This window comes from Halomonas sp. 113, assembly GCF_904067645.1.
Classification (GTDB): domain Bacteria; phylum Pseudomonadota; class Gammaproteobacteria; order Pseudomonadales; family Halomonadaceae; genus Vreelandella; species Vreelandella titanicae.
This window is the reverse complement of sequence record NZ_LR881453.1, coordinates 1,200,804-1,312,336: the sequence shown is the minus strand read 5'-3', so window position 1 is coordinate 1,312,336 and position 111,533 is coordinate 1,200,804. Positions and strand designations below refer to the sequence as shown.

113 protein-coding genes, 1 pseudogene and 1 riboswitch (2 of these 115 cut by a window edge) are annotated in these 111,533 nt (G+C 54.6%); of the genes and pseudogenes, 44 read left to right on the top strand and 70 right to left on the bottom strand.

Going from position 1 to position 111,533, the window contains the following annotated elements:
* The 3 genes from YERSI8AC_RS06225 to YERSI8AC_RS06215 all read right to left on the bottom strand — a co-directional run.
* Positions 1-204: the 5' portion of a four-helix bundle copper-binding protein gene (locus tag YERSI8AC_RS06225; protein WP_159176337.1), read on the bottom strand. 138 nt of this gene lie to the left of the window's left edge; 204 of the gene's 342 nt are visible here — the first part of the coding sequence; the start codon lies at positions 202-204; its stop codon lies beyond the left edge, outside the window.
* A 146-nt stretch (positions 205-350) separates the two neighbouring features.
* Positions 351-821: a GFA family protein gene (locus tag YERSI8AC_RS06220; RefSeq protein ID WP_022520546.1), complete on the bottom strand. Its 471-nt coding sequence runs from the start codon at positions 819-821 to the stop codon at positions 351-353.
* Positions 822-1,002: 181 nt separating this feature from the next.
* Entirely contained in the window at positions 1,003-1,962 is a 960-nt protein-coding gene (locus tag YERSI8AC_RS06215; RefSeq protein ID WP_236557260.1) for a LysR family transcriptional regulator, read from the bottom strand.
* A 108-nt stretch (positions 1,963-2,070) separates the two neighbouring features.
* Here YERSI8AC_RS06215 and YERSI8AC_RS06210 point away from each other — a divergent pair, with 108 nt between their 5' ends.
* Positions 2,071-3,030, top strand: a complete 960-nt coding sequence (locus YERSI8AC_RS06210) for a sodium-dependent bicarbonate transport family permease (protein WP_027959812.1) — start codon at positions 2,071-2,073, stop codon at positions 3,028-3,030.
* Here YERSI8AC_RS06210 and YERSI8AC_RS06205 read toward each other — a convergent pair.
* Together YERSI8AC_RS06205 and YERSI8AC_RS06200 are read right to left on the bottom strand one after the other, a co-directional pair.
* Complete coding sequence (locus tag YERSI8AC_RS06205) at positions 3,003-6,185, bottom strand: efflux RND transporter permease subunit (RefSeq protein ID WP_159176336.1); 3,183 nt, start codon at positions 6,183-6,185, stop codon at positions 3,003-3,005. The genes YERSI8AC_RS06210 and YERSI8AC_RS06205 overlap by 28 nt on opposite strands.
* A 6-nt stretch (positions 6,186-6,191) precedes the next feature.
* On the bottom strand, positions 6,192-7,379 hold the full coding sequence (locus YERSI8AC_RS06200) for an efflux RND transporter periplasmic adaptor subunit (RefSeq protein WP_159176335.1): 1,188 nt from the start codon (positions 7,377-7,379) through the stop codon (positions 6,192-6,194).
* A gap of 507 nt (positions 7,380-7,886) precedes the next feature.
* Here YERSI8AC_RS06200 and YERSI8AC_RS06195 point away from each other — a divergent pair.
* Together YERSI8AC_RS06195 and YERSI8AC_RS06190 are read left to right on the top strand one after the other, a co-directional pair.
* A complete protein-coding gene (locus tag YERSI8AC_RS06195) occupies positions 7,887-8,846 on the top strand; it encodes an AraC family transcriptional regulator (RefSeq protein ID WP_022520552.1) in 960 nt (319 codons plus the stop codon).
* A 442-nt stretch (positions 8,847-9,288) separates the two neighbouring features.
* Positions 9,289-9,855, top strand: a complete 567-nt coding sequence (locus tag YERSI8AC_RS06190; RefSeq protein WP_159176334.1) for a manganese efflux pump MntP — start codon at positions 9,289-9,291, stop codon at positions 9,853-9,855.
* Between the two features lie 121 nt (positions 9,856-9,976).
* Here YERSI8AC_RS06190 and YERSI8AC_RS06185 read toward each other — a convergent pair whose 3' ends face one another.
* The 4 genes from YERSI8AC_RS06185 to YERSI8AC_RS06170 form a co-directional block, all read right to left on the bottom strand.
* Positions 9,977-10,864 carry a sigma-70 family RNA polymerase sigma factor gene (locus tag YERSI8AC_RS06185; RefSeq protein WP_022520554.1) on the bottom strand — a complete coding sequence of 296 codons (888 nt, stop codon included), beginning with the start codon at positions 10,862-10,864 and terminating at the stop codon, positions 9,977-9,979.
* Between the two features lie 15 nt (positions 10,865-10,879).
* Entirely contained in the window at positions 10,880-11,308 is a 429-nt protein-coding gene (locus YERSI8AC_RS06180; protein WP_039859290.1) for a RidA family protein, read from the bottom strand.
* A 66-nt stretch (positions 11,309-11,374) separates the two neighbouring features.
* The gene (locus YERSI8AC_RS06175) at positions 11,375-11,833 is read right to left on the bottom strand and encodes a carboxymuconolactone decarboxylase family protein (protein ID WP_022520556.1); all 459 of its coding nucleotides are present in this window, start codon (positions 11,831-11,833) and stop codon (positions 11,375-11,377) included.
* Between the two features lie 205 nt (positions 11,834-12,038).
* A complete protein-coding gene (locus tag YERSI8AC_RS06170; protein WP_022520557.1) occupies positions 12,039-13,604 on the bottom strand; it encodes an MFS transporter in 1,566 nt (521 codons plus the stop codon).
* A gap of 93 nt (positions 13,605-13,697) precedes the next feature.
* Here YERSI8AC_RS06170 and YERSI8AC_RS06165 point away from each other — a divergent pair, with 93 nt between their 5' ends.
* Positions 13,698-14,486 (top strand): helix-turn-helix transcriptional regulator, encoded by a 789-nt coding sequence (locus YERSI8AC_RS06165; protein WP_022520558.1) that lies wholly within the window; start codon positions 13,698-13,700, stop codon positions 14,484-14,486.
* A 52-nt stretch (positions 14,487-14,538) separates the two neighbouring features.
* Here the strand turns inward: YERSI8AC_RS06165 and YERSI8AC_RS06160 are convergent, their stop codons facing one another.
* Complete coding sequence (locus YERSI8AC_RS06160; protein WP_159176333.1) at positions 14,539-15,471, bottom strand: AraC family transcriptional regulator; 933 nt, start codon at positions 15,469-15,471, stop codon at positions 14,539-14,541.
* 112 nt (positions 15,472-15,583) lie between these two features.
* Here YERSI8AC_RS06160 and YERSI8AC_RS06155 point away from each other — a divergent pair, with 112 nt between their 5' ends.
* Positions 15,584-16,801 (top strand): MFS transporter, encoded by a 1,218-nt coding sequence (locus YERSI8AC_RS06155; RefSeq protein ID WP_159176332.1) that lies wholly within the window; start codon positions 15,584-15,586, stop codon positions 16,799-16,801.
* A gap of 118 nt (positions 16,802-16,919) precedes the next feature.
* Here YERSI8AC_RS06155 and YERSI8AC_RS06150 read toward each other — a convergent pair whose 3' ends face one another.
* The gene (locus tag YERSI8AC_RS06150) at positions 16,920-17,270 is read right to left on the bottom strand and encodes a MerR family transcriptional regulator (RefSeq protein WP_159176331.1); all 351 of its coding nucleotides are present in this window, start codon (positions 17,268-17,270) and stop codon (positions 16,920-16,922) included.
* An 80-nt stretch (positions 17,271-17,350) separates the two neighbouring features.
* Between YERSI8AC_RS06150 and YERSI8AC_RS06145 the strand changes: the two genes are divergently transcribed.
* The gene (locus YERSI8AC_RS06145) at positions 17,351-18,166 is read left to right on the top strand and encodes an aminotransferase class IV family protein (protein WP_141439695.1); all 816 of its coding nucleotides are present in this window, start codon (positions 17,351-17,353) and stop codon (positions 18,164-18,166) included.
* A gap of 305 nt (positions 18,167-18,471) precedes the next feature.
* On the opposite strand, the gene YERSI8AC_RS06140 is transcribed toward YERSI8AC_RS06145, so the two are convergent.
* A complete protein-coding gene (locus YERSI8AC_RS06140; RefSeq protein WP_159176330.1) occupies positions 18,472-19,320 on the bottom strand; it encodes a LysR family transcriptional regulator in 849 nt (282 codons plus the stop codon).
* Positions 19,321-19,459: 139 nt separating this feature from the next.
* Here YERSI8AC_RS06140 and YERSI8AC_RS06135 point away from each other — a divergent pair, with 139 nt between their 5' ends.
* Positions 19,460-20,128, top strand: coding sequence for an FMN-dependent NADH-azoreductase (locus YERSI8AC_RS06135; RefSeq protein WP_159176329.1), 669 nt, complete (start codon positions 19,460-19,462; stop codon positions 20,126-20,128).
* Positions 20,129-20,214: 86 nt separating this feature from the next.
* Here YERSI8AC_RS06135 and YERSI8AC_RS06130 read toward each other — a convergent pair whose 3' ends face one another.
* Entirely contained in the window at positions 20,215-20,751 is a 537-nt protein-coding gene (locus tag YERSI8AC_RS06130; protein ID WP_027959822.1) for a YdeI/OmpD-associated family protein, read from the bottom strand.
* A gap of 147 nt (positions 20,752-20,898) precedes the next feature.
* A complete protein-coding gene (locus tag YERSI8AC_RS06125) occupies positions 20,899-21,663 on the bottom strand; it encodes an SDR family oxidoreductase (RefSeq protein ID WP_022520567.1) in 765 nt (254 codons plus the stop codon).
* A 473-nt stretch (positions 21,664-22,136) separates the two neighbouring features.
* On the opposite strand from YERSI8AC_RS06125, the gene YERSI8AC_RS06120 reads away from it, so the two are divergent.
* Together YERSI8AC_RS06120 and YERSI8AC_RS06115 are read left to right on the top strand one after the other, a co-directional pair.
* Complete coding sequence (locus YERSI8AC_RS06120) at positions 22,137-23,789, top strand: sodium:solute symporter family protein (RefSeq protein ID WP_022520568.1); 1,653 nt, start codon at positions 22,137-22,139, stop codon at positions 23,787-23,789.
* Positions 23,790-23,863: 74 nt separating this feature from the next.
* Complete coding sequence (locus YERSI8AC_RS06115; protein WP_022520569.1) at positions 23,864-23,995, top strand: putative transporter small subunit; 132 nt, start codon at positions 23,864-23,866, stop codon at positions 23,993-23,995.
* 91 nt (positions 23,996-24,086) lie between these two features.
* On the opposite strand, the gene ilvY is transcribed toward YERSI8AC_RS06115, so the two are convergent.
* Positions 24,087-24,965: an HTH-type transcriptional activator IlvY gene (gene ilvY / locus YERSI8AC_RS06110; protein WP_009287237.1), complete on the bottom strand. Its 879-nt coding sequence runs from the start codon at positions 24,963-24,965 to the stop codon at positions 24,087-24,089.
* Positions 24,966-25,208: 243 nt separating this feature from the next.
* Between ilvY and ilvC the strand changes: the two genes are divergently transcribed.
* Positions 25,209-26,681 carry a ketol-acid reductoisomerase gene (gene ilvC / locus YERSI8AC_RS06105; protein ID WP_022520570.1) on the top strand — a complete coding sequence of 491 codons (1,473 nt, stop codon included), beginning with the start codon at positions 25,209-25,211 and terminating at the stop codon, positions 26,679-26,681.
* A gap of 119 nt (positions 26,682-26,800) precedes the next feature.
* Positions 26,801-28,288, top strand: a complete 1,488-nt coding sequence (modF, locus tag YERSI8AC_RS06100; protein WP_022520571.1) for a molybdate ABC transporter ATP-binding protein ModF — start codon at positions 26,801-26,803, stop codon at positions 28,286-28,288.
* Between the two features lie 49 nt (positions 28,289-28,337).
* Here modF and YERSI8AC_RS06095 read toward each other — a convergent pair whose 3' ends face one another.
* Together YERSI8AC_RS06095 and YERSI8AC_RS06090 are read right to left on the bottom strand one after the other, a co-directional pair.
* Complete coding sequence (locus YERSI8AC_RS06095; protein ID WP_162836261.1) at positions 28,338-28,508, bottom strand: hypothetical protein; 171 nt, start codon at positions 28,506-28,508, stop codon at positions 28,338-28,340.
* A 172-nt stretch (positions 28,509-28,680) separates the two neighbouring features.
* Positions 28,681-28,899 carry a hypothetical protein gene (locus YERSI8AC_RS06090; protein WP_159176328.1) on the bottom strand — a complete coding sequence of 73 codons (219 nt, stop codon included), beginning with the start codon at positions 28,897-28,899 and terminating at the stop codon, positions 28,681-28,683.
* Between YERSI8AC_RS06090 and YERSI8AC_RS06085 the strand changes: the two are divergent.
* Positions 28,890-30,161: pseudogene (locus tag YERSI8AC_RS06085) on the top strand (AGE family epimerase/isomerase). The gene YERSI8AC_RS06090 and the pseudogene YERSI8AC_RS06085 sit on opposite strands and share 10 nt — an antisense overlap.
* Positions 30,162-30,253: 92 nt before the next feature.
* On the opposite strand, the gene YERSI8AC_RS06080 reads toward YERSI8AC_RS06085, so the two are convergent.
* Complete coding sequence (locus YERSI8AC_RS06080) at positions 30,254-31,285, bottom strand: aldo/keto reductase (RefSeq protein ID WP_159176327.1); 1,032 nt, start codon at positions 31,283-31,285, stop codon at positions 30,254-30,256.
* A 5-nt stretch (positions 31,286-31,290) separates the two neighbouring features.
* On the bottom strand, positions 31,291-32,505 hold the full coding sequence (locus YERSI8AC_RS06075) for an MFS transporter (RefSeq protein ID WP_236557259.1): 1,215 nt from the start codon (positions 32,503-32,505) through the stop codon (positions 31,291-31,293).
* 109 nt (positions 32,506-32,614) lie between these two features.
* Between YERSI8AC_RS06075 and YERSI8AC_RS06070 the strand changes: the two genes are divergently transcribed.
* Positions 32,615-33,538, top strand: a complete 924-nt coding sequence (locus tag YERSI8AC_RS06070) for a LysR family transcriptional regulator (protein WP_159176325.1) — start codon at positions 32,615-32,617, stop codon at positions 33,536-33,538.
* Between the two features lie 109 nt (positions 33,539-33,647).
* On the opposite strand, the gene YERSI8AC_RS06065 is transcribed toward YERSI8AC_RS06070, so the two are convergent.
* Positions 33,648-34,856, bottom strand: a complete 1,209-nt coding sequence (locus YERSI8AC_RS06065) for an MFS transporter (protein ID WP_236557258.1) — start codon at positions 34,854-34,856, stop codon at positions 33,648-33,650.
* 150 nt (positions 34,857-35,006) lie between these two features.
* On the opposite strand from YERSI8AC_RS06065, the gene YERSI8AC_RS06060 reads away from it, so the two are divergent.
* Positions 35,007-35,894 (top strand): LysR family transcriptional regulator, encoded by an 888-nt coding sequence (locus YERSI8AC_RS06060; RefSeq protein WP_022520579.1) that lies wholly within the window; start codon positions 35,007-35,009, stop codon positions 35,892-35,894.
* 126 nt (positions 35,895-36,020) lie between these two features.
* On the opposite strand, the gene YERSI8AC_RS06055 is transcribed toward YERSI8AC_RS06060, so the two are convergent.
* The 6 genes from YERSI8AC_RS06055 to YERSI8AC_RS06030 form a co-directional block, all read right to left on the bottom strand.
* Positions 36,021-36,704 carry a DUF899 domain-containing protein gene (locus YERSI8AC_RS06055; RefSeq protein WP_053856848.1) on the bottom strand — a complete coding sequence of 228 codons (684 nt, stop codon included), beginning with the start codon at positions 36,702-36,704 and terminating at the stop codon, positions 36,021-36,023.
* Positions 36,705-36,843: 139 nt separating this feature from the next.
* Positions 36,844-37,629 carry an aminoglycoside adenylyltransferase family protein gene (locus tag YERSI8AC_RS06050; RefSeq protein ID WP_159176324.1) on the bottom strand — a complete coding sequence of 262 codons (786 nt, stop codon included), beginning with the start codon at positions 37,627-37,629 and terminating at the stop codon, positions 36,844-36,846.
* Positions 37,630-37,710: 81 nt separating this feature from the next.
* Entirely contained in the window at positions 37,711-38,115 is a 405-nt protein-coding gene (locus YERSI8AC_RS06045) for a VOC family protein (RefSeq protein ID WP_159176323.1), read from the bottom strand.
* A gap of 9 nt (positions 38,116-38,124) precedes the next feature.
* Positions 38,125-38,310 (bottom strand): DUF6559 family protein, encoded by a 186-nt coding sequence (locus tag YERSI8AC_RS06040; protein WP_159176322.1) that lies wholly within the window; start codon positions 38,308-38,310, stop codon positions 38,125-38,127.
* Between the two features lie 273 nt (positions 38,311-38,583).
* Positions 38,584-39,177 carry a hypothetical protein gene (locus YERSI8AC_RS06035; protein ID WP_159176321.1) on the bottom strand — a complete coding sequence of 198 codons (594 nt, stop codon included), beginning with the start codon at positions 39,175-39,177 and terminating at the stop codon, positions 38,584-38,586.
* 162 nt (positions 39,178-39,339) lie between these two features.
* Positions 39,340-39,513, bottom strand: coding sequence for a hypothetical protein (locus tag YERSI8AC_RS06030; protein ID WP_236557257.1), 174 nt, complete (start codon positions 39,511-39,513; stop codon positions 39,340-39,342).
* Between the two features lie 373 nt (positions 39,514-39,886).
* On the opposite strand from YERSI8AC_RS06030, the gene YERSI8AC_RS06025 reads away from it, so the two are divergent.
* Positions 39,887-41,698 (top strand): DUF4153 domain-containing protein, encoded by a 1,812-nt coding sequence (locus YERSI8AC_RS06025; protein WP_022520586.1) that lies wholly within the window; start codon positions 39,887-39,889, stop codon positions 41,696-41,698.
* Positions 41,699-41,719: 21 nt separating this feature from the next.
* Here the strand turns inward: YERSI8AC_RS06025 and YERSI8AC_RS06020 are convergent, their stop codons facing one another.
* From YERSI8AC_RS06020 to YERSI8AC_RS05990, 7 genes are all read right to left on the bottom strand, one after another.
* Entirely contained in the window at positions 41,720-42,751 is a 1,032-nt protein-coding gene (locus YERSI8AC_RS06020; protein WP_159176320.1) for an aromatic ring-hydroxylating oxygenase subunit alpha, read from the bottom strand.
* Positions 42,751-43,911 (bottom strand): ATP-grasp domain-containing protein, encoded by a 1,161-nt coding sequence (locus YERSI8AC_RS06015; RefSeq protein ID WP_159176319.1) that lies wholly within the window; start codon positions 43,909-43,911, stop codon positions 42,751-42,753. Before YERSI8AC_RS06015 ends, YERSI8AC_RS06020 begins: the two co-directional genes overlap by 1 nt.
* On the bottom strand, positions 43,904-45,214 hold the full coding sequence (locus tag YERSI8AC_RS06010) for a cell division protein FtsA (protein ID WP_159176318.1): 1,311 nt from the start codon (positions 45,212-45,214) through the stop codon (positions 43,904-43,906). The genes YERSI8AC_RS06015 and YERSI8AC_RS06010 overlap by 8 nt, the downstream gene beginning before the upstream one ends.
* Positions 45,141-45,989 (bottom strand): MBL fold metallo-hydrolase, encoded by an 849-nt coding sequence (locus YERSI8AC_RS06005; RefSeq protein WP_159176317.1) that lies wholly within the window; start codon positions 45,987-45,989, stop codon positions 45,141-45,143. The genes YERSI8AC_RS06010 and YERSI8AC_RS06005 overlap by 74 nt, the downstream gene beginning before the upstream one ends.
* Entirely contained in the window at positions 45,986-46,996 is a 1,011-nt protein-coding gene (locus YERSI8AC_RS06000) for an NAD-dependent epimerase/dehydratase family protein (protein ID WP_159176316.1), read from the bottom strand. Before YERSI8AC_RS06000 ends, YERSI8AC_RS06005 begins: the two co-directional genes overlap by 4 nt.
* A complete protein-coding gene (locus YERSI8AC_RS05995; RefSeq protein WP_159176315.1) occupies positions 46,993-47,988 on the bottom strand; it encodes a 3-oxoacyl-[acyl-carrier-protein] synthase III C-terminal domain-containing protein in 996 nt (331 codons plus the stop codon). The genes YERSI8AC_RS06000 and YERSI8AC_RS05995 overlap by 4 nt, the downstream gene beginning before the upstream one ends.
* Before the next feature lie 171 nt (positions 47,989-48,159).
* Positions 48,160-48,447: a hypothetical protein gene (locus YERSI8AC_RS05990; RefSeq protein WP_027959842.1), complete on the bottom strand. Its 288-nt coding sequence runs from the start codon at positions 48,445-48,447 to the stop codon at positions 48,160-48,162.
* A 420-nt stretch (positions 48,448-48,867) separates the two neighbouring features.
* Here YERSI8AC_RS05990 and YERSI8AC_RS05985 point away from each other — a divergent pair, with 420 nt between their 5' ends.
* The 4 genes from YERSI8AC_RS05985 to YERSI8AC_RS05970 all read left to right on the top strand — a co-directional run bounded on the left by YERSI8AC_RS05985 (position 48,868) and on the right by YERSI8AC_RS05970 (position 51,996).
* Entirely contained in the window at positions 48,868-50,115 is a 1,248-nt protein-coding gene (locus YERSI8AC_RS05985; protein ID WP_022520593.1) for an AGE family epimerase/isomerase, read from the top strand.
* Positions 50,116-50,496: 381 nt separating this feature from the next.
* Positions 50,497-51,318 (top strand): aldo/keto reductase, encoded by an 822-nt coding sequence (locus YERSI8AC_RS05980; protein WP_022520595.1) that lies wholly within the window; start codon positions 50,497-50,499, stop codon positions 51,316-51,318.
* A 37-nt stretch (positions 51,319-51,355) separates the two neighbouring features.
* Positions 51,356-51,769, top strand: coding sequence for a hypothetical protein (locus YERSI8AC_RS05975; RefSeq protein ID WP_022520596.1), 414 nt, complete (start codon positions 51,356-51,358; stop codon positions 51,767-51,769).
* Positions 51,766-51,996 carry a hypothetical protein gene (locus tag YERSI8AC_RS05970; protein ID WP_039859276.1) on the top strand — a complete coding sequence of 77 codons (231 nt, stop codon included), beginning with the start codon at positions 51,766-51,768 and terminating at the stop codon, positions 51,994-51,996. Before YERSI8AC_RS05975 ends, YERSI8AC_RS05970 begins: the two co-directional genes overlap by 4 nt.
* Positions 51,997-52,103: 107 nt before the next feature.
* Here YERSI8AC_RS05970 and YERSI8AC_RS05965 read toward each other — a convergent pair whose 3' ends face one another.
* The gene (locus YERSI8AC_RS05965) at positions 52,104-53,000 is read right to left on the bottom strand and encodes a DMT family transporter (RefSeq protein WP_009287227.1); all 897 of its coding nucleotides are present in this window, start codon (positions 52,998-53,000) and stop codon (positions 52,104-52,106) included.
* Between the two features lie 168 nt (positions 53,001-53,168).
* Between YERSI8AC_RS05965 and YERSI8AC_RS05960 the strand changes: the two genes are divergently transcribed.
* Positions 53,169-54,050 (top strand): helix-turn-helix domain-containing protein, encoded by an 882-nt coding sequence (locus tag YERSI8AC_RS05960; protein ID WP_022520598.1) that lies wholly within the window; start codon positions 53,169-53,171, stop codon positions 54,048-54,050.
* A gap of 98 nt (positions 54,051-54,148) precedes the next feature.
* On the opposite strand, the gene YERSI8AC_RS05955 is transcribed toward YERSI8AC_RS05960, so the two are convergent.
* The 5 genes from YERSI8AC_RS05955 to YERSI8AC_RS05935 form a co-directional block, all read right to left on the bottom strand.
* Positions 54,149-54,346, bottom strand: coding sequence for a hypothetical protein (locus tag YERSI8AC_RS05955; protein ID WP_159176314.1), 198 nt, complete (start codon positions 54,344-54,346; stop codon positions 54,149-54,151).
* A gap of 134 nt (positions 54,347-54,480) precedes the next feature.
* Complete coding sequence (locus tag YERSI8AC_RS05950) at positions 54,481-54,963, bottom strand: GNAT family N-acetyltransferase (RefSeq protein WP_022520599.1); 483 nt, start codon at positions 54,961-54,963, stop codon at positions 54,481-54,483.
* Positions 54,964-55,039: 76 nt separating this feature from the next.
* A complete protein-coding gene (locus YERSI8AC_RS05945) occupies positions 55,040-55,510 on the bottom strand; it encodes a GNAT family N-acetyltransferase (RefSeq protein WP_022520600.1) in 471 nt (156 codons plus the stop codon).
* Positions 55,511-55,618: 108 nt separating this feature from the next.
* On the bottom strand, positions 55,619-56,503 hold the full coding sequence (gene yddG, locus YERSI8AC_RS05940) for an aromatic amino acid exporter YddG (protein WP_022520601.1): 885 nt from the start codon (positions 56,501-56,503) through the stop codon (positions 55,619-55,621).
* An 88-nt stretch (positions 56,504-56,591) separates the two neighbouring features.
* Positions 56,592-57,323 carry an AraC family transcriptional regulator gene (locus YERSI8AC_RS05935; RefSeq protein ID WP_022520602.1) on the bottom strand — a complete coding sequence of 244 codons (732 nt, stop codon included), beginning with the start codon at positions 57,321-57,323 and terminating at the stop codon, positions 56,592-56,594.
* On the opposite strand from YERSI8AC_RS05935, the gene YERSI8AC_RS05930 reads away from it, so the two are divergent.
* Positions 57,322-57,498 (top strand): hypothetical protein, encoded by a 177-nt coding sequence (locus YERSI8AC_RS05930; RefSeq protein ID WP_155705713.1) that lies wholly within the window; start codon positions 57,322-57,324, stop codon positions 57,496-57,498. The genes YERSI8AC_RS05935 and YERSI8AC_RS05930 overlap by 2 nt on opposite strands.
* A gap of 36 nt (positions 57,499-57,534) precedes the next feature.
* Here YERSI8AC_RS05930 and YERSI8AC_RS05925 read toward each other — a convergent pair whose 3' ends face one another.
* The 4 genes from YERSI8AC_RS05925 to YERSI8AC_RS05910 form a co-directional block, all read right to left on the bottom strand.
* Entirely contained in the window at positions 57,535-58,068 is a 534-nt protein-coding gene (locus YERSI8AC_RS05925; protein ID WP_022520603.1) for an AAA family ATPase, read from the bottom strand.
* A gap of 347 nt (positions 58,069-58,415) precedes the next feature.
* A complete protein-coding gene (locus YERSI8AC_RS05920; RefSeq protein WP_022520604.1) occupies positions 58,416-59,627 on the bottom strand; it encodes a DcaP family trimeric outer membrane transporter in 1,212 nt (403 codons plus the stop codon).
* A 38-nt stretch (positions 59,628-59,665) separates the two neighbouring features.
* On the bottom strand, positions 59,666-60,937 hold the full coding sequence (locus YERSI8AC_RS05915; protein WP_022520605.1) for an Nramp family divalent metal transporter: 1,272 nt from the start codon (positions 60,935-60,937) through the stop codon (positions 59,666-59,668).
* 102 nt (positions 60,938-61,039) lie between these two features.
* A complete protein-coding gene (locus YERSI8AC_RS05910; protein WP_022520606.1) occupies positions 61,040-61,957 on the bottom strand; it encodes a dihydrodipicolinate synthase family protein in 918 nt (305 codons plus the stop codon).
* Between the two features lie 269 nt (positions 61,958-62,226).
* Here YERSI8AC_RS05910 and YERSI8AC_RS05905 point away from each other — a divergent pair, with 269 nt between their 5' ends.
* Both YERSI8AC_RS05905 and YERSI8AC_RS05900 read left to right on the top strand, forming a co-directional pair.
* Positions 62,227-63,231 (top strand): LacI family DNA-binding transcriptional regulator, encoded by a 1,005-nt coding sequence (locus YERSI8AC_RS05905; RefSeq protein WP_022520607.1) that lies wholly within the window; start codon positions 62,227-62,229, stop codon positions 63,229-63,231.
* Between the two features lie 298 nt (positions 63,232-63,529).
* Entirely contained in the window at positions 63,530-63,718 is a 189-nt protein-coding gene (locus YERSI8AC_RS05900) for a hypothetical protein (RefSeq protein ID WP_022520608.1), read from the top strand.
* Positions 63,719-64,060: 342 nt separating this feature from the next.
* Here YERSI8AC_RS05900 and YERSI8AC_RS05895 read toward each other — a convergent pair whose 3' ends face one another.
* A complete protein-coding gene (locus YERSI8AC_RS05895; RefSeq protein WP_022520609.1) occupies positions 64,061-64,945 on the bottom strand; it encodes a LysR family transcriptional regulator in 885 nt (294 codons plus the stop codon).
* Positions 64,946-65,052: 107 nt separating this feature from the next.
* On the opposite strand from YERSI8AC_RS05895, the gene YERSI8AC_RS05890 reads away from it, so the two are divergent.
* A complete protein-coding gene (locus YERSI8AC_RS05890; protein ID WP_022520610.1) occupies positions 65,053-66,072 on the top strand; it encodes an NADP-dependent oxidoreductase in 1,020 nt (339 codons plus the stop codon).
* On the opposite strand, the gene YERSI8AC_RS05885 is transcribed toward YERSI8AC_RS05890, so the two are convergent.
* Positions 66,039-66,974: a LysR family transcriptional regulator gene (locus tag YERSI8AC_RS05885; protein WP_022520611.1), complete on the bottom strand. Its 936-nt coding sequence runs from the start codon at positions 66,972-66,974 to the stop codon at positions 66,039-66,041. The genes YERSI8AC_RS05890 and YERSI8AC_RS05885 overlap by 34 nt on opposite strands.
* Positions 66,975-67,134: 160 nt before the next feature.
* On the opposite strand from YERSI8AC_RS05885, the gene YERSI8AC_RS05880 reads away from it, so the two are divergent.
* From YERSI8AC_RS05880 to YERSI8AC_RS05870, 3 genes are all read left to right on the top strand, one after another.
* Complete coding sequence (locus tag YERSI8AC_RS05880; protein ID WP_053856851.1) at positions 67,135-67,374, top strand: hypothetical protein; 240 nt, start codon at positions 67,135-67,137, stop codon at positions 67,372-67,374.
* A gap of 156 nt (positions 67,375-67,530) precedes the next feature.
* Positions 67,531-67,782 (top strand): type II toxin-antitoxin system Phd/YefM family antitoxin, encoded by a 252-nt coding sequence (locus YERSI8AC_RS05875; protein ID WP_022520613.1) that lies wholly within the window; start codon positions 67,531-67,533, stop codon positions 67,780-67,782.
* A complete protein-coding gene (locus tag YERSI8AC_RS05870; protein ID WP_022520614.1) occupies positions 67,779-68,033 on the top strand; it encodes a Txe/YoeB family addiction module toxin in 255 nt (84 codons plus the stop codon). The genes YERSI8AC_RS05875 and YERSI8AC_RS05870 overlap by 4 nt, the downstream gene beginning before the upstream one ends.
* A gap of 501 nt (positions 68,034-68,534) precedes the next feature.
* Here YERSI8AC_RS05870 and YERSI8AC_RS05865 read toward each other — a convergent pair.
* The 7 genes from YERSI8AC_RS05865 to YERSI8AC_RS05835 all read right to left on the bottom strand — a co-directional run bounded on the left by YERSI8AC_RS05865 (position 68,535) and on the right by YERSI8AC_RS05835 (position 73,473).
* Positions 68,535-68,990: a GNAT family N-acetyltransferase gene (locus YERSI8AC_RS05865; RefSeq protein WP_022520615.1), complete on the bottom strand. Its 456-nt coding sequence runs from the start codon at positions 68,988-68,990 to the stop codon at positions 68,535-68,537.
* An 89-nt stretch (positions 68,991-69,079) separates the two neighbouring features.
* Positions 69,080-69,664, bottom strand: a complete 585-nt coding sequence (locus tag YERSI8AC_RS05860) for an HD domain-containing protein (RefSeq protein ID WP_159176313.1) — start codon at positions 69,662-69,664, stop codon at positions 69,080-69,082.
* Between the two features lie 119 nt (positions 69,665-69,783).
* A complete protein-coding gene (locus tag YERSI8AC_RS05855; protein ID WP_027959862.1) occupies positions 69,784-70,146 on the bottom strand; it encodes a DUF1304 domain-containing protein in 363 nt (120 codons plus the stop codon).
* 63 nt (positions 70,147-70,209) lie between these two features.
* Positions 70,210-70,635 (bottom strand): GNAT family N-acetyltransferase, encoded by a 426-nt coding sequence (locus tag YERSI8AC_RS05850; RefSeq protein WP_236557256.1) that lies wholly within the window; start codon positions 70,633-70,635, stop codon positions 70,210-70,212.
* Between the two features lie 401 nt (positions 70,636-71,036).
* The gene (locus YERSI8AC_RS05845) at positions 71,037-71,225 is read right to left on the bottom strand and encodes a 2-hydroxymuconate tautomerase (RefSeq protein ID WP_022520619.1); all 189 of its coding nucleotides are present in this window, start codon (positions 71,223-71,225) and stop codon (positions 71,037-71,039) included.
* A gap of 372 nt (positions 71,226-71,597) precedes the next feature.
* Positions 71,598-72,785, bottom strand: a complete 1,188-nt coding sequence (locus YERSI8AC_RS05840; protein ID WP_053856853.1) for a pyridoxal phosphate-dependent aminotransferase — start codon at positions 72,783-72,785, stop codon at positions 71,598-71,600.
* A 10-nt stretch (positions 72,786-72,795) separates the two neighbouring features.
* Positions 72,796-73,473, bottom strand: coding sequence for a TetR family transcriptional regulator C-terminal domain-containing protein (locus YERSI8AC_RS05835; RefSeq protein WP_022520621.1), 678 nt, complete (start codon positions 73,471-73,473; stop codon positions 72,796-72,798).
* Between the two features lie 324 nt (positions 73,474-73,797).
* On the opposite strand from YERSI8AC_RS05835, the gene YERSI8AC_RS05830 reads away from it, so the two are divergent.
* The 4 genes from YERSI8AC_RS05830 (at position 73,798) to YERSI8AC_RS05815 (ending at position 77,042) form a co-directional block, all read left to right on the top strand.
* Positions 73,798-74,568, top strand: coding sequence for an ABC transporter ATP-binding protein (locus YERSI8AC_RS05830; protein ID WP_159176312.1), 771 nt, complete (start codon positions 73,798-73,800; stop codon positions 74,566-74,568).
* A 71-nt stretch (positions 74,569-74,639) separates the two neighbouring features.
* A complete protein-coding gene (locus tag YERSI8AC_RS05825; RefSeq protein WP_022520623.1) occupies positions 74,640-75,416 on the top strand; it encodes a transporter substrate-binding domain-containing protein in 777 nt (258 codons plus the stop codon).
* Positions 75,417-75,482: 66 nt separating this feature from the next.
* Positions 75,483-76,202, top strand: coding sequence for an ABC transporter permease (locus YERSI8AC_RS05820; protein WP_159176311.1), 720 nt, complete (start codon positions 75,483-75,485; stop codon positions 76,200-76,202).
* 9 nt (positions 76,203-76,211) lie between these two features.
* Positions 76,212-77,042: an ABC transporter permease gene (locus tag YERSI8AC_RS05815; RefSeq protein ID WP_159176310.1), complete on the top strand. Its 831-nt coding sequence runs from the start codon at positions 76,212-76,214 to the stop codon at positions 77,040-77,042.
* Positions 77,043-77,195: 153 nt separating this feature from the next.
* Here the strand turns inward: YERSI8AC_RS05815 and YERSI8AC_RS05810 are convergent, their stop codons facing one another.
* Both YERSI8AC_RS05810 and YERSI8AC_RS05805 read right to left on the bottom strand, forming a co-directional pair.
* The gene (locus YERSI8AC_RS05810) at positions 77,196-77,963 is read right to left on the bottom strand and encodes a class II aldolase/adducin family protein (RefSeq protein ID WP_159176309.1); all 768 of its coding nucleotides are present in this window, start codon (positions 77,961-77,963) and stop codon (positions 77,196-77,198) included.
* Between the two features lie 53 nt (positions 77,964-78,016).
* Positions 78,017-78,973, bottom strand: a complete 957-nt coding sequence (locus tag YERSI8AC_RS05805; RefSeq protein WP_159176308.1) for an NAD(P)-dependent oxidoreductase — start codon at positions 78,971-78,973, stop codon at positions 78,017-78,019.
* A gap of 213 nt (positions 78,974-79,186) precedes the next feature.
* A riboswitch (TPP riboswitch) is annotated at positions 79,187-79,349 on the top strand.
* A gap of 88 nt (positions 79,350-79,437) precedes the next feature.
* On the opposite strand from YERSI8AC_RS05805, the gene tenA reads away from it, so the two are divergent.
* From tenA to YERSI8AC_RS05790, 3 genes are all read left to right on the top strand, one after another.
* Positions 79,438-80,121, top strand: a complete 684-nt coding sequence (tenA, locus tag YERSI8AC_RS05800) for a thiaminase II (RefSeq protein ID WP_159176307.1) — start codon at positions 79,438-79,440, stop codon at positions 80,119-80,121.
* 31 nt (positions 80,122-80,152) lie between these two features.
* Positions 80,153-82,057 carry a phosphomethylpyrimidine synthase ThiC gene (gene thiC / locus YERSI8AC_RS05795; protein WP_009287210.1) on the top strand — a complete coding sequence of 635 codons (1,905 nt, stop codon included), beginning with the start codon at positions 80,153-80,155 and terminating at the stop codon, positions 82,055-82,057.
* Positions 82,058-82,298: 241 nt separating this feature from the next.
* Positions 82,299-84,008, top strand: coding sequence for a hypothetical protein (locus YERSI8AC_RS05790; protein ID WP_159176306.1), 1,710 nt, complete (start codon positions 82,299-82,301; stop codon positions 84,006-84,008).
* A 134-nt stretch (positions 84,009-84,142) separates the two neighbouring features.
* Here the strand turns inward: YERSI8AC_RS05790 and YERSI8AC_RS05785 are convergent, their stop codons facing one another.
* From YERSI8AC_RS05785 to YERSI8AC_RS05765, 5 genes are all read right to left on the bottom strand, one after another.
* A complete protein-coding gene (locus YERSI8AC_RS05785) occupies positions 84,143-84,328 on the bottom strand; it encodes a CsbD family protein (protein WP_039859265.1) in 186 nt (61 codons plus the stop codon).
* 97 nt (positions 84,329-84,425) lie between these two features.
* Positions 84,426-85,550: a DUF2955 domain-containing protein gene (locus YERSI8AC_RS05780; protein WP_022520630.1), complete on the bottom strand. Its 1,125-nt coding sequence runs from the start codon at positions 85,548-85,550 to the stop codon at positions 84,426-84,428.
* Positions 85,540-86,601, bottom strand: coding sequence for an HlyD family secretion protein (locus YERSI8AC_RS05775; protein WP_159176305.1), 1,062 nt, complete (start codon positions 86,599-86,601; stop codon positions 85,540-85,542). Before YERSI8AC_RS05775 ends, YERSI8AC_RS05780 begins: the two co-directional genes overlap by 11 nt.
* A gap of 232 nt (positions 86,602-86,833) precedes the next feature.
* Complete coding sequence (locus YERSI8AC_RS05770) at positions 86,834-87,346, bottom strand: porin family protein (protein WP_159176304.1); 513 nt, start codon at positions 87,344-87,346, stop codon at positions 86,834-86,836.
* Between the two features lie 77 nt (positions 87,347-87,423).
* The gene (locus tag YERSI8AC_RS05765; RefSeq protein WP_027959875.1) at positions 87,424-88,344 is read right to left on the bottom strand and encodes an EamA family transporter; all 921 of its coding nucleotides are present in this window, start codon (positions 88,342-88,344) and stop codon (positions 87,424-87,426) included.
* A gap of 186 nt (positions 88,345-88,530) precedes the next feature.
* Here YERSI8AC_RS05765 and YERSI8AC_RS05760 point away from each other — a divergent pair, with 186 nt between their 5' ends.
* On the top strand, positions 88,531-89,715 hold the full coding sequence (locus tag YERSI8AC_RS05760; RefSeq protein WP_159176303.1) for an acetate/propionate family kinase: 1,185 nt from the start codon (positions 88,531-88,533) through the stop codon (positions 89,713-89,715).
* Positions 89,712-91,892 carry a phosphate acetyltransferase gene (gene pta / locus YERSI8AC_RS05755; protein ID WP_159176302.1) on the top strand — a complete coding sequence of 727 codons (2,181 nt, stop codon included), beginning with the start codon at positions 89,712-89,714 and terminating at the stop codon, positions 91,890-91,892. The genes YERSI8AC_RS05760 and pta overlap by 4 nt, the downstream gene beginning before the upstream one ends.
* 88 nt (positions 91,893-91,980) lie before the next feature.
* On the opposite strand, the gene cyoE is transcribed toward pta, so the two are convergent.
* The 6 genes from cyoE to YERSI8AC_RS05725 form a co-directional block, all read right to left on the bottom strand.
* Positions 91,981-92,904 carry a heme o synthase gene (cyoE, locus tag YERSI8AC_RS05750; RefSeq protein ID WP_022520635.1) on the bottom strand — a complete coding sequence of 308 codons (924 nt, stop codon included), beginning with the start codon at positions 92,902-92,904 and terminating at the stop codon, positions 91,981-91,983.
* Positions 92,862-93,182, bottom strand: a complete 321-nt coding sequence (gene cyoD, locus YERSI8AC_RS05745; RefSeq protein WP_022520636.1) for a cytochrome o ubiquinol oxidase subunit IV — start codon at positions 93,180-93,182, stop codon at positions 92,862-92,864. Before cyoD ends, cyoE begins: the two co-directional genes overlap by 43 nt.
* 1 nt (position 93,183) lies before the next feature.
* Entirely contained in the window at positions 93,184-93,804 is a 621-nt protein-coding gene (gene cyoC, locus YERSI8AC_RS05740; RefSeq protein WP_009287203.1) for a cytochrome o ubiquinol oxidase subunit III, read from the bottom strand.
* Positions 93,804-95,798, bottom strand: coding sequence for a cytochrome o ubiquinol oxidase subunit I (gene cyoB, locus YERSI8AC_RS05735; protein WP_159176301.1), 1,995 nt, complete (start codon positions 95,796-95,798; stop codon positions 93,804-93,806). The genes cyoC and cyoB overlap by 1 nt, the downstream gene beginning before the upstream one ends.
* A 3-nt stretch (positions 95,799-95,801) precedes the next feature.
* The gene (gene cyoA / locus YERSI8AC_RS05730; protein ID WP_009287201.1) at positions 95,802-96,809 is read right to left on the bottom strand and encodes a ubiquinol oxidase subunit II; all 1,008 of its coding nucleotides are present in this window, start codon (positions 96,807-96,809) and stop codon (positions 95,802-95,804) included.
* A gap of 345 nt (positions 96,810-97,154) precedes the next feature.
* Positions 97,155-97,937 (bottom strand): DeoR/GlpR family DNA-binding transcription regulator, encoded by a 783-nt coding sequence (locus YERSI8AC_RS05725; RefSeq protein WP_022520638.1) that lies wholly within the window; start codon positions 97,935-97,937, stop codon positions 97,155-97,157.
* Between the two features lie 310 nt (positions 97,938-98,247).
* Here YERSI8AC_RS05725 and YERSI8AC_RS05720 point away from each other — a divergent pair, with 310 nt between their 5' ends.
* The 7 genes from YERSI8AC_RS05720 (at position 98,248) to cdd (ending at position 105,078) form a co-directional block, all read left to right on the top strand.
* On the top strand, positions 98,248-99,093 hold the full coding sequence (locus YERSI8AC_RS05720) for an outer membrane protein OmpK (RefSeq protein WP_022520639.1): 846 nt from the start codon (positions 98,248-98,250) through the stop codon (positions 99,091-99,093).
* A 36-nt stretch (positions 99,094-99,129) separates the two neighbouring features.
* Positions 99,130-100,413: a NupC/NupG family nucleoside CNT transporter gene (locus YERSI8AC_RS05715; RefSeq protein WP_159176300.1), complete on the top strand. Its 1,284-nt coding sequence runs from the start codon at positions 99,130-99,132 to the stop codon at positions 100,411-100,413.
* Positions 100,414-100,498: 85 nt separating this feature from the next.
* Complete coding sequence (deoC, locus tag YERSI8AC_RS05710; protein ID WP_159176299.1) at positions 100,499-101,293, top strand: deoxyribose-phosphate aldolase; 795 nt, start codon at positions 100,499-100,501, stop codon at positions 101,291-101,293.
* The gene (gene deoA, locus YERSI8AC_RS05705) at positions 101,293-102,648 is read left to right on the top strand and encodes a thymidine phosphorylase (RefSeq protein WP_159176298.1); all 1,356 of its coding nucleotides are present in this window, start codon (positions 101,293-101,295) and stop codon (positions 102,646-102,648) included. Before deoC ends, deoA begins: the two co-directional genes overlap by 1 nt.
* On the top strand, positions 102,645-103,904 hold the full coding sequence (locus YERSI8AC_RS05700; RefSeq protein WP_022520643.1) for a phosphopentomutase: 1,260 nt from the start codon (positions 102,645-102,647) through the stop codon (positions 103,902-103,904). Before deoA ends, YERSI8AC_RS05700 begins: the two co-directional genes overlap by 4 nt.
* A 12-nt stretch (positions 103,905-103,916) precedes the next feature.
* Positions 103,917-104,642: a purine-nucleoside phosphorylase gene (deoD, locus tag YERSI8AC_RS05695; protein ID WP_039859262.1), complete on the top strand. Its 726-nt coding sequence runs from the start codon at positions 103,917-103,919 to the stop codon at positions 104,640-104,642.
* Between the two features lie 28 nt (positions 104,643-104,670).
* The gene (gene cdd, locus YERSI8AC_RS05690) at positions 104,671-105,078 is read left to right on the top strand and encodes a cytidine deaminase (RefSeq protein WP_159176297.1); all 408 of its coding nucleotides are present in this window, start codon (positions 104,671-104,673) and stop codon (positions 105,076-105,078) included.
* Here cdd and YERSI8AC_RS05685 read toward each other — a convergent pair.
* The 3 genes from YERSI8AC_RS05685 to YERSI8AC_RS05675 all read right to left on the bottom strand — a co-directional run bounded on the left by YERSI8AC_RS05685 (position 105,075) and on the right by YERSI8AC_RS05675 (position 107,976).
* A complete protein-coding gene (locus YERSI8AC_RS05685) occupies positions 105,075-106,064 on the bottom strand; it encodes a LacI family DNA-binding transcriptional regulator (protein ID WP_236557255.1) in 990 nt (329 codons plus the stop codon). The two genes, cdd and YERSI8AC_RS05685, sit on opposite strands and share 4 nt — an antisense overlap.
* Before the next feature lie 86 nt (positions 106,065-106,150).
* Complete coding sequence (locus YERSI8AC_RS05680) at positions 106,151-107,200, bottom strand: Gfo/Idh/MocA family protein (RefSeq protein WP_159176295.1); 1,050 nt, start codon at positions 107,198-107,200, stop codon at positions 106,151-106,153.
* Entirely contained in the window at positions 107,197-107,976 is a 780-nt protein-coding gene (locus tag YERSI8AC_RS05675) for a ThuA domain-containing protein (RefSeq protein ID WP_159176294.1), read from the bottom strand. Before YERSI8AC_RS05675 ends, YERSI8AC_RS05680 begins: the two co-directional genes overlap by 4 nt.
* Positions 107,977-108,248: 272 nt before the next feature.
* Here YERSI8AC_RS05675 and YERSI8AC_RS05670 point away from each other — a divergent pair, with 272 nt between their 5' ends.
* Positions 108,249-109,373: an aminotransferase class V-fold PLP-dependent enzyme gene (locus YERSI8AC_RS05670; RefSeq protein WP_159176293.1), complete on the top strand. Its 1,125-nt coding sequence runs from the start codon at positions 108,249-108,251 to the stop codon at positions 109,371-109,373.
* 43 nt (positions 109,374-109,416) lie between these two features.
* Here the strand turns inward: YERSI8AC_RS05670 and YERSI8AC_RS05665 are convergent, their stop codons facing one another.
* Together YERSI8AC_RS05665 and YERSI8AC_RS05660 are read right to left on the bottom strand one after the other, a co-directional pair.
* The gene (locus YERSI8AC_RS05665) at positions 109,417-110,106 is read right to left on the bottom strand and encodes a CBS domain-containing protein (RefSeq protein ID WP_027959889.1); all 690 of its coding nucleotides are present in this window, start codon (positions 110,104-110,106) and stop codon (positions 109,417-109,419) included.
* 165 nt (positions 110,107-110,271) lie between these two features.
* Positions 110,272-111,533: the 3' portion of a hypothetical protein gene (locus YERSI8AC_RS05660; RefSeq protein WP_159176292.1), read on the bottom strand. The gene runs 169 nt beyond the window's last position; the window shows 1,262 of its 1,431 coding nt (coding positions 170-1,431); the start codon falls outside the window, past its right edge — the gene reads right to left on this strand; the stop codon is at positions 110,272-110,274.

Here is a 111,533-nt window from a genome sequence, read left to right as displayed (position 1 = left end):
ACAGATTTCCTTGGCGTATTCACTCCCCTGGGCCATGAAGGAGGCTGCCAAGCGGCATATCTGTGCACATTGACGATCTAAACGGATGCACTCAGCCATCATTTTTACATCATCTTCTTGCAAGCAGGCAGTGGCACAAGAATCACAGTAGATCGCGCAGGTATTGCACGCTTCAATACATGGCTTATATTTTTCAAATTCCATCTTTCTACCCTCCTTGTCATCAAACGAGCACTCGGCCTACTCCTGCACAGGCGTGACAAGCCGTATGTTGAGTTCCTGAAGAACTCGTCTAATAGAGTATAACAGAGAGCTTGCAACACAAGCGCAGCAAGCGGCGTCACTTAACTCTAACACTCCAACCTCAGGCGCTGGTGCCACTCAGCAAGGCTTTCATCGGGGTATTCGTCGAAGCATTTATCTTGGAACTGCCCATTGACCTCGACCCAGTCGGCCCGACTTCCCAGCATCATGTGCGTTTTCCGGGGAGGGGTCGGCAAGTCCGTATCAATCGCCGAAGCGAAAGGGTGTACCAGCTCGGGCCATTCGGGGTCATAAACCCACAGCGACGATGCACAGTGCTTGCAGAAGTGCCGCTCTCCCGTGCTCTGCTCCCCCTTAATGAAGGCGCGGTAGACAGTAATATGCTCTTCGCCGCTAACGTTGAGCGTTTTGCTGTCGCCGCTGAGATTGATGGCATAGCCACCACCGCCCGCCGTTTTACGGCAGATTGAGCAGTAACAGCGATTAAAAGGATAGGGGTGGTTTGACTTCACACTGAACGTCACTGCCTGGCAGTGGCATGATCCTTTGAGCAGCATAGTTACCTCCGTTTGCAGCGGTTACCCAAGACAAATATCAAGGTGCGACTGCATGAACCGAGTGCGATCTTAAGTACTCTCTTAAGTTCTCTCTCAAGCTCTATCTTAATATCTTAGCTTAGCGCATAGGATCTACGTCGCTTTCAACGGGGATAATTGACGCTGTTTGTGAGTCAATGCATCAGCGTTCAGACTTTAAGGCTTGGAGCAATTCAGCCACGGCCATCTCCCCTTCGGGCTCGTCAAACGCTTGTGCCAGCGAAGCTTGTACATAGCTCAAAAAACGAATGGCGGCGGGGGGTAAGCGGCGTTGCCGTCTGACCACAAAGTGCCAACGACTTTTCAGCGGAAAGCCCTGCAACGGCAGCTCTTGGACGCCGTTGGGCGAATCTGCAACAACGTGGCGAGACAGCACCGCTAGACCCATGTTTGACGCCACCGCTAGCCGAATAGCCTCGTTACTGGCGACCTGCTGGGTAGAGCGTAGCTCAATACCCGCACTGTACAGCCAGGCTTCAAAGGTATGCCGAGTCGCAGAGCCCGGTTCGCGCAGCAGAAATCGCTCCTCTTTGAGTGCGTCCATGCTGAGACCTTCTACGCCTGCCCAGCGGCAATGCTGCGGCCCCACCACTACCAATGGATTGCTCAGAAAAGGCGCGGCTAACACATCGTCATCAATGGGCGGGTGGCTAAATACGTAGATATCATCCTCATGGCGCTCAAAACGATTGAGCATCTGCTGGCGATTACCTATCTCCACCGTGACATCTACCTGGGGGTTAGCCTGACCAAACGGCCCTAACAGCCGTGGCAGTACATATTGCGCGGTGTTCACCAAGCCGATACTGAAGTGTCCGCGCCCTCCGCTGTTGTACTCCTCCAGGTACTGACTAAACACATCAGCACGGCTAAGCAAGTCCTGGCTGAGTTGATAAAGCGCCTGACCAACCTCAGTGGGCACCAGGCGCCCTTCCTCGTGGCGCACAATCGGTTCACCGACAATTTCTCTCAGCCGCTTTAGCTGCTGAGACACCGTGGGTTGGGTCAGGTGGAGCCGATTTGCCGTGGCCGTCAGTGAGCCTGTGCGAACCACGTCGGCATAGACCTGTAGCAAGCGAAAAGTGAGTTGTCGTACTTTCATAGCCAGACCCATAGATAATCATCTATGACTATATAAATCTTATTTGTTTTCATCAATCTCTTTGGATCGCTAAAGTAACTGCTTTAAAACCCATCAAGGAGATTGTCCGTGCCGGATATTGTGGTGATGTTTTTTGTGCTAGGTGTGGTTGCCGGTGTGGTGCGCTCCGATCTCAGTATTCCCAAAGCCGCTTATGACATATTGAGCCTACTGCTGATGCTGACCATTGGCCTTAAAGGCGGCATGGCGCTGCATGGCAGTTTGAGCATATCGCTGCTGGTCGAGTTATCTGGCGTCACTCTGCTGGGGATCATCATTCCACTGCTTATCTTTCCGGTGGTTCACTATTTAGTACGGCTATCCATCGCCGACAGCGCCAGCCTTGCAGCCCACTATGGCTCCGTTAGCGCCGGTACGTTCGCCGTGGCCCTGGCGTATACTGAAGCGCATAGCCTAATAACAGGTGGGCAGGTGACGCTTTACCTGGTACTGCTCGAACTACCGGCCATCATGCTGGGCCTGTTGCTCTACCGGCGCTTCAGCCGTAAAAAGGCCGCTGACACAACGTCAGAGCCGATCAAAACTTCCGGGCTGTGGCACGAGACTCTGACCAATCGCGGTGTAATCCTGTTGGTGGGCGGTGTGCTTATTGGCTGGCTATACGGCCCAAATGCAGGTGAGTCAGTCACCGGGCTGTATACCAAAGCCTTCCATGGCATTCTGGCGCTGTTCCTGTTGGAGATGGGCTTGGTCGCGGCAGAAACACTGCGCAGCCTGCGGTGGGGGCACAGCCGTCTGATTATATTCGCGCTCGCGGCACCTATCGTGCTTTCCTGCTTTGGCCTGCTAATGGCGTACTGGCTAGGGCTACCCGCTGGATCAGCGGTTATTCTAGCCAGTCTCTCCGCCAGTGCCTCTTACATTGCCGCCCCCGTTGCTATTCGCGCCGCCATTCCAGATGCCAACATTGGCCTTGCCATGCTGGCATCTTTGGGGCTCACCTTCCCTTTTAACGTGTTAATGGGCATACCTCTCTATCATCAACTTTGGGCATGGCTGGTAGGGTGAGGTGAAGTGTCCAATGTAGCGCTATGATGGCTGACCAATGGGCCAGACAGTTTACGCAGCGCCACGTAGAACACCGGCGTGAGGAACAAGCCAAACAGGGTGACGCCGATCATGCCGGCAAACACCGCAGTTCCCAGCGCCGCCCGTACCTCGGCGCCTGCGCCGGTGGCAACTACCGAAGGCAACACCGCCGCGGTGAAAGCGATCGAGGTCATGATGATCGGCCGCAGGCGCAACCGGCAAGCTTCCAGGGCCGCTTCCACTACGCCCTTGCCCTGCAGTTCCAGCTCCCGGGCGAACTCCACGATCAGGATGGCGTTCTTACAGGCCAGGCCAATCAGCACCACCAGCCCCACCTGCACGAAGATGTTGTTGTCACCTCCGCCAAACCAGACACCAATCAGCGCCGCGAGCATCGACATGGGCACGATCAGAATCACCGCCAGCGGTAGCGTCCAGCTCTCGTAGAGGGCCGCCAACACCAGGAATACCAGCAGGATCGACAGCGGGAAGACCACTAGAGCCGCATTACCCTGGGTGGATTGCTGGTAGCTCAGGTCGGTCCACTCCAGCGCCATGCCCGGGGGCAGCACCTCTTCCGCCAGGGCGTTGATGGCATCCATCGCCTGGGCGGAAGAAAGCACGCGGGGGTCAAATTCGCCGGCCAGGTCTGCTGCTGGGTAGCCGTTGTAGCGCAGCACCGGGTCGGGCCCGAAGGTTTGCGTGATGTTCACCATCGTGCCGATAGGCACCATTTCTCCCTGGTCGTTGCGGGTGCGCAGGCGGGCGATGTCCTCCACGCTGGCCCGGAAGGGGGCGTCCGCCTGGGCGATCACCTGCCAAGTGCGGCCAAAGCGATTGAAGTCATTCACATAGGTCGATCCAAGATAGGTCTGCAGGGTGTCGAACAGCTCGGTCAAGGGCACGCCCTGGGCCTTGGCCCTCAGCCGGTCCACTTCGGCATCCAGTTGCGGCACGTTGGATTGATAACTGCTGATCGGAAAGCCCATTCCCGGCGTTTGCGAAATAGCCCCCTGGAGCTGGTTCACCGCCTGCTGCAGCGCCCCATAGCCAAGATTGCCACGATCCTCGATAAACAGCTGAAACCCCGACCCATTGCCCAGGCCCAGAATCGGCGGCGGCATGAAGGAGAAAGCAAAGCCTTCTTTCAGGCCGCCAATGCCCTGGTTGATGCGGGCGTTTATCTCCGCGGCGCTAAGGCTGCGCTCACCAAAGGCGCTGAGGGTAAGAAACGCCACACCGGTGTTGGAGGTGTTGGTGAACTGCAGCGCGTTCAGGCCGGGAAAGGCAATGGCGTGCTCCACGCCTTCGGTTTCCATGGCAATGTCCACGACGTCCTGAAGCATCTGGTCGGTTCTCTCCAGAGACGCGCCTTCCGGCAGGATGACGCCGGCAATCAGGTAAAGCTTGTCCTGCACAGGAATAAACCCCGGCGGCACCGCCTTGAACATCACCCCGGTGCCCAGCAGCAACAGCGCGTAGACCACAAACACCGCGCCGCGATGCTTCAGGGAGCGGGCCACGCCGCCCTGGTACTTGTTGGAGCTGGCGTTAAAGAAACGGTTGAAGGGTCGGAAAATCCAGCCGAACAGCGTATCGATCACGCGGGTGAGCCGATCCTTGGGCGCGTCATGGGGCTTGAGCAGCATCGCTGCCAGCGCGGGCGACAGGGTCAGGGAGTTGATGGTGGAGATCACCGTGGAGATGGCAATCGTCACCGCGAACTGGCTATAGAATTGACCGGTCACCCCCGACAGGAAGGCCATGGGAATAAACACCGCGCACAGCACCAGCCCCACGGCAATGATAGGCCCGGAGACTTCTTTCATGGCCTGATGAGCGGCGGCCTGGGGCTTCAGGCCCTCTTCGATGTTACGCTCCACGTTTTCCACCACCACGATGGCGTCGTCCACCACGATACCGATGGCCAGCACCAGCCCAAACAGGGTCAGCGTGTTGATGGAGTAGCCCAGCAGGTAAAGCGCCCCGAAGGTGCCGATCACCGAGACCGGCACCGCCAGCAGCGGGATAATGGACGCACGCCAGGTCTGCAGGAATAGCGTGACCACCAGCACTACCAGCAGCACGGCTTCCAGCAGGGTGGCGATCACTGACTTTATAGAGTCATTAACAAAGATCGTAGTGTCGTAGACCGCTTCGTACTCAACACCTTCAGGGAACTGCTCGGACAGCTCCTCCATGGTAGCGATCACCTGCTCTCGGATATCCAGCGCATTGGCACCCGGTGCCTGGAATATTCCCACACCCACCGCGTTGTTGCCGTCCAACTGCGAGCGCAGCGTATAGTCCCCGGCGCCCATTTCCAGCCGGGCCACATCCGAAAGCCTGAGTATCTCGCCGCCCTCGCCGCGCTTCAGCACGATGTCGCCAAACTCCTCTACTGTTTCCAGCCGCCCTTGGGCGTTGATCAGGGTAAGAAAGTCACTATCTTCAATGGGCTCAGCTCCCAACTGCCCGGCGGAGACCTGTACATTTTGTTCACGCATGGCCCCCACCACATCACTGGCCGTCAGGCCACGGGCAGCTATTCGATCAGGATCGAGCCACGCCCGCATGGCGTAGTCCCCACCGCCGAAGATTTGCGCGTCCCCGATCCCTTCGATCCGGGCCAGCCGGTCACGGACATTCAGTCGCACATAGTTGCGCAGGTAGAGGGTGTCGTATTCACCGCTGGGCGAGGTCAGGTGAACGACCATCAGAAACGTTGGCGACTGCTTCTGGGTGGTGACGCCTTGCCGACGCACGGCTTCCGGCAGTCGGGCTTCCGCTTGGCTGACGCGGTTCTGCACCCGAACGGCGGCCTGCTCAGCATCGGTACCAGGGCGGAAGGTGACGGTCATCTGCAGCACACCGTCAGAGCCCGCCACGGACTTGAGGTACATCATATCCTCAACGCCGTTGATGGCTTCTTCCAGTGGCGTGGCGACCGTTTCGGCGATCTCCTTCGGGTTAGCGCCGGGGTAGACCGTGCGAACGACCACTGATGGCGGCACCACGTCGGGGTACTCGCTAATGGGCAGGTTGGGTATGGAGATCAGCCCCACCGCTAGAATAATGATCGACAGCACCGCTGCAAAAATCGGTCGATCCACAAAGAAACGCGAGAAATTCATGGCGGTCTAGTCCTCCCTGGCAGCAATGGCGGGTTGGGCGTCAGCAGCCGGGGCGGCGGGCACCGTTTGGGGGCTCACTTCCATACCCGGCATGAAGACTTTTTGCACCCCGTTGACGATCACCCGGTCGCCGGCAGCAAGCCCTTCGCTGATGACCGTGCGTTCATCCACCCGGCGCCCTGTGTCGACCTGGCGACGCTGGGCGAGGTTGTTCTCATCCACCACGTAGACGTAGCGGCGATCCTGGTCGGTCAGGACCGCCTTGCCATCCACCAGCAACGCTTGGTCCAACCGCGCGACCGGCATTTCGACCCGCGCAAACTCCCCGGGCCGAATGCGGCCATCCGGGTTGTCCAGCACTGCCCTGAATTGCAGGGTGCCGGTGTTGGGGTTCAAGCGGTTGTCGATAAAGTCCAGGGTGCCTTTGTACTGGCGCTGCGGGTCGCCGCCCAGCTCGATATTCAGGTTGTTCGATGCTTCACCGGTGAGAAGTGTCTGGCTGGCAAACGCGGCCTGCTCGTCGGCCTCGAAGTAGACGTGTATCGGATCGATGCTCACCAGCGTGGTCAGAAGGCTCTGGTCGGCGCTGGCCAGGTTACCGCGAGTGACCATCGCCCGACCGACGCGGCCACTGACCGGTGCTGTAATGCGGGTGTATTCAAGGTCAAGCTCGGCGGTCTGCAACGCTGCCTCGGCGGCATCGACCATGGCACGAGCGTTACTCAGGGCCGATTGACGCTGGTCATGCACTTCCTGGGAAATGGCCTGACGCCCTAGCAACACCCGGGCACGTTCAGCTTCACTGCCAGCCTGAGCCTGCTGGCTCCTGGCCTGGGCAAGATCCGCTTGGGCGGCGTTAACACGGGCCTGGTATGGGCGTGGATCGATCAAGAACAGCAAATCTCCCTGCTCTACCAGCTCTCCCTCCTCGAAAGCGACTTCCTGGATATAGCCGCTGACTCGCGACCTTAATTCAACCGTTTCAGCCGCTTCCACCCGCCCGGTGAATGACTCACTCAACACCACTGGCTGAGCGGTCACTTCTGCCACCTCGACTTCTGGGGGTGGCGGGGGCGATGCAGAAGCCGCCTCCTCACTCTTGGCTTCGCAGCCGGTAAGCAAGGCCATCAGCAGCAGGAACAGGAATATCGCCCGGCTGCTTGCAAAGCGGGTTCTTAGAGACAGACTTCCCATGATTACTTGCTCCAGTGGCTATCGGACGCCGATAGCAGCATTCGTTATATAACGCCTCACCGCGTTGGCGGTTGGCATTTAATTAGTCGGTTCAGCACGATCCATTTCGACATTGCCCTACGGCTTCCACCGTGAGGGGGAGTCTCAGACCGGTAGCGTTCTTGAAAGACGCTCTGGTCATACGGAGGGCAGGCAAGCCCGCAGCACCAGGCTGCGGGCTTAGCGCCCATCAGACGCTACCTACAATAGGCGGTACGAGCGCGAGAGAGGTATCGTGTTCCTGCGGAAAGCTTGCCTGTTTCTGTCACGGGCAGAGAGCGGCCCAATAAGCAGGCCCAATCAAACAAACGAACGATTTTCGGACTTGCACAGCATGACGGTCAGGTGACAGCTGATGCGGGTTGTCGATTTCTACGGGGTACTTGCCTGATCCTGCAGAATCAAATGAAAAAGCCTACGATTTATAAATCGAAGGCATATACTGCGAACTAATAGGGAGGAAAGCCATTGACCACTATCTTGCCTGAGCAGATTGTCCAGCTCAGCGACAACCTATCGCAACAGTTAATCAGCGTTGCCCGTCGCTGGAGCCCACTTGAAGAGCTTCAGGATACGGCGATTGCCGAAGTGCAACTGGTGCGCGCTGACGCCCCTACCAGCTTTCACTGTGCGGTATACGAGCCGTGTCTGTGTTTTGTCATTCAAGGCAGCAAGACCGTGCTACTAGGTGACAAGGAGATCGTCTACACCGGGCCCAGCTACATGGGTAGCGCCGTTTACCTACCGGTGGTAGGCAGGATTGACCATGCCACCCCGGAAAAGCCCTACTTGGCGGTAAAAGTCTCAGTGGATCCCCAGGAGGTAGCAGGACTGATACTGGAACTGGGCGACACAGCGCCGCCCGCGGGAAATGATACTATCTGCTCCGAGACGGACTGCGGATTAAAATCGGCCCCCATGGATGCACGCATGCAGGGTGCACTTTATCGATTGTTGAGCCTGCTCGACTCCCCGGAAGACATCAAGGTGCTTTCCCCCTTAGCCCGTCGGGAGTTGATCTATCGGGCACTCATGGGTGCCATGGGGCCTCACATGCGCCGGTTTGCCGCCTCCGACTCCCAGGCTAACCGGATTGCGCGGGTCATCTATGCGCTTAAAGAGCGCTACACGCAACCGCTCAAGATCCGTGAACTGGCAGCAACCGCCAACATGAGTGAATCGACGCTTTACCATAGCTTCCGGCAAGTCACACGCATGTCGCCCCTGCAGTACCAGAAGAAACTTCGCCTGCACGAGGCCCGACGACTCATGCTGGCCGAGGGGCTCGAGGCGGCCACCGCCAGCTACCGGGTAGGTTATGAAAGCCCTTCCCACTTTAGCCGCGAATACAGCCGCATGTTCGGCGCGCCACCCCGAGCTGATGTTATTCAACTGCGGGCAGCGGGAACAGCACCGCAGACTGCATGACTTCCAGTGTAATCGGCTTCTGGTTTTCCCGATGATTCTGATAACGGCTATTTAGTCTTTTATAACTTCAAGCCACTTAATATTGAATTATTGCAACTAAATCACCAACAACAATAACGCTATAGATAACTATAAACCTTTAACCTTAAAAGCACATCACAACGTCATTAAACATGACGAACACAATAGATTCACATCTTTATCACAAGTCACACAAGTATATTAAAAGCAAACAAAATCAGCTAACACACACATTGTTAGCCAAGGCTATGTTAGTTCACTATTACAAACTTTATTTTTAAAGCTCTGTCTTGTTTGTTTAATAAATCGTGGTAGGATTCATCGCTATTGAATACCCGACTTTTACACTCAAGCATAGTATTACTACTCTGCCACTGGGTACATGTGCACGGTACTTTTCCAGCGAGCGAGTTCACACTCCATGACACCAATTACCCTGCTGTTTCTAGCCGTATCCATGTCGGCAGATGCCTTCGCCGCCTCCATCAGCAAAGGCGCCGAGCTGCAAAAGCCACGGTATCGTCACGCCATCGGGATTGGCCTGGTCTTTGGTGTGATCGAAGCCATTACCCCGGTACTCGGCTGGGTAGCGGGCAAGGCATCTCAGCAGTATGTGCAAGCCTGGGATCACTGGGTGGCCTTTACCCTGCTGACGCTTATCGGCCTTCACATGATGCATGCCGGGCTCAAAAAGGAAGACAAGATAGAGCACCGCAAACAGACGCTCTGGTTATTGGTGTTGACCGCCTCTGCTACCAGCATTGATGCCATGGCTGTGGGCGCCAGCCTCGCCTTTATCGATGCCAATATCATCGCCACCAGCCTAGCTATCGGCCTCGCTACTACGGTAATGGCCTCTATAGGCACTTTTCTGGGCAATAAGCTTGGCAAGTTCGTCGGTCACTGGGCAGAACTTATCAGCGGTATTGTGCTAATCGGAATTGGCTTAGCAGTATTGGCCGAGCACACAGCTTTTTTTAATGCTTAACCAGCAATTTATAACCTTGATCTCTTTTAAACCTGAAAGTCCTTCTTAAGCGATTGAGCTTTTACACATGAAGCTGCCGTAAAAGAAAAGCTTGAGAAAAATCTATTTACTTAACTAAAGACTAAAGCTGCGGTAGCTGGTCAGCCAAGTGGCGTAATTTATCCGGATTACGCACAACGTAAAGTGCCTGGATACGACTATCCACGACCTCCAGAGTCATAACCTGAGGTAGCCCATCGTGTTCGATCGTTAACCACCCCGGAAGCCCATTGACAATTACATGACTTACCCAGCAAGGGTTGGATGACGTCGACTTGTGGGCCAAGCCTGCAAAGAACCGGCTTATTTTATCTGCGCCGATAATGAGTCTGCGTACAGCAACTCTCTTGCCGCCTCCATCGGCATGCAGCGTCGCGCTGCCGCTCAACAAAGCCTTCAATTCGGTGACGTCGCCACTGCGTGCTGCTTCAAAGAAGCGTTGGGTCAGTTGGCTGTGCTCTCCAGCCGCCACCTGATAGCGCGGGCGTGCGGCCCGCACCTTTTTTCGAGCCCGGCTGGCAAGTTGGCGACAGCTTGTTTCACTACGTTCGAGGCTGATGGCGACCTGACCAAAATCCAGCCCGAACACATCGTGCAGTAGGAAAGCAGCCCGTTCCAAAGGCGACAGCCGCTCCAGCGCCAGCATCAGGGCGAAAGAGACATCGCTGGCTAGCGCCTCGGGGTCCACCGGAGTATCCAACGTTTCCACCAGCGGTTCAGGCAACCAGGGGCCCACATAAACCTCACGTTGTCGATGAGCGACCCTAAGGCGATCAAGACAAAGCCGGCTGGTGACAGTGGTCAGGTAGGCACGCACATCGTTCACCGAAAGGTGGTCAGTATCATGCCAGCGCAGGTAGGCATCCTGTACCACATCTTCCGCTTCGCTCACCGACCCCAGCATTCGATAGGCGATACCGGTCAGATAACGGCGCCAGTGATTAAACTGGCGCGCAGACTGTTCCGTCATGGTGATTGGCTCCCGCTACTCAAGCACGGCGGTCGCGTCCACTTCAAACAGCATGCCATCCAGCGCTAACCGCGGTACCGGCACAAGTGTTTGCGCAGGCAGCGCATCGCCAAAGGTCTCCTTCACATAGCGGGTCATAACCTCCAACATCGAAGGATCATAATTGACGACATAGGTGTTAATACGAGTAACCTGTTGCGGGCTCGCATCAAGTTCTTGCAACACAGTTCTAAGGTTGCGATAAGCTTGGGCAACTTGATCCGCAAACGACTCAGGCAGTACTCCCTGGGCATTTTCGCCTCCCTGACCGGCAATGTAGGCAACCCGGCTGCCTCCGCTGGCAACCACCGCGTGGCTATAGCCGTTAGGTGCAGGATCATAAAGTTCATCAGAATTGACGATGGTTGTTGTCACTCCACCTGCGTGAGCTGTGTTCAGCGCCATAGCGATAATTCCCCATTTAAAGCGTTTGATGATGCAACAAAACATATCACTACCCCTCAGCTCTGATCACTGACGGCTTTGGGTTTCATTCGGATGAAGCGAACGAAACCCCACACTAATGCGGTTCCAGACGTTAATCGCTCCAATCAGTAAGGTAAGGTCAACGAACTCTTTCTCGGTAAAATTCGCCACGCCCTGCTCGTAATCCTTCGTAGGAGCGCCTGTGTCGGGTAGCTTTGTCAATGCCTCGGTCCAGGCCAACGCCGCCCGTTCCCGTGGCGTATAGAGAGTGGACTCGCGCCAGGCAGACAGCAGGTAAAGGCGTGCCTCGCTCTCACCCGCTGCGCGGGCATCGCTGGTGTGCATATGCAGGCAAAATGCACAGCCATTGATCTGAGAGGCGCGTGTTTTAACTAGCTCAATCAGACTAAATTCCAGTCCACAGTGGCGAACGTACTCCTCTAGCTTAGTCATCGCGGTAATGCCCTCTGGAGAGGCTTTAAAGGCGTTCAGGCGTGTTTCCATTGTCTTGCTCCTCTGTTTTATATGGAGTGGAAAGCTATCCACCGGTCGTTCTACAGAGGTAGACGGAACAGCCTTAATGTTTGTGACATGGTGAGAAATAATTTAGAAAATAAAACGCCTGGGAGACGAGGAGTACGCCAAAGCATTGGCTAGTGGCCAGGGCATTTCGGATACTTATCGCTATCTCCCCTACCCTGTGGGCCACTCAATCACTCTCTTTTCCAACGGCTTTCACATGCCGTAGAGTAACGGCTGATATCAACGCAAGCGCCAAAAGGGTGGCGCCACTTACTGCGGCGGCCATATTCATACCTTGCGTAAACGCAGACTGGGCTTGCTCAAGTATCCCATCGGGAAGTCGTTCAGCAACTGACGTTGTTGCCCACAAGCTTTCTCCAAGGGCACGGGAGATATCGTCTGGCATCCCGTTAGGAATCGCACTGGCAATCTGCACGCGATACAACAGGGTCGCCATGCTGCCGAGAAGTGCTACGCCTAGTGCCACCCCCAACTCTTGAACCATCTCGGACATCGACGATGCAGACCCGGTTTTTTCCGGAGGTGCAGACCCTACCACCAAGTCTGTGCCCAGCGCGGCGATGGTACCCAGCCCCAGGTATACCAGTGAAAATCCGATTACGACCTGGAGTACCTGAACGGAGAGTGGGTCTACTTGAGCCAGAAAACCACAACCGATGCTTGAAAGCATAAGCGCTAAAGCAATAACAAACGCTGGCCGAATTCGGCGCGCAAAGATAGGGGCAAGGATACCGGCTAGTACCATCATCAGCGCTGGCGGCCCCATCCACAACCCAGCAATCAGCGGCGTGTAGCCCGCCACTAGCTGAAGATATTGGGTAACTAAGAGCATCATTCCCGCCACGCCCACCAGCCCTATCAGGAGTATAAAAAGGGCGGCAGTGAAGGTTTTACTGGCAAACAGTTTGAGATCAAGCAGTGGATCGAGAAGCTGCTTTTGGCGACGCACAAAGAACAGTGTTCCCACTACGCCTAGTGCGAGAGTAACCAATACCAGTGGCGTCAATCCTGCTTTAGAGAACTCCTTTATGGCATAGATACTTGGCAAAATTGCTATCAACAGCAACAGGACACTCAAAAGATCCAGACGGCCTGCCTGTGGGTTACGGTACTCCGGCAGGAGTAATGGGGCAGTTAACAACAGTATGATGACGATGGGCACGGCAATTAGGAAAGCGGCTCCCCACCAAAAGGGTGCTAACAGCAACCCACCGACCACCGGGCCTAACGCCATACCCAGTGCGAACATGGTTGCCCATATACCGATCGCCAGTGCCCGCTGGTGCAAATCAAAAAACATATTGCTAATCAGGGCCAACGTAGAAGGCATCAGGGTTGCTCCGGCAATACCCAGTGCTGCCCGCGCCACAATGAGCCACTCGGCATTGGGTGCATAAGCTGCAAACACCGACGCGACCGCAAACGCAGAGGCTCCCATCATCAGTAGCCGACGTCGGCCAATCCGATCCCCTAGCGTGCCCATAGTGATCAGAAAACCGGCGATCATGAAGCCATAGGCGTCCATAATCCACAGCGCCTGGGTACTGCTTGGCTGTAGCTCTACCGCCAGGGCTGGAAGCGCCAAGTAGAGAATAGTTACATCGAGCCCAAGCAGCATGGTGGGCAGTGCCAATACCGCAAGCCCCGCCCACTCTTTAAGGCCAGCCTTGTTATAAGGCCGTCCTCCTGCAACCGTATAGAGAGGGGTGTGAACATCACAATTGAATGACATGTAGCCTCCGACTTCATCATGGAAGCAGGCATTCTCAGACACTCAATATGGGGTTACAATATAGCCAATTATCCTATTACCAAAGGTAATAGCATGTCGAATCATAGGCTTGAACGAACACAGAGTGATCTCACCGAATTCATGCTGCGGCATCGTCGCAAATTGACGCCCGCGGACGTTGGACTTCCCACCAGCGGGCGAAGGCGTACACCGGGCCTAAGGCGAGAAGAGGTTGCGGCGCTTGCTGGGGTAGGACTGACTTGGTACACGTGGTTTGAGCAGGGCCGTGACATTAAGGTCTCCGAACGCTTCCTGCTCAATATCTCCCGTGCCCTGAAACTGGATGACGCCGAGTGCTGTCATCTTTTTCTGTTGGCACACCGCCGAGCGCCGCCAGCAGAAGCGTATCAAGAGCAGAGCATATCTCCCCGGATACGATCGCTGATGGATGATCTCTCTCGCCCTAGCTACGTCATGAATCTGCGCTGGGATGTTATTGGCTGGAATGCGCAGGCCGATAAGCTACTTCAGTTCAGCAGCCGAGAGGCGTCTGAACGCAACCTGCTAAGGATGGTATTTACCGCCCCCGATCTACGCCGACGACTTCCTGACTGGCAACTGGATGCCTCGCATATGCTGGCGCAGTTTCGTTGTGACTTAGCTGTCGCCCCTGAAGACCCGATCATGCAAACGCTGATCGACGAGCTTTGTCAGTTATCTCCAGACTTTCGGCGCTGGTGGGAAGCTTCAAGTATGGAAGGCTACCATCGAGGAATCAGCAGCCTCCTCGATACAGAGGGCGGGCATCATACTTATACCCATGAGACGCTAATCGTTGATGAGCACCGTCATCTCAAGATGGTTGTTTACTTCGACAGCTAAATCGTTCCTATGCCATCTTCTTTCACGGAATATTGAAGAGAAGACTCAACCGTCACACGGTCTCTGCTTCACGTGCCTCACTCGGCGGGTGGCCAATAATGCGTTTGAACGCGCGACTGAATGAGGCTTCGGAGTCATAGCCAAGTCGGTTCGCGGCCACGGCGATGCGCATATTGTCCCGCGCTATCCACTGTCGAGCCTGAAACATCTTTACCCGCGCCACATACTTGGCGGGAGTCACCCCTAACATCCGGCTGAACTTATCGTTAAAGCTTGAGCGCGAAGCTCCCATGACATCCGCTAACTCGGCGACTGACCAATCGCGCTCCGGCTGCGTATGGATGGCTACCAGCACCTTGCCGAGTTGTGGGCAGCGCACGGCTGCAATCCAGCCGCTAGAGTCGCTGCAGGCACACTCAATCCAAGCACGAATAATAGTGGCGGCCAGCACATCGGCCAAACGGGCAAGTATGCCGCAGGCACCGATTCGATCCAGGCTAATTTCTCGCTCCATTGCCTCCAATAAGGCAGGTACCGAGGGATCACGTTTAGCCAAATCGCTAGCGCGCATCATGTCAGGCATTATCGCAATCAGAGGGTGTAGCGGGTCGAGATTGAAGTGCATGGCGCCACAAAAAAGCACATCCGGCTCAATATCACTCTCTTTTGACTCACTGTTCACCAGATAAATATTCTCGGAGACCGGCCTACGAGCCAACGTAGCCTTATCCACTGCAGGCACGTCCTGCGAGCTGGCCATTACGTGGGACGCTCCACGGGGAAAGAGCACCGCATCGCCAGCGTTCAGGTATGTCCACTCGGTTGTCTCGGTACGCAACCAGCACCCGCCTTGCGCCACAAAATGAAAATGTGCTGCTGGCTGGGCAGGGGTTGCGACGGCCCAAGGGGGGCGCAGCAGGCAGCGCCCATACTCCACACCCTCAAGGCGCAGGCCGAACAGAATTTCAGTTAAGGTGTCGCGCATATTAATGAACTCAGTTTGGACAAATAGTCATGCCTTACGGTTTTTATATCATAGAAAAGCCAAAACCTTAATTTTACACTGCAGCTTCAACTAACACTTTAGTAGGCCTGCAATGAACAACACTACTTGCTCCGCCAGCCCGTCATTACTAACAGCAACACCCACCGCTGAACCTACCTCAGCCAATTGGATGGGCATTGTCAGCCTCGCGCTGGGGGTTTTTGGTTTGGTGACTGCCGAATTTTTACCGGCCAGCCTGCTGACGGCCATGGCAGCGGATCTCAATATCTCCGTTGGCGCCGCGGGTCAGGCGGTTACAGCTACCGCTGCGGTCGCTGCGCTAGCCGCACTAACAATCCCACTCCTGACCCGCAATTTTGATCGTAGATTTGTGCTGCTTGGTTTATCACTGCTGCTCGTCGTTTCCAACGTCCTGGCGGCAACGGCGAATAGCTTTTTTGTATTAATTATTGCTCGAGTGTTGCTGGGAATTGCCTTGGGAGGGTTCTGGTCGATGGCCGCTGCCCTGGCAATGCGTATGGTGCCCGACAATCTGTTTGCACGCGCCATGTCTATTGTTCTGACGGGCGTATCTGTCGCAACTGTTTGTGCAGCCCCTCTGGGCGCCTATATTGGTGGTCTCTGGGGGTGGCGCAGTGCGTTTATTGCCGCTAGTTGCCTTAGTCTAGTGACGCTCGTGACTCAGCTTTTCGTCATTCCTGCCATGCCGCCAAAAGATAACCCAAGCCTGCGCATTCTCGTCCAACTGCTCACACGCACGCAGGTTCGCGTTGTGCTACTAGCCGTAGTGCTGATGATTTCAGGCCATTTTGCCGGGTTTACTTATATACGACCGCTCCTTGAAGAGGTGGCGCAGCTATCCGTCAGTGCAATCTCTGCGGTACTGCTCGGCTTTGGTATTGGTGGTTTTTTTGGCAATTTCGCCGGTGCATTTATCGCAGAACGTAGCGAGCGCAACGCCATTATCTTTGGTGGGGCACTCATTATTGCGATCACCATTACGCTACTGTTCGCGGGTAGTTCGGCCAGCGTTACTGCTGTATCTATCGCACTTTGGGGATTTGCTTTCGGCGCTTTTCCCATCGGATTTCAAACCTGGATAGTTCGTGCCGCGCCGGATCAAGTTGAAGCTGCAGGGGGCTTGATAGTTGCCGCCTTTCAGGTTGCTATCGCCAGTGGCGCCATAGGCGGTGGTATATTAGTGGATTACCTCGGCGCTTTAGGTGGCCCCCTATTAGCCCTGATCACTACCAGCCTGGGAACATTGCTTGTGTTGTCATTTGGGCCACGCTCACAAAGCCCGGCCTGATAGCAAGAGAGCCGGGAGCAGTGAAACTTCCCAGCTCCTCAGTTGACTAGACCACCCAGCGGAAACGCGGTGACTCAAGCGTCACATGCCTCTTGCTGTTCCCGTTACCCACGGTTCATCACCGTTCAATATCGCACAGGAAACTCTCCAGAATGGCACGGCTTTGGGCCAGTTTGGCTGCTTTCTGGTCGGCAAACTCAATTTGTTCGTGCAAGACATTGCGTAGTTCGTCACAGGGCTCGAAGACTGGGCCCTCCCCTCTCACACACGGTAGGAATTGCTTGATGGTTGCCAGAGTCATGCCTGCTGAACCGAGCAGTTTGATCCGCTCGACAGTGCGAATCTCACCCTGCCCGTAATGACGGTACCCATTGGTGGCGCGCGTTGGATTAAGCAAACCTTCCGCTTCATAGTAGCGCAGCATGCGAATGCTTACTCCGGTGCGTTTTGCCAGCTCGCCTATTTTCATTTCACTCTATTGACTCTTACAGCGCTGTTAGGGTTTAGGGTAGTGATTCTTCACTGCAAGTTCAATCAGGAGTCACTGCTATGTCCACTAACGCCAGCAATTTTCAGGCCCATATTAATGGGCAGCCAGCCACTCTTTCAGAGCTGATACCCCTGGCCTTTGCAGGGTTTGCCCATTTCACGGCCATGCAGGTACGAGATCGAGAGATCAAAGGGCTAGATCTTCATCTTGCCCGTCTGCAGAAAGCGTCAAAAGAATTTTTTGGAAAGATGCTTCCCGAAGAGCAGCTAATCTCCTACATCAGAACAGCTATTGATGAAGGCCCGAAAGACCAGTCATTAACGGTTACTCTCTTCTCCAGCCACGGTGAATTCACCGCGGCCAGCATGGATGCAGAGCCAGACGTGCTCGTCCGTAGCAGCGCACCGGCTAATGTCCCTAAAGGGCCGTTGAGGCTGAGTAGGGTAGATCACGAGCGACCTCTGGCTTCTATCAAGCACGTTGGTGAGGCGGGCAAAACCTACTATCTACATCAAGCTCTGCGCCAGGGCTTCGACGATGCAGCCTTTGTCGACCGCCATGGGCGATTGAGCGAGGCAACCATCTGGAACCTTGCCTTCTGGGACGGTGAGACGGTTATCTGGCCACAGGCAACGATATTGCAGGGCACCATGATGGGTATTGTTCAACGCCAACTAAACCGCCTCGGTATTGCCCAGCGCCATGAGGAGATCACCATTGAGCGTCTTCAGGAACTGTCCGGTGCCGCGGTGATGAATTCATGGACACCTGGGATCGCAGTCACTGCCATTGCTACCACTGCTTTTGCAGAAATAACCCCGTTCATCAGTCTGCTTCATAAAGCCTACCAAGCTGAGCCCAACAGTGTGTTGTAGGGGGTCTTTCCATATAGCGCGGAATCTGAGACAACACCATCGATTTCCCAGCGATTTCCCAGCGTTGTCTCAGCAAGCTCTTCGGCAAAGAGCACTGCACATTGCCCCCGCCACCACAAGAGTGAACACGGCCTTTCCGTTCAAACGTTGCAATCAACAGACCAGTTGCTCGCTCAATGCTGGTAAGCGCACCTTTATTTAACAAAAGGCTTTCAAGGGCCTGCATGTAGGCTCGCTTGTATGTGTTGAATTGCCATGCCTTACTCACTCTTATAAGGGTAGATTTAGCAAACACAATGTGAAATTTAATTAATTTTAGACTTAAGCCAATCGACAAAGGCCTGCATTTTGGCGCTATGCTGCCAACTTTGGGTCGGGATGTAGTAACACAGCATTGAATCAACGCCTTGATACGACATTGGCTGCAATGTGTTAGCTTTCACAAAGTCAGAAACCAGAGTCTCTGAACAAAACACCAGCCCTTTCCCAGCAATAGCTTCATACACGCCATAGAGCTCCTGATCAAAATATCTTATTTCAAAGTTTGGAAGAGACTCCCCATTTTCCATTAACCAGCTTTCCCAAGGTGAGTCCGGTAATTTACTATTCTTCCATTTAGTCAGGTAGACAATAGGAGGCTTATCCGCTGTGATAGAGTTGATAAAAGAAGAGTCTCCATATACGTTAAAACGTTCTTTTTTCAATAAGCTTGACTCATCAACACGGGTTACGTCTCCCAAACGGATAGAGAGGGCATTAATTTTAGATGCCACCACTTCACCTGTTGATATTTCAACATCAATATTTTGATAGATTTTATTGAAATCATGTAATAACGGAATTAACACCAGGGCAGCAAAGGATGAAGTGGTATCAACATTCAGTCGTGATGCCCCTGACTTTATATTATCTAGCGCAGTCTGAATTTTCTGCAGACCTGCTGTTGTTGCCTCAGCGAGCTGGTGCCCCTCTGAAGTTAATATCACTTTCCGGTTTTTTCGGTTAAACAGCCGCACTCCCAACCTACTCTCAAGGTTGCTGATGTGGTGCGACACACCTGCTGGCGTTATCGACAGCTCCTCAGCGGCATCTTTAAAGCTCCCCAGTCGAGCTGCTGCTTCAAACACCTTAATCGCTTGCAATGAAGCCTTCACCGCCAGCCCCCCATTTTGGACTCAATCTCGTTTCTCAATAGGTAAGTTTTACTCATCTATCGAGCCAGTTTATTCATTTGTCGCAGTATTGGCAAAAAGGCAGCATAGCCACTCCACATCACTATCCGTCGAGCCCACTATGCACACATTACTTCATATAGACGCCAGCGTACGCAAGACGTCCAACCCAAACCCCGACCACAACTCAATATCAAAGCGCATTGCTATGCAGTTTGTTGATAAATGGAAGTCTGCTAAAAGTACAGATAATTACATTTATCGTGATATTGGCTTAAATCCACCAGCTTTCATTGACCAAGACTGGATAGGCGCTGTGTTTACTCCGGATGACCGAAAAAGTTCTGAGCAACGCGAAAAACTGGCTTTATCAGATCAGCTATTTAACGAGTTATCTCAAGCGGATGTCATTTTAATATCTTCACCTATGTATAACTACGGCATGCCCGCCCCTCTTAAAGCATGGTTCGATCAGGTAATGCGTATAAATAAAACATTTAGCTTTGACTTGACTCGCGGCGACCATCCTATAGAGCCACTTTTGTCTGGAAAAACACTTATTTTAGTGACCTCATGCGGAGAATTTGGGTTTGGGCCAGGAGGTGAACGTGAGCATATGAATCACCTCGGGCCACACATTAAAACATTGGGCAGATACTTGGGTGTCGAGTCATTTTATGAAATAACGTCAGAGTACCAAGAATTTGGGGACGAAAGGCATCAGGAATCAGTTGCTAATGCGCTTAAAAATGCAGGATTACTAGCGACTGATTTGGCTAGCAAAGCATAAATCCTTAAGCAGTAGTAGGGCAGTGCAATATGCGCTGCCCTGCTTAAAAGCTATTAATCTTGAACAGTAATACAGAAACTGCAACGCTAACCTGCCGTTTTAGGTGGGCTAAACGCTTTACTGTAATAGCCAGATGGATCGAAGCAGCAAACGCGGCGCTTTCCAGAAGCAAGCATGTCGCAAGCATCGAGAATCCGCTTCGCTCGAGTCTTGGACTGCTTGGCGGACGTAATCCAATGAATCCAGTCCAGGCGAGCAATCGTCGTGGTATCGCTCCAAACGGCTTGAGCTTCTGGAGACTCTGCAAGGGCATCCTGCAAATCAGCGGGCACCTCGGGTTCAGGCTCCTGCTCTACGGGCGTAATCTCAAAGGTGACATCGTCGCCACTGTTAACGCCTGCCGATTCAAGCAGCTCTTTACTTACCCGCAACCAATGGCTCAATTGGCCGTCCGGTTCAAGAGTAGCCTGGAAGGCATAAGTATTGAGAGTGCCCTCTACCGTTGTCCTGCCTCGCCGTGGGAGCTTCTCACTCACGCTTTTGGGCAGCACGACAAAAGCCCATGAATTATCGCTATCCTGCTTGGCGGGCCGAAGAAGCGTTGCTTTAAACTGAGATGTCATAGCTCTTTGTATCCTATTTTTAGTGTGGCAATTAACAGTACTCCAATCAAAAGGGACAGCCCCTCCTTCAGAACGGGCTGCCTGTGGCATGCTGCTGCATAGCTCAAGGCCCCTAATCCTGATTATAGTCAGAGTGAGGCCCTATATTCAGACGCGATTTATTGATACTCCACCATCTGCCAATAGTGCCGTTCCGGTCGTAAAGCTGGACGCATCTGAAGCCAGGTAGAGTGCGGATTGAGCAATCTCTTCAGGCTTTGCCGTCCGCTTCATTGCATGTAGGTTGGCTACGAACGCTAATGCTTCGGGAGTGTTGGCAAACTCCCTGGCTGCAGCAGTATCCGTGCCTCCCGGTAGTAGCGCATTCACTCGAATGTTATCAGAGCCATATTCACAAGCGAGTACTTGCGTCAGCCCGATTAATCCCGCTTTACTGGCCGCATAAGCAGCCATGCCTGGCATTCCAGCGCTATAGCCAACAAATGTTGAAGTGAAAATTAACGAACCACCGCCACTCGTTAGCATGGCCGGCAGTTGATACTTAGCTGCCAGAAAAGCGCTCGTTAAATTGGTCGTGATCACCTGATTCCAATCGGCCAACGACATCTCGGGCACCGGCCCCATCGCACCTAAAATGCCTGCGTTGTTAAATGCCGCGTCCAATTGACCAAACCTCGCGAGCGTCTCGTCAACGAGCTTTCTGGCGAAATCCTCATCACCTACGTCGCCAGCAACCGCTAACGCTTGGCCACCCTCCTCTTTTATTGCGCTGACCAGCACCTCCAGCTCTGACTCTCTTCTGGCCGCTACCACGACAGTAGCTCCCTCCCTAGCGAAAAGCCGGGCAGTCGCTCTACCAATACCTGCGCTGGCACCAGTAACAATGGCAACTTTATTTTCGAGTGCACCCATCTTTATGACCTCCATCACTGTTCAGAAAAAGGGGAAATTCCCCCACCAACAGCGAAGATCATAAGAAGCCTTTTACCTGGCGCCGACCCGAAACTTGCTACATTGCGCAGGTACTAAAATGCTGAGCATACCTGTGGCCTTTTCAGGGCACGGCGTAGCTGACCCGCCTGCTGATTCCCGACGAGCCGGGCTTCAACCTGTACTGTTCGAGCTTAAGGGAGTAGGGTAGCCCTCCGGATCGACTCCCCCAGCGCTTTGTTGCGATTCACTGTGGAAGTCCATCTGCCTCCCTATTTAAGGCGTTTCCAGCGCCTGACACTTGCACGACCTGATCGCCAACCGCGATATCATCTCGCTACAGACATACCTAGAAAGATGTTCTGTTTTTTGCTTACGTCCTGTCGCGGCCACTCCTTCAAGGGAACTGTGGTTGCTATTTAGGATGCTAGGGCTGCAAAGCCTATGGGTATTCAATGAACGAAGAAAGTTTCTATCAATTCTCGACCGTGACTGTGCTCGCCTTGTTGGCGTTTTTTTACGGCGGCACTTACCTGCTGACCTTGCTGATCAAGAAGAAAAAGGAAAATACTGACGCCTTTATGGTGTCTAATCACCAGATCGGCTTTGGCCTTGGCGCTGCCAGCATGACCGCCACCTGGATCTGGGCAGCCTCGTTCTACGGCGCCGCCACCTCGGGTTATACCTATGGCATTTCCGGCCCTTTACATTACGGGCTGTGGGGCGCGCTGATGATTCTGTTTATCTACCCCTTTGGCCGACGTTTTCGCAAACTGGCGCCCAATGCGCACACCCTGGGTGAGCTTATCCATGCCCGCCATGGTTCTTCCAGCCAGCTGATTCTTGCCTCCTCCAACATCCTGGGCAGCATCATCAGCCTGATGGTCAACTTCACCGCTTCCGGCGCGCTGGTTTCGGTGCTTTCGCCCCTCTCTTTCCAGGCCGGTGTGGTTATTGCTGGGGTCGGGGTGCTCTCCTATACGCTGTGGTCAGGCTTCCGCGCCTCAGTGCTGACGGACTTTGCCCAACTGATGGCGATGATGGCCGTGGCCATCCTGATTATTCCAGCGGTAATGTTTGCTCTCGGCGGCCCGGAAACGCTGTCAGACGGCATGAGTCTTCTTACGCCAGAACAAGCCAACCTGTTCTCGATGGACGCGATCCTCAATCAAGGTGCGCCCTTCTTTGTAGCGGTGCTGGCATACGCCATTGGCAACCAGACCATTTCCCAGCGCCTATTCGCCGTGCGTGAAGATCATATCAAACCGACCTTTATCACCGCGACCATTGGTTATGGTGCCATTGTCATTGGTCTTGGCATGATCGGCTTGATGGCATTGATGACCGGCATGGAGCCGATCGATGGCGACATGAACAATCTGATTCCGCAGATGGTTTCAATGTACCTCTCACCGGTGTTTATCGGGTTGTTCTTTATTCTGGTGATCGGTTCGCTCTCCTCCACTGCTGACTCGGATCTTTCCGCCATGTCGGCGATTTTGATGGCCGATGTCTACGGTAAAAACATTGCCAAAAACAAGCCCGACCCGACCAAGATGCTGTTTATTGGCCGGTTAACCATGATCGTCGCGACGCTGATCGGGGTGGTTCTTGCCAGCTTCTCGATGGACATTCTGATCATGCTGGTCTTCGTTGGTGCGCTGTGGGGTGCAATTGTGTTCCCGGTCATCGCCAGTTGCTTCTGGGATCGAGTCACCAACAAGGCCTTCACCTCCGCTGTCATCGCGGGCTTGGTGATGTTCTGTGTCGCACGATTCGAGCTAGTACCGATGATTGGCGTCACTGCGGGGCTGTTTGAACTACTCGCCGCCGTCGGCGGTGGTGTGGTGCTCGGTCTGATGGCCTTCGGCTTCTGTGGGCGCAGAATTGGTTTGGTTTTCGGCACACTCTGCGCCATTGTGCTGGCCTACTTCTGCGTCGGATTCCTGCGGGACTACACCGTGCTGCTGGCTTCCTTAATGGCTTACGGCGTCAGCACCATCTTCTGCATCGCGGTCAGCCTGATGAGTTCCAGTAAGTTCGACTTCTCGCAGATCGATCAGAAAGTGATCAACTACGACCCGACCAAACCTGCGACGCAAGGCTAAGTCCAGCGCCACGCTAGATTCATCACTTCATCCGCTGGTGCGCCAAGCGCACCAGCCAGACAATAGGAAAGCGCATGCAAACCTTTATCTTGGCGTTATATGTACTGATCTGGCCGTTGATCTCACTTGTCATCTTCGCGGTGATTGGCATCGCCACCGTCAAAGACATTCGCATTGCACGACGTGATAAGCGTGAACTGGTGTGATGTAGCTCTTCATCGATGAACAGTAACAGTGGTTAAGGAAAATAGAGGCAAGGAAAAGAGATGCGGCAAAGGATTGCCGTGGTTTGTAACCCTACATCAAGCTCCAAAATGCATCGACCAGCGGGTTTTTTAAGTTTTTCTTTAACGTAAACAAGCCAATATCGTAGGGTTCCAGCTCAGGCTTCACATCAAGCACCCGAATACGATCCTTCAATGGGCTGTTATCGAGCACAATTTTTGGCACTACGCCAATGCCGAAGCCCAAGCTCACCATACTTACAATCGCCTCATTGCCCGTGACCTGTGCATAAATGCGCGGGGCAATATCGCGTTGGCGAAACCATTCGTCCACACGAGTTCTTGAGACACCGCTTTCAGATAAAATCATCGGGATATTCGCCCACTCTCCGGGTGCGGTTGGCGAGGTCGTGGGAATATTTGGCACTTGCTGCTCAAGTGGTGCGATAAATAACAAAGGCGATGTGGCAATGGGCTTGAATGCTAACCCGCGAGGTAAGTTTGCGGGGCGTGCCGCGATGCTGAGGTCTTCTTTACCGTCCAGAACATGCGCAATCGCGTGTTCTGGATCCCCCGTGCGCAGCTTTATTTCAATCGCAGGATAGGCGATACGAAAGCGACGCAGCAGCTCGTACAGAAAACTGTAGCTCGCGGTGACTGAACCGTACAAGCTGATTTCACCGCTTAATTGATCAGAGTTGTCAGTTAACTCATGGCGGATCAAGTTCCACTGGCTGCTGGTATCGCGCGCGTATTTAAGAAATTTCTGGCCTTCCTGAGTCAATGCCACGGTTCGATTGTCGCGATTAAACAGCGGTACACCCAGCTCGTCTTCTAAATGACGAATGTTGCGCGACAGCGCAGAAATGCTGATATGACACTCATCGCTGGCGCGTCCAAAATGCAGCGTTTCTGCCAGGGCAAGGAATTGTTTTAAAAGTTTAATATTCATAATAAGACCGACGCTCCGCGACTGCGCTTGTGGCGATGTCCGAATACTAACCGACAGTTGCGAAAAATGGGACGTGTTATTGCAAATATATCAATTTAAGAAAGAGTCACTCTTCTATACATTACCTCTCATCACATGCTCTTACCGACATGGCGCTAGCGTTTCCCCCTAGCGACGGTGTCACCTTTTTAATATCGGTGTACCTTACACCGACACATTGATCATAAAATTAGGATGCTAACGATGGCTAACTATTTCAATACGTTACCGCTACGCGAGCAATTGGCTCAGCTAGCGCAATGCCGCTTCATGCACACCGCTGAGTTTGCTGATGGCGTCGAAGCGCTAAAAGGCAAAAAAATGGTGGTTATCGGCTGTGGCGCACAAGGCCTTAACCAAGGTTTGAACCTACGTGACAGCGGCCTAGATGTTTCTTATGCACTGCGTCCTGAAGCCATTGAGCAAAAGCGCCAGTCCTGGAAAAACGCCACTGAAAACGGTTTTGTGGTAGGAACTTACGAAGAGTTGATCCCCACCGCAGACGTTGTTTTGAACCTCACCCCTGATAAGCAGCACACTTCAGTAGTGAACACAGTGATGCCGCTGATGAAGGAAGGCGCCTGCCTGTCTTACTCTCACGGTTTCAACATCGTAGAAGAAGGCATGAAAATTCGCGACGACTTAACCGTCATCATGGTGGCACCGAAGTGCCCTGGCTCTGAAGTTCGCGCTGAATACGTGCGTGGTTTCGGTGTTCCCACCTTGATCGCTGTTCACGAAGACAATGACCCCAAAGGCGAAGGCCTTGCGCTCGCCAAAGCTTACGCTGTAGGTACTGGCGGCCATAAAGCGGGCGTGCTGATGTCCTCTTTCATCGCGGAAGTGAAATCCGATCTGATGGGCGAGCAAACGATCCTTTGCGGCATGCTGCAAACGGGCTCCCTGCTTTGCTTCGACAAGATGGTCGAAGAAGGTATCGACCCGGGTTACGCCTCTAAGCTGATCCAGTACGGCTGGGAAACAGTCACCGAAGCGCTGAAGTACGGCGGTGTGACAAATATGCTAGATCGTCTTTCTAACCCAGCGAAGATCAAAGCGTTCGATCTTTCTGAAGAGTTAAAAGACATCATGCGTCCGCTGTACAACAAGCACCAAGACGACATCATGAGTGGCCACTTCTCTAAAACGATGATGGAAGACTGGGCGAACGATGATGCGAACCTTCTAAAATGGCGTGCAGAAACGGCTGAGACGAATTTCGAGAAAACACCCGCTGGCGATGTAGAAATCTCTGAGCAAGAGTTCTTCGACAACGGCATTTTGATGGTCGCTATGGTGAAAGCCGGTGTTGAGCTTGCTTTCGAAACCATGACAGCGGCGGGCATCATCGCTGAATCGGCTTACTACGAGTCGCTACACGAAACGCCGCTCATCGCGAACACCATCGCGCGTAAGAAATTGTACGAAATGAACGCGACTATCTCTGATACGGCGGAATACGGTTGCTACCTCTACAACCACGCCTGTGTGCCGCTGTTGGCAGACTTTATGAAAGGCATCAAATCCGACGTGATCGGTAAAGGGCTTTCGCTAGACGACAACGGCGTTGATAACGCACGCCTGATCGAAGTTAACACTGCCCTTCGTTCACACCCCGTAGAAGCCGTTGGCTCGGTTCTTCGTGGCTACATGGCTGACATGAAAAAAATCGTTTAATCGCCTGATTAAACGATAGACGTTCAGGTCATCAAAACCTAAGCCGTCAAAAAAAGCCGAGATATCATCACGATATGCTCGGCTTTTTTGGTTCCCCGAACAGCGTAAGGAAGAGAGTAATGGATTCGTTAACCCGCCTAGACGATATTCACCAAAACCATATCCGCCTAACAAAAGCGACGGTTAGCTTTGATGATCGTTTCACACTAAGCGAGATTGATTGGACCATTACGCCAGAACAGCATTGGGTTATCACTGGCCCCAATGGCGCAGGTAAATCCGCCCTTGCTGCTGCGCTCGCGGGCATTGGTGACATCCAGAGCGGAAGCATTCAAGGCCTTCCCAACAACGTGGAAATCGTCTCTTTTGAAGCCCAGGCAGAGCTCATCGCCCAAGAGTTGAAAAAAGACGACGCCGACATTATGGACGTCATTTCACTCGGTACTCCCGTCAGTGAAATGATTTTCGACCACTGCCAAGACACTGAACTTGCCCAATCCTTGGTCGAGAAATTTGGCCTAGGGAAACTGCTCGATCGCGCGTTTCGTAAACTTTCCACCGGTGAAACCCGCAAAGTCATGCTGATTCGCGCGCTGGCCAACAAGCCTGATTTACTTATTTTAGACGAACCATTCGATGGCTTGGATGTCGATACCCTCGCCATGCTGCAAGCACATCTAGCCTCTATCATCGACACCGTTCCCATGGTCATGGTATTGAATCGCTTTGATGAAATGCCGGACTTCATCACCCATGTGGCCTATCTAGACAAAGAGCGTGGGGATAAACAGAGTGGCGACAAAGGCCGCTTGAAGCTCACGGTAGACCGTCAAGATGACGCCGCCTTTAATGAGCTCTACCAATTACTGCATTTGAAAACCACCGACCTAAGCGTGCCGGAGGCCGACCCCACCAATAAGCTACCCGCTCTCGACCCGAGCCAGCCATTAGTAAAACTAACGCAAGCGACCATCCAATACGGCGACACCGTGATTGTCGATAAGCTCGATTGGACGATAGAACGGGGCCAGCATTGGCAACTGAGCGGCCCTAACGGTAGCGGCAAAACCTGCGTTTTATCGTTGATCACCGGCGATCATCCGCAGTGCTATACCAACGATATTTTCGTGTTTGGTTTCCAGCGCGGTAACGGCGAAAGCATCTGGCAGATTAAACAGTTTATCGGCTATGTATCCACTAACCTGCAGTGGGAATACCGGGTTAGCACCAGCTGCAAAAACGTGATTATTTCCGGTTTCTACGACAGCATCGGCATGTACACCAAGCCCACTGACAGCCAGAAAAAAATTGCCGACCAATGGCTCGAACTACTCGGCATGCAAGACCGCGCCGACCAGCCGTTTAACAAACTCTCGTACGGCGACCAGCGCCTGCTACTCATTGCCCGCGCCATGGTCAAACATCCGCCCCTGTTGATTCTAGATGAACCTTGCCTTGGCCTGGACGACATAAACCGCCAACTCGTCCTCGCCCTGATCGAGAAAATCTGCCAGGGCTCAGAAACCACCGTGCTCTACGTCAACCACCACGCGGAAGATCAGATAACAGGCATAGAGCATTATTTAGGGCTGGAGAAAAATAACTAATTTTTCAAATAGTTAAGATCATTAACTATACTGAAAAATGGCCAGCCAGCTAGTCTTTTTTGTCTATCGTTACCTCAATCGATTTGCTATCGCCAGCAAACCATTTCTGAACATACAGAGTGCCCACGATAGGCGCCGTTCCTTCATCAGGCACTTCTTTATAGCGAACGCTGTTTTTGGTTTCTTTCTCGTATTCAAACATAACTACTTTCTTCGACATGAAACATATCCAGTAAATAATAATTAGGACTTGGGCGACTAATATCGCTCAACAGGCTTGTTAGGTTTTGGAATTAATCAGTCTCAAAGCGAACGGTTACTTTCGATCCGCACACCTGAGCGACGCAACGCGCATAGCCTTCAAGAGATCATCGACCTTGTGATGATATAGATCAAGGTCTACGTTGGATGGAGGCGCAGCCTGTTGCCGTGCCTTCACGCATCACACGGAGGTGAATATTGTTAGCAAGCTCAGGATCCACGCCCAGTCGCAGACACTGCCCGGTAGCAAGGCCGCCTTCGTCAGCGGCCAAACGATCCACCCCAACGGTGGCACCATCGTCAATGGCTGAGGCGAGCGCCCTCTTGATCACATAAAGATATGGATGCAATGAACCACGGCACAAAGCCCCATGACACCGATCAAAAGCCCCAGCGCTGGCTCGATAGCGCCACCCACCACTTCTGGCTGACCCGCGAAGGGCTCGCGCTGTTTGAGTTCCACCGCCAGGCGCGTCTGGACTCCGGCGGCTTCGCACCGCTCGATGGTGACGGGCGCATACCCGACGACGCCGTGGCCGACACCATGCTTACCGCGCGCATGGCGCATAGTTGTGCCTTAGCAGCGCTACAGGGCGTGCCGGGCGCTGCCGCGCTGGCCGAGCATGCTATTCGCGCGTTGGAAGGTAAGCTGCACGACGAGCAACACGGCGGCTGGTTCGGCGCCGACTCCGCCACCAGCGACGACCGCACCAAGCAGTGCTATATCCATCACTTCGTCGCCCTCGGTGCCGCCACTGCGACCCACGCCGACATTCCCGGCGCGGCTGCTCTGCTCGAAGAGGCCATTGGTGTGATCGACTCCCGCTTCTGGTCGATGGATGAGCAAGCTTTCGTCGAGAGTTTCAGCCAGGACTGGAGCGAACTGAGCGACTAACGCGGCGGTAACAGCAACATGCACGGCGTAGAGCTGTGCTTGGCGCTAGCCGATGTGCGCGACGAACCGCTGTGGCTTGATCGGGCGCTGGCCATCGTCGAACGACTGATTCACCGCCACGCGGCTCCCCGGGAATACCGCATCCTCGAGCATTTTCACGGCGACTGGTCGGAGTGGCCGGAACACAACGCCGACCGCCCTGACGACGGCTTCTCCCCCTATGGCGCTACGCCGGGGCACGGCTTTGAGTGGTCGCGTTTGATGCTGCACCTGGAAGCATCGCTGCAATCCCGCGGCCGAACGGTTCCTGCTTGGCTGTTCACCGACGCTGCGGCGCTATTTGACGCCAGCCTGCGCGACGGCTGGAATACCGACGGCGCCCCGGGGCTGGTATATACCGTCGATTGGGAGGGTAACCCGCACTCCCTGCGGCGACGCCACTGGACCCACGCCGAGGCGGCGGGCGCGGCGGGCGCGTTCCTACAGCGCACCGACGAGGCCCACTACGAGCACTGGTATCGGCAACTCTGGGATGCGATCGACACCCTCTTTATCGATCGTAAACGGGGCGGCTGGTACCAGGAGCTCAGCGGTGAGTTGCAGATCGACCCCGTCGAAGGCGACGTCAAACCCGATCTCTACCATGCCTACCAGTCCACGTTGCTGCCACGGTTGCCCTTAGCCCCCAACCTAGCGTTAACCGTCCACCGGTTGTAACTGGTTGTAATAAATAGTGCAACGTTCACCCGAGGTGGTCACCCTTCAGTCACCGTGCCTGTCGTGGGCCCGGCTTTTTCAGTTTATTTCAGTCATACCAGTGGTGGATTACGCTCAGCGAACTGGCCGTTCCAATAGGGATAATAGGGGTAAGGCGGAGTTACCGCGCTCGCCACGTCTAATCGTGCAACCTGAGACTCATCAAGGCGCCAGCCAACCGCACCGAGATTCTGCCGTAACTGGTTTTCGTCCCGGGCACCTATCAAAACCGATGATACCGTCGGACGGCGCAGCAACCAGTTAATCGCTACCTGGGGCACGCTCTTGCCGACTTCGTCAGCGATCTCGAATAGCACGTCCAGTACCCGGTACAGTCTTTCATTCGGCACAGGTGGCGCGAATCCTTCGGTCTCGTGAAGACGGCTCCCGGCGGGCAGTGGTTGGCCGCGACGAATCTTACCGGTCAGGCGGCCCCAGCCCAGCGGGCTCCACACCAGAGCACCCAGGCCTTGATCCTGCCCCAACGGCATCAGCTCCCACTCGTAATCTCTGCCCACCAGGGAGTAATACGTCTGGTTCGCCACGAAGCGCGCATAGCCATAACGCTCGGCAACGCTCTGGGACTTCATCAACTGCCAACCAGAGAAATTGGACGCTCCCAGGTAGCGCACCTTGCCAGCCCGCACCAGATCATCCAGTGCGGACATCACCTCCTCCACCGGGGTCATGGCATCGAAGTGATGTAGTTGCAGCACATCGATATAATCGGTTCCCAGCCTTTTTAGTGCGCGCTCGGTGGCGCGGATCAAGTGGTGTCGAGAGCTGCCTACGTCATTGGCGTCATCCCCGCTGCGTAGTGACAGTTTCGTGGACACGATCACCCGGTCACGACGGCCTTTGATCGCCGCACCAAGGATCGCTTCCGATGCACCATCGGAATAAACATCTGCGGAGTCGAACAGATTGACCCCAGCGTCCAGACATATATCGATCAGCCGCTTCGCTTGCTCAACATCGGTATTGCCCCAGGCACTGAACAGCGGCCCCTTGCCACCGAAGGTGCCGGCCCCGAAACCCAATGCAGGCACCTTGAAACCAGATCGCCCTAGATAACGATATTCCATCACACTCACTCCTGTTCGCAGTAAATTGCCGAGGCGGGTTCAATGGACTCGCCATGCTCACGTTTGATTGCCCAAACGGCCACCGCCAGTCCGGTAAGAGCAACCAGTGCGGCGGCGCCAGGCACGGCGGTAAAGCTGCCGCTGCGCTCGATCACCACACCGCCCAAGCCCGCACCAATGGCATTGCCCAGATTGAACGCACCGATATTGAAACTGGACGCCAGGCTGGCCGCGCCTTCCGCCCGGTTAAGTACCCACAGCTGTAAGGGCGCCACCGTAGCGAAACCGGCCATGCCCAGCAGGCCGACGAAGACCACCGTTGTCCACTGATAGCCGAGCGCAAAAGGAAACAGGCCCAGCACCGCCGCCAGCACTGCCAATGTGATAATCAGGGCCGGTGCCAGCCCCCGATCCGCGAGACGCCCGCCGAGCAGGTTACCGACGATCATGCCAACGCCGAATACCAGCAGAATCAGCGACACCGCATCCTGGGAGAAACCGGCGATGCCGGTCAGCATCGGCTGGATGTAGGTAAACACGGTGAACACCCCGGCGATGCCAAGCGCTGTCATCAGCAACCCCAGCAACACCGTGGGTCGACCGATCGACGCCAGACTCTTTTGCCAACCCAATACCTCTCCGTCACCGCTGTCGCGAGGCACCATGAGGGCGATCACCAGGGTCGCCAGTACGCCCACACCGGTGATTGCCCAGAAGGTGGTGCGCCAGCCATATTCGTGCCCCAGCCAAGCGCCAGCGGGCACGCCCAGCAGCGTCGCCACGGTCAAGCCGGTGAACATCGTGGCGATGGCACTGGCCCGTTTGTCCGGCGCCACCAGGCCAGTGGCGACCACCGAACCGACGCCGAAAAAAGTGCCGTGTGCTAGGGAGGTCACCACCCGGGCAACCATCAGCATCGAGTAGTTCGGAGCCAGCGCACAGGCCAGGTTGCCGAGGGTAAAAATAACCATCAACGCCACCAGCACCTTCTTGCGAGGCCAGCGGGCACTGGCAATGGTGAGCAACGGCGCGCCCACGAACACACCCAAGGCATATCCGGAGATCAGCAGGCCCGCTTGGCGGATACTTACATCCAGATCGGCGGCCACTTGCTCCAGCACCCCCATGATCACGAACTCGGTGGTGCCGATGCCGAAGGCACCAATGGTCAAAGCGTAGAGCGCCCAGGGGATCGGGCGCGAAGAGGTTGAAGCCATCATCAAAACGTCCATCAGGGAATGATGAGACGAATGCTAGACCTGCATCACCCTCCTTGATACCTTTAGGATCTTTAATGACTTTCAATATTTTATTGACAATGAGGCCATCATGGATCGTCTAAGCGACATCGCTCTCTTTCTGCGCGTGGTGGATCTGGGTACGATCAGCGCCGCCGCCCGCAGCCTTGACCTCTCGGTGGCCGTGGCCAGCCAACGTCTGCAGCGGTTGGAAAAGGGCCTCAATGTACGACTACTGCACCGCACAACCCGACGCCTTCACCCCACCCCCGAGGGGTTGGCGCTGGCGGAACAGGGCCGCGATCTAGTGGAGGGGCTGGAAGCACTCACCCAGGATCTACGCAGCAGCGCCGACAACGTCACCGGCACCCTGCGCGTCACCCTACCCCACTCCTTCGGGCGTCAGTACATTTCACCGCTGTTGCCCGAGTTCCTTAACCGTTATCCCCGGCTGGACCTGTGTGTCGGCCTGACTGACCAAGTAGTGGATCTGGTGGGCGAGGGCTACGATCTGGGCATTCGCATCGGCATTCTGGAAGATTCCAGTTTGGTGGCGCGACGCCTGGCCGACGACGAGCGGGTACTGTGCGCCTCTCCCGACTACCTGAAACGCCACGGCACCCCACAACACCCCGGCGACCTGGCCGATCACCAATGCCTGGTACTTTCCAGCAGTCGGCGTCGGCAGGACATCTGGCATCTCACCGACAAACAAGGGCAAAGCGAGGCGGTACAGGTAGGCGGCCGCATACGCAGCAATCAGGGTGAAATGCTCACCGAGGCGGTACTCGGCGGCCTGGGCATCGCACAGCACTCGGTGTGGCACATCCACGAATACCTGCACAGCGGTCAATTGAGCGTGGTATTGCCGGATTACCGGTTAACGGAAACCAGCATCTACGCGGTGATGCCCCAGCGCCAGTTGGTGCCACCTCGGGTGCGGGCGTTTGTGGCGTTTCTGGGAGAGCGGCTCGCTGAACATCCTGTCTGGGCGTTGCGGCGGGAAGATCAGTAAGTGTCAATTGCATCTAGATCGAGATGGATCCATCGATGTGAGCCGACCAGTGCTTTTCACCAATCTTGCCTATCAAAAAGTTTTCACCCAGCGGTCGTCCTGTTTAACGCTACGAAACTGGAAAACCATGCTTTCGAGCGGCCCAGACAGCCAACAGAGTTGCCGTCAGTAACACCAAGAGCGCGGGCGGGAAAGCACCAGCACCAAAGCGATCCAAAAGCACGCCGCCGATGACACCACCGCCAGCGATAGCCAAGTTCCAGACAGTAACCAGCATCGATTGCGCAACGTCTGCCGCTTCTCCAGCCGCCTTGGCGAGAGCTGTTTGGAACAGCGTGGCAGCTCCCCCAAATGCGAGTCCCCAGGCGCCGACAGCTACATAAATGGCAACAGGCATATCACCTGCGATACCAAGCATCAGTGCCGCTACCCCGAACAGGGAGGTGCTGGCGAGCGTCATTACACGAAGATAGCGATCAATCAACACGCCAATGACCCAAATGCCGACCAACGCAGCAATACCGAATACCAGCAAGACCAGATCGGTTCGCTCAGCCAGATTAGCATCAGCCAAAAAAGGAGCGATATAGGTGTAAAGGATGTTATGCGCGAGCACGAAGGCCAGTACTACAAATAGCACCGGACGAATACCTGGAAGGGTGAATACCTGCCTAAGCGTTAGCCGCTTACCAACGGATTGACCCGCGAAGTCAGGCACCTTTATATGAACCCACACGATCAGGATCAGCGCCATAAGCGTCATTATTCCAAAGCAAGCGCGCCACCCCATCAGTGTGCCTAGAAACGTGCCAGCCGGGACACCCAAAGAGAGTGCCAATGGTGTTTCCACCATCGCAATAGCAATAGCGCGCCCTTTTAAATGCTCTGGCACCATTCGAGCGGCATAGCCTGCCAATAGAGCCCACAATAGGCCTGCTGCTACACCAGCGAGAAATCGGGCCATCATCGTCAAGATATAGCTCGTTGAAAGCGTCGTGATCGTATTGGCGATAGCAAAGCCCACGATAGCGGCCAGCAATAAGGGCCTACGCCGCACCCCCTGCGTGGCTGCCATCAATGGAATAGCGGCTACTAAGGAGCCGATGGCATAGAGGGTAACAAGTTGTCCCGCAAGAGATTCTGAAACCTCCAGTCCTGCTCCGATCTGGGGCAACAGGCCCGCTGGCAAAGCCTCGGTCAAGATAGTCACGAAACCCGCTAATGCAAGTGCGAGCAAAGCCGTAATGGGCAGTCGATCCGATTGTTCGGTTTCGCTTCTCTCCCGATCTAAGTTACTCATTTCCGATGTAGACATCATTATTGCCCCGTCTAAAGCGAAGGTTCAGGTGCTAAAGCACGCTTACCTGCCGCATGTGAGAATAGGCACTCACATTAGGCATATTGAGCAATTAGGAGAATAATGCTAATTTTCCGAATATATCGGAACAAAATTCCTTAATGGAAAAATATGGATGTATTAAGCGGCATTGAGTACTTCGTACAGGCGGCTGAAACCCGTAGCTTCTCTGCAGCTGGGCGAAACCTGGGCGTGTCTTCTTCAGCAGTAGGAAAAAGCGTAGCCCGACTGGAAGCTCGCCTGGGTGTTCGTTTACTTCATCGAAGCACTCGCAGTATCACGTTGACGGCGGAGGGAGTACTCTTTCTTGAGCGCTGCCGTCGTATATTAAGCGAGGTGGAAGCAGCAGAACTGGAGTTGTCAGAGATACATACGGAGCCCAAGGGCAAACTTCGGGTGAGTTTTCCACTCGTTGGGCAGCTTGTGATGCCAGTGCTGACTTCCTTTATGCATCGTTATCCTTTGATCGAGCTAGATGTGGATTTTTCAGACCGGATGGTAGATGTAATCGAGGAAGGGTTCGATGCCGTTATTCGCACCGGAGAGCCAGCAGATTCTCGTTTGATGTCACGCCCACTTGGGAACTATAGCCTGGTGCTTGTGGCCTCACCGGAGTATCTATCCAAGCACGGTCACCCACAAACACCCGCTGACTTGGTCGATCATGCTTGTTTGCAGCACAAGTTTCCCAGTACCGGTAAATATGAGGCTTGGCCGCTTCGGGCAGTTGGCAACGAAACAACTCCCACGCTAAATACAGCCATGGTGTGCAACACCTCTGAAGCGTTAATCGCAGTGGCCCGTGCAGGACTGGGCATCGCGTGCCTACCGGACTTTATGGTGAGAGAAGCTATCAGCAAGGGAGAGCTGGTTACTGTCCTGAATGAGCATATCGAGCATCAAGGAACATTTCGCATGCTATGGCCCTCCAGCAAACACTTGGCCCCCAAGCTACGGGTATTTATTGATTTTATGGTTGAAGAGCTTTTTAAGGCTTAGCTTTTTCGGTTCCTTATAAGATTGCAAACCGAGGTGATCAGACTGAAGCAGAACGGCCTTTGAAACGCATGCACAATCTGCAAAAAAACGCCTCACTTCAATGGTTGTTTAGCTCACATATGAGTTTCAGCCGTCATACTCGTCGTGGCGGCGGTTCCACACATACGGCTTCGTCTGTGGCCAACCTTCCGGTGAGTCCTCCCAGGTTTCCTGGCGACCAAACGGCGTCAAATCCAGGTATGTCCAGTGGCTACCTAAATATTCGACGCCACGGGCACCGGTAAAGTAGGTACGATAAATGTCGTTTCCATCGCGGAGGAAGACACTCGCGCCATGCCTTTCGCCCTCCTCTGTCGTTGCGCCGACATCCTCGTTGAAGTCGCTTCCGTAAGAGGAGTACCAGGGAATCGTCCAGCCCATGCGCGTCTTATATTGATTGATTTTCTCTAGCGGAGCGCGTGACACCATGACCAGCGAAGTGTCACGTGCATGGAGGTGGGCCGGGTGCGTCATGGCATCGGCCACCCACGAGCACCCATCACACCCCGCCTTCCAATCGGGGGCAAACATGAAATGGTAAACAATCAGTTGACGTTGCCCAGCGAACAAGTCGCGGAATGACACGCTGCCCTCATCACCCTGGAAGACATAAGGCTTTTCCATTTTCACCATGGGTAGCTTGCGCCGCTCAGCGCTCAAGGCATCGCGTGCCCGAGTGTGTTCTTTTTCTTTAATGAGCAATCGGTTGAGTGCCGCCTCCCACTCTTCAGGTGAGACAACTTGCGGTAAAGGGTGTTTAGTTGTTGGCATATTTGGCCCTTCTTCTTTAAAGCCTGTTTGTTCTCGCTCCGCAGAAAGATCTAACTCATGGGTTGATACTAATAGCCGAGTCAGTGCTTGAGTAGCACCATAGCCGCCGCCTCCCTTTCGGTAAGGGTCAGCGCTTCTATCAACGCGGGGTGGCAAGGCACGTTTCAATAGATTTCCGCATGGAACAAATTAGCGCCTGGAACTCCCCCTGCTTCCCCTGCCATTGGTCGTCGACCTTTCCGAGATAGCCTTGCTTAGCGTAGTCCAATAAAGCCGCATCTTCCTTTGCCAGCTGTTCCTTTGCCCACTCTGCTGCCACATCTTTTGAAGCAATATCACCCGTTGCTACAGTCAGCCACATGCGAGACAAGGTTAAGAGCACATTGCGTTCATCGCCTGCTGTCTCTGCCAGCAGAGTAGGCAAGGAATCACGAATCGCTCTTTGGACATCAGCCATTGGCACTGGCCCAAACACCTCAGCGGCGTTGACTCCATATAGCGGCAGGCTGTTATCGATCACCTTTTTCAGCACAATCGCCAGATCAGGATCACAGGCTGGTTTCGGGATGTGCCCTGCCTCGAACTCATCCCGCAACCACTCACCGTATATAAGTTCCGCCCGCGGCGGGAACCGCCAGGGCACAACATCAGAGATCGTGATGACCGTCAGCTCTACTGGCCTGGTAGCTTGTGCATTGCCAATCGTGCCAGAGACCTTCATCAGCTGCGCAACCAGAGCCTCCCTCTGCTTACAGGTTGGTGAGTCGCTCACTGCCACCAGAACATCAACATCGCTGTTACGCTGCAAGCCCCCAGCAACAGCAGAACCAAAAAGATAAATACCCACAATCGACTCACCAAGCACGTCTTCCGCGATGGATTGCGCTTGTTTTGCTTCATATGGGACGACTATGTTTATCGGCATTAAATACGTCCTAGAAACAGGGTTCAGCGGATCTCTTGACGCCCAATGAAACGCAGGACGGTTGTAGCCATTTACAGGGGATTATTCAACATGATCGTAACCGCCTTCAGCAAACGCTAGTAGGCAGAACCCATTGCCAAATGGATCGCTCATTGTCGCAAGCATCCCCCAATCAAAAGATTTGATTCCTCCTTCCTGGACAGCACCCACCGAAACGACCTGTTCGACTGCTGAGTCAATATCTTCAACAATGAAATCCAGATGTACTGGCGTCCAGTGCCGCTTGTAATCACGTTGGAGAGAGGTGTCTGGGGCAGCAACGCTCGCATCAGGCTGCTCAATCAGGTAAATGGAGGCTGGCCCTCCCCCCATTTCTGCAACCATACCGCCAAATAGCCGCCGAATGAGCTGCAAACCGAGCCCGTTCTCGTAGAAGGTAATTGCTTTCCCAATGTCCTCTACATCAATGTTTACGATGAATTGCATACTCCCCCCTCAACTATCTTTACGATGCTTGAGTTCACCAATGTCCGTCAGGGCGTCTGGTGCATTGCCCTGTTGGTTGATTTGCTGCTGTGTGTAATATTCCTGGCGGCCATAATCGTTGACCAAAACGTTAGGCAATTTCTCTATGTAGCTTTTAATAGCACGCTTCTTCTTAAAGTTATCGAGCAGCCCCACCCTTAACCTCCCTTCTTTAATAAATACCAGGAAACCTCTGGTTAACTATTACGCTTGGCCATACTCTATTAAGAATCGGCTCGTGCACGAGTCCAATCAAAGTACTCATTTACAACCCGTAACTTCGCACGCGAATCCGATTCTTTTTAATAGGCTGTGGCCTTACCTGGCCTGCGCACGCCGACTTTTCAGAAAAAGCCTAGGCATTAGTCTGACTCTATAGGCAACAGATTTTAAACGTCCCCTGTGCGCTCGTTAAGACGCTCTGTTTACTCATGGCCCAAGCAAACCCTGTGACACCGCAAAGAGTGCGAAGAGAGGAATCGCCACGACCGTTGCGGCCGCATCAAATGTAATGGCAACAGGCGTTGCGATAACACGCCCGGCTGTATCGATGGGGCCCCTGGGCATGCTCATACTGACTTGATACTCCTTTTCGAGCTTTTCAAGCGGCAAACTTCCTTCAATGGTATATCGCTCGCCTCTAATCTCCCGTATCAAGTGGAAGCTATCGGTGACGGGGTTTTTCGTAAAGCCCAATGCGGTTAATTGACTGACAAGTTCGGCTGAAGGGTTCTGTTCATGCAGTGTGAGCTTAATGCTGCCGGTCACCACATTGGAGCTAGAGAGCGAGAAGCCGCTAAATTCGGGAAGAAACTCAACTTCTCGGCTAAGCACCAGCACCTGGCCAAGTTGCTGCTGAGAGGGAAACAAAAAAGCTTCACGCCGCGTAGTGACCACTAAGTCGTTCGTTTCTTTATTAACGTAGAAGCCGTTAACGGCCATCAATCTCTCTGGCTTGGGCTCCCACAGTTTTGTGGTGCAGCCCGCTAAAAAAATACATAGAACGATCACTACTCGATACATGCTTCCCTCCTGGTTATGGTCTATGGCAGTCCAAGTAAACTTTACCTGACCAGAGCTTTAAAAAACCAGGGTTTTTTATAAGTATAATTTCATATAAACCTGAAATGGGAGGAGAACGACTCGTCAGCGCTATTATCAATCCTACGGCGCACCAGCTCCTCGCTATGTTTCGACTGCCGACAACCGCACATACTCAGGAACCCTTTCCTTGAGCAAGGTGATGAGTTCAGGCTGCATTAGCTCGTAGTGGTCGGGAATATCCAGGCAGACTAATCTCTTCCCCTTGAGTAACTCCCCGTACTTCTTAGCGACTTCATCCCGGTGACTCTTTTCCATCACCAGGACGATGTCAGCCCACTCAATTAAGCGCCAAGAAACGGGCGTTTTAGCACTCGAACTTGTCCCAGCTCCGACTGCTTGAATACCGGGGTAAGCTGAAAAGATATGTTCAGCCGTCGGACTGCGGAGTCTATTTGCGCTGCATATAAACAGAAGATTCAAAGCTCCTCTCTGGCCCGGCTTTACGACGCGCCTAAAGCACAGCATAATTAATTAGCAGTATTTCGAGCCATCTATCTTTGCACTTTGCAACCTTTGTAACTTTCTCACGTTATTATAGTTGCTTAGTGCTAGTTAATTACTTAGAGCCCGTTAGCTACTTAGAAGAATTACGGGCCCCACGCCGCCACTCAACCGTAGAAGAGCTGTCATGGACGATAATCGCCTAAATACCCTGGACCGGGCCACCAGCCTGGGCTTGATTTTTCTCGCCTTTGTACAGGGTTGTGCGCTCTATGCGCTGCATTTGGCTATCGACCATGAGTACTGGCTGGTCGCCGACCAGCGCTGGCTTAAGGCGCTCTACACCGTCGCAGTCGCCTTGCCAGCGTTTTATCTGATCAGCATCGTGCGACTGCGTGATCGCATCAACTTCCTACCGCTGCTGCTGGCTCCCCTACTGTTTTGGCTGGGCTGGCACCTTGGCTGGGTTGAGCAGGTGCCCGAGCCGCAGCAGTGGAGAGGCCACCCGTTTACCTTTGCCTTTTGCATGGCCGTAGGAACTGCCTTGTTTATTCTTGCGCTGTTCTTTCGTAGCAGCGCCACCAGTGGCACTTGGCCAAAAACCTATCAGCCCATGCTGAATTACTCATGGGAGCATGCCCTGACAATCGCCCAACTAGGCCTATTCATTGGAGTTTTTTGGAGCTTGCTATCTTTGTGGGCAGCGCTCTTTTCAGCCATTGGCTTAGACTTTTTCAAAACATTGTTCCAAACACCCGCTTTTTTCTATCCAGTCACCTGGCTGGTGATTGGCATGGGGCTGGTGATGGTCCGCAATCGCTTTCGTTTTATCGCGAGCGTAAGACTGATGTGCGAAGCGCTTATCAAGGCGCTACTGCCGCTGGTTGCTTTAATATTATTGATGTTCTTTGCCGTGCTGCCCTGGACCGGCCTGCAGCCGATATGGGATACCGGCAGAGCCGCGCAAATACTTATGGCGCTGATGTTGACCCTGCTGCTGTTCTTCAACGCCGTTTTCTATCAAACCGATAACAAGCTGCCCTATCCTATATGGTTACGCAGCGCCGTTATGCTCGCCGTCGTATTGCTGCCGATAGGTAGCCTGCTGGCCGCCTGGGCGCTCTGGCTACGAATCGACCAATATGGTCTCAGCTTGGATAGGCTCTGGGCGGCACTGCTGCAGGCACTGACGGCAGCGTTTACCTTCAGCTACAGCCTGCTTCTGCTCTGGCGAAGACAGGCGGCGCTCCCCAGTATGCAGCGCGCCAATATTGGCCTTGCCCTGCTGGTGGCCGGGGCGCTGATCGTGGTTAATACGCCGCTGGCGGATATGCGCCGCTGGGTGGCCCAGCATCAGGTCAAGCGGTTGATAGACGGACGCACCACCGTGGATGCTTTCGACTACCGCTATCTACGCTTTCACCTCGGCCAGCCGGGCAGTTTGGCATTACAAGCACTCGCTGACAGCGAGTTTGCCCAATCGCGACCTGAGCTGATACGGCGTATTGATCTCTCGCTAAAGCAAACCAATCGCTGGAACCAGGATCCACTAGTGGATACCCACAACCTGGATGATGTCGCCCAGCAGTTTAGCGTGACCCCTGAAGACGCCACGCTACCCGAGCCACTGCTCGCCTTGTTAATTGAGCAGGGCTCAGCCTGTCTGAGCCAAGTTGAACCCTGCCAAGCGTTGCAGGTAAGCAATGGATCAGGGTTCCAATGGCTTATCTACGCGTCCTACAGCTCGCATGGACAGGTCTATACCGAGCACAATGCAGGCTGGCAGCATCTAGGCACGCTGACTGAGTTAGGCGCAGCGCAGGATGAAAATGCTGACGACTGTCGACATACCAAACCGTCAACCGATTTACAGCCCATACCAGGGTCGTTAAACGCCTATCAGAGTGGTATCTGCCTATATAGCTTGCAGCCCAGCCTCGAAAGCGTCAGGCAACAAATACAAGCCCGCGCAGAGGCAAGCGATGTTCGGATTGATTAAGGTGGCTGCTCCCCGCATTGACTACGGTTTACGCGGGGGCGAAAGCCTTACCTCCACGGCTGGATCAGTGCCGGGCTCTAACTGCTCACCGACCCAGAGCCGATGCAATCGGGTTTTGAGAATATCGCCAGGTCCAGAGATGAATTTAGGTTGTCCGAAGTGAGTCATCACTTCGTGTTGGCGCTCTAGTGCACGACGATCCTGCGAGACCACTGGGGCCAGGAACAATCGTATGGCTGCTTGTTTGAGCCAGCTTGGCGCCAACCCCTTGGGTGTCGAAAAGCGCGCGAAAGGCGTGAAACTGTTTCCCGTCGCTGGCGTGAAAATGGCGGTGACACACAGGGTTAGCTTGGTCTCACCTTCCCACCGCGCTTGAACCGTAGTGGGCGGATAATAGCGCGATACACTGCGCGAGCGGTCGCGCTCCAAAAAGCGCGACATCAGACCATAGTCAGGCTGGGTTTGCTCGATGGCCATATCGATCCCGTCGCCGTGGCTGGTAACAATCAGCTCCACTGGCAAGCGTCGATCCCGGCGACGAATAAAACCATGATGCAGATGATTGGTGTGGAACGGATCCATCACATTTTCAACCGCATCGTAGGCGCGACCCACCCAGGTACCTTGTTGCCACCAGAAATGATCAAGTTCAGGGTTGCCAAAATCAGGCGGTAACACGGGCTCGGGCGGTGCCGCGTCAGAAAGCGCCACAAAGATCCCGCCGTGCCGTTCGACTACGCGCAGTGCGTCGGCCTTCAGCTTTTGATCATGGGCCGTATCGATCAGACAACCGGGCACTTCGATACAGGTTCCATCGCTTGCGAAGCGCCAGCCGTGGTAAGGGCACTCGAGTGCCCCCTTGTGCACACGCCCTTCAGAAAGTGGGTAATTGCGGTGCGGGCAGCGATCGACCAAGGCGCCAATCCCCTCTTCGCTGCGAAAGAGTGCAATCGGTGTATCGCAACACATGACCTTTTGCGCTTTGCCGCGTTTCAGGTCTTTCGATAAGGCAACCATGTGCCAGGCATCACAGACTGACTTGGGAAATGTCATTAAGGCAGCTCCTCACCATTCCACTCGAGATCGTAAGTGGCGGCGGCATTCGTCGAGATATTGTGTTTGAAACCCGTCAGGGAGAAGGAGGCGGCGTCGCAAAGCGCACCAAGCAAAGGCCAGCGATCGCCAGGCCGAGACACCACGTCGCGCCCGGTAGCAACGCAGCGCCACCAATCGCGCATACGCGCACCTCGCACCGCCTGCGGCAGGCCAAATACGACCATCGCCGGGCCAAGATAAAGAGTGCGTGGCGCGGCCTCGGGTGCGGCGATCCCGTCACCGATTGCATGGGCAAGATGACCGGCACCAGTGAGCAATTGCACACCGCTGGTCGCGCGCGGATTGCATTCAAGCAAGTAGGCAGCGCCAGCTTCATCGAACATTGCATCGCAGGCGAACTGCCCATGAATGGCGGCACACTGCGCCAGGCGAGAAGCTATTTTGCGCAGCGTTTCGCGATGGTGGTCAGTGACAGGTTCGAAAGCATAGCCAGCCCCTCCGCCCAGGCGCCAGCTGGAACGGTAGGCAGCAAAGGCAACCAACTCTCCCCGATGCGCCACGCCGTGAAAACAGACTTCTTCACCCTGGATACGCGCTTGTGCCATCCAGGGGTTGTCGGGGCTGGGTGTAATAGCGGCCAACGCACGCCGGTCAGGGGCGACCAGAGCGCTATCACCAAATCGGCTAAAGCGCGGTTTGAACACCCACTCGCGACTTCTGCTAGCGAAGCCCGCCAAGTCTTCTACGCAGTCTATTGGATGGCTTTCCGGCACAGGCAGGCCCCATTCGCCGCAGTGGCGCGCAAAGGCGAACTTGTCGTGCAGTTGGCGCAACGTGGCAAGGTTAGGCACAAACAGGCGCTCACCCAATCGGCGTTGAAGGGCGGGCGCCGCAAGATGGAAAACCTCCTCGCAGGTCGGCACCACCCGCTCGAAACCGAAGGTATCGACTAGCTCGACAATACGCGCGCGGAAGGCTGCGCCCTGCTGCCGGGGCGCAGGATAGCGGTGAACCCGCGCAGGGGCTTTCGACCAGCGCGCCATACGCACCGGTACGCTGTCAGCCAGATGCGGCTCCCATCCGGCCGCGGCGAAATCCCGGGCAATATCCAGCGCGGCAACCGCCCGGGCGCCGGTGATAAGCACGCGTCTAGCCATCGCGCCACACCACCTTACGGCGCTTAGGGCCGCTCCACGCGCTTAGATCATGAACGACCTCAACCGGCACCGGCAAATCCCATGCCTGGCTCAGCGCCCGAGCAGCAGTCGTTGCGCTTGGGGTGGAAATCGAGGCTGGGCAAGGCGGCGACAGATGAAGCACGACACGCTCAGGCCCTGCTTCGGCCTGCCAGATATTGTCGCCCCCCAGCACCGCCTCAAGCGCTGCTACCACTAGAGGTGGCGTAACGGTGCGACCCTCAAAACGCCAGATATCGTTCACCCGGCCTTGTGGCGCATGGATGACCCGACCCGCAAAACCGCACGGGCAGGGACAAGCGTCGAGCTCAAGATAATCGTCACCGCGAATACGGACTATTGGTTGGCTGGTGCGGCGAAGATCGGTAATGATCGGTCGATAGCCGGGCGTGCCGGGAACCGGCTCAAGCTCGATAGCCAACGCATGGTCGTTGAGATGCAGCCGGCCGTTCGCACACTCAGCGGCCAGAAACCCTTCGGTCGCTTGGTATATTTGACGTGGCCTTACCCCCAGCCGCTCGGTAAAGAAGTGGCACTCAGCTTCACCGGCGGGTTCGCTGCCGCAAAACAGATGCTGCAGCGAGGGGAAATGCGCCCCTGCTTCAGCGAAAGCGGCCAGCCGATGGGGCGGTGCGATCAGGATCGTCGGCTCGAATTGCGCCAATTCCTCAATGCTCTGTTCAATCGACGCTTCGAGGGGGAAATGGGCAAACATAAACCGCCCTCGCCCAACATCGCTGTAGAGCGCATTACTGGCGCGCAAATGCAGGGCGAGCCGTTGGCGCTTGAGCCAAGCACGCGCCGGTAGCAGTCGGGCCAGGCTCTGGCCGATGTAGTCGGCACGCTCTGCGGGGCTGGCGAGAAATAGCCCTCGCGCACCGCCTCCCGTTCCGGTCGACCAGCCTGCCGACAATTCGCCAACGGCTGTGCCTTGCTCCGCGGCGGCGGCCAACCCGCGCAGTTCCTCATCGCTCATGCCTAGGCTATTCCAAGCGCCGTAATCAGCACGAAGATCCTCGATGTCAGTGACCGGAAACTCCGCCAGATCACGACCGGCATATCTTGCCAGTGCGGGAGTACGGGCGATGACAGGCTGCAGCTTGCGCCACATATTGGCTCGCCGCGCAGCCAGTTGCCCCGACGACAGGCTCAGCGCACGCCGCGTTCGTATCCACGCGGCTAAGACCCGGTCAGTTTGCATCATGGCCGCCAAAGCGCTTGGCACTGGCAGCGCAATGCGAAGGTAGGATGACCAAGTCGCCATTGCAGCACGCCGCCTCGCTCAACAGGTTTAGCGTAGCGCGATAACGCCGGGTATCGCCGAGAAGTGCGGTGGTAAGCCGCGGCGGCGGTCGGCGCTGCGTGATTGACTTGCCAAGCCACACCGCATCGGCAGCCAGCAAAACCTGGCGATCATCGGTGGTGCGCAGTGCCAGCCCCCAGTGGCCGACGCAGTGGCCGGGCAGTTCGACGGCGATCAGGCTACCATCGCCCAGGATGTCGCGACCTTCGTTAAAGGGCGCAAATCCGCTGGGTAGCGCCACTGCTGGAGCATCTTCGAAAAAGCGAGCATTGGCATCGGCCGCCTGAGGAACCAGCGCAGGCAGCAGGCCCTGGCGCACGCGGCTAAAGCGACCCGGTCGGCGCAACTCGGACAGGCCCGCACGGGCGCAATAGACCGGCCGCTGGGCAAGGTGGCTCATTCCCGCGACGTGGTCGCCATGAAAATGCGAGATGATGGTGCCGACAATCGCACTGTCTTCAATCCCATGGGTCGCGAGCCAGGCGCTCCACGCCTGCTGTGCATCGATTTTGACCGGCGTTGTCCAGCGATAGAACCGCTCGGGAAACGTCTCGGTTGCATCGATAAAAGCAGGATCATAGCCGGTATCGAACAACAAAATACCCCGCGTCGGGTGATCAATCACCCCCACCATGGCGGGAAAATCAACCGCACACAGGCTCCCACCTGAGAGAGTGGCGATCTCTGGATGTCGGCATAAACCGCGTTCAAGCCAACGGAGTCCGACGCGGATCATGGCTGCTCTTCCTTCGTGGAGAGCTGCCTCGCTTCGGCCAGCAGGGTTGCCAGTGCATCATGCTGGGGTCGGTAGCCGAGTAATCGCTGAGCAGGCTCGAGATCAAAGGTCTGAGAGTAGGCCAGCGTCGCCAGCTTGTAGCGGGTCAGCATCGGCTCGCGGGCGGCGCGCATCAGCAACGCAGAGTTTTCACTGAGAACAGCAATAGCACGCGCCAAGCCAACCGGCAGCGAGACCAGTTGCGGTGTTTTGCCTAACGCATCGGCGAGCTTACCAGCCACCTCTCGTACCGCAATAGGGTTACCTCCCGATATGTTGATTGCCTTTCCGGCAAGCCCGACTGCCTGCTCCTCAGCGGCGCAGATAGCCCATGCGGCGTCGCGCAGATCGGTCAACTCAATTAGCGCCCTGCCGCCACGCGGAAGCGGCATCCGCTCGCGCCCCGCCAGTTCGGCCAGCTTGGGCAGGATCACCTGATCGCCCGGCCCCACCAGCGCCCGCGGGCGAATGGCGCAGCAGGCCATGGCGTCTTCCCGCGACGCAAGCACGCTGCGTTCCGCCGCTAGCTTGGTACGTGCGTAGTGGTTAAGTGGCTGAAGCGCGGGGCCGTCATATTCGCCGATGGCTATCCGGTCACGATACGCAGCAAAAATTGACGGCGAAGACACAAACACGAAACGCTCAACGCCCGAGCGGCTGGCCGCTTCAAGCAGGCGTTCGGTCAGTTGAATGTTGTGAATCTCAAATGCTCGCCGGGGGCCCCAGCTGGCCGATAAGGCGGCGGCATGAATCACGCTATCGACATCCTTTAAGAGCCCGCGAAAATCAATTTCTGGCTGGGTAAGATCCGCCCTAACAAACTGCGCGCCGAGTGACGTAAGCGCCTCGCCCGCCGCCTGCGAACGCCCTGTGGCTCGCACAGCATGCCCGCGTTTTAGCGCCTCGCGCACCAGCGCCATGCCCAGCCCGCCGGTCGCCCCGGTGATAAGGATACGCCGTTGACTCATAGCTTGAGCACCATTGCACTGGCACTGATCCCCGCGGCAGTGCCCAACAGCAGGATATAGTCACCCGGCTTGGCGACCCCCGTCGTGAGTGCGTGGGCGAGCACGGTCGGGATTGAGGCGGCGATCTGGTTACCGGTATTCGGGAAGATATTGACCACGCGGTCACTGTTGGGCGCGAAAAGCCGCTTGATATGCTCGACCCCTGGCGCACTCGCCTGGTGGCAAATCACGCAGGCGAGATCATCCTTGCTTATTTCCGCCTGAGTGAGCGCACGCTCGATGACGCCAGGCAACGCTTTGGCAGCGGCCTTGAAGATGCCAAAGGCGTCCATCTCGAAATAGGAACCGGCGACCAGCGCCTGGTAACCTTCAGCGATGCGCAACTTTGTGCCGCCCGCGCGAAGCTGCGCTAGCGCGTGGTGAGCACCATGGGTAACCGAAACGCTTGAACGCATTCCACAGGTTGGGTCTGACGTCGCCTCAATCGCCAGTGCCGCCGCACCATCGCCAAAGATGGAGCGCGTTTTCGGCTCCTCAGGGTTAAGCCCTGCCGACGCGATATCGCTCGCAAATACAAGCGCGCGCCGCCAGCGCCCGCAGGCAATGCCCATGGCGGCGATATCCAGTGCCACCATAAAGGATAAACAGGTCTGGTTAACGTCAAAGCTAGGCACGCCGGACTGGCCAAAGCCGAGACGGTTCTGGACTAAAGCGGCTGTAGACGGAATCGGTTGCTCCATAACGCCACAACCGCCAATGATGACGTCGGGCGGTGTACTGCCCCAGCCAGCGCGGTTAAGCGCCTCACGGGCTGCCTCAGTCGCCATCATCGAGGTGGTTTCCTCCTCGTTCGCGACATGGCGCGCAGCGATGCCAAACTGGCGTTCAGTCCAGCCGGGCGATTGACCTTGACGCTCGTCCAGGGCGCGCGAAGTTAACAGGGTGCGAGGGCGATAGCTGCCCCACCCGGCAATCGTAAAGTTGCTAATCATATGTCCAATTCTAATCGATTCGCTCTCATACTCTAATAAAGCTTAATATCAATCAATTAGAAATTAGACGATGTTCATTTTATGGCTAACTTGGTGGAGCGCGTAAAGGAGAGCCAATCACACGCTAAAAAAGCTCGTGATTTGCGGATAGCTGTCTGCTGCTTACGTTTGTTAAATTCCAGTTGCACCGACCGTGGCGAGGCCCAGGGAAAGAGCCAACACCGCTAATAGCCTCACCCACCACAGAGTGAACTGCCTGCGAAACAGGTTTATAACAAACAGCATACTTCCTACTATCCCAACTAAAACACCTACTCCAACGACTATCGCCCCTGGCTCGCCACCGAGAAAGTAGGCGCGCATTATTTCGGGAAACAAACTCCAGGCAAAAGGGATGAGCAAAGCAACTGCAATACTTGCTAAACCAGTAACTAATGCCGCGACTTCGAGCCTAAACATAGCACTCCAATATATTTAATGCCGCTTCTCACGGGTGGCAAAAACGCGGAAATGTAGAAGCTATGGTATTCGATACTTGACCAACTGTTTTGGCGCAAAGACTTTGCGCTAAAACTAACGAAGCGCGACGATGAAAAAAGCGAACCAGGCTGAGAAGTGCGCCACCTGACGGTGCGATAGGTTGTATGTCTTTATGATTGCATTTTCTATAAGTCGGATTCATGGTCATAGCATATAACGTAGCTTTGGCTTCTGGCGCATGGATTGTGTATGCGGCCACAAAGGGCTCGGTGTCTCAATTAAACATAACCTACGCCCCTTGAGCAAAGCACCGCTTATAGCCTTCCAGCTGTCAGACCGGCGGCACCATCGTCAATGGCTGAGGTAAGATCCCACTCGATCACATAAGGCATGGCTGCGATGAACCACGACACCGATCAAAAACCCCGGCGCTGGCTCAATAGTGCCACCCATCACCACTGGCTGACCCGCGAAGGGCTCGCATTGTTCGAATTTCATCGCCAGGCGCGTCTGGCCTCTGGCGGTTTCGCAGTACTCAATGGTGACGGGCGCATTCCCGACGGCGCCAGCGCCGACACCATGCTCACCGCACGCATGGCGCACAGCTGTGCCCTAGCGGCGCTACAAGGTCTACCAGGCGCTGCAGCACTGACCGAGCACGCCATTCGCGCTTTGTCTGGCAAGCTGCGCGACGAGCAACACGGCGGCTGGTTCGGGGCCGACCCCGCCACCAGCGACGACCGCACTAAGCAGTGCTATACCCATCACTTCGTCGCCCTCGGTGCCGCCACTGCGACCCACGCCGATATTCCCGGCGCGGCTGCTCTGCTCGAAGAGGCCATTGAGGTGATCGACACCCGCTTCTGGTCGATGGATGAGCAAGCTTTCGTCGAGAGTTTCAGTCAGGACTGGAGCGAACTGAGCGACTACCGCGGCGGTAACAGCAACATGCACGGCGTAGAGCTGTGCTTGGCCCTAGCCGATGTGCGCGACGAACCGCTATGGCTTGACCGGGCGCTAGCCATCGTTGAACGGCTGATTCACCACCACGCGGCTCCCCAGGATTACCGCATCCTCGAGCATTTTCATGGCGACTGGTCAGAATGGCCGGAGCACAACGCCGACTGCCCCGACGACGGGTTCTATCCCTATGGCGCCACGCCGGGTCACGGTTTCGAGTGGTCGCGGCTGATGCTGCAACTGGAGGCGGCGCTTGAATCTCGCGGCCGCGCAGCTCCTTCTTGGCTATTCGCTGACGCTGCGGCGCTATTTGACGCCAGCCTGCGTGATGGCTGGGCCACCGACGGCACCCCAGGGCTAGTGTATACCGTGGATTGGGAGGGTCGCCCAAACTCCCTGCGGCGTCGCCACTGGACTCACGCCGAAGCACTGGCCGCCGCTGCCGCGTTTCTACAACGCACCGATCAGACCCACTACGAGCGCTGGTATCGGCGGCTTTGGGATTTCATCGACACCACCTTTATTGATCGCGCGCGGGGCGGCTGGTATCAGGAGCTCGACGGTAAGCTGCAGATCGACACTGCCGAAGGTGACATCAAGCCCGATCTCTACCACGCTTACCAGGCCACACTGATACCGCGGCTACCCTTGGCACTCAACTTGGCGTTGGCTGTCGAGAGGCTGTAGTAGCTCAACCTTTACCCGAACTGATCGTATTATGACCACCTGAGGTTAGCTGCCAGGGTAGTGGTCACTGTGGCTAACCTAGCTATTTTTCGACTGTCGCTAATCGTACATACTCTGGAACTCTTTCCTTGAATAATTTAATGAGTTCAAGCTGCATTAACTCATAGTGATCCGGAATAGATTCAAAGCTCCCCCTAGGCCCGGCTATACGGCCTGCCTGAAGCGCAGCGATGACTTTGACGTATCGAAGCGGAGGCATTCGAGTGACGCGCCTGGCTAGCTGCTCCTAAGCATGTACGCCCGATGCTTCCGCTCTTCTCGCATGATATAGAGGACGAGAACCCACCTCTCATCCATTTACCCAACAACCAGGAGGAGAACATGCAGACAATCAAACTAGGCGGAGAAAGCGTACCCCGTATAGGCCAGGGCACCTGGCATATGGGCGAGAATGCCGGACAACGGCAGGCTGAGGTCAGGGCGCTGCGTGAAGGTCTGGATCTGGGCATGATGCTGATCGATACCGCAGAGATGTATGCCGAGGGCGGTGCTGAAGAAGTCGTTGGCCAAGCGATCCGTGGCCGGCGCGATGAAGTGTATCTGGTCAGCAAGGTCTACCCGCACAACGCCAGCACCAAGGGTGTTCAGGCTGCCTGCGAGCGCAGCCTGCGCCGATTGGGCACCGACACTATCGATCTATACCTGCTGCACTGGCGCGGCCAGTACCCGCTGAGCGAAACAGTGGAAGCCTTCGAACGGCTGCGTGAGCAGGGCAAGATCCTGCGCTGGGGTGTATCGAACTTCGACATTGACGACTTAGCAGAGCTCAACGAGCCAGCTTGCGCCACCAATCAGGTGCTCTACAATCCCGAAGCACGGGGCATTGAATACGACCTGCTGCCTTGGCAAGCACAACAAAACATGCCGCTCATGGCTTATTGCCCGATCGGGCAAGGCGGCGCGCTACTGCATGATGCCGCCCTGCAACGCATCGCCGGCAAACACAGCGCCACCACCGCGCAAGTCGCCCTCGCCTGGGCTCTGCGCCACCCTGGTGTGATTGCTATTCCTAAAGCCGTGAAACTGGATCACCTCAGACAGAACTTTGATGCAGATAACGTCAGACTCGACGAAGATGATCTGGCACAGATCGATGCCGCCTATCCTCGCCCAATGCGCAAGCAGTCTCTGAAGATGGTTTGAAGAAGAGTCATTAACGGCCCAGCACTGGAGTGATGTCATGTCACTGCCCGCCCCACAACCAAACGCCTGGATTCGCTTTCTCGCCCACCTGCTGTTTATTCTGGCGGCGTGGACGCTGTTCATTAAATACCTGTTTCCCATTGGGTACGGGCTGGCATACGGCGAGCCCTGGGCAAGGCATATCTATTGGGATCTATGGCCACTGGCGCACGTTTGGCTAGGTTGGGCGCTGCTCGAACGGCCTAGCTATACGCGTGCATTGGCGGTGGGCATGTCCGTCATTGAAATCCTCATCATCTGTACCCTGTTCGTCCGTTTTCTCGCCGCCCCTGAGTGGTCGATCTGGCGTACCAACTGGTTTGTGAATAAGGTATTTGTGCTGACATGCTTTGTGCTGGTGTTGGCTGCCACGGTGCCGGTTCAAAAAAACCTGAAGGAGCGACCGCTATGAAGCATCACATCAAGCATCGCATCACGCGCAGACAAAGCCTTACGCTCATCGGCACCACGCTCACCGCCATGACGCTCCCAACCGTATCACTTCTTGCCAACACGGGCGGGATGCAACAGAAGACCTTTGCGGGCACGGACAAAACGCTGCCATTATCGGCATGGGCACTTGGCGAACATTCAACGTTGGCAGTGATCCGAAGCTGCTCGATGTGCGTACCGAAGTAGTTAAGGCATTCTTCGAGCATGACGGCGGACTGATCGACTCTTCGCCCATGTATGGCTCGGCACCTCCAATCACCGCAACTGAAATGCAGTGCCCTCTTTATTAGCTACTAAACAGGCTGCCGCCACCGCCAAACCAAACGATGGGCATTAAACATCAGCAGGTTGCCACTCACAATCATTGCTAACCCTATAAGTGCATCCGCATGCCACTGGTAACCCTCGAACACCGTTGACAGCGCCAGCGCAACCAAAGGAAACAATACCGTCGCATAAGCCGCCTTACCGGCACCAATACGGCCGACCAGCATAAAGTAGGCACCAAAGCCTCCCACCGATCCTATTACCGCCAAATAAACCAGGGCACCTAGATATCTCGGTTCCGCTGGCAGGCTGAAACTGGCTCCCTGAGCCCAGGCAATCAGCCCCATCAACATCCCCCCATACAGCATAGCAAAGGCGTTGGTGGTGTTGATTTTCAAGCCGCATCGCTGGTGCCTGACCGACACCATGTTACCCAGCGAAAACCCGTAGGTACCCAGCAACGTCAAACCAATGGCGCCCAGCAGTTCCCACGTAGCCTCAACTGTGACCAGATCCTGCCAGAAAATCAGCGCCATGCCCGGCAGACCAAGGGCCAAAGCCAGGTAAAATACCCGCGGAACCGGTGTGCGAAAGAACAGGTAGCCATTGGCCGCATTAAACAGTATCGACATAGAAAACAGGATGGCAATTAGGCCGCTGGGCAGATAACCCGCAGCGGTATAGAAGCAGTAGAAATTCAAACCAAAGACACAGCCCCCCTGCAACAGGCAGAAAAGATGGTCCCTGGTATGCAGAGCCTGGCGTCGGCGCAACAATGTAAGCCCAGCCAACAGCACCAGCGCGGCGATGAGAAAACGATAGAATACCGAGACCGGCACCGCCACCTCGCCCACTTGCCAAGCGATAGCCAGCCAGGTCGAGCCCCAGATAAGAACTGTTGAGATATACAGAAGGCTATTCATGGCTTGCCATTCCCAGAGTGGTTAGTGTCAGCCATAGTATCGGCTCACCCCGGCTGGCTGGCTTGCCTGCGTTTGCGCCAGTTTGTCTATTCTTGCGGTTGAATGGTTCGCTGAATTGAGTTTCGTGCTGAGCCTGAGTACTGTTAACGCAGTTCCCAGGAGCCGCCCATGTTCACCGACACTTTGAGCCACTATCCCAGGATGAAACAGACGCAGGCGCGTCTAGTGAGTAGCACCCAGCTAAAAAATGGCATGGCGCTGGCCCGTTGGAGTAACCAAGAAGACCGTATTGAGAAAATTCACTCAAACCACCACACTCTGAGCGTTTATCTGAACGGCGCGGAGAACTCCCTACGCAGGCAGGGATCACAAACCATTGCCAGCGAGACCAGCAATAGCGTGTGTTTAATGCCCGCCAATCTGATCACAAGTTGGGACGTGCATGGGCCTATCTCACTACTGCATTTCTATTTCAGCGACACTCACCTGAGTCAGTTGATCGAACAGGTATGGGATAAAGATGGCCGAAGCGTGCAACTGGACGAAATCGACTTCGCCCAGGATGCCCTGCTCACTCAGCTGTTTTGCACCACCCTTGGCCAGAGCAACTGGCAAGACCCGCTGGATCAATTAGCGCTGGATTCCGCCACCCAAACGGCATTGATACACACCCTACGCCACTATAGCCAGCGCCGACTGCCAACTCTGCGCCCAACCGGTGGACTACCTGCGTGGCAATTAAAACGAGTGGTGGAGTTCATTGAGCATCACCTGAACCAACCCCTTACGCTGGCATGCATGGCGGGTATCACTGGCTTAAGTGACTACCACTTCGCCCGCATGTTCAAACAAGCCACTGGTTACCCACCACATCGCTATGTGCTGCACCGTCGTCTTATCCGGGCGCAATACTTGTTGGCGGAAACATCGCTAAATATGACTGAGATCGCACTACGCTGCGGTTTTGGCTCCAGCAGTCATTTCAGCAACCGCTTTCGCGCAGAGACAGGTGTCAGTCCTACTGAGTATCGGACGCAACAACGTAGCTAGGATTCTTACGAAGACTGCCTGCTACCCGCCCCGCTTTAGGACTTTGTCGCCGTCGCGTTTTTCTTTCAGCGCTATGCAGCGCTCAACTGGGCCGGGGGCTATATTGGAGACGCTTTCATTGCCCAGGCCATGCTGCTGGTATTGATGGCGTTAACGGGATGGGGAATTGATAACGCGCCACGCGCAACAAACTCACCAGTTGCTATAGGTATAGCCATCAGCCTCTTCGGCCTGATCATAATGCCGCTGATGGCGCCGCTAAGCGGCAGCACCTGGCGGAAGTGTTCGGCATTCATGCCGCCCCCACAGCAGTTACCACGCTGGGCCTAGTCCTTATCATATTCCAGGGTTTCGCCCTATGGAGTGGCGACGAAGAAGCCAAGGAAAGGGCGGCCACCAGACGCGAACTGCTGCGACTTGTTATATCTTGTTAACTAACTGCAAAGTCTTCAAGCGCTTTTCCTGTCAAACGGTAGCCTATCCATTCATTTTGCGGTTTTGCGCCTATTGACTCATAGAACTGGATCGCAGGTTCATTCCAGTCAAGTACGTTCCACTCGAAACGGCCGCATTTTTTCGATATTGCAATGTTAGCAAGATACTTCAAAAGTGCTTTGCCAGCCCCGACGCCACGATATTTTTGAGTAACGTACAAATCTTCAAGATATAGCCCATGCTTACCGAGCCATGTTGAGAAATTGAAGAAATAGACCGCTAAGCCAATAGGTTCGTTATTGAAATAACAGATAACGGCCTTAGTCGTCGTATTATCGCCAAACAAAGCGTTTTCTATATCCGCGACTGTCGCTAGCACTTCATGCTCTGCTTTTTCATAAATCGCAAGTTCTATGACAAATTTATGGATTAAAGCCGAGTCTTCAATGGTAGCTTGCCGGATTTCCACTTCTGACATTACCTACCTCCGTATCTTGTAATAATGTTTGTGTTCCGCTTGCTGCGTCACCAATTCGCACGCAACCGCTCTCGCGCTACTCTACGCTGGCGTTATATAAGATCACCTCATCTCCAGCCCCATAGCCGCTAATCACGGCCGCGCGGGAGACTCCCAGCGTGGATTGATACAGCTTCTCTGCGAAGTTGCCTTCCGAAGTGGTCACCATCACCGCCCCCACATCGCAGCCCTGGCGACGCACGTGGGCCTTGAACGGCGCTAGCGACTCCACAATGAGCTGCTTACCCAGCCCCCTACCTGCTGCTTCCGGGTGAATGCCGATTTGCTCCAGCTCGATGATGCTTTTTTCCCGAAAGCCGTTCTTAACGCACCAAAGGATATAGCCACGCACCAGACCGTCCACCTCCACCACGTAGTAAACGCCCCGTGGATAGGTGTTAAACGACGACTCAATCCACAGCGCGTGATTTTTCTCACGGGGGAAACACGCTTGGTACACCTCGGCGATGGCGGCAATATCGTTTTTTTCTGCTGCTCTTACGGTCATTCTAAAGTCCTTTTTTCTTTGAGAGCCCGTTGCTATCGGCTCATACCCGCCCTTTCTGGGGCTTACATCATGACTTTTTCGAATCCAAAAAACTCTAGCTTATGTACCTTACTGCCTACCCGCACCCCGATGCTTCGCGCGACCTGCGATCACAGAACCAATGACGATGAGCACGCTGGCACTCAATACGGCCACCGTGGCCTCGCCGTATCCTGCCAGGATCAGTAACACCACCGAAATGAGTGGCGCGCTGTAGGCTAGGGTGCCAAGTAGCTGGATGTTCCCGTGTTTGACGCCATAGTCCCAGGTAAAAAATGCGATTCCAACCGGCCCGAGTCCCAGCCCAACCACGCCTACCCATTGCATCAAGCCATCCGGCCACACCGTCTCTTCCCACAGCATATGGCACCCTAAAGCCAGCAGTGCCGTCACACCGCAGAACCAACCGACGGCATCGGTTGGCACTGAACGTACCAATCTGCTGAGCACGGAGTAAGAAGACCAAATCAATGCACACGCCAGCGCTACCAGATAACCGGGCAGGTTCTCCCAAGCAAATCCGCCTGCATTTCGGCTGATCAACAACCAACAACCCACCAGCGCCACCAAGGCGCCAACGATAGACTGAGCTCGCATCCTCTCGTCCGGTAACAGGGCAGACAGCAGAACGATCAGTAGCGGCCAGAGGTAAGCCAACAGGCTGACTTCCACCGCCGGTGCTAGCGTCATCGCCTTGAAATATGCAAAGTGATAACCGAATAACCCGACGATACCGATACACCAGGCAAACGGCGACTGGCGTATATACCGAACGCCCGTATGGCCAGCCAAGATCCAACGCCCACCCATCAACAGAAACGCAATGCCGAAAGTCATGGCCATCAGCTGGAACTCTGGAATATCTCCACCGGATAGCTTGGTCAGCAAAGCCAAAGTACCCCAAAGCAGAACGGAAATGGATCCGATCCAGGTAGCGGCATTCACGGTTGCCATGTCACTCTCCCCCGAGATTCTCATGCGTTAGCGGTTGCGGGAGAGCGTATCCATGGCATCAATGAGGATCTTTTGAATCCTGGCGGAATTATGTCGAGAGACGGCGGAAGTGGCTAGGCGGTTTGCCAAAGTGACGTCTGAAGCGGTCGCTGAAGGCCGATAACGACGAGTAGCCTACCGCATCAGCCACCCGCTGAACGCTGAGGCCTGACTGTTCCAGAAGCCGAAACGCCTCTTTCATTCGCACTTCGGTGAGGTATTGATGAGGCGTCATGCCCACCTGATGGCGAAAAAGATCGTTCAACTGCCGAATACTCAAATGGGCCACGTTAGCAGCCTCAGCCATGGAAATAGGTTGGTGGAAGTGATCATCCAGAAACTGTTTTGCCGCGTGAACCCTGCGATCCAGTTTCAATTGACTTCCATGGCGCTCCTGCAGCAGTTGTAACAGCAATAGCAGCATGTGATGCTGGGTAGCATCCGCTCCAGCCCCGCTCATGACCTGAGCATGTAGGAACTGGACGTAATGGCGCAAAGCCGAATCAAGCTCCACGAAACAAGGCAGCTTATCTAGCGCAGGAGCCAGCCCCTCAGGCAAATCAGCCACCAAAAACCGATTATCTTCTGTTGCAGCAAACCCATGGCCGCTTCCTGAAGGGATGATGGCCGCACGGTGCTGTACCACCTCCCCCGCCATGGAATCTACTGACAGAAACAGCGTGCCGACCAGGGGCAATACCAGTTGATGATGGTCATGGGAGTGACTTTTCACTTCATCATCATAGGTACGTATGTGCAGGCCGATCTCTGGATATTTCATGACCTTACTCAGCAGTCGTGGGCATATTCACTTCCTTGACCTGATTCCTCCAGCCTTAGGCTGTGCGTTTTTAGGCAACGCTCGCTTGGTGGATGGAGGTGGCATCCAGCGAGAGGATTCTCTTGGCTCGGCGCATATCGATAGTGATGATGCTGTAGTTCAGCAGTCTTGGTAAAGCGTGGGGAAGAAAACCGTCAACAACAATGACAATTTAAAGGCTATTTACATGCTGTAAAACGAACTTCACGCGCTCATCAATAGTGTCACGCGGCACTTCCAGCGTTTTGTAACCCCATTGCGAATACCAGCTTTTCATCCCCTCGAATACCTTGAGGGACTCCTCGAACGTTTGATCACGCTCTGAATCTGTACCGTAAATGTCTTCCCATGGCGGCAGAAGAAAAACAACGGGATTATAGGGGAACAGTTGAACATAGTTGGCGATGCCCGCCCGTGACAACGCGCTCTCCGCATCAAGCATGTACAGCGCATCCAGCACCCCACGATCAAAGAACGTGGCCTGCTCGCCAACAGCGACACGCCGGTACTTTTCAATATCGGATTTCAGAATATCCTGAGCGAAAGAGACCGGGTCTGGCCGAGGTGATAGCTCCGCCGCCAACCGCTCTTTGATGATGCTACGGGCAGACTCAGGTACAACGCGATAGCCCCGTTTCTCTATGGCATCAAGGAGCGTGGTTTTGCCACCACCGGGGCCGCCGGTGAGTACGAATCGATGGTTCATATTATTAACGCCCTACAGCAGACAAGGAAAACGCTATTGAGTGAGATGCTGTCTCCCCCAACACAATAAAAGCTCAGGCTCCCCCATGATCTCATCTAGCTGCTCGCCCATTCGCACAAGACACCATGTTTCATAGGTGTACTCTGTTGGCGTAGATGTTAGATATTTATATCAACGCAGTGCTCCTTTTTAAAGACTTTTCTAGCCCACTTAACTAAAAAAAGCGTTAGCAAAAATGCTAACGCTTAAAACAACCTTACGATGAAGCAAGGTTCAGATCACTATCCGCACAACTAGCCATAGACATATAATCAATTACAACTTTTTATTCAGGCCGAAGCCGCAGGTTAAAACCGATAGATAACACTCCCTTGTAGGCGATCGACACTTCCACTACGGCCATCCACAGTATGCCGTGCAGCATGAGCCAACTCAATTCCGTAGGTTACGTTATGACCAGGACTCCATTGGTAATTAATATGCACAAGTTCACGCTCTTCGTCATAAGCGCTTATAAACTCACTTGAGCTACCAGTATTAACAAGAGAAACGCCATCGCGCTTGGCATTATCCCAATCTGCATTAACAAATGAGTATGAAACGTTGAAAGCACCGGGGCCTATATCGTGGCTAATACCAATCGTTCCCCCCCATGCAAAGATGGTTTCTAGCTCGTTGCCTGCTCGATAAGCTGAGGGTGCCGGGTTTACTTTCATGTAAGCCCCAATACCCTCACCGCCGGTTACCTGACCACGCAAAGTCGTATTTGGCGTAAGAGCGTAACTAGTCGCGACAAAAGCTCCCCACCCGATCTCTGAGTCTTTTGCTGCACCATCGTCAAAGGCCACTTCTCGAATCATGGCAGCTGATGCCCAACGTAATGCACCAGCCAATGATTCGTACCGAAGCGTAATGTCTGGCAAGCCATCTTTACGATCAACATCAGTACCAGCAATGGATCTACCACCGGTTACTGCATCGTAGCCTCCGTCAAAAGAGTTGCCAGACATGGCACCGCTCGGATCCTCAATAGCAACATGAAAATCACCTACTGAATACCGCAGTTGTGCTTGTCGAAGGAATGCATCGCGCCCTGCGGGACCAGTAAAATCAAGCGTAGGAGTAGTGCTTAGAAAGGTGTGAAAATTGCTCCACGTTTGCCCTGCAGTAATACCGTTCCATGAACCATAGGCCTGACGCATTCGGAGATTACCGAAGAAAAAATCGCCTTCGATATTGGTAATCAAGTCACCTTTCTCTGTCGGCGTTGTAGTGCGGATACCCAGGCGTGACTCATTAGCATGCAGATTCGAATGCCCACTTGTGCTTGGTTGGCCATCCACAGCAATTTTAGAGAAGTTCACACTATCGCCCATGCCACTGCTATTTCCAGCCTTAATGTCGCCACTGTCATACATCACATCAAGCTTAGCATAACCGTATAAAGAAACGTTGGTTCCATTCACATCATAATCAATTGCAAATACAGAAGGAGTAACGAATAGAAAAGAATATCCTAAGAAAGGAAGCACTCTGCGCCACGACAGACACTTATTCATATCTTTATTCTCCATGTTTATAAATTTTTATTTTCAACTTAACCCAGGAGCCTAAAAACAAGCTGAGAAGACATTGCGAAAATGGTCACCAACCCCACTAGAGCAAGCGTGGTTTGTAGAGGGCCATTTTTTAGATCCCCCATCACATCTTCACGTCTTGTCAAAAGAAAGAGAATAATTCCCAAAAAAGGTGCTACTAGGACGGTTAAGGCTTGAGCGATAATAATTAGCTCAATGGGAGAACCCTTCGCCACCACAGCAACCGTAGCTCCCCAAGCCAACACCCCGTATACAAGCAGCTTGACTCTCCATCCGGATAAACTGCTGTTCCAGCCCAACGCATCCGCTAATAGCGTTCCTCCCGCAGAAGCATTTGCCGCCATTGATGAAAAGGCGGCTGCGAAGAACCCAAGGCTGAACAGTACCGCCCCTACCTTTCCAGCCAGCGGCTCCAATACGCTTGCCAACTGTGGAAAAGTCGTTGCTACAGTACCAGTGGAGTGAAGTACCGCTGAGGCTACAATGATGATGAGCATCGCCATAAATGCGGTTGCCACATTCCCCGGGAGAGTATCCATTAACGTAATAGCTCGGTACTGCTGCCTATTCAGCTTTCTTTCATGGATGGCATAGCCAGTATAAAAAGCTGAGTTAATGGAGAAATTTGTACCGATCAAAGCAATTAAAAGAACGCTGGCCTCAGCAGGAAATTTGGGAATAAGACCTTGCGCAGCAGCCGCCCAATCTGGGTCACTCAGTATGGTTGATGCTAAAAAACCTACGGACATAAGCCCAATCAAAGCGACCAACAAGCGCTCCATCGCCTTATAAGTATTCCGCATGGCTATTAATAAGCCGACCGCTACTGTACTAGCGAGCGTCCAGCCTACTACCGAACCTCCTAAAAGCAGGCTTAGCGCTAAACCAGAGCCAACGGCATTGCCTACAGCAAACATCAAAGTGATAGAGAAAACACCGAAGCCAGCCATGACACCAATTGGCCGACCAAGTTTTTGCTTGGTGACTTTGACCACAGAGTCACCAGATGCAAGGCCCAACCGAACAGCCATATCATTAAACACAAACATTAGCACTGCAGACACAAGGATTACCCAAAGCAGCATGTAGCCATATTGGCTGCCTGCCTGCACAGCGGATGTCAGCGCACCGGGTCCGAAACGCCAAGCGCCAGCGACAAATGCAGGCCCCATTAACGCAAGCATTTGTGGCAACGTCAGAGAAAACCGAGATCGATGGTGGTTTGTCGCAGGGGGAAATGGCCCTGAATCATGTTTGGTATTCATACTCATCCTACGCTCCTATTAAATTTGTTATTTAGGATGCATTACGGTGATGCCTCATTGGCATCACCGTTCGGGGACGCCCAGCGTCTAAGGATTCGTCAATCCCGGTTAGGCTAAACCGGCTTGTTTCATAGCAGCAGCAATTTCACGATCTGCGCCTTCGGCAAGCGGACGAAGCGGAGAGCGCACAGTAGCGTGATCAAGAATACCCCGGGCTACCAGGGCCCATTTTAGAGCCACAGTCCCTTCCATATGCGAACCACGGTGATAGACATTCTTGGTGACTGGAAGGAGGCGATCATGCAATTCGCGCGCCTTGGCATAATCCTTGGCTTTTCCTGCTTTGATCAGTTCGATCAGAGGCTCCGGTGCAATACTGCCATAGCCAACTAGCGCACCATCGACATCAAACATGGTGTGAAGCAGGTACTCATCATGACAAGTCAGAATTTGTAGATCCGGGTGCTCAGCGCGAATGACAGGAATTTCAGTATCCCAGCGCTTCATATTTCGAACACCATTTTTCATCGCAAACACACCAGGTTGAGCCGCAATATCAAGCTGCGTCTGGAGGTTGTAAGTGGCTTTCGTATTGTCCGGATACTGGAAAAGAATCAGCGGTAGCTCACTTTCCTCATGAATGCGGCGATAGCGCTCTTGAGGCGCTCCCTCCTGATAACCAAACCTTAGCCAGCCATGAGATGGGTAGACTAGACCAGCAGATGCGCCCGCCTCGACAGCACGTTTTGCTTCTTCGGCTGCAACATGGTCACCTTCGCGAGTGATGCCCGCGATAATGGGTATCTCACCTTTTACCGATTCAACAAATGCCTCAATAACGCGCGTCTGCTCGTCAGAGGTCATGAATGTACCCTCACCAGCATGGCCAAGAACAACGAGACCTTTAACGCCGTCGATGCCGCCCAACCAAGAGCCAAGCTTCTTGATTGCAGCAAAATCAACCTCGCCATCGCGAGTGAAAGGAGTAACCGGTGCGGGGGTCAAACCTCGGAGATCGAGAGACATAATGATTCCTCTTATATGATTGTGTTATCGTTCCTGGGAACGATTGCAATCGTTTCACCAAATACACCACATCGAAAATTAGACGTTAGTCTACGACTCACAAATGATGTGTGGATACGGAAAGCAAACTAATAGTAAATCAGTGGGGTTAGCGTCATATCGCTTATAAGATCGCTGTAAAACCGATAGAATGGTTCGCCTAAATGCCTGTTTATGCGAGCCAACACAGAGGTTCAGTAATCCACCTCACGTCATGGAATAATATATTCATGCACGGTAAGCCTATAACTATGCAAGACGTTGCCAAAGCCGCGGGCGTCAGCACGTCTACAGTCTCTCGCGTTCTTGATGAGCGCCTTCCGCCTTCCAATAGCCCAGCCGCTCAACGGGTTAAAAAAACGGCGGAAGAACTCGGCTATAAGCGTGACATTCTTGCCTCCAGCTTGAGGCGAGGTGGTACAGGCACTATCGGTGTACTGGTGCCCCGACTGAGCGATACCGTCATGGCTCTTATCTACGAAGCGATCTCTAAAGTTGCTCAAGAACGTCACTATTTCGCTATCGTAGCAACCAGTGGTGACGATCCTGAAAGCGAGCGTCAAGCGGTTGAATTGCTTCTCAATCGACGTGTGGACGGCCTAATTTTGGCTACCAGCCGACTTGATGACCAATTACCATCTCAACTGCGTGACCGGGGAGTTCCGCACTCATTGGTGCTTCGTACCGATGGTAAAAGTCCTTCTGCCTTGGGTGACGATATTCAAGGTGGATACCTTGCTACTCGGCACCTCATCGACCTGGGGCACCGTGACATTGGCCTTGTTGCAGGCCCTAGCTTTACCTCTAGCGCTCGCGACCGACAAAAAGGCTTTCGCAAAGCCATGAGCGAATCAGGGATTCCTGTGCGTGAGCCATGGATTATCGAGTCAGGCTATGGAATCGAAGCTGGCGAGGAAGCAGGGCTGGCTCTGCTCTCACAGAATGAGAAACCAACAGCCATTTTTGCAGTCAACGATAACCTCGCTATTGGCGTGATGGCTGCTGCACATAGACTTGGCATTGAGGTGGGCAAAACGCTTTCATTAGTCGGATATAACGATATCCCTCTTGCCAGTCGTCTACCTGTGCCGCTCACGTCTGTATACATACCTTTTGACTATATTGCACAACAGGCTGTCGACTTACTGCTAAGCGATAAACACTCTGGCTCGCCGATCAATAGAGTGGCTATGCCTAGTTTGATCCCAAGATCATCATCAGTCCGACATATATAAAAAATCATGAGTACGCAGTATTAAGCTATTACTCTGAGAGCCCTCCTAATGCTAATCTAAATTATGGCAGAGGGCTATTCACTAGATACTCATTAGCAAATAGTATACGCCCTACATTTATAAAAATATTTACTTTTTCATTAACTGCTTATCATCAGAGAAGAACTTGATAGAATCCAGCGCTACTCAGCATCCTAACCTTACACTTAAGTAAGTTATTTTACGCACCTAGTTTAATCAAACGAGCTTTCCTACCATAACGTGTATTGCCCTGCATTCCATCACTGGCCTAGACGCCGTGAACATAGACACCAGCCTCGTATTCATTGATGTGAACATCATCACCGTCAGCCTCACCATTGGCTTAGCCATCACAGTGATGGCCTCCATAGGAGCGCTACTAGACCACAAACTCGGTAAATATGTTGGGCCATTGGGCAAAACTCATTGGCGGCGTAGTGTTGATTGGGATGGCACTCAGTTTTAGTAATGCTGCCGTTTCTTGAGCTGTAGCCAAAGTTGCAATAGGCATTGCAACGACAGTTTTGCTTGGCGTGAATCAGCCCCACTGTTTCAGAGTATTTATAGATTCCCTTGGTCAGAAAGTTTTTCCCTACTATGGATGGAGACTAGCAGGTATCCATCCGCTCGAACTGGAATTTGGTTTTGCACCAGACCGCAGGACTATTGGCACTGTAGCGGCAAATTCCCAGGGTAGCTGTGCGTGGCTCGGATCGCTGACGCAAAGGAACGGAGAACGACAATCCTGGTGAGCTTTCGGCCAGCAGCCGCCGTCAAAATGGCGCTCACCGAAACGACACAAAGCTGTTCAAAGTCGTTCGATCAACATATCGATAAAGGCGCGTACAGCGGGGTTGGTGCTACGACTCTGTGGCCATAGCGCAATGATATTATGCCGCTCTACATCGAAGTCGGGCAGGATTGGTACCAGTTCCTCTCGCCTAACCCGCTGGGCAGCCATGAAACTTGCAACCATCCCGATACCTGCACCCGTGGCCATAGCAGCTATGACGGCTTCGCTTGAATCAACGATAACAGGGGAAGATGGCACTATTTCGATCTCCTTCTCGCCGATCCGGAACGGCCAGCGAAACATTTGCCCCGTACTTTGGTAGCGCAAATTGATCGTTTCGTGCCCCACCAGTTCATCTGGATGCTCGGGAGCACCATACCTAGCCAGGTAGTCTGGCGAAGCGTAGCAAGAGAGCCTGTAAGGCGAGAGTCGCCTGGACAACAGTGACGAATCCGCAAGGTCACCGATCCGCACTGCAAGATCAATGCTCTCTTCAACCATACCGACGATGTGGTCGCTCAGCCGCAGGTCGATCGTTACCTTCGGGTAGCGCGTTCGAAAATCCGTAATAGCAGGAGCAATCAGATGCAGACCCAATGGGAGTGATGCCGCAATTCGTAACGTGCCTGCGGGCTCGGAACGAGCAGACTTCACTACCTGCTCTATCTCTTCTGCCTGGCGCAACAGCTCTAGCACACGTCCATGCAAGTCGCGGCCCTCGGCCGTGAAAGACAGCGAGCGTGTCGTACGAGTGAAAAGAGAGACGCCGAAGTGACGCTCCAACCGCTGGATGCTTTTGCTTATCGCAGAGGGCGAAACAGACAGCGAGCGCGCCGCAGCGGTGTAGCTGCCTAAGGAGCCGGCGCGTGCAAATGCGATAAGCCCCGTGAGGCGTTCCAATCCGATTTGTTCCTTCATGGAATTATTAAAACGAATCTACGCACCATTATCAATGACAAGGAACTTCCTTACTATTTGCCATGTGACTATTCTTGAGTGAGGTTGTGATGAACGACATGATGAAAGCAGTGCAGCTGCATAGTTTCGGTGGCCCAGAGGTCTTGCTTTACGAAGATACGCCCCGACCCGAAGTACAAACCGGTGAAGTGCTTATCCAAGTTAATGCGGCAAGTCTTAACCCACCAGACCTTTACCTGCGCGACGGCTATCGGGCGCTACCTCCAGAATGGCAGCCTAGCCCACATTTCCCGTTGATATTGGGCACTGATGTGTCAGGGGTCGTTGCTGCCATTGGCGACGAGGTTTCCAAAGTCAGCGTAGGTGACCACGTCTTTGCAATGGTGCGTTTTCCCGAAGACCTGATGACGGGCAGCAGCACCTATGCCGAATATGTCAGCGTTCCTGAAAGCCACCTAGCGTTGAAGCCAAAGGGCATTTCTCATGTCGAGGCAGCAGGTGCCCCAATGTCACTGCTTACTGTCTGGCAGTTTCTGGTTGATCCTGGTAATGACCTACCCAATCCATTCCAGGCATTTCGGCATGTGCCTGTACCGCTCGAAGGCAAGACCGTCTTGATCAATGGAGCTGGCGGTGGCGTGGGGCATCTAGCGGTTCAAGTCGCCAAATGGAAAGGGGCGCGTGTAATCGCGGTTGCTTCGGGTAAGCATGAAGAGCTTCTTCGCGAGCTGGGTGCTGACGACTTCATTGATTACACCAAGGCAGCCGCCGAAACGGTCGCACATGATGTGGATCTGGTGCTTGACGCTGTGGGTGGCCCGAACATGGAGCGCTTCCTCAGCATTATTAAACCAGGCGGTTCGCTCTTTCTGGTCAACCCCTTGGGCTTTTCTGCCAGGGATGAAGCCAACAGGCTAGGGGTTACGGTTTCCTCACTACAGGTGCACTCAAACGGAATGCTGCTGGCGCAGGCCAGTCGCTTGCTCGACGACCGTACCATTCGGATCGTGATCGACAGTACCTATTCGTTGGCAGAAGCATCGGCTGCGCACCAGAGAGCTATGCAAGGCGGCATTCAAGGTAAGGTCGTGCTTGTCGTTAAACAGTAACCGGCCAAGCGTTGTTTCTGAGCGCGAACCACTTCTGTCAGAAAATCCATCAAGGCATGAATCCTCACTACGCCTCGTAGATCCGGGTGCATCAGAAACCACAAGCCGTATTCCAGCTCCGGGATAGGATCAGTGAGCTGGATAATGTCCGGATCTTCGTCCGCCAAATAACAGGGCAGCACACCCAGCCCCATACCGGAGCTAATAGCGCTGAGTATATTGACCAGCGTATCGACACGGTAGACACAGGCCGCTTTCAGCGCGTTGTTGTCCATCCACTGATCCAGTGCTGAGTCCTGCAATCGCGGGCCAGCACCAATCCAGGGCTGGCTAGCAAGGGTCTTGATAGAAGCTCCTGGTGACAGATTGAGGCTTCGGTGTCCGTAGACCGCCTGCCCTATGGCCGTCAGCGGTCGCCCAATCAGATTTTCAGGAGGAGCATTGGACGGGCGGATGGCGACGTCAGCTTCTCTGCGTGTCAGATTGAATAGCTGGTTGGATACGGCGACGTCCAACACGATGCCTGGATATTTATGCTGAAACTGCGTGAACAGAGGAGAGAGCAGCCCCATCAACAAAGAGTCCGTTGTGGTGAGCCAGATTTCCCCTCTCGGCTCCAAGTCGCGCCCAGCGACTTTACGTTCGGCGGCCAAGGCTACTTCATCCATGATTCTGGCGGTTTCAGCGAGCTCTTCTCCAGCAAGCGTTGGCCGGTAACCGGTTCGGCTTCTTTCAAAAAGAGCAACACCAAGGCGCTGTTCGATATCACCCAGCCGTCGGAAAATCGTAGCGTGACTGACGCCCAAGACGCGTGAGGCACCCGACAGCGAACCTGCAGTTGCGATTGCCAGGACGACCTCAAAGTCGTTCCACGCTAGGTGACTCCTGGTTTTCTGTGTCATGGCAGAAGGTTGCCTGAGATTTTTACCTGTTCGTTTTTGCAAAGTTAATTCTCACTTTCATGGAATACCTTGCAGCTTAGAACAAGATTAGCATGCACCTGAACCCATGAGATAACCCAATCGCCCCGGGAACAGGGACGATATGATGGAGGTCAGGCGCATGATGAACTCAACAAAAGTGCAGAACTTTCACCACCACGGCTCGTTAGCCCCCTGCTATAACGATGCCGTGCCAGAAGGAAGTGCCGGCAATTTGCTCAAGGGAAGCATCCCTTCCAGATACCGCGATGGGCGGGGAGGCGTTGATCTTGAGCGTGTGCGGCTGGATCAGCAAGAAGCTCGACGACAGGTAATCCAGGCGATGGTACGACGTATCGAAAAGCTATGGCGTCTGCGTTGAGACAACGCATTAGCAAACAAGCTGCCAACACGCGTAACTTTCCAATGGATTCGAATCCGCAAAGCGGCGGAAAACCGAGCGCTGTGCAGTTGATTGTCAAACCTCACTACGTACTATATCCTGTACATTAACAACATCCTGTACAGGAGCAACCTTATGGATGCTATCAGCTACACAGCCGCTAGAACCAATCTAGCAAAAACCATGGAGCAGGTCTGTGAAGACCATTCACCTATGATCATCACCCGAAGCAAGGCGCAATCCGTGGTAATGATCTCTCTCGAAGACTATGAGGCGCTGCAAGAGACAGCCTATCTTCTGCGCGCACCTAAGAACGCCCGCCGTTTGCTGGAATCCGTTGCCGAATTGGAACAAGGTGGTGGTCAGGAGAAGGAACTTCTTGAATGAAACTAATCTTCTCCGAGAGCGCCTGGGAAGACTATCTGTACTGGCAGAAAACCGACAAGAAGATTCTTAACCGAATTAACAAGTTAATCAAAGAGACCAAACGAGAGCCATTTGAAGGGGTCGGCAAACCAGAGCCTCTCAAACACAGTCTCGCCGGTTATTGGTCTCGGCGAATCAACGAAGAACACCGAATGGTTTACAAAGTCACGGATGACGCTTTGCTAATTGCCCAACTCCGGTATCACTACTGATTTAACGCCGCATTAAGGTGTGAGTAACGCTGTCACCTAACCTAAACTATTGCGCCGTAAACACGAAACCCAACCTTGAACTGAGAATGCCAAGCGTTGCGATTCACTCTTAAACGCTTTGTTATGACGCTGAGCTTTGAGTCAGTTAATTTAATCGTGTGCCATAACGAGGCTGTAGAAAAAACCGATTTCGAGCCGTTTCCACCGCCTGTTGTCCTTATTTATTTACCCAGCCGGTCATCTGGCTGAGTAATCTTAATATCGGCATTTAGCCACTTTAGCGCCCAACTATAACCACCATGGCATTTTGATCGTGGTTATAAGGCTTGAAGCGCGGCATGCTGACCACTCCTCGTCTGTTTTCTCGATCCTACCAAAACTTTGCCGTCAGCGGGGTTTTTCTACAGGCTCAACGTTTTGTTAAGGGGTGGGCTTTAGCCCGTCCCAGCGAGCACAGCGAACGGTTTGAACCACTTGTTGGATGGTACCAATATGACCTCACTATTTATTAGGGAAGTATTCAAGTATCTCATCTTCCGCATCATCAAATAGACCAGTTGAACGCCAGCCTAGGTGTCGATAAAAGCCATATGACCGAGCTTTCGCATCGGATGAACACCCGAGGAAAAGTCGTTCAAACCCTAAAGAGTTGAAAGACTCAATCATTTGATTTAATAGTGCTTTGCCAACACCTTTACTTTCATATTCTGGCAATAGTGCCAAAACAACAATTTCTCCGGTTTCGCTATCACCGAAGCAATAGCCAATAATCTTCCCTTCACTAACACCAACGTAACCAGGTAAGGAGCCATCGCTAATTCCTGCTTTCCAGCTCTCTAAAGTAATACCGAGTTCTTCCAATTGTTCGACAGAGAAAGCGTTTTCTCTCGCCTTTCCTCTCAAGGCAATGCATTCGGCCACATCGTCAGGTGTTGCCATCCTGTATGCAACTTTCATTAAGAGCTCCATTTTAGTGCTTGGTTGTAGATCTAACGCCGTTCAGCACGCGCGGCTACGAAATGAAGGCGTCGCCGTGACGGACCTGGTTAGGAGTTCTTTAGCCAGCCTTGATCCACGGCGTACTCAACCTTTGAAATAAACCAGTCGTATATTTCTGAGTTTTCCTGCTCTATGAACCCATGCATTTTCAGCACTTGGCTCTTCCGTATGCCATGGTCTCTCCAGGCACGGCCCTCGCTCGTTACATTGTGCAGAAAGGGTAATAGACGGTCGATGACTTTGAGAAGCCTTGCTTCCTTAGTTTCCCCAGACTCTTGCTCTTCCCAGAGCTCCGGAAGATCTCCGATTGGGTTACCGGGATGAGAAGCCAGTTTCTCGATATACTTACGCTCTTCAATGTGGGCATCATTGCGGTTTGCGCTATAGAGAAATGTATCTCCTGCACCAATCTCACCAAGATCATGCACCAGGGCCAGTTTGAGTAATTTTAAGAGTTCAAAGTCTTCCTGTGACTGCTCTGCAAAAGCCCAGCAAGCCATCGCCAGGTGCCACGAATGTTCTGCTGAGTTCTCAACTCGCTCTCCACCGTTGATGTAGGTTTTGCGGTTTACCGATTTTAACGCATCAAACTGAAGTAAAAATTCCGATATCTGAGTGACTTTTTTGGTCACGTACTTCTCCTAACTCCGTGCACAGCGGCGACCTTGAAATGGTGACGAAGGAGCCCTGGAAAGGGTATCCGGCGGCCGCAGGCCGCGTACTGATGCGAATTGTTATGGCGAACCTGCACTTAATGATTAGCGAAAAGAACTAAAAGCAAGCCAATTGCTCCTGGCAACGCCTGCACAAATAGAATTTTCCGGTTTGCTGTTGCTGCACCGTAGATTCCGGCCACAACAACGCACGCCAAGAAATATAACTTGAAATCGTATCCTGCCGCACCTTGAAAGATACCAACCAAAAGACCGACTGCAATAAAACCGTTATAAAGACCTTGATTCGATGCCAAAACCTTTGTCGTTGCGGCTTGCTCTTTGGAATGACCAAAGACTTTAAGGCCCATCGGCTTATCCCAAAGAAACATCTCCAATATCAAGAAATATCCGTGGAGCAAAGCTACCAATAACACTACCAAATCAGTAATCATTGCCATGTGCACCTACCTACTTTTGAGACATAACACCACAATCACGCGCTTGTCGCGTGCATTGCATTGTTAAACCGTTCGTTGGCATGACGTATCGCCAGAAAATTCGAGAGTGAGTCTCAGCATATCTTTATGCTGAACTCCATTTTCAAAGATTGGCTCAGGATAGTTCTTCAAAAAGAAACCCTTATCAATACAGTCCACTCTAAAACCCTGCCTTTGGTAGAAGGTCAGTTGGTAACCGAAAGTACCGGTTCCGACCTCTAGGCCCTTTGCACCTGACTCCTGCATTTTATCGATAACTGTTTCCAAAAGTCGCGTTCCGATGCCACGCTGTTGATGCGATGGAGAAACAGCAATATTCATCAATTCCAATATTCCTGCTCCGATTGGCTTGAGAACACAAGATCCGATCACCTCGTCGTTGGTATATGCAACAAAACACCTTGCCTGATCCAGGTACTCTTTGATGGCCTTTTCAGATGGATCTGCCAAAAGAAGTAGATCTATCGGAACCTCTGAAGGTGGAACTTCGTCTATTCGCAACGGTATTTACACCCCCGAAACTCGGCATTAGGTTTAACTGTGATTATACACCCCGCTGCATAAGCTCAATAAACGTTTCGGCGCGTTCATTGAGCTTATGTAGCCACCAAAATTAACTCTACCCCATTGATTCTTCAGGTAGCAAAGAAAATTTCGGCAGTACACCCAAGATTCGGGTGCTTGCGCGTTTTGGTTAACTCGACAACGCTGTATATAAGCACACATTTTGTAGGGAGCGGCCCCTATGAAACTGATGGAGCGGGTGAAGGCTACCCTCAGAGTCAAACGCTATACGGATTCAATATCTCGACCTGCCCCACTGATCACCATTGTCCATTCGGGAAAGCTGCTCAGGAACGATCAGAATGTAGCTTCCCACCTTTGGCCCAATGCTCATCATCAAAATTTTGAAGGAAGATTGTTACTGCCTCAGGGCTGGTTCCATATGCTTCTGAAAATGCTTCGGTTATACGCTTAACTAAGAGCTCACGTTGCTCTTTAGTCCTGCCTGGAGACTGCTGAACGGTTACGATTGGCATATAGATCTCCTAATAAAATCAAAGATATATATAGGTTTAAATGAGGCACCCTGAGCAACCTTATTCAACCTGACGGCTCTTCCATTGAAGTTCTATCAACTATATCTTGACTCTACTCCACTCTTTCACAACCAAGCAAAGCCTAATTCGGCAGTATCAACCTTCCCCTTGCATTTCCCCCACCCGCCTCCTGCACTCCACCAACAAAAAGCTTGACGGGGTGCCAGTGATATCAGGCTGGGATCGCGCAAGGTGAGCACTTTGCTGCCAAGCGCTGATCCTGCTAAACCTGATCCGGATAATGCACTGCCTGTGCAGGCACCGGAGTAGGGGGTTAAATATCACAGTCAACGCATTCTTATATCTTGTCTGTTACGCCTCAAGGTGATGCCCTTCCAGGCTTCGACAAAGCGCTGCCAACCTGTCGACCGCCTGCATCAACACTTCATCCGGCACTGTCAGCGCCAGCCGAATTAGAGATGTAGCACTCTCGCCAAAGGAAGCGCCCGGCATCACCGCCACACCCTGCTCTTCGAGAAGGCGCCAAGCGAAGGCCTCGCCGTCCATACCTGTTTTGGAGATATCGATCATCAGGAACATGCCGCCCTGGGGCAGGCTTGAAGACAGCATGGGGATTTGGCTGATAGCTTTGTGCAGTAGTTTGGCGCGACGTCCCAGCGCTTCGCGCAGACGCTCGGCGGTATCGAAATGCTGGCGCAGAGCTACCTCGGTCATGTCAGCGATAAATGGCTGGTTGCCAAACAACATGGTTTCAGAGATGGGCAGCAAGCGGCGCGAGAACTCCACCGGCCCAATTGACCAACCACTACGGAAACCAGTTGCCGCATGGCTCTTGGAGATCGATGACACCACCACGGTTCGCTCTCTTAGGCTGTCGATTTCCAGCGGTGAGACAAAATCACCGTCGAAAATCAACGCTTCATAAACCTCATCACAGAGAATCCACAAATCGTGCTTGATACACAGCTCGCCCAGCTGCACCAAGGTCTTACGATCCAACACCGCGCCGGTAGGATTGTGCGGAGTATTGAGCATTAGCACCCGACTTTCCGGAGTAATAGCATCGGCCAGATCATCGGGCTGCATGATAAAACTATTCGCCATACGCAGAGGTACCGGTTGTAAATGCGCACCTGCCGCGCGAATAACCCCTTCATAGGTGGCATAGTACGGGTCGCCACTCAACACACCATCGCCTTCACCGACCAGTGCCAGAATGACAGCGAACAATGCAGTTTGGGTGCCGGGAAAACACAGCACGTTCTCTTCGCTGATAGAAGGAAGGCGTGGTGCATAGGTGTCGATAAGCGCATCGACCAATCCCGGTTCACCACGCCCGTTAGAATAGCGCGTTCGCCCCGCCCGCAAAGCATTGATGCAGTGTTCGACAAGAGCCGGATCTGTGGTGATATCCGGCTCACCGATGCTCAGCTCAATGACCTCTTTGCCTTTGGCTTGATGCGCTCTGGCGGCATTGTGCACCGCCCATTTGTCACCGCCAAGTTCATAAAGACGGTCGGTAATCGCTGCGTAGCGCATGAATAAATCCCTATTGTGTTGCGGGTTGAGAAGACGATTTGTCGACAGCGACATACTGCATCAGTGTGTTATTGGGCAGCGCTAGAATGCCTTCGGCGGCGCTCAACGCGATCTTAGGTAGCAACGCTGTGTCATATAGGCCGTGACCCAGCCCCCCTTCAAGCCACAGGCCATCAATCAGCGCATTCAGCGCAATAGCGTAGTGTTTACAGGTAACGGGGTCTGCCGGACGCTCCAGCGCTAAAAGTACCGGATGGATCAATGTTTCCAGCAAAGCCAGGAATTCTCGATAGCTTTCGCGGTGGATATCGGAATATTCCGGCTCGGTTCGCACGCGACCAATGAAGGTTGCCCACAGTGCGACCTTTCGAGACGACAGGTTCGGCGAGGTTACGTTAGCGACGATAAAGCGTGCCAAGCGCCGCTCTGGCACTTCGCCCGCTTGCTCAGAAGATTCCTCGGCTTCACCCGTCAGTTGGCCAATCAGGTAGGCATAAGCAGCACTCACCATGGCATCTTTAGAGCCGAAGTAATGCCTAATCAGCCCAGCCGTTACCCCTGCACGTTCGGCCACACGACGCGCGCTGGCACCATTCATTCCGTGCTCAGCAATACAGTGCAGCGTGGCTTCGAGTAAGCTGCGCCGCCGTGCATCCATAGACCAGCGCTGAAATGATTTCCTACTCATAATTTCCTTCGTTTCCGCTAAGAAACATCCGCCTAGGCATTTAATGCCACGTAAATTACTTCGCAGGATCTACTTCGCATTGTTTCCAGCACATAAGTTAAGCAACTGAATAACCTTGTGAGATCAATACAAAACCTGCCTCAACAGTCGATCACCAACAGCAACCGACTCACCTTTCGTTGAACATTGATGCTTTGAATCTGACCGTACTTGGCTTACAGTTATACTGTCGTATAACAAGGAACTAATTGCAAGCGCCTGCTAAATGATGAAGATGTTTCCCCTCCGGGAGGCAGATGGGCGCCCCCAGAGACGAGACAATCAATGGCAAACGTACCTGCAATAGAGATCCGTGATCTTCACAAACAATTTGGCTCTCTCAAGGTCCTCAAGGGTATCTCCCTGACCGCACGCCAAGGCGATATCGTCGCCATCATTGGTGGATCAGGCTCGGGAAAGTCCACACTACTTCGCTGCATTAATCTGCTGGAGCGCCCGACCTCGGGCGAGATAGCTATCCAGGGTGAACCCTATCGCATGAAGGACGCCCGCCATGGCGGTCTTGAAATCGCAGACCGTCGCCAGGTTCAGCGTATTCGCGCTCACCTCGGCATGGTTTTCCAGAACTTCAACCTGTGGCCACACCGTACGGTTCTGGAAAACGTGATCGAGGTGCCTATTCATGTGTTGGGCATGAAGCGCGACGAGGCCATTCATCGCGCTGAGGAACTACTCAACCGAGTGGGACTTGGCAGCAAGAAAGACATATATCCGGCCGTCATGTCCGGCGGGCAACAGCAGCGCGCAGCGATTGCTCGCGTGTTGGCCGTCGACCCGCTGGCCATGCTGTTCGATGAGCCCACATCAGCACTCGACCCGGAGCTGGTCGGCGAAGTGCTATCCGTGATTCGTGACCTAGCAGCCGAGCATCGCACCATGCTGCTGGTGACTCACGAAATGGCGTTTGCGCGTGATGTGGCCACACATGTGGTGTTCCTGCGAGAGGGCATAATCGAAGAACAGGGCCCTCCTGATCAGATTTTTGGTGACCCTCGCTCACCACATTTGAAGCAATTCATCAGTTCGGTGGCCTGACCGCCACCGATATCCCACCACTCCTGCAGACAATCTGGAAGACAACCCCGAAAACAACAGAGGTAATCCCCATGTTCAAGACATTCACTGCTACCGCCGGCCTTATCGGCCTGAGCATTTTCGCTGCCCCTGTGTTGGCAGATAGCTACAAGATCGGGCTATCCGCAGAGCCTTATCCTCCCTTTTATGCACCAGATGCCAGTGGCAACTGGTCAGGCTGGGAAATCGATTTCATCGAGGAGCTGTGTGACCGCCTGGATGCCAAGTGCGAGATCAAGCCAGTGGCCTGGGAAGGCATCATTCCGGCCCTGAAAACCGGCAAGATTGACATGATCATCGGTTCAATGTCGATCACCCCTGAACGTGCCGAACAAATCGCCTTCTCGAATAAGTATTACTCCAGCCCCACCGGCATCCTGGCGCGCAAGTCCACTGACATAGAGCCTACTCCCGAAGGCCTGGAAGGCGCCTACCTGGGCATTCAGTCGGGCACCAACCAAGAGCAGTATGCACGCAAGCATTTCGCAGATAGCGCCAACCTGAATGTCTATCAAACCCTCAACGAAGAGCTACAGGATCTGGTCGCTGGACGTATTGATGCCATCGTCGCCGACACCCTGGCGGTACAGACCTTTATCAACTCTGAGACCGGCCAATCCTGCTGCGAATACCGCGGCGAGGTGGCCAGCGACCCTGAACTCATGAGTGAAGGCATGGGAGTAGGCCTGCGCCAGAGTGATACCGAACTTCGCGAACGGGTCAATTCAGCCATCGACGCGATGCGCGCCGATAGCACCTATGAAGAAATTAGCGCCCCTTACTTCGACTTTGATATCTACGGCAGCTAATCCCCATCAGCAAAGGCCGCCCCCCCAGGCGGCCTTTGCTTTCCAATTTCACAAGGACAAGCCACTATGACGACTGTCTTCGATTTAAGCTTGTTGGCCTATGAGCCTCCCGGCTGGGGCAAGGTGCTGCTCGTCGGGTTCATGCGCTCGATCCAGCTGGCGGCGGGTGGCTATTTGCTGGGTATCCTGATCGGCATCGCAGGTGCCGCTGGCAAACTGTACGGCAATAAGGTCGTTCGCGACCTGTTTGAAATCTACACTGTGGTCATTCGTGCCGTGCCCGAATTGGTGCTGATGCTGCTGTTCTACTATGTCGGCAGCGATCTTTTAAGCCGTGCTTCAACCGCCATGGGGTTTGACAGCGTCGATATCGACGGCCTGACCGCCGGGATTCTGGTAATAGGCTTGGTACAGGGCGGCTATGCGACCGAAGTCTTTCGCGGGGCCATTCTCGCCGTCCCCCGCGGGCAGACCGAGGCGGCCCACGCCTTTGGCATGTCGCCCGCCCAGGTGCTCCGTCGGGTCACGCTGCCAGCAATGACACCACATGCCCTGCCCGGCATGGCCAACCTGTGGATGATTGCCACTAAAGACACCGCCCTGCTTGCCGTCATCGGCTTCAGCGAGCTCACACTGGTCACCCGGCAGGCCGCTGGCGCTACGCAGCATTACATTATGTTCTTTCTGGCCGCGGGCGTGCTGTATCTGGCGCTAACGCTGATATCAAACGTGGCCTTGCGCCGCTTCGAACGCTACGCACGGCGTGGTCTTGTCTCCACACGCTGAACTCAAGGAATGCCTGTGTCTGACCCTCAAACTCTGGCGTCGCTTACCCGACCGTCGCGAACGCCCACGTTAACCAAACTGCCGGGCCTATTTGAGCCTCACCGTATTATCCTGCTTTTGATATTCATCGTCGGTCTGGTGGCCGCGATTCAACTGATGGACTGGAGCTGGCTACCCCGCTACTTGCCCAAGCTCTGGGAAGGCCTGCAGATGACTTTGATCATGCTGGTATCCAGCGTGGTGGTGGGCTTTCTGATTGCTTTGCCTTTAGGGCTTGCGCAGGTCAAAGGAGCGTGGCCGCTGCGATGGCTAGCCACCGGCTTCTGCACCGTCATCCGTGGCACGCCACTGCTACTGCAGCTGTGGCTGTTCTATTTCGGGCTGGGAGCGCTGTTCGGCCAGTTCCCGGAAATTCGTGACTCCTGGGCCTGGGACTACCTGCGCCAGGCCTGGCCCTATGGTTTTATTGCCCTCACGGTTTCATTCGCCGCCTATCAGGGTGAGGTTATGCGCGGTGCCTTTGCCGGTGTACCGCATGGCGAGCTGGAAGCCGCCAAGGCTTTCGGCATGTCGCGTCGCAAGGTTTTTAGCCGCGTATGGTTTCCGCGTGCTGTTCATCGTGCTCTACCAACGCTGACGGGCGAGATCATCCTGCAACTGAAATCCACACCGCTGGTTGCCACCATCACCGTGATGGACTTGTATGCCGTCATCACCCAGGTACGCCAGACCACTTACCTGACTTACGAACCGTTACTCTTCCTGGTCGCCGTCTACCTCTGCCTGAGCGGCGTCTTGATCGTTGGGCTGCGCTGGCTGGAAAACCGCGTACCACACTAACGGTCACTGGCCTGTGCGAGCATCACGTTTGTCAACGCTAATTCAGGACGTGGTATAACCGAAAAGGGGCCGTCCAGCAGCCCCTTTTTGCTTGTATTGATATTCGTATAGTTCTGATACTGGCTTGCTTGCCGTGCTGGCAACCGCGCCGATTTAGTCTTTATAGCTTGGATCCAGCGCCTCAAGCGTGCGCAGGTGCGCGGCCCATTCGAGTTCAAGATCGCCGTCTTCATGAATAGTCTGGTCGTATTGGCGCGCCACGTGGCGCGCCACCTCTTCTGGCACCAGCCGTAAGGGCTGGCCAGTAGACTGCGCCGCCACCTGTAGCTCACAGGCACGCTCAAGATAAAACATATTGTTGAACATCTCTGCAGCCGACGCACCGGTCGTCAGCAGGCCATGGTTACGCAACACCAATGCCGGGTTGTCGCCAAGGCTTGCCACTATTCGCTCACGCTCAGCCAGGTTCAGGGCAATGCCTTCATAATCGTGGTAAGACACCCGTTCGTGAAACTGCAGCGCAATCTGGTTAAGCCGTGTTTCAAGGCCCGACTCCAGCGACGACACCGCCACGCCAGCGCGCGTGTGAGTATGCATCACCCAGGCCGCATGGTGGCTAGCAGTATGAATCGCGGAATGGATGGTGAAACCAGCCGGATTCACTTGTTCTGGGCTGTTATCAATCTTATGGCCATCAACGTCAATCTTCACCAGCGAAGAAGCCGTAATCTCCTCCCAACGCCAACCGTAAGGGTTGATCAGGAAACGTCCCTTCTCACCAGGCACCCGCGCGGTAATATGAGTGTAGATCAGATCCGTCATGCGATAGTGGGCGGCCAGACGATAGCAGGCTGCCAGCGCGATGCGGGTTTCTTGTTCGGCGTTGCTCTTCGTGGTGCGTTGAGGCTTATCGAGACTCATCAGGTGTTCCTTTGCAGCAAAGTGATTGTCATGCAACGTGTTTAGCGTTTACGTCAGTAACCGCGCGCCCGATCAACGCCCATGGCAAGCGGCTGCCCATCGCGAAGGGCGCGGGCGGTGTCGACAACCTGCCCTGCGACCACCTCTGGCAACGAATCACTAGCAATGTGTGGCGTGATGCGTAGGCACTCATGCTGCCAGAAGGGATGATCCGCAGGCAGCGGCTCTGCACGGAACACATCCAGGCTCGCCCCACCCAAATGGCCGTGTTCGAGCGCTAGGAGAAGATCGTACTCGACCAAGTGCTCACCCCGACCGATCTGCACCAACCAAGCGTCTTTGGCGAGCTTCGCGAACAGCGCCTTGTTAAGCACGTTTTCAGTGGTAGCCGTCAGTGGCAGCACATTGATCAGATAATCGGCGCCATCCGCTGCCGCCATGACAGCCCCGTCACCTGTCAGATAGGTCACGCCTTCAACCGGGGCTTGTGGCTCGCTGCGGCAGGCTACGTGTATAGAAAAGCCAAGCGCGGCCACCGCTTTCACCACGGCGCGCCCCATGGTGCCGTGTCCCAGCACCGCCACCTTTCTTGATGCTGGCGCGCGCATCGTCAATGGCGCCCAATGCGCCTTGGCAGCATTTTGCTCCAGGGTGGTGAACTCACGCTCACGATGGAGCACCTCATGCGCGGCAAAACCCGCCATCAAGTCGGCCTGATGTGGATCCCGCACCCGGGCGATATGTACTTCATCGCTCAGGCCAGGATGCGCCAGCAGGGCATCAACACCGGCACCGATAGACATCGCCAGCTCAAGATTAGGATAGCTCTCGAAAGCCTCGTCATTGGGCAACCAGCAGATCGCAAAACGCACATCTTCAGGGTTATCGATCTCATGGGGATGGCGCAGGACGACATCACTCGCTTCATCGCGCAAGGCGTTACCATAAATGGCATCAAGGTCGAGCGAATCACTGAGATAGACGCCTAAAATCGAGTTCGTGTTGGTCATGCAACTTCCTACGGTTCACATTCGAAATAGCAGTGGCTGTAAAACAGCCACTTGTTACTCAACTGTATAATAATTCACGTACCGATGCCATGAAACGCCATTACAGCACCTAAACTCTCATCGCTGTAATGATGCTAATAAATTGTTTCCCGATAACTTTCCATGTCATACACCCTTGCATCTCCCTCACCCGCCTCCTACACTCCACCAACGAACAGCTTGACGGGGTGCCGGTGAAATCCGGCTGAGATGGCGCAGGGCGTAGCAATTAATGCTGCCGAGCGCTGATCCCGCAGAACCTGATCCGGCTAATGCGCTGCTACTTACACAAGTTCGCAGCGAGGGTACCGGCGTAGGGATCAAGCGATGGCCACGGCTGCTCTCTCACGATCGCACGCCGCCCTTCTGCGCCACTCCCTCGATCTTTTTCGCCCGCCCTCCGGATCATTACCACCGGAGGAGTCATGGGCTACCGCTTTACTGATCTCACTACCACTTGCCAGAAAGATTGGCGCGCCTATATTGAGCACGATTTTGTGCGCCAGCTAGGCACCGCCACGCTGCCCGAAGCGTCGTTTCGCCACTATTTAAAGCAGGACTACCTGTTTTTGATTCACTTCGCCCGCGCCTATGCGCTGGCTGCCTACAAAAGCCCCACCCTCGCCGATCTTCGCCAAGCCCATGAAGGCTTGAAAGCCATTGTGGATGTGGAGCTGGGCCTGCATGTGGGCTTTTGTCAGGAGTGGGGGATTTCCGAGCAAGAACTGGAGGAGCTTCCCGAAGCCAGAGCGACGCTTGCCTACACCCGCTATGTGTTAGATACCGGCAACCGCGGCGACCTGCTGGATTTGCACGTGGCGTTGGCCCCCTGCCTGGTGGGCTACGGCGAAATCGCCAACTGGCTAAACGCCCAGCCTTCCACCCTGCGCGGCGCGCAAAACCCTTTTGATGCCTGGATAGCCATGTACGAAGGCGAGGAGTTTCAGGCCGCCATGCAGGCGGAGCTTGAATGGCTGAATATCCGCCTTGCCGACATTACCTCCGCCCGCTTTGCCGAACTGAGCAAGATCTTCCGCGACGCCACCCGCCTGGAAATCGACTTCTGGCAGATGGGCCTAGAGCTGATAGACCAAGACCTCACCCACTAATTCAGCAAAACAACACAAGGAAACGACAGTAATGACTAAGACCGTAACAAGCAAAACCAGCCACTTTTTAGCCGAAACCGCCCAGGTCGATGCCGCCGCCATTGCGCCGCTGCCCGGCTCACGTAAGGTATATATCGAAGGTTCGCGCCCGGATATCCGTGTGCCGTTCCGGGAAATTTCACTGTCGCCGACCAAAACCACCGGCATTGATGAAGAGAACCCGCCACTGCTGGTGTACGACACTTCAGGCCCCTATAGCGATCCGGATGCTAACAATGACCTGCGCCGCGGTCTGCCGGAACTACGCCGAGCCTGGATTGAAGAGCGTGACGATACCGAATTTCTATCAGGCCCCACGTCTGATTACGGCAACCGCCGCGCCAACGACCCGACGCTTGCCCAGCTGCGCTTTGATCTAACCCGCACACCACGCCGAGCAAAACCGGGCAAGAACGTGACCCAGCTGCACTACGCCCGCCAGGGCATTATCACCCCGGAAATGGAGTTTATCGCCTTGCGCGAAAACCAGCGCCGTCAAGCGCTAGGTACCGCTGAAGTAGAGCGCATTCTGGGCCATCAGCACAAAGGCCAGAGCTTTGGCGCCAGCCTGCCGGAAGAAATCACCCCTGAGTTTGTGCGTGATGAAGTCGCCAGAGGGCGGGCGATTATTCCCAATAACATCAACCACCCAGAAAGCGAGCCGATGATTATTGGCCGTAATTTCCTGGTCAAAATTAACGGTAATCTGGGTAACTCAGCGGTGACTTCTTCTATCGAAGAAGAGGTAGATAAGATGACCTGGGGCATCCGCTGGGGCGCGGACACCATTATGGACCTCTCCACTGGGCAGAACATCCACGAAACCCGCGAGTGGATTTTGCGCAACTCGCCGGTGCCGATTGGCACAGTGCCTATCTATCAGGCGCTGGAAAAGGTCAAAGGCGTGGCCGAAGACCTCACCTGGGAAGTCTTCCGCGATACGCTGATCGAGCAGGCCGAACAGGGCGTGGACTACTTCACCATTCACGCGGGCGTACTGCTGCGCTATGTGCCGCTCACCGCCAAGCGGGTCACCGGCATTGTCAGCCGCGGCGGCTCGATCATGGCCAAATGGTGTTTGTACCATCACCAGGAGAGCTTCTTGTACACCCACTTCGAGGAGATCTGCGAGATCTGCAAGCAGTACGATGTGGCGTTCTCCCTCGGTGATGGCCTGCGTCCTGGCTCAGTGGCCGATGCCAATGACGAAGCACAGATGGCGGAGCTAAAAACCTTGGGCGAGCTGACCCATATTGCCTGGAAGCACGATGTGCAGGTGATGATCGAAGGCCCCGGCCACGTGCCGATGCACCTGGTGAAAGAGAACATGGATAAGCAGTTGGAATACTGCGACGAAGCGCCCTTCTATACCTTAGGCCCGCTGGTAACCGATATAGCCCCCGGCTACGACCACATTACCTCGGGCATTGGGGCGGCGATGATCGGCTGGTTTGGCTGCGCCATGCTCTGCTACGTCACCCCCAAAGAGCACCTGGGCCTGCCCAATAAAGACGACGTCAAAACCGGCATCATTACCTACAAGATTGCTGCCCACGCGGCGGATCTCGCCAAGGGCCACCCGGCAGCGCAGCGGCGGGATAATGCACTCTCTAAGGCACGCTTCGAGTTCCGCTGGGAAGACCAGTTCAACCTGGGGCTAGACCCGGATACTGCTCGGGAGTACCACGACGAAACCCTGCCCAAAGACTCCGCCAAGGTGGCACATTTCTGCTCCATGTGCGGGCCAAAGTTCTGCTCCATGAAGATCAGCCAGGAAGTACGTGACTATGCCAACGAACATGGTCTAAACGGCGATCAGGAAGCGGTGATGAAAGGCATGGAAGAGCAGGCAGAGAAGTTTCGCAACAAAGGCAGTGAGCTGTATCAGGAAGTTTAAAATAGCGACTTACTGAACAGCATTGTGACTATATGTGGCCCTTGAGTCTTAGCAAAACTCAAGGGTCACATTAATATCTAATCGCCACAGGCCAGCCACTGAATTTGCTCTAAGAGTATTTAAAAGTAATTACCGTCCAAGTAGATTAATTATACATTGCTCGTGTATGATTCTCATTTGCGCAGCGCTCTGTTCATAGCGTTTTATTTAAAACCAACACCATTCAAAGAACCGATTCCAGATGAAAACCAAACTTTACTTGGCGGTAACCGTTGCTCTGCTTAGTGCAGGCATGTTAACTGGCTGCAGCGATGATAACGAACCAACAGCCGCAGGCACACAGGAGGAAGCGCCGAAAAATAATGCAGCTCTCATGCTGAAATATATTCCGGCTGACTCTCCCTACTTCATGGCAACACGTGAAGCAATGCCTGAACAAGATGCTTTTGATCGTTATCAACGCATGCAGCCCAAGGCTAGCATTGAGTCTAGTCTGGATGAGCTACGCGAGACACTGCCCGAGATAGACGATGAAGTGATGCATTCGTTGATGACGGTATTGATCGCCATGAGTGAAGAGCTGGTCGATGTTGAAACGCTGGACGATGTCCATGCGCTGGGCCTGAAAATGAACCCTCAGGCCGCCCTCTATGGGTTGGGTATCTTGCCTGTTTTACGTATGCAACTGCAGGATGAAGATGCCTTCCGCGAAACGCTGCAACGCATTTTGACCAAAGCAGACATTAACCTGAGTACGGCCACCACCAACGACACCGAATACTGGGTGCTGACGCCTGAGGGGCCCGTCAAGGCGATTCTAGCCATTGACGACCAGCAACTGCTGGTGTCTGTGGTACCACAGAATGCTAGTGACGAGCTGCTAGCACAAGTGCTGGGTAACACTCTGCCCGACAGCAGCATCGGTGATACCGATGCACTGGCAGAGCTTGAAAAGCGCCATGGCTTTACACCTTACGGCGCAGGGAAAATCGACTCCTCACGCCTACTTAATGAGCTGAGCACCCCCACTCACTCAGGTACTCAGGCACTGATGGAAGCGGTTGATGCCGAGCAATTGGATTTATCCGCCTGCCAGGCAGATATCGACCGTATCACGAACCGCTTCCCTGGCCTTGTAATGGGCTCGCGCGAGAACGATCTTGACCGCATGGAAATGAACCTGATTCTAGAAACCGATGAGGATATTGTCAGCGACCTGCGCACTCTGACGACTCAGGTGCCGGGCCTAGGTAGCACAGAAGGTATGGCCAGCTATGGCTTAGGTCTGAACATGCCGCTGTTGGTTCAGACCGTTCAGAAATATGCTCAGGAAGTGCGCCAGAACCCCTTCAGCTGTGATGAACTACAAGATCTGAACAGCTCCTGGAATGAGATCAACATGGCGATTAATAACCCGATCACCATGATGATTGGTCAGTCACTATCTGGCTTCAGAGCTCGTATCAACAGTCTGACAATGACAGACGGCGAACCTACCATGACGGGGCTCCTGACGCTTGCTTCACAAAATCCTCTTTCCCTGCTTTCTGCCGCAAGCTCTTTCGCGCCGGAGTTAGGGACTCTAGGGCTTGAACCCGGTGGGGAAGCCAAGCAAGTCGAGAGCATGATGCTGCCCCCTGAGGCACCGGAACTCTACGCCGCCATGTCTGACACGGCTATTGTACTGGGCGCTGGTATCAGTGATTCGGCGACACTGCAGAAAGAGCTGGAAGCCCCTGCCTCAGAGCGCAATCTGCTTGTTCATGGACACATAACAGGCGAGTTCTACCACTCACTGGCCAACTTTGTGGAACAGATACCATCAGATGATTTGTCAGCGTCCGATATTGATATGCTCAAGCAATATGGTGACATCTACAAAAACATGGAGTACTGGTTCAGAGTAGATGACGCTGGCGTGGAAATGAGTTTATCGCTGGAATTAAACTAAGATCAGGCCGCTTCAATAATGCGAAAAACCTGCTAGTGGGTTAGCGGTTTTTTCGTTTGAGCAAGACAACTGTTTAAAACCACTTAAACGCCAACAGGGGGCCGAAGCCCCCTGTTGGTATCAGTGTTACATAACTAGCGCTGTTTTTTCTGGCTCTCCTTGGCGTCGCCTTTGCCTTTTTGCAGTTCGCCTTTAGCCTGCTGGGCCTTACCTTTGGCTTCAGTTTTAGCGCTTCCTGTTGCCTTGCCCGCGGCTTCTTTCACTTTTCCCGCTGCTTTGTTGGCCGTTCCTTTCGCTTTATCTTCTTTACCAGTTGCCATGACGAACACCTCTAATCCGTTAGTAGGGAAACACATCAAATCACACGTCGACACATTCATCAGAGTAGCCTTTATTAAAAAAGTTGCGCTAATTAATTTAGGCCGGGTTGTTGGCGGGTAACCGCGTTGGTGCCCAGCGGTTCAACACGAAGTGCAGGGAAGCCATAGCCAGAAGCGTAAGAACCAGTGCCACACTCATGGAAGAGAAGCGATAGAGCGCGCTATACACCAGATCCTGCTGCGGGCCTAACGACTGGCCAAACAGAATCCCCAGAGTGGTCAGTCCACCAAAGCCAATCCCTGAACCGCCCCCTTCATGGATATGCTCCCGAGCGAAAAGCATTAACCCCAGCCAGTAGAGCAACACCACCAGCAGGAAATGGTGGCTCTGGGTATATAAGAATAACTGCATTAATAGAGCCAAGTTGCACCCTAGTAGGGTTCCTATGGCTCGCTTACCGGCTGATACTTTCGCTCCAGAGTACCCCAGCGTAAACAGCACCAGGATGGTCGCCATCTGCGCAGAGAGCGACCCTTGCAAGTCGAACATCTGAAACACTACAAATGAGAGCGTGGCGGTTAATCCACCGATTAAAGTTTCATGGCGAATTTGCGAGGGTGTTTTGGTAACCCTGGGCGGCGGTTTGCGGGCTTCCACGTCGGGAAACAGCGTATGCATCAGCATGGCAATAAACACCGCCAAGCCACTGGCGACGAGATTACAGGCCAGTAAATCGCTCAAGTCCACATTGGGGTAGCTGGCGAAGTGAAGCAGAATGCTGAGCGTCAGCACACCGTTGGCGCCAAACAGAAACAGCGGCCCTTTCGCCATCAGGTTAAAGCGAAACAGAAAAATGCCCATCACCACCAGGGTCATCACCACCGGTATATGTTTGAGTAACCCCACCACCAGGCTGACTTCAAGCACGTTAAGCGATACGTTGGCTAAAAACTGGCGAATAATATGGCCATTCAGAATCGGCACCATGCCCAGCAAGAACATCGGGAAAACAGTAAAAAACACCCCGTAGTTCCAGCCCATTAGCTGGCTGACCACAAACCCCAGCGTGCCACCACCGGCCACCCGCAAGCACTGACGCAGGCCGTTTTGGGTTAACACCGGGCGAGCAGTTCGCTGGGCATTAGCCCCGCCGCGCCTCCCCCACCAACCTTTAAACGGGGTCAACAACAGGCGCTTAATATACGGGCTCTTAATAAACATAGTGCAACCAGCTGATCAGATGTGCCTGTAACCACACAAATGGTTTGGCCAAAGCAGCATCTCCTGGCTGAAGCTGCACCGTGGCGCGGGCTCCGCTGGGTAATAAATTCGCGATTGGCTGAGTTAGCACCAGGTGTACACGCATCCGCTGGGCATCGCGTATCCAGCGATCGGTGGTGGGAATATCAGCCAGTTGACCATCGGCAGCCAACTGTCCTTCACGAACACCGGCATCCATGGCGAGCACTTGCGCATCAAATACCTGGCCTGGCCAAGCATCAAACACTACTTGCGCTGCGTCACCAGGTGCCGCATGGCGCAGGCTCTTTTCGCGAAAATCGGCAATGACATCTATCGTATCCGCCACTACTGCTACCGCTGGCTGCCCCGCCTGAACGTAGTCGCCTACATCTAGCTGCAGGTTGGAAACACTTCCGGCTTGCGCAGCGCGCACCTGGGTATGAGCAAGATCCAACTGCGCCTTGGAAAGCGCATTGTCTGCTTGGCGCAAACGCAGATTCGTCTCTCCGGCCTCGCCCAGTTGCACTTCCAGGCTGACGATTTTAGCCCTGGCTGCCGCCACACTGGCCTGTGCGGTACGCTCAGCAGCCACCTGCTGTTCGTACTGTTGGCGCGATACGCTCTGCTGTGCCACAAGGGTTTCAGCACGCTGAAGTTCTCCCCGACGCTCGGCAGCCGTTGCCTCAGCGGACGCCAGCTCCGCTGAGGCAGAGGTAAGCTCTGCTTCCAACCGGGCATTCTCCCGCTCGGCCTGTTCGCGATTAAGCTGCGCCTGCTCAACGGCTAATCGAAACGGCGCAGGGTCGATCTGAAACAGCACATCGCCTTTTGCTACATGCTGGTGATTACTGACCAGCACCTCACTCACTGGGCCGCTGAGTTCGGGCGCTATTCGCGTGACCGGCCGCATCACTCTCGCCTCGGGCGTCATGGGCATAAAGCTATCGGCCACCAGAAAATAGATAAAAAGCAGTACAAAGGTAGCAAGGGCTACCCTCACCCATCGGGCAAATATTTGATCGGGGGTCATGCAGAGCTCACTTGTTAGCCACCAGGAAACCACCTGGCCAGCGCCTCTCAACGGGCGCGCATCGTGTAGGGAATCGCATAGGGGACTTTAGTCTAACAACCAATTAGCGCGCTAACAATATATCTATGTCTATCTACTGCTACATAAACGCTCTCTACAAGCCTATAAACAAAAACCCCATGGCATAAAGGCCATGGGGTTTAGTCATTCGCTACGCTGTTACGCTAAGGATTTAGAACCGGTAGCGTAAACCTACGCTTGCAGCATCAAAGGAGTAAGCTGATTTATCCAGGTAGCGCATATAGTCCGCGCTGAGGGAGAGGTTTCTGGCCACATCCATCTCAGCGCCTGCGCCGTAGGAGAAGTCGCTTTCGCTGTCGCCGCGGTCAAACTCTACTTCCGTAAAACCCGCCAGGCCATAAAGACGTACTTCAGGTGCTATGGGAATAATCCCTTTAGCATAAGCACCCGCTACATAGTCTAATTCGGCACCACCGTCGGAACCGCCCGTACCTAAATGACCTTCAATGCCAAAGTAGTCATTGAACTGGGCACCGCCGCGCAGGCGTAAGCCTACGTCATCACGGGACGAGCCTCTGTCTGGATCCAGACTCCAGAACATGGCATCAGCGCTCAGGTAAGCTTGCGGATAACCGGTAGACTGTTGTGCTTGAGCAGTGGTTGCAAATGCGCCTGCACCCACCAGGAGTACCGCCGATGTAAGTGACAACATGGACATCTTCATAGCTTGCACCTCAGTTAAAAAACAGTGTTTCCTTACACATTTGTATTGTGATTCATAACTATGAAGAACGCAAACATTTACCGCCCCTTGGATAAGCTCAGCACGACAATACCGCCAACGACGACTGCCCCACCTACCAACTGGCCGGGGCTAAGCATTTGCCCCAACACAAAGTAACCCAGCACCAGGGAGGCAACCGGCTCGATATTCATCACCGGTGCGTTGCGTGCCATATCGAGTCGCGGCACAAAAATAAACAGCGTCGAAAACGCCGAACCATACAGCAGACCAAGCAACGTCAGCCCTAGCCAGCCGGTACTGTTATCCGGCAGGCTCATACCCCCTGGCACTACACCGGCGATGCCGCCAATGATCATGACAATAAACACGGTCTGCATGGTCAACAGGCTGCGCAGGGTACTGCCCACTCCTGCAAGGCGGTGCTCGGTAACCCACAGCGCGCAGGCAAATACGAAGGCCGCCATTAATCCAAAACCAATGCCTGCTATCCACCCCGGCCCCATGCCATCGGCGCTGGCAATCCATGAGGGAATATCCAGCACCACCAGTAAGCCGATTAAAATCGTGCCCATGATCAGACAGCTACGCAGAGTAGGACGCGGGCCGCCCAACGCCCAACTGAGCAGCGCCAGCTGAATAGGAAAGGTATTGACCAATAGCAGTGCGATCACCACAGGCAGCCTGGCCACCGCCGAGTAGAGGCTAACGCTTTGGATCGCAATCAGTAGCCCCACGGTCAGTTGCCACGGCCAAGATCCCGCGGGCAGCCACAAGCGCTTTTTCTGCACGATGACTAGCGCCACTAAAATCAGGCAGGCAACCCCCGAGCGGGTTAATACCGCCAGTAACAGACCGGTGCCATTATCAAACGCCAGCCGAGCTGAAACGTGATTGGCGGCGAACATGGTGGCCACGGTCATCATTAACAGAATGGCCAAATGGCGCGGCAGTAGTTTCGGCAAAGAGGACGCTGACATAAGAACGGTACGGCTCGTTATAGAGGTGAAGGTGTAAGATGGCGAGTAGCCAGGTAGGCAAAGATCCCAGCATGCCAAGCTTTTGCCTAGAAGGCTAACGAAAGCCTGACGCTGCTTTTGCGCGCTGCAACATGTTAAACTAAAGTCTACCCCTTTGCTCAATAACCTCCTAGCGAAAAGGTTTTTATGAACGCACCGGTGCTGGTCATTAACTGCGGTTCCTCCTCTATTAAATACGCGTTGATTAATTCCGACCCTCAGGCACCGCGACTTGAGGGCATAGCGGAACGCTTAGGTAGCGAGGATGCACGCCTCAAGGGCAAAAACAGCGCCGGTGATCGTTTCAGCCAACCACTTCCTGGCGCTGACCACACCCAAGCACTTAACGCGATCCTTGAGCGTATGGAGGGCCGATTACCAGCGGCGGTGGGCCATCGCATCGTGCATGGCGGCGAGCACTTCACCCAGGCCGCACTCATCGACGCTAGTGTCATTGCGGCTATCCAAACCACCGCAGCACTTGCCCCCCTTCATAACCCAGCAAATTTAGCAGGTATTGCGGCGACCCAGAACGTCTTTCCTGAGCTGCCCCAAGTGGCAGTGTTCGATACCGCTTTCCACCAAACCATGCCGCCGCGTGCTTACCGGTACGCACTACCAGAAAGCCTCTACGCTGAGCATGGCATTCGCCGCTACGGCTTTCATGGCACCAGCCATGCTTATGTTAGCCAGCGGGCGGGCGAACTGAGTAGCCGTGGCACAGGCGGCTGGCTGACTGCCCACCTGGGCAATGGCTGCTCCACCAGCGCGGTGTGGAACAATCAAAGCCAGGATACCAGCATGGGCCTTACCCCACTGGAAGGCTTGGTGATGGGCACCCGCAGTGGCGACGTTGACCCTGGCCTGCACGCCCACCTGCACCGCCAACTGGGCTGGTCGCTAGACAAAATCGACGACGTGCTCAATAAAGAGAGCGGCCTACTGGGCCTTTCAGGCTTAACCAACGACATGCGCGAAATTGAGGAGGCTGCTGAAAAAGGGCACGCCACCGCACAGCTGGCGGTAGAGGTATTCTGCTACCGGATCGCTAAATCTCTGGCGGGGCTCTCCTGCGCCCTGCCCCAGCTTGATGGGGTTATTTTCACCGGCGGTATCGGCGAAAACTCGCCGATTGTACGTCGCCGTGTGCTCGCCCTATTGCCCCACTTCGGCTTTGCGCTGGATAACGACGCTAACGAAGCGACTATCCGCGGCAAAGAGGGCAAGCTGGATAGCGCCAGCCATGAAGGCCCCCAGGTGTGGGTGATCCCTACCGATGAAGAAGGCCGCATTGCCATGGAAACCCGCCACTGCCTAGAGACACGTGTATGACTCACCCCGACCAGCCACAAGCGATTCTGTTAGTGCCTACCAGCCAGGGCGTCGGGCTTACCTCCGCCTGTCTGGGGTTAATTCAAGCGCTGGATACAATCGGCCTGAAAGCCGGGTTTTTAAAGCCGTTTATGCAGAACGAGCTGAACGGCCCAGGCCTGGATCGATCCACCGCATTGGTTTCCCGGGCACTCAATCAGCGCCCGCCTTCGCCGATTTCCCAGGCACGCCTTGAGCGCTTGCTGCGCGACGACCAAATCGATGAGCTGATGGAAAATGCCGTCGAGCTCTATGAACAGGTTGTTCAACAGGCCCACCGCGATGGCAGCACCCTAGACCTAGTCGTGGTAGAGGGCGTAGTGCCCACTCAGCACACCACCTACGCCACCCAAACCAACGCCCAGCTCGCCAACGCGCTTAATGCGCGAATTATTCTTGTCGGATCCGGTGATTTAAAAGAGCCCCAGGCGCTGGCCGAGCAGCTTGATATGCACGCCCGCAGCTTTGGCGGGGTTAGCTCCAGCCGCACGCTGGGCGGCATTTTGATGCGCATGAAAAATCTGCCCTACGCGCAGGAAGATGATCTTTCTGCAGCACCGGGCACCTTCAAACCGCAGTTGGAAGAGTCAGTGCTCGCTGAGCTGCGCCAGTACTCCCCCGCCCTGGCGACCGATAAATTCCACCTGATTGGTGTGGTGCCTTACAGCAAAACGCTTAGCGCCCCGCGCACCCTGGATGTGGCCCGAGCGCTTAATGCCAAGTTGTTGAACGAAGGCGAGGCAGCCAGCCGTCGGGTACTCTCCACCAGCCTCTGCGCCCGCAGTGCTGCCAACGCACTGCATATTTTCACCCCTGGTAGCCTGGTAGTGGCTTCCGGTGACCGTGATGATGTGGTGCTGGCCTCAGCGCTGGCGACCATGAACGGTATTCAGCTAGCGGGCGTACTGTTGACCAACGGCTTTATGCCCAACGACAGCATGATCGAGATGTGCCGCCCCGCGCTCAAAACGGGTCTACCGGTCTTGGCAGTAGAAACCGACAGCCTGACCACAGCACAGCACCTCAGCCAGCTAAGCAGCGAAATCCCTATGGACGACTTCGAACGCGCCGAACAGGTGGCCCGTTACGTCGCAGCCCATATGGATCTTGAGTGGTTGAAAGCCCACCTGAGCAGCGGTTATACCCGCCGCCTTTCACCTTCAGCGTTTCGCCACCAACTGGTTAAACTTGCCCAGTTGGCTAAAAAGCGCGTAGTGCTGCCGGAAGGAGATGAACCGCGCACCGTAGAAGCGGCAATAATCTGCCAGCGCCGCGGCATTGCCGACTGCGTACTGCTGGGTAAGCGCGACGATATCGAAAATGTAGCGCGCAACCGCGGTCTGACACTGCCAGAATCGCTGACGATTGTTGACCCTGAAAGCACCCGTGCGAACTATATTGGCCCGATGGTCGAGCGTCGTCGTGGCAAACTCAACGAGCTAACCGCCGAAGCGCAGTTGCAAGATAACGTGGTGCTCGGCACCATGATGCTGCAGTTAGATGAAGTCGACGGACTAGTTTCCGGCGCCGTACACACCACCGCCAACACCGTGCGGCCCGCCTTCCAGTTGATTAAAACCGCGCCGGAGTATAATCAAGTCTCGTCGATTTTCTTTATGCTGCTGCCCGAGCAGGTGGTGGTCTACGGCGACTGCGCGGTGAATCCCGACCCAGACGCTGAAACCCTGGCCGAAATCGCCCTACAAAGTGCCCGCTCCGCTGAAGCCTTCGGTATCGAGCCACGTGTCGCCATGATCAGCTACTCCACCGGCGACTCCGGCACCGGCGCGGATGTGGATAAAGTCCGCGAAGCCACCCGGATTGCTAAAGAACGCGCGCCGCACCTGGCCATCGACGGCCCGCTACAGTACGACGCCGCCGCTATCGAGAGCGTGGGCAAACAGAAAGCCCCCGACTCGCCAGTGGCAGGTAAAGCCACCGTGTTTGTGTTCCCCGACCTCAACACCGGCAATACCACCTACAAAGCAGTGCAGCGTAGCGCCCGCGTCGTGAGCGTTGGCCCCATGCTGCAAGGGTTGAACAAGCCAGTGAATGACCTTTCCCGGGGCGCACTGGTCGACGATATCGTTTACACCATTGCGCTAACCGCCATTCAGGCCAGTCAGCGGGAAAGCTGAGTTACAGAAACTTTCCCTAGCCAATAAAAACGCCCCAAGCAGATAACTGCTTGGGGCGTTTTATTAACGACTTAACGGTATGTGAAGGCTAGACCAACATCGGCACCATCGATTCCAACACCATGACTAAACTCATCGCGGTGATGGTAAGAATAGAGACGCCAAACACCTTTTTGGCCCAGCGCACATCGTCATCTAAACGGTAGCCGCGCAGTGCCAAGTAGAGCCAGTAGCCGCCCATGGTCAGCGCCACGCACAGATACCCAGCGCCCGCTTGGCTGGCCAGCCCTAGCGCCAGCGAGGCGGGAATAAACGCCACAATGTAGCCAAGGATATGGTGTTTGGCCATTTTCACCCCGCGCACCACCGGCAGTACCGGAATCGATGCCCGTTGATAATCGGCGTAGCGGAAGATCGCAATCGCATAGGAGTGCGGCATCTGCCACAGGCAGAAAATCACCAGCAGCATAATGGCACCGCTGTCGAACTGACCGGTCACGGCGCAGTAGCCTACCACCGGCGGCATGGCGCCGGAGAGGCTGCCTACCAAGGTGCCGTACTCCGAGCGGCGCTTCATATAGAGGCTATAAAGCCCCACATAAACGCCCCAGCCAATGACCGCCAAGGCAACGGTTAACCCGTTGGTGCCCAGCGCCAGACACACCACCCCCGACACACCCAGCAGCGCCGAAACGCCCAGTGCCTGGGTAATAGAGATGCTGCCTCTTACCAGGGGGCGATGGCGCGTACGCGCCATCAATGCATCAATATCGCGGTCAATAACGTTGTTACACGCACAGCCTGACGCGATGATTAATGCAATCCCCACCATGACCGAGACAAAGCTGAGCCACTCGAACTGCCCCTGGGCGGCGAGAAAATAGCCCCCCAGGGTGGCAATCAGGTTGCCGCCGATAATGCCCGGCTTGGTCAGCTCGAGCAGATCCCGCCAGCGGCTGGGCGCTGAGATTAGCCGATCATCATGTTGAGATGCAGATGCTGCATGATCCACAGCGAGCCTCCTACCACTAGGACGAGAATCGTCAGTGTGAAGACGAAGGACATCAGATTCCAGCCTTCGTCGGCTTTGGTACTCATGTGCATAAACATGACCAGTTGCACCAGTATCTGCAACACTGCGGTCACGGCTATCACAATCACGGTAGCCAATACGCTAAAAGCGCCACTCATCACCACCGCAAAAGGGATAATGGTCAGTATCAGCGACAATACCAGTCCTGTCACATACGACTTAACGCTGCCATGGGCATTGGTTGAACTTGCACTCATCTCACAACACTCCCATCAGATAGACGAATGAGAAGACACAGATCCAGACAATATCGAGGAAGTGCCAGAACAGGCTTAGGCACAAAATCCTCGGCCGAGTCATATCGTTCAACCCTTTGGTGTAAAGCTGTACCAGCATCACCAAAATCCAGATCATGCCAAACGTAACGTGCAACCCGTGAGTACCGACTAGGGTAAAGAAGGCCGATAAAAAGCCGCTACGGTCCGGACCGTACCCTTCATGGATCAGATGCTGGAATTCATAGACTTCCATCCCCAGGAAGCACAAGCCCAGTAGAAAGGTAATAATCAGCCACACTTTCACTTGGCCAACACGGTTGGCATGCATTGCCAAAACGCCCATACCGAAAGTGAAACTACTGATCAGCAGTGCAAAGGTTCCGAAAAGGATCAAAGGTAATTCAAAGATATCAGCGCCAGTTGGCCCACCCGCCGTGCCCTTCATCAGCACGGCGTAAGTGGCGAACAGTGACCCGAAGATCACCAAATCGCTCATTAAGTAGACCCAGAAACCAAACAATTTCGTGCCCGAGGCATCGTGATGCTCTTCTTCGTGCTCTACCGGGTGGTGCGAGCTATGATTTAGCGTATCTGTCGACATTACGCTTGCGCCTCCACGCCTAGTCTTTGTTCACATTTGAGTTGATGCTCACGTTCGATTCGCTCAACTTCAGCAGCGGGAACGTAGTAGTCGATATCGTCGTTAAATACCCGTGCCATAAAGCTGATGAATACACCCACGGCGCCGACGCCGGCTAACCACCAGATATGCCACACCAGCGCAAAGCCGATGACCAGCGCAAAGAAGCTGATAACTGGCCCGGCCACGGTATTACGAGGCATATGAATATCGGTATAGGGGGCTTCTTCAAGCTGCTCTTCGCTACGCTGCTTTTGCGACCAGAAGCTGTCGATATCGCCCACTTCCGGCAGACGTGCAAAGTTGTAGAACGGCGCTGGAGAAGAGGTTGACCACTCCAAGGTGCGGCCATTCCAGGGGTCGCCGGTGACATCAGCGTTCTGTTTGCGGTCACGAATACTCACCCAGAACTGGATGATGGTGCAGACAATGCCCAGCATAATGATTACCGCGCCTACCCAAGCCAGAATCATCCACGGCTGCCATTCGGGGTTGGCGTAGGACTGCATGCGGCGCACGGCACCAAAGAAGGCCAGTACGTAAAGCGGCATAAAGGCGACGTAGAAGCCGATAAACCAGCACCAGAATGACCGCTTTCCCCACTTTTCGTTCAAAGTGAAACCGAACGCTTTGGGGAACCAATAGGTAAGCCCCGCCATCATGCCGAACACCACGCCGCCGATAATAACGTTGTGGAAGTGCGCAATAACGAACAGGCTGTTATGCAACACAAAGTTAGCTGCGGGCACCGCCAGCATAACGCCGGTCATACCGCCTAGGGTAAAGGTGATAATAAAGCCCAGCGTCCATAGCACCGGCGAAGTGAGTTCCAGGCTGCCGCGGAACATGGTGAACAGCCAGTTGAACACTTTCACCCCGGTAGGAATGGCGATGATCATTGTCATAATGCCGAAGAAGGCGTTGACGTTGGCGCCCGCCCCCATGGTGAAAAAGTGGTGCAACCAAACCACAAACGAGAGCAAGGTGATCGAAATGGTCGCCCACACCATGGTGGCGTAGCCGAACAGCCGCTTACGGGCAAAGGTCGCAATCACTTCAGAGAACACGCCGAAGGCTGGCAGAATCAGGATATAAACTTCCGGGTGGCCCCAGGCCCAGATGAGATTGACGTACATCATCATGTTGCCGCCAAAATCATTGGTAAAGAAGTGCATACCCAAATAGCGATCCAGCGTTAGCAGCGCGATGGTCGCGGTCAAAATTGGGAAGGAAGCAATGATCAGCACGTTGGCGCACAGCGAGGTCCAGGTGAAGATCGGCATGCGGAACATCGTCATGCCTTTGGTGCGCATTTTAATGATGGTCACGAAAAAGTTAATACCGGTCAGCGTGGTGCCTATACCGGATATCTGCAACGCCCATATCCAGTAGTCGACCCCCACCCCGGGACTAAACTCGATCCCCGATAACGGCGCGTAAGCGAGCCAGCCGGTTTTGGCGAATTCGCCCACCACCAGCGAGATATTGACCAGTATCGCGGAGACCGCAAACAGCCAAAAGCTTAAGTTATTCAGGAAAGGGAAAGCAACGTCGCGGGCACCAATTTGCAGCGGCACTACCAGGTTCATCAAGCCGATGACCATGGGCATGGCGACAAAGAAGATCATAATCACGCCGTGGGCGGTAAAGATCTGGTCGTAGTGCTCGGGGGGTAAATAGCCCGCTGCATCCCCGGCGGCCATCGCCAGCTGGGTGCGCATCATTATCGCATCCGAGAAGCCGCGCAGCAGCATCACCAGGGCGACGATGAAATACATAATGCCGAGCTTTTTGTGGTCAACGGAGGTAAACCACTCGTTCCACAGCCAGCCCCACTTACGGTAATAGGTGATTAAACCAAACAGTGCGATCCCACCAATGGCCATAAAGGCCGCGACGACCATGATGATCGGCTCGTGGTAGGGAATTGACTCTAACGTGAGTTTTCCAAACACGGCTTAACCTCCCACTTCTACGCTAGAGGAGTGGCTGCGCATGGCATTATCCTGACTAGCATGGTTGTTAGTGACATGACCTGATTCGGCCGCGTGATCGGCAGTCTTCTCATTTTCGCCATCGTGGGAGTCAGCATGATCGCCGCCCATCTGATGCTCGCCGCCGGTATGGAAGCTTCGTAAGATGCTTTCATACAGCGATGGTGAGATGGCTGAGAAGTACTCAACCGGATTCGATTCGCTAGGTTCCGCCAACGCTTCATAACCTTCTGGGTAGGTCAGCGTTTGTGGAGCAGCGCGTACCGTTTCCACCCAGGCGTCAAAATCCTCGGGGTTGGTCACCTTGGCTTCAAAGGTCATGCCAGAGAAGCCCGCACCACTGTAGTTGGTGGAACGACCAGGGTAGCTACCAATCTCATCGGCGATGAGATGGACATCGTTATCCATGCCCGCCATGGCATAAATCTGGCTACCAAGATGGGGGATAAAGAAAGCGTTCATCACTGAGCCTGAGCTGACCCGAAAGCGCACCGGTGTATCTACCGGAAAGGCCACTTCGTTAACACTGGCAATACCCTGCTCGGGGTAGATAAACAGCCACTTCCAATCAAGCGCCACCGCCTGTATTTCGATCGGCGCCACATCGCTTTCCAGCGGTTTGTGGGGATCAAGGCTATGGGAGGTCTTCCAGGTCAACAGGGCGAGCACCGCGATAATCGCACAGGGCACGATCCACACCACCGCTTCAATCACGTTGGAGTGCGCCCAATCAGGCGTGTATTTAGCTAGGCTATTACTACGCCGGTAACGCCAGCCAAACAGCAGCGTCATGACAATCACAGGAATAACTACAATCAACATTAGGCCAAAGGCGGTCAGAATCAGTGTGCGCTGCTCAGCGCCAATCTGGCCTTTTGGGTCTAGCAGCGCTGAACTACAGCCTGCTAGAAACAGACACAGCGCAAGGAGCACTAGCGTGCCTCGCCTGCGCCAAAGTGAGCGTCGTTGCATGGTGTGATCTCGTCAGAGGTTGTTTAAAACACTAGCTAGCCATGTCGCCCTTCTACATAGCAGGCTAACTACCACCCCATACTCTTCCCAAAACATGCTCTGCATGGCGCTCTTGAAAACGTGCTAGGAAAACGCTCTCAAGGACAGTGCACACGTGACGCTGGGCGCCATTGCTCCGGGAAAAATATGCGTCGCCGGATGGGAATTGGCGACGAGCCTCGCCGGCCTAAGCACTAAAGGCTTAAGCAGTTAAGACTAAAGTATTTTCTATTGATCGAGATCATGAAAGAAGTGGCGCATTGCCGCACCCAAGGTATTGACTGGGATGAGCAAGGGGGAAATCGCTTACGCCACTGTGACGGTGGGAACCACTATCTCAGGTACAACGCGGCCATTTTTTTTAAGCAACTGCGGGGCGCCCTCTTCGTCGGTAACCACCACATCAAAATCGTCCAGAGCAGCGAAATAGGCCGGGCGAACTACACTGAACTTACTGGCATCTACCACCAACAGGCGCTGCATAGCGGTGGCAATGGCAGCCTGTTTAGGCGCCACTTCGTGAAAGTGAAAGCAGCTAACACCACGCTCTAAATCCACCCCTGCAGCGGAGATCAGTGCCTTATTAATGCCTAACCGCTCGATAGCAGCGGTCATATTGTCGCTACCGAATGACTGCGAGGTGGCATAAAACAGCCCGCCCAGTAGCACCAAGCGCACGTTGGGCAGGGCGGCAACGGCATTGGCAACATTAAGCGCATAGGTCACTACCGTCAGCTCTCGGAAATGACTTAACTGGCTCAGCAGCGGCATTAGCGTTGAGCCGCAGTCGATAAACAGCGTATCGCCCTCTTCTATGTAGGCTAACGCCCGCTGACAAAGCCGATACTTGGCCTGGTAGTGGCTAGCCTGCTGTTCGGTCAAGTCATAAATAGGCGTTACGCCAGGGTAGTTTGCCATCACTAGGCGTCCACCCAGCAGGCTAATGGCAGTATCCTGAGTCGTCAGATCGCGACGGATGGTCATTTCGGAAACATCGCATAGCTCTGCGGCATCGCGCAGATGAAGAGTACCGCCACTGGCAAGCGCTTCCTGAAGCTTGGCAAGGCGCAGCGCACTACGGCCATTCATGGTGGGCATCTCCTGGCAAACCCCTCTTGTTGTGATTTTCGCAACGAGAGCATCGGTGTTGCGTCCATTTTCATTTCTATGCTGAGCGAGCGGCGGCGTAATTTCCACTGCTACGACGGCTATTGGTGCTATTAGTGCCACAATGAGAGCCATATGACATTTAAATAGCGTTGATGTGACAACTCTTGCAAATCAACGTTAGAAAAATAACACTAAATGTTATAATTTTAACATTAACGCCAGCCCGCACGACTACAACCTCGGATAGCCACACCCAAGTGGCTCCGCGACAACCAATGTTGAGGCTCTCATGACTGCTCGTACACACTCTCGCCCCCCTTCGTCTAAGATCGCGCTTGGCGCTGGCGTATTAGGGGCCATACTCACTACGCCGCTAATGGCAGACGAGGCTGCTCAGTCGCATCCTCTAGATCGACTGTGGTCATTCGCCAACGTTTCGGTTAACTACCTGGACTGGTCAAACGGCACCGAGGCGCGCACCGCTTCCAACGCGGCGAAAAGCGACTTTATGTTTCTCGAAATCGAAGGCGGCGCTGGCTTTAGCTGGGGCGAGTTCTACGGCTTCTTTGATTTCGAGAACCCCACCAACGACCAGTTCGATGAGTCCAGCGGTGGTAAAGACAACTTCCGCACCGCGGGTAAAGTGACCTCACACATTTACCTGGGTGACAGCTCGCTGTCGATTTACGCCCACCTGTATGACTTCCGTGATTACGGTTATGACAGCCGCGAGCAGGATCAGATTCTTGGTTTGGGTTACCGCACTACCTTCGACAATGGCCTGTGGTTCAAGCCCTTTATCGGTGCTGCGCGGGTACAAAGTAACAGCTATACCGGCATGAACGGCTATATGGCAGGCTGGGTCGCGGGTTATGATTTCACTGCACTCAACCAGGACTTCAGCGTCACCAACTGGCACGAACAGACCTTTGGTCGCGACGATGAGTATCTGGAGCAGAACTACGTGGGCGATACAGCGGGCAGTGTAGGCACCAACGGTGCACTGAGCCTATGGTGGCATCCGAGTGATTTGATCACCACCGGCATTCAGTATCGCTACTCTGACAATAAGTTGGGCACCCCCAACAATTATCAGAATGCGATGATCTACTCCGTCAAGCTCAACTTACTATAAACGCGCTTCTTACTCGCGGACTCGAAGGATCTCCTTATGACACTCCTTATGAGCTTGGTGGGTATGGTCACTCTGGTGGCCATTGCCCTGATCTTCTCCTACGACCGTAAATCGATACGGCTACGTACCGTGCTGGGCGCCTTTGCTATACAAGCGGGGATTGGTGCCTTTGTACTTTATGTGCCGTTTGGCCAAGCGGTACTACAGGCCATCTCCTCCGGCGTTAGCCAAATTTTGGTGTATGCCAACGATGGTATCGGCTTTCTGTTCGGCGGCTTAGCCGATGTGGATAATGTCGGCTTTGTATTTGCGATCAAAGTACTCCCCGTCATTATCTTCTTCTCCTCGCTGATCGCCGTGCTCTACTACATCGGCATTATGCAGTGGGTGATTCGCATCCTCGGTGGTGCCCTGCAAAAAGCCCTGGGCACCTCTCGCACGGAGTCGCTTTCTGCAACGGCAAATATTTTCGTCGGCCAGACCGAAGCACCGTTGGTGGTGCGTCCGTTTATCGCCCGCATGACGCCTTCGCAGCTGTTTGCCGTTATGTGTGGTGGTCTGGCATCGGTCGCCGGTTCAGTATTGGCGGGCTACGCCGCGCTGGGTATTCCCATGGAGTACTTGGTAGCGGCCTCCTTTATGGCGGCGCCGGGCGGGTTGCTATTCGCCAAGCTGATCATGCCGGAAACCCAAGACGTTACCGACAGCGACAGCGTTACCAAGGTGGAAGAAGAGATTGAAGCCCTGGAAGATAAACCTGCCAACGTCCTGGATGCTGCTGCATCGGGCGCTACCTCGGGTTTAATGCTCGCGGCCAACGTGGGCGCCATGCTACTCGCCTTTATCGCCCTGATTGCCCTGATCAACGGCATTTTAGGCGGCATTGGCGGCTGGGTGGGCTTTGAATCGCTGAGCCTGGAGCTGATCCTGGGCTGGCTGTTTGCCCCGCTTGCCTTCCTGTTGGGTGTACCCTGGGAAGAAGCGACGCTGGCTGGCTCATTCATTGGCCAAAAATTAGTGGTCAACGAGTTTGTCGCCTACATCAACCTAGCGCCTTACATTGATGGGGAACAGGTGGTAGCTGCGACGGGTCAGATGATGACACCGCACACTATGGCGATCCTCTCTTTTGCGCTGTGTGGCTTTGCGAACCTCTCCTCCATTGCGATTCTGCTGGGTGGCCTGGGTAGCATTGCCCCTACCCGCCGCAAAGAGATTGCTCGTTTTGGCGTCAAAGCCGTATTGGCCGGTACACTGTCCAACTTGATGTCGGCCTCGATTGCTGGCTTCTTTATCGCCCTAAGTAACGTCACTGCTTAACGCAGCGGGGTTTACTGAAGGTGGCGGGCACTGCGGCTTTATCCGCAGTGCCCGTTTTTATCTTTTACTGATTTGTGAGAATTCCATGACTGCGACCGCCTCCCCCCATATCGTCCAAGCCGCCCGCCAAGCACTCACCCTCATGGATCTGACGAGCCTGAACGACAACGACACGGACAGCACCATTGAAGCGCTCTGCCAGCAGGTGAAAACGCCCTTTGGCACCCCTGCCGCGGTCTGTGTATACCCTCAGTTTATTGTCACCGCCCAGCGTGCGCTTACTGCTCACAAGCTTAATGACCAGGTGAAGATCGCCACGGTCACCAATTTCCCCAACGGCGACGGCGACATTATGGCCGCCGCCCGTGAAACCCGCGACGCGGTTGCCTCCGGCGCCCATGAAGTTGATGTGGTCTTTCCCTACCGCGCGCTGATGGCAGGCGACGAGGAGACCGGCCTTGAGTTGGTTGAAATGTGCAAAGCCGCCTGCGCTGGCCAAGCACTGCTCAAAGTGATCATTGAGTCCGGCGAACTCAAAGAACCTGCACTGATCAAACGCGCCAGCGAACTGGCCATTGAAGGCGGTGCAGATTTCATTAAAACATCTACCGGCAAAGTAGCCGTTAACGCTACGCTGGAAGCCGCAGAGATTATGCTCAAAGCCATCAAGGCCAGTGGTAAAGACGTTGGTTTTAAAGCAGCGGGTGGCGTCAAAACCGCCGAAGACGCAGCGGAATATTTGGCCCTTGCCAACGATATTATGGGTTCAGGCTGGGCAACGCCCGCGCACTTCCGCTTTGGTGCCTCTAGCCTGCTGGGCAATCTGCTGGCGACGTTGACCGGCAATACCAACGCTGCCACCACTGACGGAGGGTACTAATGTCTACCAACGCCACTCAACACACCCTGCTCCCCCAGGAGCTGATTCGCCTAAAGCGTGACAACCAGCCGCTGCCCGCGGAAGAGATTAAAGCCTTTGTGCAGGGCATTGCCGATGATCGCATCAGCGACGCCCAAATTGGCGCCTTCACCATGGCCGTGTTTCTCAACGGCATGAGCCGTGAAGAAGTCGTTGCGCTGACCACCGCCACCCGCGACTCTGGCCACGTGATGCAGTGGAGCGACCTCAACCTGCCCGGCCCGATTGTCGATAAGCACTCCACCGGCGGCGTGGGCGATTTGGTTTCGTTGGTGCTCGGCCCCTGGGTCGCCGCCTGCGGCGCCTTTGTACCGATGATCTCCGGTCGCGGCCTGGGCCACACCGGTGGCACCCTGGATAAGCTCGAATCGATCCCCGGCTACGACCCCTACCCTGCCCCTGAGCGCTTCCGCGAGGTGGTGAAAACCACCGGCGTAGCGATTATTGGCCAAACGGGTGATCTCGCCCCCGCCGACAAGCGCATCTACGGCGTGCGCGATGTGACCGCCACCGTGGAATCGATTCCGCTGATTACCGCCTCTATCTTGGGCAAGAAGCTGGCCTCCGGACTGGATGCGCTGGTAATGGACGTTAAAGTCGGCAGCGGCGCTTTTATGCCTACACCGGAAAAATCCCGCGAACTGGCCAAAAGCATCGCCAATGTGGCCACCCAGGCAGGCACGCCCACCACCGCCCTGCTCACCGATATGAGTCAGCCGCTGGCGCTCTGCGCCGGTAACGCCGTTGAAATCGTTGAGACTCTGGCCCTGCTGCGTGGCGACCGCCCCAACAGCCGCGTGATGCAAGTCACCCGTGAACTGGCCGTGGAAATGCTGATCGCCGGCAGGCTCGCAGGCTCACGTGAAGAAGCGCTTACTCAGCTTGAGAAGGCGCTAACCTCTGGCGCAGCTGCTGAAGTATTCGCCCGCATGGTGCACGAACTCGGTGGCCCCAGCGACTTTATGGAACGCTCAGAGCACTACCTGGCCAAGGCCGACGTTATTAAACCCGTGTATGCCGAGCAAGCCGGTGTGGTCCAATGTATTGATACCCGCGCTGTAGGTATGAGCGTGGTGGAGCTGGGCGGTGGTCGCCTGCGCAACGACGCCAGCGTCGATCACAGTGTCGGCTTTACGGATATCGTCGAAATCGGCGAAAGCGTGGATAGCCAGCGCCCCATTGCGACGGTTCACGCCCGCAGTGAAGCCGCCGCTGAACGTGCCGCCGAACAGCTGCGCGCGGCGTTTTCGATTGGCGAAGGTACGGCCAGCGCCGACACCCTGCTACAAGACACTTTCCGTGGAGAAACCTTATGAGCCGCGCGATTGTACTGGTACTTGACTCCTTTGGGATTGGCGCCGCCCCGGATGCCGCGACCTTCGGTGATGAAGGGTCCGATACTCTGGGCCATATCGCCGCTGCCTGCGCCCGTGGCGAAGCGGATAACGCCAACCGTTCAGGGCCGCTGAAACTGCCCAATATGGCCAAGCTGGGGCTATTTCACGCCCACCGCGATGCCACGGGCAGCGTTGCCGAAGGCGTCACGCTGCCGGATAGTCTGGAAGGTGCTTACGCCCACGCCAAAGAAATTTCCAGCGGCAAAGATACCCCCTCCGGCCATTGGGAAATTGCCGGTGTCCCGGTACGCTTTGAGTGGGGCTACTTTCTGGATAAAACCGACAGTTTCCCCCTTGAGCTGCTCGACGCCATCGTGCAAGAAGCCGATCTCACTGGGGTGATTGGCAACTGCCACGCCTCTGGCACCGAGATCATCGCCCGCCTGGGTGAAGAGCATATAGCCACCGGCAAGCCCATCGTTTATACCTCGGCGGATTCGGTGTTTCAGATCGCCGCTCACGAAGAGCATTTCGGCCTTGAACGGCTTTATAAGCTGTGCGAAACCGTCCGCGAGCTGCTGGAGCCTTATAACATTGGCCGCGTCATTGCGCGTCCGTTTATTGGCGAAGACAGCACCACTTTCGCCCGCACCGGCAACCGCCGCGACTACAGCGTTGAGCCGCCCTCGCCCACCGTACTGCAAAAGCTCGCCGATGCCGGTGGCGAAGTGGTCTCGATTGGTAAAATCGCCGATATCTACGCCCACTGCGGCATTACCCACAAGGTAAAAGCCAGCGGCCATGACGCACTCATGGACGCCACCCTCAGAGAGATCGAGCGCACCAACCAACGCGGCTTTGACAAGAAAAATCAGGGCGAGCACGCCATGATCATGACCAACTTTGTCGATTTTGACTCGGTCTATGGTCACCGCCGGGACGTGCCGGGCTACGCCGCCGCGCTGGAAGATTTCGACGCCAAGCTACCTAAGCTCCTGGCTGCGCTAAGCGAAGATGATCTGCTGATTCTCACCGCCGATCACGGCTGCGACCCCAGTTGGCACGGCACCGAGCACACCCGCGAGTACATCCCCATTCTGGTACACGGCCCCGGCTTTACCCCCGGCCAGCTGGGCGAGCGCGGCACCTTTGCCGATATTGGCCAAACCCTGGCCGACTTTTTCCTGTTACCGGCCATGGCCGATGGCAAAAGCTTTCTACCCGACGCCGCTTAAAGGAGACCTTTGATGGCAACCCCACATATTAACGCTGCTCCCGGTGATTTTGCCGATACCGTACTGATGCCCGGCGACCCGCTGCGCGCCAAATACATCGCCGATACTTACCTGGAGAACGTGCGCCAGGTCAACGACGTGCGCAGCATGTTTGGTTATACCGGCACCTATAAAGGCCGCGAGATTTCCGTGATGGGCCACGGCATGGGCATTCCGTCGGTCTCCATCTATGCCAAAGAGCTGATCACCGACTACGGCGTAAAATCGCTAATTCGTGTGGGCTCCTGCGGCGCGGTGCGCGACGATGTCAACGTCCGCGATGTGGTCATCGGCATGGGCGCCAGCACCGACTCCAAGGTCAACCGCATGCGCTTTAACGACCACGACTTTGCTGCTATTGCCGACTTCGAACTGACTCAGCACGCGGTGGCTGCCGCCAAGGCCAAAAACGTGCCGGTCAAAGTGGGCAACATCTTCTCTGCAGACTTGTTCTACAACCCGCAAACCGAAATGGCTGAAATGCTCAAGCGCTACGGCATTGTCGGCGTCGAGATGGAAGCCGCAGGTCTTTACGGCGTCGCCGCTGAGTTTGGCGCCCGCGCCATGACCATCTGCACCGTATCGGATCACATCCTGAAAGGCGATTCGCTCTCCAGCGCCGATCGTCAAACCACTTTCGACGATATGATGCTGATTGCACTGGACACAGTTCTACGCGACGACGCTGCCCGCGCTTAGGGCGTTGAAGCGGCCAAAAGGAAAAGTGATGGATCAAGTATCGGAAGAGATCGTTCAAAAGTTGTTAAACGCGCGGGCTAACGCTTATGTGCCCTACTCCGCGCATCCGGTAGCGTCGGTGATGGTGACTCCCGATGGTCAGCAGTTTGCCGGCACCAACGTGGAGGTGGCGCACTACAAAGGCTTGTGCGCTGAAGCCTCGGCCATTTCCGCCATGGTGACCGCAGGCCAACGCCAGTTGGCGACCGTCTACGTCATGGGCCCCGCTGATCACTTATGCACGCCCTGCGGCGACTGCCGTCAGCGCATTCGCGAGTTCGCCACGCCAGAGACTCAGATCAAGGTGCTATCCGGCAGCGGCGAATTGATGAAAACCTACACCATGGAAACGCTGCTGCCCGATGCCTTCGGGCCGGAGCAGTTGCCGCCGCGCTAACTCGTTTCCCGTAACACCAGCGCCACCGGCAGCGATACGTGTCGGGGCGCTTCTCCCGCCCTCGCTTCTGCCAGTAGTGCCATGCTCGTCTCGGCTATCTCGGCAATATCCTGCCGTACGGTGGTGAGCCCAGTGGCGAGGGTGGGCAGGTCATCAAAGCCTGTCACCGCGACCTGAAAAGGCACTTCAATCCCGCGGTCTTCCAGCGCAGCTACACAGCCCAACGCTAGTTCGTCGGTGGCGCATACCAGTGCATCAAAAGGCAGTGGGTGAGTGCCCTCTTCGTCTAAATAGCGATTTAGATAGCGATAGCTGTTAAGAGAGTCTGACGCGAAGCGGTGCGGTAGGCTAATCAAGCATTCGGCAAACCCAGCCTCTGCCAACGCCCGCCGGTAGCCCTCCAAACGGCTATGGGGACGCGGCACCTCTAGCTCGCCGCCCATAAACGCCAGCCGCCTGCGACCCTGGGTAATGAGGTGGTGGGTCATCTCATACAGCCCCTGCCGATCGTCCGGGGCGACGGAAAAGCCTTCCCCGGCATCACCTATGCGCACAAAAGGAATCGCAGCGGCCTTAAGCAGTGCCGGGCGCTCATCGTCTGGGGCTTCACCAAGCAAAATAGCTGCCCCCGCGCGTTCGGGTAATTCAGCGGTTTGTTGGTGATTAAAGAACACCGGCACCATACCCTGCTGATGAAGGGCCACGGTAAGGTGCTGGTAGAGCAAGATATAGTAAGGGCGCAGCTCGATATCCTGACGGCCGAGAGAGATGCCTACCACCGCCGTTTTACCGCTTATTAGCTGACGAGCCGCGGCGCTGGGTTGGTAGGCCACTTCTTGGCTAATCGCCAAAATTTTCTCACGCAGGGCATCACTGAGCCCTGGCTTGCCGTTCAGGGCCCGGCTCACCGAGGCAATCGATACCTCGGCCCGCCGGGCAATTTCTCGGATGGTGGCCGTTTGGGCGCTTTGCTTGCTCTTTATCACCGAATCTCTCACCGGCTATTTCCCGCCCTATTTTTCACCTGGAATGCCTCCAGTGTGCCGAAAAACACCCGGCGTTGCGACGCTGATTACACTGCAACTTCCAGGCTGCGATCTTCCTGACTGGAGATAGCGCAGGCATCAAGAACGGTTTGGATCGCCGCCCCGCGGGCAAAGTCCGGCTGGTCGTTTTGACCACTGCGGATGCTTTCAACAAAACGCTGATAGATACTAGGTGTTGGCGGTGCCTTCACTGTGCTCCAGCGCGCCGGGTGAACGTCATCGTCCAAACACACCTGCACGTCGTCTTTTGAGGCGTCTAAATCGACGCGAATAGCACCTTTATCGCCGTGTACACTCAGGGTTAACGAGTTGTGATGCCCGGTCGCCCAGCGGGTGGCTTGAATGGTGCCCTTGGCCCCATTGGCAAACGTCACTCGCATTAGCGCGGTGTCGTTGGCATCCAACAAATAGTCACCAATCCGGTTGTCTGGAGCTTTTTCAAAACAGGTCAGTTCGCAGTTAACGCGAGTAATATCGCCGACCGGAAAGCTGGCAAAATCAACAATGTGAACGCCCACATCGCCCAGTACACCTTTGCTGCCGTGGGCTTCAGAGAGCCGCCAAAGCCACTGGCTATCTTGATCCCAACGCCCCCAGGCATTGCTGACCAGCCAACTCTGCCGGTAGCTGGCATCCACGTGACGAACTTGCCCAATCGCCCCAGCGGTAATCAGTGCACGGGCGTGCTGAATGGCCGGTGCATCCCGATAGCTAAAGTTGACCATATTGATGACGTTGGCAGCCTCGGCCGCCTGGGCCATTGCATGGGCATCGTCGGCATTCGTCGCCAGCGGTTTTTCACACAAAATGTGTTTGCCTGCGGCAATCACGGCCAGTGACGTGCGCTTATGAACACCATCTGGTGTGACGTTGCTAACGGCTTGGATATCCTCCCGCGCCAGCATAGCCTCCAGGTCGTCATACGCATCGGCGATATCAAAACGACCCGCAAAGTCGCGGGCCTTGGCCAGCTCCATATCGCACACCGCCACTACTTCCACCCCCTCGATCCGGCTAAAGTGCTTGGCGTGTTCCCCCGCCATACTGCCAGCGCCAATTATCGCTAAACGGATCATTTGAAGCCCTCCTCGCCAGGTTTATGCAGCCCTTCGCCTTTGATTTCCACCGGGTTGGGTGCCTGGTCGGCAGGAATATTGGGGCAGCTATCGATCCAGCGGGAGCCTTCCGGGCGCGCCCATTTCACAGCGTTCTTCAGCACGGTTTTTACCTGTTCGTTGTAATAGATCGGATAGGTTTCGTGACCTGGGCGGAAGTAGAAAATCTTGCCGTTGCCGCGCTTGTAGGTCAGCCCTGAACGGAATACCTCACCGCCCTCAAAGGCGCTGATAAAAATCACTTCATCGGGGTTTGGCACCGCAAATGGCTCGCCGTACATTTCAGTATGCGGCAGTTCGATATAGTCGCCCAGGCCCTGAACGATAGGGTGACCAGGGTTAACGACCCACAGCCGCTCGCGCTCTCCCGCTTCCCGCCACTTAAGTGAGCAGGTCGTGCCCATCAGGCGTTTGAAGATTTTTGCGTAGTGCCCAGAATGCAGCACAATTAGCCCCATCCCCTGCAACACGCGCGCCTGCACGCGGTCGACGGTCTCTTCCAGCACATCGCCGTGGGCAGCGTGGCCCCACCACAGCAGCACATCGGTATTCTCGAGAGTCTCTTCACTTAAACCCTGTTCGGGATCTTGCAAGGTAACCGCGTTGGCGTGGATACCCTCCGCTTCGTTTAAACCTTCCGCGATGCAGTGATGCATACCTGCTGGATAAATTCGCGCCACGACTTCATTGATTTGTTCGTGGACGTTTTCACCCCAAACGGTAACGTTAATGGTCATCTATTCTCCTTAGCCGTAGCCGGTTAACAGCACAAAAGCAGCTTAAAAGTGCTGCATAACCCACAAAGTAAACGCTTACCCCGTCGACGTAAACGTTTACTCATGTGCAACTTTAGTCGCTAACCCGTTTATAGTGTCTAGACCATCACCATTGGCATCGCGACGAAGTTATCCGTATTCTGAAACGCAACCTCGCGCTTTAGCGTGACTCACGATGCGTGTTTAATGATTTGCTTCTAACAACAGGCTGTTTCTAAAAACAGGAGAACGCCATGGCTGGTTTACTACCCAACATCGACCCCGACGGCTTGCTTGAATACTCGGTGGTCTACACAGACCGTTCGCTGAATCACATGTCACAGCAGTTTCAAGGTGTGATGCGGGATATTTCAGCCACGCTGAAAGAGGTGTACAACGCCCAAGCGGCCGTTATCGTGCCCGGTAGCGGCACCTTTGGTATGGAAGCGGTGGCGCGCCAGTTTGCCGTTGACCAGAAAACCTTGGTTATTCGCAACGGCTGGTTCAGCTACCGCTGGACGCAAATTATTGAGATGGGTCGCTTAACCGATCAGCACACGGTGCTTAAAGCACGACGTCTGAATGCCGATGACCCTCGCTCGCCTTTTCAGCCAGTGCCCATTGAGGAGGCCGTCGCGCAGATTCGTAGCGAAAAACCTGCCGTTGTGTTCGCCCCGCAAGTCGAAACCTCTGCGGGCTTGCTACTTCCGGATGACTATATTCAAGCGCTCGCCGAAGCCACTCACGAGGTAGGTGGCCTGTTTGTACTGGATGCCATTGCCGCGGGCACTCTGTGGGTGGATATGCAGGCACTCGGCATTGATGTGGTGGTAAGCGCGCCGCAAAAAGGCTGGAGCGGTTCGCCCTGCTGCGCCATGGTAATGCTCTCGGAACGTGCCACGCAGCGCTTAAGTGAGACCCAGAGCAACAGCTTTGCCTGCGATTTGGGCAAGTGGCACAGCATTATGCAGGCCTATGAAAATGGCGGGCACGCCTACCACGCCACCATGCCTACCGATGCACTGCGGCAGTTACGGGACATTATGAAGGAGACCCGTGCCTACGGCTTTGACAATGTAAAAGAGGAGCAGCAGGCGATTGGCCGGGAAGTCCGCGCCATGCTTAAACGCCACGGTTTTGTGAGCGTTGCTGCGGAAGGTTTTGAAGCCCCAGGCGTAGTGGTGTGCTATAGCGACGATAGTGGCTTAGTGAGCAAACTTGCCCAGGCGGGCGTGCAAGTGGCGGGCGGCGTACCGCTAATGTGCGATGAAGGCGATAACTTCCAAACCTTTCGCATCGGTCTATTTGGCCTCGATAAGCTGCACCACACAGAGCGCAGCGTGAACAGCTTAGAGCAGGCGATTAAAGCAGTGGTGTAAGGTAAAGAAGGCAGAGCCCGCTATTTTAATAGCGGGCTTTAGGTCACATATAGCCCACGCCCCGCGGCATCATGCCCAGATGATTTTCAACTTGGGTAACCCCAGGCACGTTTTCCGCAGCAACGGTTACCGCCTGCTTCTGTTCAAGGGATTCGACTAGTCCCCATACCTCCACAGCACCGCCATCCACAATCACGCTAATGCCTTCAACTTGTACGCCGGTATTATTCTCAACTTCTTTGAGAATAGCCTCACGAATTTGACGATCATCCGTGGGCGACTGGGTTGGCGCCACTGCGGCATTGGCGATACCCTGGAGCAAGTTAGCACGGCTAACAATACCCACTAACTTGCCATCACGTAGCACAGGCACCCGCTTGATATGATGTTTTTCCAGCATTCGCGCAATGGTATGCAGCGGCGTGTTCTCTTCCACGGTCATTGGATTCGGGGTCATGACCTCGTGGGCTTTACGACCATGGGACTTAACATAGTCGCCAGCATCTTTGCCGCCGGTAAACAGCGATAACCACCAGGAGTGTCCGTGATCACTGTCACTTTTTACCCGGCGCATTAAATCACCTTCGCTGACAATGCCAATCACCCGCCGCTCACTATCTACGACAGGCACCGCACTAATACGGTGCTTGAGCAGCAGTTGCGCAATTTCACGTACTTCGGCGTCAGGCCCCACACTCACCACTTTGGGCGTCATAATATCGATAGCTTGCATTGTACTCCTCCTTGAGCTCAACCTTTAAAGACTGAGCCGCAGATGCAGATTATCCTGCTTGTTCTTTGAGCCTAGCTCGCTGCTGAAGATTTGCCCATGCTGGCTAGCGATCTCAAAGAACGCATTGAGGCTGCGTTGACCTGGCGCAGTTTATTGGCACTTTTGTTATTCGCTTTCCTTCACTACGCTGCTCTCTTCGACTTTCTCGACATCGACAATGCCCGAGCGGCTAACGACAACCTTCCAGCGGGCCAAGTAAGGAGTATCTTCGCTGCCCGTCTCCCGAATCACTAAGTTAAACAGATGACGGCGCTCGACGCCCTCGCGAACTGCTTGGCCATCTTTTAAACGGTAGATGTGATGCTTGCCCTTACTCATTAGTCGCGTAAGCATGGAGATATCCAGATTGAGCGTTTCGCGGGTATGCTCGTAGCCGCTCAAAAAGCGCGTAGGCGACATACGTGAGCTTGAACGATAGTGCAGCACCACTTCTTCACGCTGGGCTACCGTACGGCGGCGCATCTGCTTGATATCATCGCCCAGCGATGCGTAGCGCTTGTAGTCAAACCACTCCAACTGGCGGCCCACCACGGCGTTGCGCGTGGGGTCTAAATACTGGCGCCGCCACTTGGGACGGCCTTTACGCAGCCAGCGCCACAGGGTATTGCGCAAATCATCCTTAAACACTTCGCGCAGGGCGTAGAGCAGCGCCATGGCTAATACGAACAGCGCGGTGATATCTCCCAGAGCATTACGCAACTGCAGCACGCCTAACGATACAAAGGCCATTACCACGGCGGTGGCAAGCGCTTTGACCGCTTTTTGCTCGCCGCCACCCAGCTCCAATGCCTCTTGTTTCAGGGTAATCGGGTGCTCAATCAGGCGCCGCAACAAGCGCATTTTATTCGACATCCGAGTGGGATCAGCCATCACGCGCTCGGCGTTGTACTGCTGTTCGCGGCGATACTCGCCCTCCCGGTAGCACACGCTAATAAAACGTCGGCGAATATCGGTAAACTCTCCGCCGCGGGGCATGTGTGCCACCAGCGCCAGCAGCTGTTGCTCAGTAAACCAGGAGAGGTAGTTATCAATATTGGCAAAGTACTTATATAGACTTTCGTCATCGGGCTGGTGGCGACGCAGCCGCTTGAGAATACCATCGCTCAAGTCGATCATCTCATGCAGTTGGTCACGTAGGGCAACGGCACTCTCTTGCACCTCACTGTTCTCTTCGCGCTCCTCTTGGCGAGCATGGCGCAGCTTATTGGCATTCACCAACATTGCTCGAGTAGTGCGCTCCATCGCTTCCACGTATTGATAGGCGTAGAGACTCAAGCTCAACCGATACGAGTCGCTGCCGAGCCGATTACGGCTGGCCAGCCGACTGTGCACGAGCGGTAAGAGATACTCGTCACTGTAGTAGGTGC

Excerpts from the sequence above, each read along its gene's own strand:
- YERSI8AC_RS05805 (WP_159176308.1), bottom strand. The coding sequence starts at position 78,973 with ATGACCAACACGAACTCGATTTTAGGCGTCTATCTCAGTGATTCGCTC.
- YERSI8AC_RS05700 (WP_022520643.1), top strand. The coding sequence starts at position 102,645 with ATGAGCCGCGCGATTGTACTGGTACTTGACTCCTTTGGGATTGGCGCC.
- YERSI8AC_RS06115 (WP_022520569.1), top strand. The coding sequence starts at position 23,864 with ATGCAAACCTTTATCTTGGCGTTATATGTACTGATCTGGCCGTTGATC.
- YERSI8AC_RS05970 (WP_039859276.1), top strand. The coding sequence starts at position 51,766 with ATGAAGCATCACATCAAGCATCGCATCACGCGCAGACAAAGCCTTACG.
- YERSI8AC_RS05825 (WP_022520623.1), top strand. The coding sequence starts at position 74,640 with ATGTTCAAGACATTCACTGCTACCGCCGGCCTTATCGGCCTGAGCATT.
- cyoD (WP_022520636.1), bottom strand. The coding sequence starts at position 93,182 with ATGAGTGCAAGTTCAACCAATGCCCATGGCAGCGTTAAGTCGTATGTG.
- YERSI8AC_RS05910 (WP_022520606.1), bottom strand. The coding sequence starts at position 61,957 with ATGTCTCTCGATCTCCGAGGTTTGACCCCCGCACCGGTTACTCCTTTC.
- YERSI8AC_RS05980 (WP_022520595.1), top strand. The coding sequence starts at position 50,497 with ATGCAGACAATCAAACTAGGCGGAGAAAGCGTACCCCGTATAGGCCAG.
- pta (WP_159176302.1), top strand. The coding sequence starts at position 89,712 with ATGACTCACCCCGACCAGCCACAAGCGATTCTGTTAGTGCCTACCAGC.
- YERSI8AC_RS06190 (WP_159176334.1), top strand. The coding sequence starts at position 9,289 with ATGACACCAATTACCCTGCTGTTTCTAGCCGTATCCATGTCGGCAGAT.
- YERSI8AC_RS05675 (WP_159176294.1), bottom strand. The coding sequence starts at position 107,976 with ATGACCATTAACGTTACCGTTTGGGGTGAAAACGTCCACGAACAAATC.
- YERSI8AC_RS05780 (WP_022520630.1), bottom strand. The coding sequence starts at position 85,550 with ATGTTTATTAAGAGCCCGTATATTAAGCGCCTGTTGTTGACCCCGTTT.
- YERSI8AC_RS06165 (WP_022520558.1), top strand. The coding sequence starts at position 13,698 with ATGTCGAATCATAGGCTTGAACGAACACAGAGTGATCTCACCGAATTC.
- YERSI8AC_RS06185 (WP_022520554.1), bottom strand. The coding sequence starts at position 10,864 with ATGACGGAACAGTCTGCGCGCCAGTTTAATCACTGGCGCCGTTATCTG.
- YERSI8AC_RS06060 (WP_022520579.1), top strand. The coding sequence starts at position 35,007 with ATGGATGTATTAAGCGGCATTGAGTACTTCGTACAGGCGGCTGAAACC.
- YERSI8AC_RS05770 (WP_159176304.1), bottom strand. The coding sequence starts at position 87,346 with ATGAAGATGTCCATGTTGTCACTTACATCGGCGGTACTCCTGGTGGGT.
- tenA (WP_159176307.1), top strand. The coding sequence starts at position 79,438 with ATGGGCTACCGCTTTACTGATCTCACTACCACTTGCCAGAAAGATTGG.
- YERSI8AC_RS06155 (WP_159176332.1), top strand. The coding sequence starts at position 15,584 with ATGAACAACACTACTTGCTCCGCCAGCCCGTCATTACTAACAGCAACA.
- YERSI8AC_RS05915 (WP_022520605.1), bottom strand. The coding sequence starts at position 60,937 with ATGAGTATGAATACCAAACATGATTCAGGGCCATTTCCCCCTGCGACA.
- YERSI8AC_RS05865 (WP_022520615.1), bottom strand. The coding sequence starts at position 68,990 with ATGAAAGTTGCATACAGGATGGCAACACCTGACGATGTGGCCGAATGC.
- YERSI8AC_RS05830 (WP_159176312.1), top strand. The coding sequence starts at position 73,798 with ATGGCAAACGTACCTGCAATAGAGATCCGTGATCTTCACAAACAATTT.
- YERSI8AC_RS05880 (WP_053856851.1), top strand. The coding sequence starts at position 67,135 with ATGATGAACTCAACAAAAGTGCAGAACTTTCACCACCACGGCTCGTTA.
- YERSI8AC_RS05990 (WP_027959842.1), bottom strand. The coding sequence starts at position 48,447 with ATGTTTAGGCTCGAAGTCGCGGCATTAGTTACTGGTTTAGCAAGTATT.
- YERSI8AC_RS05820 (WP_159176311.1), top strand. The coding sequence starts at position 75,483 with ATGACGACTGTCTTCGATTTAAGCTTGTTGGCCTATGAGCCTCCCGGC.
- YERSI8AC_RS06200 (WP_159176335.1), bottom strand. The coding sequence starts at position 7,379 with ATGGGAAGTCTGTCTCTAAGAACCCGCTTTGCAAGCAGCCGGGCGATA.
- YERSI8AC_RS06065 (WP_236557258.1), bottom strand. The coding sequence starts at position 34,856 with ATGATGTCTACATCGGAAATGAGTAACTTAGATCGGGAGAGAAGCGAA.
- YERSI8AC_RS05680 (WP_159176295.1), bottom strand. The coding sequence starts at position 107,200 with ATGATCCGTTTAGCGATAATTGGCGCTGGCAGTATGGCGGGGGAACAC.
- YERSI8AC_RS05985 (WP_022520593.1), top strand. The coding sequence starts at position 48,868 with ATGAACCACGACACCGATCAAAAACCCCGGCGCTGGCTCAATAGTGCC.
- YERSI8AC_RS06215 (WP_236557260.1), bottom strand. The coding sequence starts at position 1,962 with ATGAAAGTACGACAACTCACTTTTCGCTTGCTACAGGTCTATGCCGAC.
- YERSI8AC_RS05835 (WP_022520621.1), bottom strand. The coding sequence starts at position 73,473 with ATGAGTAGGAAATCATTTCAGCGCTGGTCTATGGATGCACGGCGGCGC.
- YERSI8AC_RS06120 (WP_022520568.1), top strand. The coding sequence starts at position 22,137 with ATGAACGAAGAAAGTTTCTATCAATTCTCGACCGTGACTGTGCTCGCC.
- YERSI8AC_RS05715 (WP_159176300.1), top strand. The coding sequence starts at position 99,130 with ATGACACTCCTTATGAGCTTGGTGGGTATGGTCACTCTGGTGGCCATT.
- YERSI8AC_RS05815 (WP_159176310.1), top strand. The coding sequence starts at position 76,212 with ATGCCTGTGTCTGACCCTCAAACTCTGGCGTCGCTTACCCGACCGTCG.
- YERSI8AC_RS05840 (WP_053856853.1), bottom strand. The coding sequence starts at position 72,785 with ATGCGCTACGCAGCGATTACCGACCGTCTTTATGAACTTGGCGGTGAC.
- YERSI8AC_RS06135 (WP_159176329.1), top strand. The coding sequence starts at position 19,460 with ATGCACACATTACTTCATATAGACGCCAGCGTACGCAAGACGTCCAAC.
- YERSI8AC_RS06160 (WP_159176333.1), bottom strand. The coding sequence starts at position 15,471 with ATGCGCGACACCTTAACTGAAATTCTGTTCGGCCTGCGCCTTGAGGGT.
- YERSI8AC_RS05890 (WP_022520610.1), top strand. The coding sequence starts at position 65,053 with ATGAACGACATGATGAAAGCAGTGCAGCTGCATAGTTTCGGTGGCCCA.
- deoC (WP_159176299.1), top strand. The coding sequence starts at position 100,499 with ATGACTGCGACCGCCTCCCCCCATATCGTCCAAGCCGCCCGCCAAGCA.
- YERSI8AC_RS06050 (WP_159176324.1), bottom strand. The coding sequence starts at position 37,629 with ATGCCGATAAACATAGTCGTCCCATATGAAGCAAAACAAGCGCAATCC.
- YERSI8AC_RS06020 (WP_159176320.1), bottom strand. The coding sequence starts at position 42,751 with ATGACATTTCCCAAGTCAGTCTGTGATGCCTGGCACATGGTTGCCTTA.
- YERSI8AC_RS05875 (WP_022520613.1), top strand. The coding sequence starts at position 67,531 with ATGGATGCTATCAGCTACACAGCCGCTAGAACCAATCTAGCAAAAACC.
- YERSI8AC_RS06005 (WP_159176317.1), bottom strand. The coding sequence starts at position 45,989 with ATGATCCGCGTCGGACTCCGTTGGCTTGAACGCGGTTTATGCCGACAT.
- ilvY (WP_009287237.1), bottom strand. The coding sequence starts at position 24,965 with ATGAATATTAAACTTTTAAAACAATTCCTTGCCCTGGCAGAAACGCTG.
- thiC (WP_009287210.1), top strand. The coding sequence starts at position 80,153 with ATGACTAAGACCGTAACAAGCAAAACCAGCCACTTTTTAGCCGAAACC.
- YERSI8AC_RS06180 (WP_039859290.1), bottom strand. The coding sequence starts at position 11,308 with ATGGCGCTGAACACAGCTCACGCAGGTGGAGTGACAACAACCATCGTC.
- deoD (WP_039859262.1), top strand. The coding sequence starts at position 103,917 with ATGGCAACCCCACATATTAACGCTGCTCCCGGTGATTTTGCCGATACC.
- YERSI8AC_RS05950 (WP_022520599.1), bottom strand. The coding sequence starts at position 54,963 with ATGTCAGAAGTGGAAATCCGGCAAGCTACCATTGAAGACTCGGCTTTA.
- YERSI8AC_RS06045 (WP_159176323.1), bottom strand. The coding sequence starts at position 38,115 with ATGCAATTCATCGTAAACATTGATGTAGAGGACATTGGGAAAGCAATT.
- YERSI8AC_RS05965 (WP_009287227.1), bottom strand. The coding sequence starts at position 53,000 with ATGAATAGCCTTCTGTATATCTCAACAGTTCTTATCTGGGGCTCGACC.
- YERSI8AC_RS06145 (WP_141439695.1), top strand. The coding sequence starts at position 17,351 with ATGTCCACTAACGCCAGCAATTTTCAGGCCCATATTAATGGGCAGCCA.
- YERSI8AC_RS06095 (WP_162836261.1), bottom strand. The coding sequence starts at position 28,508 with ATGTCGAAGAAAGTAGTTATGTTTGAATACGAGAAAGAAACCAAAAAC.
- YERSI8AC_RS06220 (WP_022520546.1), bottom strand. The coding sequence starts at position 821 with ATGCTGCTCAAAGGATCATGCCACTGCCAGGCAGTGACGTTCAGTGTG.
- YERSI8AC_RS05665 (WP_027959889.1), bottom strand. The coding sequence starts at position 110,106 with ATGCAAGCTATCGATATTATGACGCCCAAAGTGGTGAGTGTGGGGCCT.
- yddG (WP_022520601.1), bottom strand. The coding sequence starts at position 56,503 with ATGGCAACCGTGAATGCCGCTACCTGGATCGGATCCATTTCCGTTCTG.
- YERSI8AC_RS05905 (WP_022520607.1), top strand. The coding sequence starts at position 62,227 with ATGCACGGTAAGCCTATAACTATGCAAGACGTTGCCAAAGCCGCGGGC.
- YERSI8AC_RS06055 (WP_053856848.1), bottom strand. The coding sequence starts at position 36,704 with ATGCCAACAACTAAACACCCTTTACCGCAAGTTGTCTCACCTGAAGAG.
- YERSI8AC_RS05885 (WP_022520611.1), bottom strand. The coding sequence starts at position 66,974 with ATGACACAGAAAACCAGGAGTCACCTAGCGTGGAACGACTTTGAGGTC.
- YERSI8AC_RS05720 (WP_022520639.1), top strand. The coding sequence starts at position 98,248 with ATGACTGCTCGTACACACTCTCGCCCCCCTTCGTCTAAGATCGCGCTT.
- ilvC (WP_022520570.1), top strand. The coding sequence starts at position 25,209 with ATGGCTAACTATTTCAATACGTTACCGCTACGCGAGCAATTGGCTCAG.
- YERSI8AC_RS06025 (WP_022520586.1), top strand. The coding sequence starts at position 39,887 with ATGGACGATAATCGCCTAAATACCCTGGACCGGGCCACCAGCCTGGGC.
- YERSI8AC_RS05925 (WP_022520603.1), bottom strand. The coding sequence starts at position 58,068 with ATGAACCATCGATTCGTACTCACCGGCGGCCCCGGTGGTGGCAAAACC.
- YERSI8AC_RS06205 (WP_159176336.1), bottom strand. The coding sequence starts at position 6,185 with ATGAATTTCTCGCGTTTCTTTGTGGATCGACCGATTTTTGCAGCGGTG.
- YERSI8AC_RS05725 (WP_022520638.1), bottom strand. The coding sequence starts at position 97,937 with ATGAATGGCCGTAGTGCGCTGCGCCTTGCCAAGCTTCAGGAAGCGCTT.
- YERSI8AC_RS06030 (WP_236557257.1), bottom strand. The coding sequence starts at position 39,513 with ATGGAAAAGAGTCACCGGGATGAAGTCGCTAAGAAGTACGGGGAGTTA.
- cdd (WP_159176297.1), top strand. The coding sequence starts at position 104,671 with ATGGATCAAGTATCGGAAGAGATCGTTCAAAAGTTGTTAAACGCGCGG.
- YERSI8AC_RS05775 (WP_159176305.1), bottom strand. The coding sequence starts at position 86,601 with ATGACCCCCGATCAAATATTTGCCCGATGGGTGAGGGTAGCCCTTGCT.
- YERSI8AC_RS05995 (WP_159176315.1), bottom strand. The coding sequence starts at position 47,988 with ATGATTAGCAACTTTACGATTGCCGGGTGGGGCAGCTATCGCCCTCGC.
- YERSI8AC_RS06170 (WP_022520557.1), bottom strand. The coding sequence starts at position 13,604 with ATGTCATTCAATTGTGATGTTCACACCCCTCTCTATACGGTTGCAGGA.
- YERSI8AC_RS06175 (WP_022520556.1), bottom strand. The coding sequence starts at position 11,833 with ATGGAAACACGCCTGAACGCCTTTAAAGCCTCTCCAGAGGGCATTACC.
- YERSI8AC_RS05845 (WP_022520619.1), bottom strand. The coding sequence starts at position 71,225 with ATGCCAATCGTAACCGTTCAGCAGTCTCCAGGCAGGACTAAAGAGCAA.
- YERSI8AC_RS06015 (WP_159176319.1), bottom strand. The coding sequence starts at position 43,911 with ATGGCTAGACGCGTGCTTATCACCGGCGCCCGGGCGGTTGCCGCGCTG.
- YERSI8AC_RS05930 (WP_155705713.1), top strand. The coding sequence starts at position 57,322 with ATGACCTTACTCAGCAGTCGTGGGCATATTCACTTCCTTGACCTGATT.
- YERSI8AC_RS06130 (WP_027959822.1), bottom strand. The coding sequence starts at position 20,751 with ATGACATCTCAGTTTAAAGCAACGCTTCTTCGGCCCGCCAAGCAGGAT.
- YERSI8AC_RS06035 (WP_159176321.1), bottom strand. The coding sequence starts at position 39,177 with ATGTATCGAGTAGTGATCGTTCTATGTATTTTTTTAGCGGGCTGCACC.
- YERSI8AC_RS05870 (WP_022520614.1), top strand. The coding sequence starts at position 67,779 with ATGAAACTAATCTTCTCCGAGAGCGCCTGGGAAGACTATCTGTACTGG.
- YERSI8AC_RS05855 (WP_027959862.1), bottom strand. The coding sequence starts at position 70,146 with ATGGCAATGATTACTGATTTGGTAGTGTTATTGGTAGCTTTGCTCCAC.
- YERSI8AC_RS05760 (WP_159176303.1), top strand. The coding sequence starts at position 88,531 with ATGAACGCACCGGTGCTGGTCATTAACTGCGGTTCCTCCTCTATTAAA.
- cyoC (WP_009287203.1), bottom strand. The coding sequence starts at position 93,804 with ATGTCGACAGATACGCTAAATCATAGCTCGCACCACCCGGTAGAGCAC.
- cyoA (WP_009287201.1), bottom strand. The coding sequence starts at position 96,809 with ATGCAACGACGCTCACTTTGGCGCAGGCGAGGCACGCTAGTGCTCCTT.
- YERSI8AC_RS06070 (WP_159176325.1), top strand. The coding sequence starts at position 32,615 with ATGGATCGTCTAAGCGACATCGCTCTCTTTCTGCGCGTGGTGGATCTG.
- YERSI8AC_RS05920 (WP_022520604.1), bottom strand. The coding sequence starts at position 59,627 with ATGAATAAGTGTCTGTCGTGGCGCAGAGTGCTTCCTTTCTTAGGATAT.
- YERSI8AC_RS06075 (WP_236557259.1), bottom strand. The coding sequence starts at position 32,505 with ATGATGGCTTCAACCTCTTCGCGCCCGATCCCCTGGGCGCTCTACGCT.
- YERSI8AC_RS05790 (WP_159176306.1), top strand. The coding sequence starts at position 82,299 with ATGAAAACCAAACTTTACTTGGCGGTAACCGTTGCTCTGCTTAGTGCA.
- YERSI8AC_RS05765 (WP_027959875.1), bottom strand. The coding sequence starts at position 88,344 with ATGTCAGCGTCCTCTTTGCCGAAACTACTGCCGCGCCATTTGGCCATT.
- YERSI8AC_RS05955 (WP_159176314.1), bottom strand. The coding sequence starts at position 54,346 with ATGAATGCCGAACACTTCCGCCAGGTGCTGCCGCTTAGCGGCGCCATC.
- YERSI8AC_RS05785 (WP_039859265.1), bottom strand. The coding sequence starts at position 84,328 with ATGGCAACTGGTAAAGAAGATAAAGCGAAAGGAACGGCCAACAAAGCA.
- modF (WP_022520571.1), top strand. The coding sequence starts at position 26,801 with ATGGATTCGTTAACCCGCCTAGACGATATTCACCAAAACCATATCCGC.
- YERSI8AC_RS05960 (WP_022520598.1), top strand. The coding sequence starts at position 53,169 with ATGTTCACCGACACTTTGAGCCACTATCCCAGGATGAAACAGACGCAG.
- YERSI8AC_RS05945 (WP_022520600.1), bottom strand. The coding sequence starts at position 55,510 with ATGACCGTAAGAGCAGCAGAAAAAAACGATATTGCCGCCATCGCCGAG.
- YERSI8AC_RS05810 (WP_159176309.1), bottom strand. The coding sequence starts at position 77,963 with ATGAGTCTCGATAAGCCTCAACGCACCACGAAGAGCAACGCCGAACAA.
- YERSI8AC_RS06080 (WP_159176327.1), bottom strand. The coding sequence starts at position 31,285 with ATGGAATATCGTTATCTAGGGCGATCTGGTTTCAAGGTGCCTGCATTG.
- YERSI8AC_RS05670 (WP_159176293.1), top strand. The coding sequence starts at position 108,249 with ATGGCTGGTTTACTACCCAACATCGACCCCGACGGCTTGCTTGAATAC.
- YERSI8AC_RS06010 (WP_159176318.1), bottom strand. The coding sequence starts at position 45,214 with ATGGCGACTTGGTCATCCTACCTTCGCATTGCGCTGCCAGTGCCAAGC.
- YERSI8AC_RS06000 (WP_159176316.1), bottom strand. The coding sequence starts at position 46,996 with ATGAGTCAACGGCGTATCCTTATCACCGGGGCGACCGGCGGGCTGGGC.
- deoA (WP_159176298.1), top strand. The coding sequence starts at position 101,293 with ATGTCTACCAACGCCACTCAACACACCCTGCTCCCCCAGGAGCTGATT.
- YERSI8AC_RS05975 (WP_022520596.1), top strand. The coding sequence starts at position 51,356 with ATGTCACTGCCCGCCCCACAACCAAACGCCTGGATTCGCTTTCTCGCC.
- YERSI8AC_RS06150 (WP_159176331.1), bottom strand. The coding sequence starts at position 17,270 with ATGAAAATAGGCGAGCTGGCAAAACGCACCGGAGTAAGCATTCGCATG.
- YERSI8AC_RS06125 (WP_022520567.1), bottom strand. The coding sequence starts at position 21,663 with ATGGGTGCACTCGAAAATAAAGTTGCCATTGTTACTGGTGCCAGCGCA.
- YERSI8AC_RS05935 (WP_022520602.1), bottom strand. The coding sequence starts at position 57,323 with ATGAAATATCCAGAGATCGGCCTGCACATACGTACCTATGATGATGAA.